Source organism: Rhodococcus sp. NPDC080181 (genome assembly GCF_040702225.1).
Lineage (GTDB): Bacteria > Actinomycetota > Actinomycetes > Mycobacteriales > Mycobacteriaceae > Rhodococcoides > Rhodococcoides fascians.
The window spans coordinates 1-96,142 of sequence record NZ_JBFBKN010000018.1 but is presented as its reverse complement, the minus strand read 5'-3'; the positions used below and the strand labels follow the sequence as shown (position 1 = coordinate 96,142).

Here is a 96,142-nt window from a genome sequence, read left to right as displayed (position 1 = left end):
CTCAACGCGTTCGCGATCACCTTCGAAGGACGCATCACCCCGAACGGAAACTAACCGACGCCAAGGTCGGATCCACCGTTAATCTGACACTCCCCGTTCGGTCGATGGTGGTGGGGCGGCTTGTGAAAAAGTGAAATATCCGACGCTAAGGGTTTGCGGGGCGTCGTAGTGGCCTGTATTTGCCGGGTTTGATGTGGTTGGCGCGTGGCCAGGTGTAGTCGCCTGTGAGGTTGATGTGTTCCCAGCCCAGGGGTGAGAGGAACCGTAGGAGGTCCGGGTCGATGTCAGCGCCGTCGCTGGTCAGGGTGGTGATGGTGCGGTCCAGATAGACGGTGTTCCAGAGAATGATGGCGGCGGTGAGAAGGTTCAGGCCGCTGGCGCGGTAGCGCTGTTGTTCGAAGGAGCGGTCGCGGATTTCGCCGAGTCGGTTAAAGAAGACGGCCCGGGCGAGGGTGTTCCGGGCTTCGCCCTTGTTCAGGCCGGCGGTGACTTTGCGGCGGAGGCCAGGGTCTTGGAGCCAGTCCAGGAGGAAGAGGGTTCGTTCCATTCTGCCCAGTTCGCGTAGCGCGAGGGCGAGTCCGTTTTGGCGGGGGTAGGCGCCGAGTTTGCGCATCATCAGGGACGCGGTCACGGTGCCGGTTTTGATGGATGTGGCGAGGCGTAGGATCTCGTCCCAGTGCTGGGCGATCGTTTTGGTGTTGATGGTGCCGCCGATCAGCGGTGCTAAGGCCGGAAGTCCTGGATCGTTGGTGGGTGTGTAGAGGCGGGTGTCACCGATGTTGCGGATACGTGGTGCGAACCGGTAACCGAGCAGGTGCATGAGGGCGAAGAGATGGTCGGTGAATCCGGCTGTATCGGTGTAGTGTTCCTCGATCTGAAGTTCGGACTCGTGATACAGGAGCCCGTCCAGGACGTAGGTCGCGTCGCGGTGACCGACGTTGACGAGTTTGGTGTGGAAGGGCGAGTACTGATCCGAGACGTGCGTGTAGATGAGCCGGCCCGGTTCGGCACCGTACTTCGGGTTCACGTGTCCGGTGGACTCGGCCTTGCTGCCGGCACGGAAGCGTTGGCCGTCAGAAGACGAGGTGGTGCCGTCGCCCCACTGTGCGGCGAAGGGGTGACCGTGCTGCGTGTTCACCAGTTCCGCCAGCGCGGCGCTGTAGGTTTCGTCCCGTACGTAGGAGGCCTGGTGGCGGTCCAGCTGGGCGTAGGTGACGCCGGTGCAGGACTCGGCCATTTTCGTCAGGCCCAGGTTGATCCCGTCGGCCAGGATCGCGGTGAGCAGCAGCTGCCTGTCCTTGGAAGGCTGGCCGGATTTGAGGCTTGTGAAATGCCGGGTGAATCCGGTCCAGCTATCCACTTCCATCAGTAGGTCGGTGATCCGGATCCGCGGGAACATGGCGCTTGCCTGGTCGATCAGCGGCTGCGCGTGTTTTGGGACAATCGTTTCCAGCGGGGTGATTTTCACACCTTTCTCGGTGACCTGCACCCCGGAAAGTTCATCGCGGGACGCCAGCTGGTTGACTTCCTTCAGCCGCTTCTGAAGGAGGGCAAGCTTGGCCTCGAGGTACTGAGCGCTTCCGTCGGTCGTGATCAGAGGCAGCCTCCCGGAGTTCTTCATGCCGGCGTAGTCAGCCCCGGCAAGAAGGTAGTCATCGAAGTCGCGGAACTGACGCGATCCGGTGACCCACATATCTCCGGAACGCAGGGCATTCTTCAGTTCCGCGAGAGCGCAGAACTCGTAGAATCCCCGGTCCAGGCCGTTGTCCGTGAAGACCAGCGGCTCCCACCGGGGCCGGATAAACGAGGTGGGTGCGTCGTCCGGGACTTTCCTGGCACCGGTGGCGTTCAGGGTGCGGATGACGTTGATCGCGGCCAGCAGGTCCTGTGCCGCCGGTGCGGCGTGAAGGTCAAGAACGCCAAGGAACGACGGCGTGTAGCGGCGCAGCGTGGTGAAATGGGCGCTGACGAGTGCGAGGTGATCTTCGAGGCCTGGTCTGCTCATTTCCTTGGCCTGGGCGATGCTTTCGGCCAAGGATTCCCAGCCGATGGCTGTTTCGATCGCGGCGAAGGGATCTTCACCGTTTTCCTTCGCCGCGAAGAGGGCATCACCGAGCCTCGAGTGAAGGCGCATCATGGCCGCGACGGTGGAACGGGACGCCAGGGTGTCCTGGTTTTGCTTGTTCTGCGCTTTCCGGATGAGGCGTCCGATGATCCGGTCGTGCAGATCGATGATTTCGTCGGTGACCGTTGCCTTGCTTTCCACGGCCATGGCAAAGAGAGTCGCGTATCGACGCGAGGGTTCAAACTTGGACAGATCGGCCGCGGTCATGGAAGCGCCCTCACGGGCAAGCTTCAGCAGCCTGTTCCGGTGAACCAGCCGGCCCGCTGTCCAGGGAAGATCAAGGGCACGCCAGGTAGTCAGCCGGTCGATGTGTTCACGCATCGCCCGTGCGTTGGGGCGCAGCGGTGCTTGCCGCAGCCAGCCGATTTCGGTCATTGAACTATCGGGGCGACGGAGCAACAACCCATCCAGGCGTTTCCGGTGCTCGAGCGAGAGGTGGGCGCATAGCGTGGCGTGAATGTTCCGGTTCGCCCGGGTCAGGGCCTGTGCGCAGGCTCTTTCAATGATCCTGACCCCGGGAATAGCGATCTTCTTCGCCTGCAGGAAGTCCTTCGCGCTTTCGACCAGGAGCAAGCCTTTGTCCGTTTGCGCAGCCACGTCGCGCACATGCTCCACGAGCTGACGGAAGTCTGCAATTCCGAACGCTGACATGCCCAGATACGCGCGAATCTCCCTTCCGTGCTCCTGCCGCGTTTCCTCACGTGCTCCATACTCGTCCCACGCCTCGGATGAAACGGCCAGACGGGATGCCAGCCAGGAAACGACTTCAAGGGGCACTTGGGTGTCTTCGGCCAGCGCCATCCCGGGGTGACGCAGCAGGCACAGTTGGACGGCGAAGCCCAGCCTGTTCGCGTCTCCACGACGCTGGCGGATCAACGACATATCCGCCTCACTGAGCGTGTAGTGGACTGCAATGTCCTCTGCTCGAGTGGGTATTGCCAGGATCTGGCTACGCTCGGCAGCCGTGAGCAAAGAGCGCAGAGCCACTTCAGAAGTCCTTATCTGCTATGCCTCGGTGCCCCACGGATATGCTGCCGTTCTGCTGTGACATGCGATGCCCATCGTTCATGGTTTCGCGAGGTGACGGTAGATGGTGGGCCGGGTGACGCCGAATTCCTGGGCGATGTGTTCAACCGTGTGGACCCGCTTCCCGTCGGGGCCCTTTTCTTCGTACATTTCGCGGGCAAGCTTGACCTGGCGGGGGCCTAGTTTTGGTTTCTGCCCGCCGGTCCGTCCCCGGGCACGGGCGGCGGCGAGCCCGTCGCGGGTTCGTTCGGACATCAGGGCGTGTTCGAACTCGGCGATCGAGCCGAGCATCTGGAAAAACATCCGCCCCATGGCTGTGGACGTGTCGATGCCCTGATCCAGGACAACGAGGTCAACACCGCGTTCCTGCAGCGTCTTGGATAAGTCGATGAGGTTTTCCAACGATCGCCCGAGCCTGTCGAGTTTAGTGACGACAAGCTGATCGCCGGGCCGGTTGGCCGAGAGCAGCGCTTTGTCGAGTTCGGGCCTGCGGGCCAGTTTCCCTGATGCTGTGTCGAGGAAAATCTGCTCGCAACCGGCAACGGTCAGGGCATCGTGCTGGGCCTCGGGGCGTTGATCGCGGGTGGAGACACGTCCGTATCCGATTCGCATCATCAAAACGTAGCATTAACCCTGGTTGGCGTTACATAGGCTCGTACACGCGAAGCATTACAAAATCCGGCCCGTGATTCCGCGCCTTTCTGAACACGCTTCAGAGTGTCTTGCGAACGATCGTTCGTAAGACAACCGTTTGAGATCCCTTCCGGGCCCCAGGGAGTGACCGTTAACCGAGAACGGCGGTTAATCGCAGCTTCGCTTGGCGGTTCCGAGCCCTTGGCTGTGACTGCTTGCCTTGTTTGGCCGTTATCGGCAGATCGAAATGGCGGTTTGTGGGTTGGGTTCAGGAACGCTCTGGTGGCTCTGGGTGTTTACGGGGCGTAGCGGCCCGTTCCGGGCCGGGCCGCTTCGAATTGGGTGCCGGTGATTCGGGCGGGCTATGCAGTTCGTTTTTGCCGGGTTTCGCCGCGGCCGGGGAGCAGCATACGCAGGCCGTTGAGGATGATCAGCGCGGCGCTGCCTTCATTCAGCAGCAGTCCCGTGGTGAGGGTCATCCAGCCGGCGAGGGCCGCGATGATCAGAATGGCCACGACGGCCAGGCTGAGCGCGATGTTGATCTTGATGTTGTTCCGGGCCCGTCGGGAGAGGCGGATGGCTGCGGGGAGCCGGTCCAGTTCGTCGGTCATGAGTGCGACGTCAGCGGTTTCGAGTGCGACGTCGGTTCCGGCGGCGCCCATGGCGATGGCCAGGTCCGCGTTGGCCAGTGCGGGGGCGTCGTTGACTCCGTCGCCGACCATGGCGATAACCCCGTACCGTTCGCGCAATTCACGTACGGCGGCTGATTTGTCCTCGGGCAGCAGTTCGGCGCGGTAGTCGTCCAGACCCAGGGCATGGGCGGTGGTTTTAGCGACGGTGGCGTTGTCTCCGGTGAGCATCAGCACCCGTTCGATGCCTAGTTCGCGCAGTTCGGCGATAGTGCTGTGGGCGTCGGGGCGCAACTGGTCCGCGACCGCCAGAACGGCCAGTGGCCGGGTGTCCTCGCGCAGTACGACGGCGGTGCAGCCGTTTGCCTCGGCTCCGGCCACGGCCGCTCCGACTTGCGGGTCGGTGCGGTCCGCGTCCGAGGGCCGGCCGATGTGCAGGGCTCGGCCGTCGACGACGGCCTCCATGCCGGCCCCGGGGAGGGCGCGGGCGTCCCTGGCGGTGGGGATGTCGAGGCCCCGGTCCCTGGCCCCGGCGGTGATGGCGGCGGCGATGGGGTGTTCGCTGCCGGCCTCGACGGCGGCGGCCAGTGCGAGGGCTTCCTGTTCGGTGGTGCCGCCGAACGCGGTGACCTGGGCCAGGGCAGGCCGGCCGCGGGTGAGTGTGCCGGTCTTGTCGAAGGCGACGGCCTTGATGTCGGCCAGGCGTTCGAGGTAGATGCCGCCCTTGATCAGGATGCCGTCCCGTGCTCCGCGGGCGATGGCGGTGACGACGCTGACCGGCACGGAGATGACCAGCGCGCAGGAGCAGGAGACAACAAGGATTACAAGGGCTCGATAGATGGCCTCACGCCATTCGAAGCCGAACAACGGCAGGACCAGGGCCACCAGGACCGAAAGGGCGAACATGGCGGGGGTGTAGACGGCGCTGAACCGGTCGGCGAAGCGCTCGGCGCGGCTGCGGTTAGCCTGGGCCTCCTCTACCTGTTCGATCACCCGGGCGAGGACGGTGTCGTAGTGCTCCTTGGTCACCTGGACGCGCAGCACGCCGTTGCCGTTCAGGCTTCCGCCGAAGACCTCGGTCCCGGCGGCAGCCTCCACCGGCACGGATTCGCCGGTGACCGGGCTGGCATCGACCCACGAAGCACCCTCGGTGACGGTGCCGTCGGTGGGCAGACGCCCACCGGGGCGGACGAGGACGACATCACCGGGGTGCAGCGCCTCCACGGCCACGGTTTCGGTGAAGCCCCCGGCTGTGAGCCGGTTCGCGTTCGGGGGTGCCAGCTCCATCAGCGCGCTGATGGAGCCGCGTGCCTTGTCGGTGGCGTAGGCTTCCATGGCCTCGCCCAGGCTAAAGATGACCACGAGTATCGCGGCTTCTTCGATCACCCCCAGCGCGATCGCACCGATGGCGGCCATGATCAGCAGCACGGTGATGGTCAGCCGCCTGTTGCGCACGGCGCGGATGGCGCCGCGCAGCGGGTAGGCGCCGCCGATGACGATCGAGGCCCAGAATAAGGTCAGGGCCACCGGCTCGGAGTGGATGGTCCACTCCACGGCCAGCCCCGCGGCCAGCAGCACCGCGGCTACCGCCAGGGCCACCATCTCGCTGCCCTGCCACCACCGGCGCCGGGACTGCGCCGCCGACTGCGCGGTGAGCTGCGTTGAGGTGCCAACTCCGGCATTCATCCGGTGATCTCTTCTCTCTGTGAAACGTGAGGACATGACTCGTGAGGGTCAGCCCTCACCAGGTGATCAGGCGCGGACGGGGCGTGCCGGGCCGGCCGGCGCCAGGGACAGGCCGGCCTTCTGTGCCGCTTCAACGATGGCGCTGTCGGCCACGGTGCCGTCGTGCGTGACCAGCACGACGCCGGAGGCCAGGGCGTCGACCTTCTGCACGCCGGGCAGGGCCTCGACGGGGGCAAGGTCTCCGGAGCAGCTTACGCATCCGCCCCCGAGCGCGCGGTACTTGGAACGGACCAGCTGGATGGGTGTGCCCACGGGTGTCTCCTTCACAACGTGCAGGACTTCGACAGACTTCGAAGTCCGGCTTCCACGATACTCACACTTCGATAGTTGTCAAACTATCGAAGTGTGCCAGAATGGAGGCATGTCGATCCCATCCTTGGCCCCGCCTGCGCCAAGTGCGCTGGGTTACTGTACGCCGTTGTCCGGTGAGCCAATCACGGCGGCCCAGGCCGAGGCCGTCTCCCGGATGCTCAAGGCCCTGGCGGATCCGGTCCGGCTGCGGCTGATGTCCATGGTGCTCTCGCACGAGGGCGGCGAGGCATGCGCAATATGTGACCTGACCGAGGGCTTCGACCTGGCAGTTTCGACACTCAGCCACCACCTGAAAATCCTGCACGACGCCGGGCTCGTTGACCGTGACAAGCGAGGGGTGTGGGTCTACTACAAGGCCCGCCCCGAGGCCATGGATGCTCTGCGCACCCTCTTCGGTTCCGACCTTTCCACGCCGCCGGCAGAAGCTGGTTGAGCACGCAACCGCGCGGCACCGGGTATGGGCTTGCGATGCGCGAATCAGCTCAGAAGAAAGCCGTTTGCCGCATGCTCCTAAAACGATCCTTAGCGCTACTTTTCCGCGGAATGGTCCTCGACCCCCGCCTCGCACGCACCGCCTGAGCAGCCTCCTACATCCGGTTGAGGATGGTCCTGCGGGACTGGGCGATCGGCCATAAAGAGCCGCAGCCATCGTTCTCTGGAGCGCCGTCTACCTCGACCGCACGGTCGCCACCCTGACCAGCGACGGCGGTGACATCGACCCGGACGTCCTGCGGTTCCTCTCACCGCTGGGATGGGAACACATCAACCTCACCGGCGACTACACCTGGCCGCGCGCCAACCAGATCAAACCCGGCAAATACAGGCCACTACGACGCCCGGCAAAACCTTAGCGTCGGATATTTCACTTTTTCACAAGCCACCCCGTGGTCATCGGTCTCCCAGATCCGGCACGAGTCGGACTCGATCGACAGGATGCCGGTCACGCGTGCGCTCAGCGCTCACCACAGCTGAGATCACGATTGATCCGTCTCGCTGGGGTTGAAATGCCGGTAGCTCTGCTTGGTCACGCACTTCACCACTGCGTTCATGAAGCTCGCCGGGTCCGGGACCTGCACAGACCACCTCTCACCGGTGCGCGTGTTCCACAGCACCCCCGAATCGATGTCGATACCGGCATACCGGGCCATGGCCACGTACAGAGCGGTTTGCAGAAACATGTCGTGGTCGAGGGCGCTGGTGAACTTCAGTTCGAAGATCTGCCGGTGATGAATAGCATCGGCGATTCCCGAGAACGTGATCGGACTCCTGTTCGTGCTGCCTGCTCGGGCGGTGCCGGCCAGACTCAAGCCAACCTGGACCTGGCAGTTACGAGGAAGTTGCTGACTCAGGCGCTGAACGAGCGCGGTTGCCACCTCCGCGGAGATCGTCGCGCTCACCTGGTTGTGATAGCGCATCTGCTGCGTCTCGATCGCCGCCAGGACCAAGGAGTCCTTCCAGGGCTCCCCCTTGATCTCGGTCACCAGGCTCGCGGCCAAACGTGAAGTCTGCAGCATCATCACCGCTTGCGCGGTCGCGTCATGGTGATCGAAGAACAGGGCCTCCTGGTATGCGCCGACCGCAGGCGAGAGGTCGATCAGCCCGTCTGCGCGATCGATCACGATCTCGTTCTCTGTACCGTCATCGAGACGTTCGCGTTTGATCAGTTGCATTGCAGCGGCGATGTTCTCGGCGTATTTGAACCCAAATGCCGATGCAGCCGCGAAAGGTCTGGTGTACTGCGGGCGCGTTGCGCTCGGAAGCGCGGTGAACCGGCGAATCGGGAGCTGTCCGATCATCGGTTCCGCGCCGGGGTCGGTCGGTAGCGGGTTCTTACGCATCGCGCCGCTACGCACGAAGACCACGTCGGACTTGCCCCGGCTCGCCGCGACGAGGAAGACGTTGCGCAGTACCTCGTAGTCGGTGTTCGGAAACTTGCACCGCATGTTCCAGTTGTCGAGGCTGTAGTCGAAGATCACGCACACCGGCCGCTCCATGCCCTTGGAGGCGTCGAACGTGGTGAAGACGGCAACTCCGTCTTGCGGCCGGATCGTGGAGTCACCGTCGCGAATCGATGCGAAGACCGTCGACTTGTTGTACCGCTCCGGAGCAAGCTTTTCCGCTTCGTTGAGTGCGTGCACCATCGCCCCCGTCCGCTTACCGAGGCACAACAGATTCCCGGGTTCCGTGGCGGCGATGAGCTCGATTGCGTCCGCATGGTCGAGCACACGTACCCGCTGGTTGTCGTTGACGCCCACGATGGGCTTGTTCCATGCCGTACCCAGCAGAGAGCCCATCATCGGGCCCATTCTGAAACTCTGCGTGAAGGGAAGCATGGTGGGATCGACACAGAACTCGCGTGCGAATGCTTGAACGTCGAGTGTGGTGTCGCTGCGCACTTTCTGCGACAGATCACCGACCAGCACGACCTGCATGCCAGAATTGGTGCTCTTGATGTTGCGCAACAGGTCCGCATATTCGGTGTTGATGTCCTGGTACTCGTCGACGACGAGGAGGTCGTACTGCTCGAACTCCGTTCGGATGTCTGCGAAGTGGTCGTTGAAGGCCTGCACCGACTCTCCTACCCCGCAGTTCACACCCAGCCGCAGCAGATGTGGGTAGACGACTCCGTGGTAGTTCTGCACCCGCGCGCCGCCGACTCGATCCTGGGCGTCCGCCTTGAGTAGGCGACTGTAGGTCAGGTAGAGGATCCTCTTGCTCGGGCTCAGCCGCGCACACAGTTGTTGAATCGTGCTGGTCTTGCCCGAGCCGATGCTGGCGTCGACGATGACGTCGTTGCCGGCCACGACGGCGTCGATCACGGCTTGTTGCTCGTTGCTGAGCGTGAGGTGTGGGGTTGTCGGCGCGGGCGCGACCGGGGGCCTCGGGACGTCGACGTCCAGCGCGGTCCCCGTCATCACTTCTGCTCCTGCTGCCATCGGACTTTCCCTCTCACGGATGCGTCGCGGATCGACGTAGCCGACACTGTCGGCCTGAATTCTTTTACCTTGCAGCGGTGTTGGTTTCGACCGTTGATGTCGCTATGTCGGATACCGCCGGTGTTGCTGCGGCTGTTCTGACTCCGACCGGCACGCGAGGTAGTCGCCACCGTGCCGGCTCCAGACTCGATCACGACTGCCGTCCGGCCGCTCCGGCCTGACCTGCGTGCGGTCAACCGTTGTTACCGCCTGCGCGCAGGGGTGTACTTCTGGTTGGGATCGTCGAGCTCACCCATGAGGTAGGCCGTGGTGGTGTCGAGAACGGCCGCCAAAACCGCCACATCGTCGACGTCGACACGACGCTGCCGGGTCTCGATTTCTGCAATCGCCTGTCGGCCCATCCGACGCCCCGCCTCAGTGACGATCAGAGCTAGGTCGGTCTGTGTTATGCCCAGGTCGGCGCGTCGACTCACCAGCCTGTCGGCCACGATGTGGCCGACAGCTCCAATGACGATCGCGTGCTTACCCATGCGGATGATCCTACATTGGGCCTCGGATGGTTCCGGAGCCATTACTGTCGATGACATCGTTTGTCCTATCGGCCTTTTCGTCAACGGCGACTTACTTGATCGGTTCGATCCTGTCCTTACCGGGGCTCTGGTAGACCGAGCGCAGGACCTCCAGCCCGTCCGGACCATTGAGCAGCTCGCAGCGTCTGAACATCAGAGATGAGTTCTCTCGTTCTGCGCGCAGTACTCGATGCGCGGCCTTGAGCTCCTTCATGCTCGTGGCTCGGACCAGCAGGTACTGGTGCAGTGAACTGAACTGCCCACCCACATCGTTGACAAGCACGTCGAGCTTCTCCTGCTCGAGCGCGAGCAACTCCGGATCCCGGTGCCGCAGTTCTCGATTCTGATGCTCGATGGCTGCGATCTGCTGGAAGACCCGCTGGGACTCCTTCGTCGTCATGTAGCACCACGACGGCCCGCTATCGATCTTCTGGTGGAAGTTGTCCACCCTGCGGATGATCGCGTTTCTGTCTCCCTCGAACAGCAGTGCCGAGGCGCTGCCCACGATCGAGTACAGCTGCGCCACATCGCCATTGACGTACCGAATGATCCCGCTTGCCTCGACGTCCTTGATGCCCACGATGGACAGGAAACCGTACGGCTTCGAGTTGGTGCGGGTCATAACCTTGCGTTTTCGCGTCGGTATGTACTCCAGTAGCGCTGGCAGTTGCATGAACTTCATGTCGCCGGTCTTCGTCTGCTTACCCAGCACCGCGGCGGTCACGGTCATCCAGATCACCAGGAACACAAGCACTATCCACGGCGCGGCGGACAACGGGCTCTGAAGCACGACCCACGCCGTGACGAACACGAACAGTACCCAGTACAAGATGATTTTGATCGAGAGCGGTTTGCTCTTGAGCTGGAAGGCCTGAAGCGTGATCTTGTGATCGAGTCGACTTCGATCAATGCTGACCGGAATCTTGTACGAACTCTTTGCCAATTCCCCGCTCCTTTCTCGTCGCTGCGCTCGACCGAGATGGCCGTGGCAACACTAGTTTCCGAAATCCGGTTTGAATCCCACGAACGGCACGACCCTGCCGTCTCCTGCCTCGAACGTCTGGGGCTGGAGTCGACCGACGGCCTCGTACTCGTTACCTGCCCTCGATGTTGCTGTGAACCCAACGAATTCGTCGGCCAGCAGCGCCCTTACCTCGCCCTCGCTGAAGGTGTGGGTGCCGAAAGAGCGCCTGAATTTCACCTTCGTTCCGGTGCGAGCCCACACACCTTCGGCATGAGTGGCGCTGTTGGCCTCCTTGGTGAAGCCCACGTATGGGATCGGTCCCCGATCGGGATCGTCGTCGGGTTCGAACATCTTGCCTTCGAGATGTCCGACCACGCTCTCGCTGCTCCCATCGTTGCGCGTCAGCACGAAAGAGACACTCTTGCCGGCGCACAGGGCAGTCACCTCGTCGTCGGTGAATCGGTGGCCGGCCCATGTCCGGTTGAACCTCGTCGCGGTCCCGTACTCGGTGCAGTAGTGCAGATCATCGGGTAGATCGACGAATTCGCGCTCGGTGAGCGTGCTCGATTCGGTCATGGCAACCGGGGTCCCTCTCTCTTTGCGTGTCGGATGATCCGACAGTCTGACACCATTGAACCACGAATACAGCCACCGGACCAGGAGTGGTCCGGTGGCTGTCCTCCTACTTGCGAACGGCGCGTTTCTTGTTGCCGGGCGGTGTCTTTCGATCCTCGAACTTCAACTGGAACCCGAACGTCTTACTGCCCTGATAGGTCCCTGCGGCCAGCGCACCTTTGGCTCGATACGTCTTGCCTGTCTTGCTCTTGGCATCGAATTCGATGGTCTCCCCTGCCAGTAACTTCGCGAGCTCCTGTTCGGTGAAGTCCTTACCCGGCCAATGTTCGTTGGCACCCCACCCCCGGCCCTTGAACGAAACCGGCTTCCCCTTCCACACTCCGCTGACCAGATCGGTTCGGGGAACACGCTCCTCGAACTGCGGCTTGAAGCTCACGTACGGATACTGTTTGCCGTTCTTCTCCATCACGCCCGATTCGAGCTTTCCCTTGCAGTCGAACTGTTTTCCCGCTGCACTGGTGGCAACGATCTCGATGACCTCACCGGCGAGCAGTTTCGCTACCTCGGCCTCGGTGAATCGATGGCCACCGAACACGCGCTTCGCGCGTGTCACCACTGTTCCGGCATGGCTGAATTGCAGTGCCGCAGGCAGGTCGAAGGTTTCCACCGGCTCGCGGGTGACCCCGGCGTTGCCCATCCGCTCCTTCAGCTCGCGGGGCAGCCTGCCGGCGTTGGCCTTCATCTTCTCGAGGTCGTGGCGAACCAGATCTGCCACCAAAGACAGATAGTCGGGAGCCGCGCCGGTCCCCGCCTCGATCTGAGCCATCTGCTCGAACACCTGCTCTGTGATCGTCAGATCTCCGATGTGCGTGCCGGGCAGGATCCGGTGGTTAAGCTCGCCGATCACACTCAGGGTGATCTTGCCCCGCTTTTCGACCATCAGGGCCTTGCCGTTGCGATTGTTCGTCACCTCGGCATAGGTGCTCGTCCTGGTGGCACCGGTACCCACGCTCCGCTTCTCCAGCTGTTTCATCAGCCACCCCATCGTCGGATGCGGCGGCCGTGCGGGGAAGCCTTCGTGAACGAACGGGTTCGCGACAGTACCCAGCGCTGTCGCATCCGCGGGCTGCTCGTCTCGCTCGCCGCCGTCCTCTTCCTCGACGACAAACACGCCTTTCCATCCGAGCACTGCCGGCACGTTCAGCGAACCGACGAAGCTCGGGTACTTCTCGACATGACCACGATGTTGGTCGTACTCGTAGTCGGGAGCCAGCATCGTCAGATAGTTCTTTGCCAGGAGTTCGTAAATTTCCCTACCGAGCTCACCGTAGGTCTTCTCCACTGCATCGAGACTCGCCGGCACCGTGGGCCCCGGGCGGTTGGCACCGTGGGCACCGCCGGACTTGATGTGGCTCTTACGCGGACCGCGGTGACTGAGAGCCGCCGGATCTACGCCGACCACCCTTGCGATCTTGTCGACCAGTGGAAGCAGCTCGTTGAACTGCTCGATCGAGATGAATTTGTCCTCGGTGCGCGGGTAGGAGACAACCTGTGCCTCGTACATCTTCTGATACGTGTCCAGTACGCTCTTCGCCCCGAAACTCTTCTTGGACAACAGAGATGACAGTCCGGCGAGGTCCATCAGTTTCGGCGGCCCGGTCTTCTTTCGGGTCGTCTCGTCGTGGACCACCGCTGACGACTGCAAGCCGCCGGGCACATCGTCCTTCTTCTCGAATCGATCTACCTCTGGGTCGGAATACGTCACGCCGTTTTCGTCTCGAAAGCGGTTCTCGTAGAACGCTTTCTTGACGTATCCGTTGTGCGCATCGAGACCGTCACCCACGATCACGACCATCGCAGACTTGAGCCGCCCATTGCGCAGTACGGTGCTCGCGCCCGCAGTTTTGGTCGCGAGCCTGGTGAACTGCATCGAGAGCATGTCCCACTTCGACCTGAAGTCGGCCTTGCGGTAGTCGCCCTCCGCCTGGATCGCGGTGACCGCTCGACGTGCCCTGAAGGCCTTCTGCAGCGACGCCGGCGTCTCGTCGAGGAACTCCATCCGCTCGAGCTTCTTGTTCTCCAGGCCCAGGTATTCCACGATCTCCCAGCCCAGGAGTGAGCCTTCACCGGTCGGGTCGAGATCGGCTGCGTTGCAGACCGTCTCGCAGCCTGAAAGCACCTTGTTGAGGTCCTGCAGCAAGCTTTTCGCATCGGAATCGGTGACCAACTTGCCGCTGGTCAGTTTGCGTCGGACCTCGCGCTCCCATCGGAAGTCGCTGGCATTCCATGGCAGATGTTCGAGATCCCAGCTCCGATACTTCTCGGCGAGGGACGACGGCACCATCGCTGACGGATCTTTCAGTTCGAGCAGGTGACCGCGAGCATTGACGATGACGTACTCCGTCCCGTCGAACGTGCCGCTCATCCCACCCAGCGCTGCCGCGAAATTGCGTGCCGCCGAGGGCTTCTCAGTCAGAATTCCAACTTTTCCCATGCTATCCGCCCTTTTTCAAGTCATTTGATCCGCCACTTGCGGAACCTGCGGCAGCGCAGACGATGCCGGTCGATCCGAGCCCTGCCACCACTGCACCCGTCGCAGGCGACCCATCGGCGTCGAGCGATATGCCAGCGCACATCCAGCGCTGTTCGGCGAGGACCGTCATCCCCATCACCAGCGCAATGAGTGCCGCGTTCATCCACATGTACGGATTCAAGAGATATTCAGGCCGTCCTGCGACACGAGCGAGGATCCCGCAGGCAATCAGAACTGCAAAGATCTCCCGAGCCATCCGGCGCGGCAACAGCGCCAAGGATCGTCGAAGCCGCGGCGAGCGCAGCGACGACGGGGATACCCATATCGAGACGAGACAGAGGGCAACAGCGACGACGGCAATCAACCACGTCAGCGCGAGCGCGAATCCGGCAGCCACGCTGCTGGAGCCGACCTCTTCCGCTGCCCTCAGTACGGAATCGAAAGCGTCGAACACGGCCAGCATCGTGGGCCGCAAGGTGTCTGCGGCGGCAATATCAGCGCGTACCGAATTGAAATCGACCCACCGAGAGAGACCGAGCAGCAACGTCAGCCCCGCGACACGGATAGCAAAAAAGCATGTGGGTCGCAGGTACGGCCGAAGTTCACGGGCGAACCTTGCTGCTGGCCGCGTGTTTGCAGTGTCAGGTAACAGGTCTCCGGGACTCATCTGAACAGCTCCAATCGAATAGGTAGCGACACTGTGCCCCTGAAGTTGCAAGCGTCGTCGACATGAATTAAGTACGGCGTCGGGTCTGGGAGCCCATCGATTCCTGGCGCGACCTCGGTCTGGGCGAAAACCATTGCGTCGTTGGGAACGCCCCTGAGGCGCTCGACCGCTCGGTCACGAACAACCGCGCACGCGGCGTCCTCGCAGTAGTCGCACGCCAAATAGTCCAACCCGACCAGGGTCCATAGGCCGGGTCCGTACACAGCAATCAGATAGCGGTCAGGGGTCCCCTCGACCGGGTACAGGACCGTCGGGGAAACAAAGCTGTACAGCGTGGACAATCCTCCCCCGCATCGATCACTGCCAGGTAGGACGACATAGTCGCTTGTTACGAGGTGATCGATGCGATGAAGAACCGAATTGGGAATTGAGATGCTGACCATGGCAGTCGCCCCTACCTCGAAGACTTAGGAACGTAGGTCTGCAGCAAATGGTGGGTGTGGCCCGCCGGTGCCTCCTCAGTATGACCCACGACTTTTTTCATAGTATCTACTCCAACTTGCATATGGGTCCGTTTGTGCAGGTGGGACGGCATGAGGGGCAATGCTGCCTTATTCTCGGATTAAAAACCAGCATAACAGCAGAGCCCATGGATCTGCCGCTTCAGAGGCGAGCATCCACGTGCCGGAGCCATCGTGAGGCAAGGGAGATCGAGATTGCGCTGTCTCCGTGGTCCGTGCCGCCGCGGAATCACAACCGTTTCGGGCCGGCCGCTCGCGTATTGGGAGAGCAAGGCTCAGGACGAGCGCGGTGTCGATTCGAACAGCGCGGCCAAAAGGGCCTCAGCAGAAGCAGTCCGCGAGACGCTCTTGACGGCGGCACTCGCGGTGACGTGATGGTCAACGAAGGTTGCCGCTGTGACGAACTGACGAGCGTGGGAGGGGCCGTCGGCAGTGGTGTCGTAAATAGGTGCTGGCACACCAGTGTTCGCGGCGAACGACATCAGCCATGCCACTGGGTTGCCGGACGCTCGCGCTCGTCTGGATTCGCTCATGGCGGCGACGGCGTCAGCGACCCGGGCGGCGTCGCCCTCATCTACGTGAGGGGGGTGCGCAGGAGTGAGCGGCGTGCCGGTCGACGCGACGGCGCTCTCTACGGGTACCGCATGCGACCAGGTCGGCGCATCGTCAGGGCCGTCGATGCCGTCCAGGTACGCCTCGAGCGCGGACCACAGCGCGTCCTGCCTGGCGCGTTTTTTCGTTGCTGCCAGGGTCCAGGCACCTGAGGTACCTGCGATCCGACCGCGAGCCGCGAACTCGGGAGCGTGCGCGGGTCCGGACTGATCGTCCTCGAGCTCGACTGCGACTCCGTCCGGGACGGACTGATTCCATCCGGAAGTGACGCTCGGTGACCAGTGCGGGTGTGTCTTCGCAACGATCCGTACGACGTCGGCGGCCACGGGGCGCCACTCGGTGTGATCCGCGGACAACAGCGCGACGACATCGACGATGTTCAGCCGCTCGGTCTTCGCCCGAGCGGTGACCTCCTCAGCGAGAGTGTCCTGGGGCGGCCGAGTGCACACAACCGCAAGCACCTTGGTAAACGCAGCGGGGTCGAGAGCTGCGAGGTCACCGGTAGCGTCCGACTCGATGCCCGCGCGAGCGACTGCCTTGTGGTGAGCGGCGGTATTTTCCCGCCGCTGGCGTGCGCGACGATCGAGGTCGTCTCCGATGAGCGTGAGCTGCTCCGAGGTGTAGGGAGGTTTGTCGCGATCGAGATATGCGAACACCGCCCTCTGGGTGATCAGATCTGCGAGTCGACGCAGCGGCGAGGTGGCGTGCGTGTAGCAGGCGAGTCGCAACCCGTGATGGGCTGCCACAACTCCTTCGTAGCGAGCAGGTAGCGCCGTGGCCGACAATCGTTCGCGCAGCTGCGCGGACAATCCCGGATCGCCGGCTGCGGCCATGAACTCGCGAACTACGGCGGATGCGCTGTCTTCGACAGGGTTTCGTCGGTGGGTGCGGAACAGGATCTGCACGCCCCGTCCGGCAGCCCAATACGCGATGGCCCGGTTCGCTGCAATCATGAACTCCTGGACGATCAGATACCCGACGGTGCGCTCTGCGGCCGCCACTGCCACGGGAGCACCCTCCTCGCTTGTGGCCCAGCCCCGACTCAAGTCGTAGATCGCGAGCGCTCCAGCGTCACGTCTGGCGGCAAGCATGGCGTGCGCCGCATCCTGTACCGCGATCACTGTGGAGTGCAGCGGATGCCGAGGGGCGTCGAGGGCGGCCTTCACCGACTCGTGGTCGATGGCCACGCAACGACCTGCCGGCACGGACGCTCGGGCTATGTCGACTTCTCGCCATGTCCCATCCGCTCCGCACACGGCGTTGACACACATGGTGGTGCGGTTCTCGTCGCCGGTGAGTGTCGCCGCGGCCTCCGCTGTCGGCCCAAGCATCGGGATCGTACGAGTTCTCAGGTAGCGCGTTTCGCCGCGCAAGAAGGCCTGTTCGTCCGCGCGAGAACCCATTCGTACGACATCGGCTACCGCTGCGATGTGTACCTCGATGGCCCAACCGCCACCGGGGAGCGCGACCGCAGTGACAGCGTCGTCGCGATCGCGTGATCCTGCGCCGTCGATCATCAGCAGCGGAGCTACATCAGCGGACACGGATGCCGATGCCCGGCGGGCGGGGTCCGACCCGACGGCCGGGCTGTGCGGGGTCACATCGACCTGGGCGTGCCGAGCGATGGTGCCATGCTGTCGACCGGTCATCGGCGAGACCCGTTCCTCACATCCGAGCAATCGGCCCGGGGAACCCCTTGCAGTCTGCGATGTCCACCCCACGAACCACCGCGGCGAGATGCGGTGACTCACGCAACTCCAGGGCCACCAGTTTGGTGTCCAGCGAGAACGATTCGATTTGCGAGCTGAGCCGACCGGCGACCCACATCGCTATGTTCTCGGCGCTCGGTCGAATCTGCCACTGCAGCAACGGCAGCATCGGTCCACATACCCCGGCAGGCCATTGGATCGTTCGGCCCAGTGCTTCGGTGTCGTCGTCTTCGGGCCACCACAGCATGCGATGCCCCAGCGCCTGTGCGATTTGTCTGAGCAGGTTCTCGAGGGTTTCGGGACTGCACGTTCCCTCGTCGCCCTGCGCTGAAATCGGAGTGTTGATCACAGCTGTGATCGTGAAGTCATACACCTGCGGATGCCGACGTACGCATCCACCGCGGAACTGCATTGCGGCGCTGATCGTGCGTGTCCTGGGCCCCCACTGGACGATTCCGCTCGCGGCGACACCATCTGTTTCTCTGAATGCTTCCACGCCGGTCACACAACTCACTCTAGACGGCTCATGCCTCGCGGGTCCCAGCCGACGACTGAGCCTCATCGATCACTGCCGGACAGCGCCATCTTCGCTGCAATCTCCGTCGCGACCTGCCGGCTCGGTCGCCTGGCACATGCGGCAGCGAAGCCGCCACCGAATCGTCCGAGACCCACGTTCACGACCGTCAACCACCACCTCCTCCCTCTCGAAAGGAAACCACCGTGACGATCCAGAATCAGGAAAGCGGGATTCCGCAGAAGCCCGAACAGGAGTCACCCCAGTCGAATTCGGCCGCCCTCGACCGCAGCGTCTCCGAACTCACCGAACAGAGTCCGATGTGCCGGGAGATCAACCGCGGGCAGATGGTCGCGTTCATCAACGCCGACTTGATCAATCGGTGCAACCTCGACGTCCGGACCTCGATCGTGTTGTACGACGCGGACCGAGATTTCCGTTACGCCGTTGCCGACATGCCGGACGAGACAGTGATGGCCGCCCTTCATGAGCGCGCCGGGATCGCCTACTGGTCGAAGGGTGTCTGATTGCGGTCCTGACCGGACTCGTCGTTCGGCACGAGCTTCATCGCCGACACGATCACCAGCACCACTGCCGCACCGATGCCCGCAACGGGTATCGAAACCATCAGTCCTACAAGGCTTTCGCCTGTGATTGCCACCATCGAGATCGCCCCGGAAACCACCGCGGCAACTGTGCCCGCCACCAGTGGCCGGCGATCCTTGTGATCGTCGGCCACTCCTTTTTGCTGCACGTCCTCTTGGTCTTGCGTGGAGGCCTCGGACCATCCCTCTGCGAAGGCCTCGGAGGTAGCGACCAGACCCAACGCCGCGCCGATACCTACCCACAGGACCAACCCCACCACAACCAACATCTCACTCACTGCCCTTCCGATGCCAGTGGACCCCAGAACGCAAGAAAGCCCCCCGGTCTCCCGGGGGGCTTCTCTCAGGTACGAATACCTGCGGTTGTAAAGACGAGGCTACCAGCTACCCTGGATTCCTCGCAACTCCGCATGGCTCAAACGTTTTCGAGGGCGACGCCAGCATCAGCGCTCTTGAGAGCGACGCCGGGCACGCGGCCGGGAAGCGGCTCGCCCGTTTCAGCGCTGACGCCATAGAGGTTCTCGAACAAGGTGGGTGCGACCCATGCCTGTGCTTCCATCGCCATCTGCGCGTGAGTCTCCGCTTCCGCTGCCACCTCGGGGTCGGAATGCTTGCGCCGCGGCCCGACGATGTCGATGTGCATGCTCAACATCGCGAAAGTCCCCTGTTGAACGCCCGCGATGGCCGCGCCGTAGTTCGTGAGTGTCTCGGTCGCGCTCTCGGATAGGTCACGGCGGGCCTCGATCTCCCCGTCGATCTTCTCCTCGAGAGACCCGAGCTTCTTCAGGATGTCCGCCAGCAACTGCTTGACGTCGAGCCTCGTCGTTTCATCGGAACCCATGTGCCACTCCTCGTGTCTTCCCCGGAACGCGCGCCCGGAACGTATAGGTCAGACAGTATGTCGAAAAAACTCGACGAATAACAGTCTGGCCCGGTAAATAATTCTCTGATTTGCGACTATACACACTGGACCTGGGGATACGCCATGCGTCGAGGCTCCAACAATATAGTTCGAGTAGTTTTGAAAGTATTACAACTCGGCCGGGTGGCCAGGCCGGTTCGGACCAGGACGGCCCTTGGCGTCAGTGCGGCGCGTCAACTCTCGTCGCGCCTGACCTGTAATCGTGTCGAGCAGGCCGAGTGCCTTCGGATCCGCAACGTCGACCTCCGTCTCGGGCCTGTCGGTACCGGGTCGGACCACTCGCAGACGTTCGGCCAGTGAGAAATTCGCGATCAAGTTGGTGAGGAACCCCTGCTTCTCGATCTGGACCGCTTTGGCGTGTGTGGCTCTGCCTGTGGCCTCCACTCTGTCGAGCTGGTCCCCGAGCAGTGCCAGGCGCGCATCGATGCTCGCCGTTCGGGCGAGATCCCCAGTGTCACCGAGTAGTTCGACCAGTAGTTCGCCTTCTTCGTTGAGGCGAATGCCTGTTACACCTGCTGCCCGTACGACCATTGCCAGAGCTGCAGTGACCACAGCGGTGCGAGAGACCGTACCCAATTCCGTTCCGACGCCGGAGGGCTCGATGCCGGCGGCCCGCATCGAGACGCTGGCTCGCTCACGCAGCAACTCCAGTAGGGCTTCGTCGACTCTGTCGACCTTCTTCACCGACCCCGCCATTGCGGTCAAGGCCTGCGCCCGCGGTGCGCTGACGCCGATGCAGGCTCCCGCTTCCGGCCCGACCGCAAGAACCTTCGGACTGAGGGACACTTTCCGGCCCGTGAACTTGCTGACCAGCAGACCGGGCTTTGACCCCGAGAGCCGCTCCTGGCTCCGCTTGCTCAGCTCCGTCGCCAGCGCGCCGGCATGGTCACCGTCTGGACTGGTGTCCGCATCGGCAGCGCTGGTGTCGATCGCCCTTATCTGGTCGCGCAACGCGTGGAGCTCGTCGATTCCCATCAGATAGGTATCGATCGCCTTCTCGAGCTGGTCGGGATCGACGTCCTTGACCAGTTTCATCAAACGCGGTCCCCGAGAGGCGGAGACCGACTGCCACACCCGACCGTTCTCGGGTGCGCTCCACCCGCTGAAACCGGTGTCGAACAGGATGCGCTCGGCCTTGACGAACTGATCCCACAATTTCCCGGCGCGATCGAGCAGCAGCTGACGATCAGCGGGAGTCTGAGCTTGATGCATTTTCTGTCGTCTCTCTACTCACCGAAAGCCTGTTGCGTTGAGTGCTCATCCTCGCCGTTGGCGAGCCGCTGCAAGGCCTCGCGCATGACACTGCTGCTCTCGTCCGGGGTGTCGACCGACCCGTCCGCTGCGAGCACGTCATCGGGTAGTTCCGGAGCAACCTCCATCGGCAGCGCGGTGTGCGCGTCGTCCACTGGCTCGTCGGCGTCGGCGTCGGCGTTCTCGTGTGCGTCTGCGGAGCTGTGCGGCTCGTCGGCGTCGGCCGGGCGCAGATCGTCCGAACCTTTGATCAACTGCCGTCCCGCGCCGCCCTCGGAATCGTCTTCGTCTGTACGACGCAGCGATTCGATTTCGGCTGCCGCAAGTTCGAGTCGCCCCTCGAGCATCGCCACCTGAGCAGCGAGGGTTTCGTTGACGGCCGCTGCTTCCTGTGTCGCAACATCGGCTCGGGCACGCTCTGTCTCGAGGTCTCGCTGAAGGGCGAGGATGCAACCCTCCTGCGCGTTGAGGCTGTCGAGCGCCAGTCGTTGTGAGCGTGAGGCTGCGGCCGCCGCTTGTTGACGATGCAGCAGCTCAGCCTCGTCGAGAAAGATCTCGACTTCCAGCGGGTTGAGCGATCGATACGCCTCCTGCGCGGCCGCCAACCGATGGTTCGCGGTCGCCACCGTCGAACGCTCCTGGCTCGAGACCTGCTCGACCGGAGGCGGGGTCGACTGATCGGGTACCTCGACGTCGATCGCTGACGTTGCGGACGGCTCAGCCGCGGTGACCATCGCCTCAGCCTCGGTGTCCTCGTCATCGGGTGTCGCGACTGCCATCTCGTCGACGCCGTCCGGCACGCTTGCTGGGGGTGAGGCCAGCCCCAGCAAGCGATCGAGGCCGGCGGTGTGTCCGGTGTCGACCATTTTCTTGCCGGCTGCGACCAGTGAGGACACAGGTCGTTCGCTCCATCGCTGGTTGAACGACTCCATCTCTTCGGCCATCTTCTCGCTGAGTCGGCTGATGCCAACCCGTGGTCCTGGCTCGGCGAGTAGTCCGCGCACTTGCTCGTACGCGCTGCCTGCATGCTCGGTGTCGGCTCCGTCCTGCTCCGCTCGCGATCCTCCTGCCCCAGGAATGGACTCCCAGCTCACCAGCGGGTCGGCGGTAGCATCGTTCTGGCTTTCGCTGGCGCTCATTTCCGCACCCCATCCAATTCGCCGTCCTCCTCGTCGGTGGCATCAGTGAGGATGCTGTCGCCGCGAGCGAGCTCGATCAACGTCGAGAACGTCGTCCTCACCATCGAGCTCATGGCATCGAGTTGTGTCTCCATGGACTTCACGGCATCGGCCATCTGGTTGATACGGCCGGTCAAGATGTTGTCAGCATCGATCTCGACGCCCGATCGGCGAGCAATCTCGTTTTCCACCGCCGCGCTCACGAAGTCATTGAAATTCGGCGTCGTTCCGGCCGCTTCGGCCTCTCGACTCGCCCAGAACTTCGCACGTTCGTAGGTCTGGAGATTCATCCTGATCGTAGGGCGAGCGACGGACACCTTCTCTTTGCCTTCGGTTGCCACCTGAGATCGCTCCACCTTCTCGTATATGTCGGCGTAGTTTTCCTACGACGCGCTATGACGTCTTACGGTACAGCACTTCACCTGCGAATAGTCGCTTGCTGGGGTCGGTCGACAATAACTTCTGGACTTCTCATTCAGGTGCGCCGGCCTCGGCTGGGTGCGCACGGCATCGTCTTCCAGTCGACCCTGGCCATCCGGCGGAGCCGGTGGCGGATGCGCCCTCGACACAGCATCGAGAGAGGACAACCATGACCGACATGAAGGACGCCATCAGTTCCTGGACGGAGCGTCAGATCGCAGCCGGAACGCTGAGTCCCGGAGCACGGGGAATGACCCCCGAGGACGCGGCAGATCAGCACAACGGCGCGCACGCGCTCGAACCCGGCGACCCCGACTATCTCGTCGCGCCGACCGCCGGCTGAACGAAGTTCAGCAGACCTGCCTGCTCGCTCATTTCACCGCGAAGAACAGAACCCCGCGTCGGCATCCGATGCGGGGTTCTGTTTCCAGCCGGGTCCTATCGGCTGCTTTCGAGCTCTCCTACATAGAGTTCGAGCGAATCCGGAACTACGAAGTAGACCTTGCTGCGGCTCTCATTCGGTTGCACTGCCCCGAGCACCATTGCTGTTGTCGCGCCGGTCCTCTCGTCACTGGCCAGTGTGGACGACGGAAGCCGGTCGGGATTCGATACCGACATGTTCCCGTCTTCTTCCCGCGACGAAGTGGTCGACTCACTGCCGTAGTCCACGGAGCCGGTTGCTTTGGAAACGACGACCGGCTCGGTGCCCGAGATGTCCAGTGTCAGGTTGTAGGGCGTGCCGCAGTTGGCTCCGACGGGCTTGTCGTACATGGTCTCGCACGACCAGAACATCCGAAGCGACCCTTTGTCGTCGACGAGAAGTGTGACTGCCGGGTTTCGAGGGAAGCTCGAATCGGTGTCCGCATACTTCGCGATCTTGGGCATGCTCTGCTCGACAGGGCCGTAGCCGATCGACTCGACGTCTGCCCGAAGGTCGATGCTGCCGGTGATCGTGATCCGTTGAGGCGGGGCGACAGGCTCCTGTGTCGCCTTGTCGTACCAACCGGACCGGGTGAATGCTGCGTTACTCAGGACGGGCGCGAACCTCGGCGTCTCCGTATTGGAGCTGATGCTGGTTTCGGCCCCGTCCGAGGCCCCGTTCGGACTCTCGTCTCCACCGCCGCTGAGCGACACCACCAGGATGACCACGACGATCACTGCGACGACCGCCGCCGCCCCGCCGAGAATCACGGACCGAGGCACGCTGGGCCGAGGGTTGTACGGCGGCTCAGGCGAGGGCAGGCCAGGGCGTGCGCCCGGCTGATCGGGTCCGTTCGGCGTCGTCATCAGTTCGTCTTTCCGTATATCCCCCGCCGCAACATGAGCGCTCGGAAGTGTTGGCCACTGCAGGTGGTGTGTCTGCTCATGTCCTATATGCGGAGTTTCTTTCTCTAGTTTCAAGCTGACTATCTCACACCAATAACGAATTCATACAGTCTGTCCTGGCCCTGGATCGTCACCCAACCTCGGGCACCATCATTTTTGTCGAGTGTCAGGCTCGTGATTTGCGCGTCGTCGGCAACACCCTCGCCCTGAAGGTGAAACCCGGCCACTGCGACACCTGTTCCGGTGTCGATCGCCACCGCGTCGAGCCGATCCGGCCCGGCAGCCGTTGCCTCACCGACCAACCCACCACTGCTGTGTGTTCCCTCGGGGTGCCACTCGACCGTCTTCTTCGCAAGGTCGACGCCGCTGTCGAACCACGAGTCGGCGAGCTGACGGTCGATGACCGCCAACACCGAAGCACCGCGCCCGGGCCGCAGTCCCTCCGTCACACCTGCACTGCGCAGGTCCTCGACCTGCGTGCTGTCCAGGCAGGCCATGTCGGCGAGTCCCCCGACGAGGAGTTCCTGCGCGGGAGCCAGTCTTGGCGGTGCCGCTGGCCCCTTCTGATCTGTGATGGATTGTTGATCCTCACGGAGGCCGAGCTGCGGCCCTGTCTGCATGAGTACTCGCGAGGGTCGCCCGTCCCCAGGACCGGCTGGTGAAGCGATGCGACGCTCCAGCGTGTTCGACCCGTCTGCGGTCAATGTGCCGGCGGCCTCGTCACCGATGCCGGGGAACCAGCACGCTCCCGTGACAGGTGTGATCGGCGATCCGGGTTTGTCGGTGGCGATCCCGAAGAAGTTCCCCGGTTCGTCTGGTGACAACCCCAGGTCTCTCAGAACGCCGTAGCGAGTGCCCGCACTGATGACCGTGTGTCCGTCCGGCCCTACCGCAACGGCCCACCCTCTGGCGATCTGAATCATCGCCGCCTGAGCTGCTGCGTAATCGGTACCGAAGGCGATCGGGTGAAGCGAGGTCGCCGGATCGACAGAGGTGCTCACTTCCGTGTCGATCGACAACAATGCCCCCGCTGCGCCATTCGGAACGTCGGGTGCCGCGATCGCCACTAGCTTCCCGTCGGCCAGCGTATCCATGCCTCGGATCCTGCTCGCGTTCCTCATTGGCCACGACGTGGTCACCGTCATTTCCACGATCCTGGGCGCGCCCGCGGGTTGCTCGGCGCTCGCCGACGAATAGTCGATACCGCTGGTAGTCACAAGCGAGCATCCCGACGACGCAAGCATCGCGGTACAGACCATCGCGGCCGCCGCGATCGTGCGTGTCGATTTAGTCACCGAGAAACTCCAGTCTGCATTCGTTGCGCTTCGATCGCGGTCATCAACACTGGTCAGAGCTAGTGCGGATCGGTGATGGCGCGTAGTGTCCTTGCCGAAAGAGTATCAGTCAGAGTTTCTCGGTGTGGAAAGTGAGCAGTTCGCAAAAATCCAGCAGCGAAGCCGCTGGCGAGAAAAATGCGATAGCACCGATGCACTTCGAGAGAAAGTGCACGGACAATCACGAGCTACAAACCGCGACAGGCAGAGCCTTCGCCGGAGAAACCGTGAGCCCCCACTGACACACCAGTCGCAGGGGTCGACCATCCGAATCGAACCAGGGCCAACCTGGACATACCTCAGGAGAAAATCATGACGCAGATCAACGCCAACAACTTCGCCAAGGTCACCGGCCGACTGACTCGCGATCCCGCGTTCTTCGACAACCAGGACGGCTCGAAGACGGTCAAGATCACGCTCGCGTACTCCGAGGAGTTCGTGCGCAACGGCCAGACCGAAGCCAAGCCGCGCTACGTCGACCTGACCGGTTTCATCCCCGAGGGCAAGGGCGAGGGCGTCTACAGCTACGTCACTCGAGGATCCAAGGTGGGCATCTTCTACGAGCCCTACACACAGTCCTTCACCCGTGGTGGCAAGCCCGTGTACGAGGCGACCAACGAGATCAAGAACGTGGTGCTCGAGGAGAGCAAGTCCGAGACCGCAGCGCGGCGCAAGCGCAACGCCGAGACCGAGGGTGGCACCGATGCTGCCGCGGCAGCAGCCGGTCCCGTCGAGCAGGCCTCCGCTGAGAACGCCGACGGGCCCTTCGCCTGACAACGATCTCGATACCCAGAGCCGGACACCCTGAACGGGTGTCCGGCTCTGAGATTTCATCGTGGAGTACGCAAGTGGCCGCCCTGTGCGGGGGGCTCAGGGCGGCCACTTTCGAGGGCTTGCGCCACTCGACCGACTTCCCCCGGGGGGACGGGTGAGCCGGTCTGTTCGCCATCATAATCGACGCCCCTGACACGCAAGCGCGGCAAACCAGACCATTCGAGAAGAAAGCGGAAATTCCCTGGTGATAAATCCGACCACATTGACACTGATGCTTGCACTCGTCGTGGTGGGTGTCCTCGGTGGCTGGCTTCTCCTCGGCCTGCTGCTACGCAACCGGCGAGACAGTACCGTGGAAACCCTTGTGCTCGAACATGATCGGAAGTACGAGCCCGGCGTCGCCGAGCATCTGTTGCTCGAAGAAATTCGACGGTTGAGGGCCGCGACCCGTGAACGCCAGATTCTGGTCGGTTGCTGCGCGGTACTCATTCTGCTCACGGTAATCGTCGGCTACACCGTCATTGATCTCACCATTGAGCTGGGCGGACTCTGATACTTACCGCCTGGAAGACGGTCGACTCAGCCGATTGTTGCCCGGCTCGTCTCATCTCTGGTGAGACGAGCCGGGCGTTTCTGTTCCGACAGAACGAGATCAGTTCACCGTCGGCGACGCAGCGGCAGAGCCGCTGACAGGACGCACAGGAGCACGAAGCAACGCACGTGCCAGGACCCGTCCCTGACGAAAGTGAGCCCGCCCATGTCCGACTATCGGATCTACTCGATTCCCCCGGAACATGCCGGTCGGCGGCGTGTACTGACCTCGGGATGCAGACACGCCACCAGCGATACCCAAGTGGCCGCCGGCGCACAGGCTCTGATCGCCGCTCGGACTCTGATCAACGCTGACACCGTCTCCGACCCCCAGCCGCTACTGCTCGATCACGGCGGAGCCGGTGGAGCCGACACCGCCGTGTGGAAGGCAGCGGGTGATGCCTCACCGGGGTGGGAAACGGTCTCTCACCCCGCCCAGTGGGATGCCCACGTCTTCACCATGCCGGACTTCGCTGACCGTGATCCGGAGCAGAGCGTCAGCCTGTGCCCACCTCGACACGTCGGCACCGACCGCTGCGCGATGGCCGGACACCGCCGCAACGCGGCAATGATCGCGCTCGAACCAAAACTGTTGTTGGCGATGCCGACCGCGTCCAGGAGCCAAGCCGCACAGCTCGGCCGGTCGAAAGGTACCTGGGGCTGCGTCGATTCGGCAGTTCGTGCTGGGATTCCCACGCTCATCGTGTGGAGCCCGGACGGCGGCCAGAGAACACCGTTCCGGTTGTTCTGGTCCGACGACACAACAGCGCGAATGGTCACCACCCACTGGTCGTGGCGATTCATTCACGCCCGCGAGAGCGCCGGTTCGACAGCCACCTCTCGACTGGCCGCCCACTCGATCAGCCTCGCCGACGCTGCCGTCGAAGTCCCGTTCTGACCTTCTTCGCCCCCTCGCACGAACCCAGCCCGCTCTCGATGCGCTCAGGGCCTGGCTTCGCATGCGCACACCCCCTCTTGAGTTCCGAAAGGCCCGCCATGACCAGCACACGCGTCCACCGCCCCACTTTCGCCGACAAGCTGCGAGATGACGAGTGCTCACTCGGCGATCTCGTCGTCGACCTCGGCCTCGGCCACCTCGACCCACCCGACGCTCTCGAATGCCCGTCCCGTCGATGGGCTTGGTTCGCAAACATGCTCGACCATCCCCATTGGGGAATCGCCACCGAAGTGCCCGCACTTGCGGCTCTCTGCGACGAAGCGGCTCGCCTCTGCCGGCAGACAGCCACCGCTCGCAATACGGACACGCTTGCGCAACAGTGGCGTTCGCTCGCGTGTTCCGTAGCAATCGCGCACCGCTTTCAACGGAATCTCAGCGAGACCGAAACGCTGACGCTGATGTCCGATCTTGCCGTCGATGGTGCCGATCACTGCGCCGGTAAGGAAATGTCGGGCTTCGAGGCGCTGCTCGGGTGCATCGCTACCCTGAGAGCGATTCACGGCCTCGATGCTCGACAAATCTTGATTCGATCAACCGAATGGGAACCGACCGTGCACTCGGACCAGGTCGACACCGCAACCGGCTGACCGCTCCTACTCTGCATGACACCGCAACCGGCTGACCGCTCCTACTCTGCATGACACCGCTGCGCACAGAAAGGTCTTCCTAGTGCCCATCAACTTGCCGCGCGCTTCGCTCACGGTGACGAATCGACCCATCGAGTTCCTGTCGTACTATCTCGATCACTTGGACACGAACCCTCCCTATCAGCGCGGTACGGTCTGGGGCCTGGAACGCAAACGCGCACTGTGGTTTTCGCTCCTGTCGGGGATCCCGATTCCTGCACTGGTCGTCAACGACCGGCTTTCCGCGGAGTTCTCGGACACAGGAGAAGAGTCCTGTGCGTGGTTCGCGATCGTCGATGGCAAGCAGCGCATCAGCGCAATCACGGGTTTTCTTCTCGGGGGGTTCTCACTCGACGGAGCATGGTTCACCCATGCCGATTCGGGCCGTCCGATGGAAGGATGGGTCTTCCACTCCGACCTGGACCTTGCGACGCAGCGCCGCCTCAAACACCTCACCATCGGGGTCTGCGAGGGTCGCATGGCTTCGATGGACGCCGAGCGGGAACTGTTCGAGCTCGTGAACTTCGGCGGCCTCGCTCAGGGGGATGTCGATCCGGACCTCATCATCGACGACACATCAACCACGACAGACGAAAGGGATTCATGAAGATATACACCGACGGCTGGGTTCAGTTGCACGACCACGAGGCAGCCGACATCGACAGATTTTGGCTGGACGGCTTCCCTGTCGCAGTCACTCCCGAGGAGGCGTCCAGCAGAGGACGGGGTCCCGACAAACGGATCAGTCCGATCTACGACTACGACGACGGCGGCATCGGAAAAGTGCAGTGGGTCAACGCCACACACGACCGCGCGGCTTATCTCAAGGCCGACGGTAGTTGGAAAACGGGCGGGAGATTTCATCTGTGGATCTCGGCCGGTGCCGGGACGCTCCCGTACGAACTGCCGATGAGCAGCACGGTTCGTGTCGACGCCGGCGATCCCTCAGCTTGGCAAGACCGCAAGAACGAGGCCATCGCTGCGGCGGAACTCGCGCTCGGCCTGCGTCCGCTGATCGAGTAGCCGTGGCACCGGTGATCGTGTGGCAGTTCCTCGACCCGAGTGTGAGCAATCCCGGCAGCGACTTGGTGGGTCGAGATGGCGCGCCCGAACGGCTTGAGGGTCAGCCACCACCTCGATCCAAGCCAAACGCGTGATCAGCGTTCTCCTCCAAGATGTTCGGAGCGTTCACGGGGCATTCCTGGTCATGGACGGAACCGATCAGGGAGCAGCGCGCTCATTCGGGCGTGCTGTGTCGGTGTAAGTGAGCTGGGCCTGAGGTTTGCAACCCAGGCTCCGATCTTGATTCTTCGCCCAGTCTCGGGCTCATCGACCGTGGCGGAGGGCAGGATGTGGGGGATCCGGGTCAGCGAGATGTAGCGCTCGACGAGATCGATCTTTCGATCGACCGATAGTGCTGAATTGCGGCCGGCGGCTTTGTCCCACGACCATCCGGCAAGTAGTGGGTCGTCATCGAAGAGTGCAATGATTCGCTTCGGTACCCGCCCTGCGGATTTCGCGCGCCGCAGGGCCTCGACCCGCGCTCCCAGTGGGTATTCGCTGGAGGTGTTGGAGTCGCGGACGGTCAGCCCGACGCGGGGATTGACGGTCTTTCCGTGGAGTGCTTGCTGACGTAGGAGATGGTGGACACGCAGCCATCCGCTGGTGGTCCTTCGGACAATTTCCAGGACGAATCCATCGCCTATATTGATCGGGAGCTCAAGGGCGTCGAACCGGACTCTGTTGTCCGGGCCTGGAGGCGGGGCATCGCCGTCCATCGCGCGACGGTGCTCGACCAACGAGGTGTAGATCATTTCGTCTTCTTCTGCGAGAACCGTCAGTACTTGCCACGCAGTGAGATAGCGGGTCCGAGCGACTCGCTCCTCGGTGGTCGTGTTGGTGTTCATGTCCTTCCGATGCAGCACCGGCAGAATGATCAGTGCATTGTTGTGGTGCCCCTCCGGATGGGGCCGGAGCACTCGCCCGACTATCTGAACGATGTCGGGTGCACTCGACCGCGGCGCGGCGAACATCACGGCGTCGAGCGCGGGGACATCGATTCCTTCCGCGAGCAGTCGGCAATTGGACACGACGACAAGCTCATCCGAGCGATGAGCCAACGCAGAGAGCGCCGCCGAGATATGGCGGGGATCGCTACCGCCATCGACGTGGAAAACACGCACACGCTTTCCTGCCTCACGCGCCAGCGCACGAAACTGGCTGGCCCACGCGCGTGAGACGTCGATCCTGTTGTGGAACACCATCACCGACCGCAGAGTTGGCATCGACTCCGCGGCACGCAACAGAGCCAGCTGCGCGGCAGCGGCGGCGGGATCGAGCTGAGGGTTATCGATTGCTTGCGTCTCGAGGACCTCGAAGGCTGCGGCTTCCTCCACACCAATGGTGGCGATGCGGTAGTCCGAGAGCAGGCGTTCGGAGATGGCGCTGCGCAGACTGATCGGCGCGATGATCGGACCGTACTCGGCCACCGAGGTCATCGAGTTGATCTCGGTTGGACCTAATTCCTCTGGGTCATCGAGACCCAACTCCACTTCGCGGACCGTGGCGGTGGCGAAGAGCCGCCGGTGCGCAGGAATCATCGTGTTGTCGAGCGGGATACTCCATGCTTTATCGGCTCTCCCTGCGGTGCGGTGGGCTTCATCGCAGATCAGCAGGTCCCACACGATCGCCGATGCCACTGTCGCGGCGGCGACCGCCATCGAAGATGCATAGGTCGCGACGACAAGAGTGTCCGTAGAGCCAGCGAGGAGTGCAGTGAGTTCGGCGGGGTCGGTGGTGCCGTGTACGTCGAGTGCGGCGACAGCGGTCCTCGGATCGAGGTCCGGCTCTTCTGTCGGCCCTTCCGCTGCGCCGATTTCGTCTGTCGTTGCACGGTTGGCGCTACAGACTGCGATCAACGTCGATCCAGGCGACGCCGACCGAAGAACGTTCATGGTCTGTACGAGCAGACGGACTGTCGGTACGAACACCACTGTCCGGGCAGGTCGCGTCGACTGCATTTCGAGGAGCGCGTGCATCACAACCGTCTTGCCTGTCCCGCAGGGCATTACAAGTGTTGCACGGGTCGACCCCGCGTCCCACGTCTGACCGATCTGTTCGATGGCCAGGCTCTGGTGGGGGCGAAGTCGATAGCCGATCGCGGCGGTCTGCATAGCAGTAGACCGTAGCCGACAATCAAATCCGGAATATCTTTGTCGTATGCGATATCTAGTGTTCTAGATATGAACCTTCTGACCGACCCGTGGATCGATGTGTTCACTGTCGACGGCCCAGCAACAGTGAGTGTGGCCGACGCCGTCCGTGACCGCGGGGATATCCTCGATGTCACCTCCGGTGATGCCCTCGAGGACGCTGCGATCCTACGCATGCTTCTGGCCATCGACCTGGTCAGCGATGGCGACCCTGCTCGCTGGCTGAACGGCACGGCACGGCGATGGGAACTCTTCGGCAGTTCCGATCCGTTCTGGCAGAATTCACAGCTGCGAGAACATCTCTCGGAGCGTTCAGTCTCTCCCATTGTGACGTTGCCCTACCGATTTGCGGGCAACGGATCCACTCTTCTCGATCACCACCACAACGAGAGCGGCACGCGTCTCACACCGGCCGCAGCTGCCCGAGCACTGCTGATGCGGCAGCAATTCTCAGTCGGGGGCATCCAGCCCTTTCCGGAGTCGGTCTTCGGGGTCAAGTCGGCAAAGTCGGCAATTGCATCACCGCGCCCATTCGCCTGGGTCGACGCTGGAAACCTCGCCGACACCCTGGTCGCCAACCGTCGCCCCGGTCCTGCTGGAACGTTCCATCACAGTTGGCCAGGAGGTCGCCCTGCAGACACACCTCCCTCAGGCGGTCAAGCGGACGGACTCACGTGGCAGAGCAGATCCATACTGCTTGTACCGGATTCGGACGGCTATGTCGGTGGAGTCTCGATCACCGAAGGACTGCGCTACGGCGAGAGCACCGACCCACACCTGGTGCCCCACACAACTTTCACCAAAAAGAAGCCAGCCGATCCCTACACGGCATGGGATGTACACCTGAGCCGCCCCCCGTGGCGACAACTCCTCACCGCCTACGCATCCGCTGATGCGCCCGGCGTCTTCGCGGCCGAACTCCCCTCGAACGGACGAATCAGATTGGCAGGATTGGCGGCTTACCAATCGCGCATCGACGGACCGGTCACCGGAACGTTGCCGGTACCACTCATCAGCCGGGCCTGCGCGGCCGAACTCGACGCTGCTATCACCGAAACCCGCAAGCGCCTGATCGGACGCATCATTTCCGCCGGACGCATCCTGGCCCCATCATCGGGGCCTACCTCGACCAACGCATGGTGGAAGCGGTCGATGCCGACCACGACCCGCCTCAACACTGATTTCGAGCCCATCGTCCGAGCCGCATTGACCGCCCAGACCACCATCGCCGACGCGATCGCACACATGCGGGCCTGCGCCGACACCTCCATCACCGACTTCGCATCCACCATCGTTGCCGCATCACCCACCGCTGCAGCAGCAGCGATGACCCCGACAACTTCGATCGCCGACGGAGACACAAGCCAATGACCGAGCCTGAGCCCACCGCTCCGACAGCCACTGACCGCTACATCCGTACCCTGGCCGCCGCTGCGCACGCACATGACCCCGCGCTCAGACGGCTCAGCAAATGGCAGCCAGAAGGCATCGTCGACCCCGTCGTCATCGGGCTCACTGCCGAGGCGAACGACGAGCAATGGATTTCCTGGGCACTGACGGGAAAACTCTTCGCCCGATGGCACTTCGGGCGAGCCTCCGTCCGCTACGGAACCGAGGGTGCAGGGCTCGGGCATGCACTGCGAACAATCGGCTCCCCCGGGGCTCGTGGCCCCCGCAACCCGGCAGCACTCAGACTCCTCACCCGACTGACCACAGTCGACAGCGACCCCGCGCTCTCCTTCACCGTCGACGCGATCGGTGCAGCATTACGTTCCTCCGACTACCCCCCGCGCTGGTCCAGCGTCGCCGACGAAATCCACGCATGGCGAAACCCACAGACACGCAACATAACCCGCGTCCTCTGGGCCCGGCAATTCCATACCTATCAACCCGCACCCACCTCCGCATCCTGACAAACGACTCGTCAAAGGACACCACCATGCCCGACACCACGCTTGCCCCCTTCCTCGCTCTCCATATCCTGCATGCCGTACCAGCATCACTACTGAACCGCGACGACGCTGGAGCCATCAAGAAGATCACCGTCGACGGCGTAACCCGCGTCCGCGTGTCGAGCCAATCGTGGAAGCGCGCCATCCGCACCGGCGTCCGCACCGCAGCCATCGAGGGCGGAGCATTCGGCCTACGCACCACCCGTTTCCCTCAGCTCACAGCAGATGTTCTTGCTACCCACCACGGCATCGACCCCCACCGCGCGTCCGCGGTATCAGCAGCACTATTCACTCGACTCGGGCTCAAAGCCAACGAGAAGACAGGCAACACCGCCGCTGCAGTGTTCGCGTCCGAGCACCTTCCCTCACGCGTCGCCGCTGTCCTCGCAGAGCACGACGGTTCCATCGTCTACGCCGCCGATACCGGGACCACGAAGAAGAAGTCCGACGCGGCCCTGAGCATCCCCGACGAAGTGATGGCGGCCGCCCACGCAGCACTCGACGTCGACGCGACCATCGACCTAGCTCTGTTCGGTCGCATGCTCGCGGAAATCCCTGGACGCAACATCGACGGCGCAGTCTCGGTCGCACACGCATTCTCCGTCGATCCGATGGCGCTCGAAGCAGACTTCTTCACTGCCGTCGATGACGCCGCCAGAGATGACGAAGCGGTATCGATGATGCTCGATACCGCAGATCTGGCCGCACCGACCCTCTACCGATACATCGAGCTCGATCGACGACAGCTCCGCACCAACCTGGCGACTGCCTCCACCGACCCCACAGTGATAGAGCGCCTCGCCCTCGCAGCAGAAGCCGCACTCATCGAATGGTCCGTCCGATCCCTACCGACCGGAAAGAAGCGGTCCTCCGCGGCCCATACCCTGCCCATCGTCGTCCTCGCGGACACCGGCACCGCCGTCTATTCACTCGCCGACGCATTCTCCCCCGCCATCCGCGGAACCCGGGTCACCATCGACGCCGCCACACGGCTGTTGCGCCACAGCGCCACAATGCGACCGTACACAGGCGGATCGACCGCAGTACTGGCGATCAACCCCACCGTCGCCGACGAACTCGACCTCGATGGGCTTGAAATCGCAAGCAGCCTCGACGATCTCATCGCAACGGTCCGCAGATGACCACCGCCACCGTCACCTTCCGACTTACCGGCCCCCAGCAAGCGTGGTCGACGCGCGAGAGAAGCTCAACTCGGCCGACACAGGACCATCCCACCAAATCCGGCGTCATCGGATTGATCGCGAACGCCCTCGGCCGCGATCGCACCGATGACATAAACGACCTGCGAGCCTTGAGACTGGGTGTGCGGGCCGACCGAGCCGGCCGAATCGAATCAGACTTCCACACATCCGGATCAGGATCGTTCCCACTGCTCCCCTCAGAAGTCCTCTCCGATCCGGCTTTGGCACGCACGGCGTCGAAAGGAGCGCCCCTCGAGCGGACCTACAGTGCACCGAAAAACATCGACCGCGACAGCAAAGGCTCCCTCGTGGCGAAACGGACCTCGGCGATCCTGACAACCGACGAATACCTCTGCGACGCAGACTTCACCATTGCGTTGTCCGGACCCCGCGAACTCGTGGACCGGATCGCCAGAGCCCTCACAGATCCCGCACGCAGCCTGCACCTTGGCCGCAGGGCATATCCCCTGTCGGCTCCCCCCGACCCCACCGTTCACTCCGTCGACGACCCCACCGCCGCACTCGATCTCATCCCCCCACGCCATTCACAGGCCCAGCGCCTTCTCTGGACCGAAGAGCACCCCACCCGCAGACCCCACCCCGACACAGAGATTGTGATCGATCAACCCACCCGTTTCGACAACCGCCACAACGCCGGACGCCTCGAGAAACGCCACATCTCACTACCCTCCAGCGCGGCCCCAGCGAACAGCATCATCGACTTCTTCGCACCCGAGGAGCACCCATGACCACCGATATCGAGACTGTCGTACTGCACACCAGCTACCTGACACTCGACGCACGCCACCCTGAGGTCAGGCGCACCCTCGTCGATGCCCACAACATGCACAGACTCGTCATGTCCGGCTGGCGCGACCAAATTCTGCCGACCGATACCGAACCACGTCGCACCCTCGGCATCCTCTACACGCTCTCGCTAGAGACCCACAATCGTGTCCGCCTCGTCGTGCAAGCAAAGACACCGCCAGACTGGCACTTCGATGCCGGTGTACTTCACACCAGCATCGACCAACGCCGCCGAAATCCACCGCTGGCGGGGACTGTCGCATTTCAGCTCACTGCCGCCCCGACCAAATCGGTTCCCTCCGCCCCACGCACCGACACCGCGCCCCGCGCACGGGGCAAGAAGATCCCCCTCCCCAGTGCAGAACGCGATGCCTGGGGACGAAAGATGCTGGCGGCCGGCGGACTCGACGTCGAAAGCCTCACCGTCCACGCGGGACCGCGACTCGACAGCGCCATCAAATCCTTACCCCGAGCCCACAGGGCAACACCGAAGGCCGTGTTCGCACACACCACCGTTGTGTACACAGGTACAGCGCACATCATGGACGCAGAAGCCCACATCGCTGCGCTCACCCACGGCGTGGGAACCGCGAAGGCCTACGGGTGCGGACTCTTGCTCACCAGATCGGTATGACACGGCATTCGGGTACCGAACGAACCGCGAACCCATCTCCTGCAACTCGCCTGGTCAGAAAGTGTCCCCCCCCGCACACGCGGGGATCAACCCGCTCGCAGCCCAGGTGAGCGCTTTGTTGACGTGTCCGCCCCGCACACGCGGGGATCGACCGGGAATACCAGTCTTCTCGGCGAAATCCCGCGCGTCCGCCCCGCACACGCGGGGATCAACCCTGGCGTCGACGAGTACCGCCGGTGGCACAGCCGTCCGCCCCGCACGCGCGGGGATCAACCTCCGAGCAGTGCGGCCAACGCGTCTACCTCTGAGTCCGCCCCGCACACGCGGGGATCAGCCGATGATGTGGGTGAACGGGCTCATCGGCCTGCCGTCCGCCCCGCACACGCGGGGATCAACCCGCGTCCTTGACGGTGAGCGCGTCGCCTTTGTGGTCCGCCCCGCACACGCGGGGATCAGCCCTGGCTGGTGGACAACGGTTTTGCCGACGCACCGTCCGCCCCGCACACGCGGGGATCAGCCCAGTGCAATGTTTGCTATCGACCCCGACAAGATGACCGCCCCGCACATGCGGGGACTATCGGACGGGATTGAACTCTGTTCGATCCGCCCCTGCAAATGTGGCGACAGAATCCAGTGCTCTCCGCTTGGCGATGTCGAGTCCCGGCCGCAGCCGGCTCCAGCCAGCTGGGGGGCAGAACTTCTTTTGTCGATACGAGCGGCTCGGCTCTCGCCGTTCCGGGAACCGGGCACATCAGCGGCACAGCCGCTGCCAGGAACGCTTACGGCAGTACCAGCACGACCTCCCCTGACCGGCAGCTGCCCTCTCCTTTCACGCCGGCTGACCCTTCGCCTACGAACAGGTCCCTCATGACACACAACTCACGTACAACCGCGCCTTCTCTACGCCGCGACCTTGTCGCTATCAACCTCGCCTTGATCGTCGCGGCTCTCGTCTTCGGCGTCGGCCACATACCTGGCGTGGTGAACTCAGCGACCCTGATCGCGGTCGGATCGAGCCTGTGGGCTGCATTCAAACTGGTCTCCGTCGTCCGCCGGCTACTGAACCCCATTGCAACCCCGGCCGAGACGGAACCGATCAGCATCGTCCGCACGTCCACGCCGCACAGGATTCCAGCAATCCGGTTGGTCGCTGACGTATCTCGTCACGCCAGCTAGATTCGACACCTCGAGCTTTCGATAGGACACACCATGAAACCAGCTGCCTTCACATCGGACGACCATTACGGCATCGAAGCCCGAGCACGGGTGCTCGACATCCTCGCCGAGCTCAACACTGCGTGGCATTCCTTCGACACATTCGAGGTCGCGCGAACGTACAACCGGAAGGACTATCGAAACGCCACGACGTTCATAGACCCCAACGCGGCAGGCTACGGCGACATGAAGACGCGGATCACCGTCGTCCTGGAGATCGACGAGAGCGAGAACCCGGCACTGTCGACCCTGGTCGAGGAGCTGACCGAAGCGCAACTCGCAGAAGCACGGGTGGCGGCTCTGAAGGAACTGGAGGCGTCCCAGGCGGCTGCGGCCGCGGCACAAGTCCGACTCGACCAGCTCGATGGTGCGCAGTGTCGACCGACTCCGAGCCCGTAGCTGCGTGCGACCACGAACCTGAGTAGTACAGCAAGGGCCCTGTCGGGCACGAGCTTTGCTCGCAACACGCGGATGGGCGCACAGCGCCCACCGGAAAAGCAGTGAGTGGAATGGTCAGCGTGAAACAAGCAGTCACGCAAACCAATTCCGCCACCAAGAACCGGACGGCCTGAGCGCCGTCATGCGAAGAGGGTGCGTTCAGGCACCGCGTGCAAGCGCGACCTGACACGCGCCCTCCTACTCCGCAGCGCACCCTCCCTCGCTACCGGGGGTGCGCTGCGGAAGAACTTCACCCCGGACCTCGTCGATCCGGAATCGGGACCGCAACGCGTGCTACACCGCGTTGCGGTCCCTCCTTTTTTCTCGCGAGCGGCCCTGATGGCGTCTTGATCAGTCGAGCAGTACGGGCAGCGAAGCAGCCCTGCGGCGATAGATATGACCCGAACACACCCTCGATTCGGCTCGCACCTCGTCGTCGAGCGGTTTGGGACCGCCGCGCCACAACACCACCCAGGAGCTCATCGATGATCGGCACACGCGCCCAACCGCGCCGAAAGCACACCACGCGCGGCGTGACGCTCACCATGACGGACGCGTTCAGCGGAGCCGGAGGCAGCTCGGAAGGGATGACCCAAGCCGGATTCCACGTGGCCGCGGCCGCCAACCATTCTCCTGTCGCCATTGCCACACATCAGAGGAATCACCCTGACACAGAACATATCCTGGCGAACCTCTCGGAAGTGGACTGGCGGACATTCCCGTCCACCAACGTTCTCTGGGCGTCACCGTCGTGTGTCTGGCACGCCCGCTCGGGTGGCCGCACACAGCCTCCCGTCCTTGAGGAGATGCGCCGAGCCGACGCCGGATCCGTCGATCGAGCAACAGCCTTCGCGGTCATCGCCGCGACGGAGGTGCACCGCTACGACGCGGTCATTGTGGAGAACGTGGTCGAGTTCCAGGCCTGGTCGCTGTACTCATGGTGGCTCGACGGAATGCAAGCTCTGGGCTACCGCCATCAGGTCGCGACATTAGATGCCGCCGACGTCGGAGCGGCCCAGCGCCGAGTCCGGTACTTCGCCATCTTCACACGTGACGGGAACGTCGACCTCACTCTCAGGGAGCCGAAACGGACCACCGCACTGAGCATTCTGGATCCCGACCCGGGCAAGCTCGTGACACGGAAGCTGTACGTCTCGGACCAGATCGATCAGATAACCGAGTTCGACACCCCACACCTGGTGACTTACCGCCGAAATGCGAAGGCTCGCCGCGCAGACGCGCACCCGCTGGCCACCATCACCGCTGGCGGCAACCATCACGGCGTCGCCACATTGACCGATGAAGGGCCCCGATTCCGGATGCTGAGCAACCGTGAATGTGCCCGCGGACAGGGGTTCTCGGATACCTACGAGTTCACCGGGAAGGTCGACGAAGTGAAGAAGCAGATCGGTAACGCAGTGTCCGTCGATGCCGCGCGCTGGATCGGTGGTCGAGTCAAAGCGGCACTGATGTAGGACATCACGTCCTACCGAGTCCTGTGGGGTGTTCCCCTACCGCGACACACCCGACGGATCGCTACTGCTTCGAAACCCCCCATCGAGAGAGAGGCCAATCATGAAGACCTACAACATCACCCACGTTCAAACCACCACCACAACAACCCTCATCAACGCCCGATCGGCCGCAGAAGCCGAGGCCTATATCTCTTACCTCACGCAGGACGGGGATGATCTGACCGGCGGCGTCCGCAACTGCGAGGACGACGTCACCGCTGCACCATATTTCGAGGTCGTGGGCTGGCCGAGGAAGGCGCACGCTGACGAGGATTTTCTTCGGAGCGACTTCTTCGACGACGAGGTGCGCCAGGCCAACCGCTCCGGGATCGACGATCAACGCCACCCCGTGGCCGCTGCCGAGCGGATGGTCGAACTGATTGCCGATCACGGCTATCACGGCGACGTGGCCGACTTCCCACGCATCGACTGGGTCTCCGAGGTCAAGAACGGCGACACCGATCTCGGCTACTGGATGTGGGCAACCGGACAGATCGTCGCGCGAGAAGACGACACCGATCAGGCCGATACAGACGCCTCGACATCGCTCACCGACTGAAGGGATCGATCACGTATGTCCACCCTGTTCATGAGTCATGGGCTCCGACCCTTCCCCGGTCTGATCACCAGGGATGGTCTACCCGCCCAAGGCTCTCGCCTCGAACTGATGAACGCGATCCTCGCCGACGTCCAGGCCGCCGGCATCGACATCGGGCCCGTCGACGAGCAGGGTGACGTCGAAGACTTCTGGGAAGACGCCATACGAATCGCAACCACTCGCCGCGCCGCTTTAGCCGCCGGTCTGAAGACCGAACGCCGATCCGGCACGTCGGACTGGTCACGGGCAGATCTCGCACACCGGACCGGCCCGCTCACGCGACAAGAGCAAGGCGGATCGCACACCGTCGATGACTTCGAACGGGTGCTCGCGGCACTGCCTCACAGCATGACCGGCCGCTCTTTCGCCTCGTGCATGCACGACAGCGAAATCGCCGATCCGCCCGCGAGCCACCTGATCCCGCATCTCCTTGCCTTGCACGCCGCCGGTCACGTCGCAGCAGTGGTCAAGATCGCCGGCCACAAACTGGGTATTGCTCGCATCGAACTCGACGCTGATCCCCGCACCGTCGAAGACCGTCTCCACGAGGCATTCGACTGGTCGATGGTCCGGCTCGACGGCCTGGCCGACGCATTCCTTGTCAGCCCGTGGATCGACATGACCTGCGAGTACAGGATCTTCGTCGTGGACGGCCGGCCCATCACCGGCGCCGCGTGTATCGAGGAGTACACACCGCTCGATCACAGCGGCCCGACTCCATTCGACACCGCAATGCGGGTCCGGCGAGGCAACCACATCGCGGCCGCGGCCGACAGTCCCGTGACCGACGATCCGGCCACCGTCGCGGCTCATCTCGTCGCAGCTGGGCCCGTTATCGAGCACCTCGCGTCCATCGGACTGCGAACGTACGTCGTGGACCTGGCTCACGTGCCAGACCAGGGGCGCTCGGTCGTGATCGAATTCAACACTCTTCCCAACTCCGGCCTCTATGCCTGCGACGCACAGAGATTGGCCGATGCGCTCATCCGGAGCGATGACAAGGGCTACTACGACTACGCATCGCCGGCCTGACCGCACCTCGACGCAGATGTCCCGAAGCCTGTTGCACAGGAGGCCGTTTCGCTCGAAACGCCCTGATTCCATTCCAGTTCCATACAGAAAGACGAATCATGTCGAAAAACGCTATCGCCAACGAAGGAAAGGGTTTGATCCTCTCCGTGTATCGGGATGCGCAGCTGGCCACCGACTTCACACTCGGAGGGCTCACCGGCCGCCACGAGCGGGTCACTCTCGTCGGGATCGAGACCGACGCCGACGAAGACGACAACATGCTGTTCTACCCACTCGTCGGAATGCGCGTCACCGCACTACCCGAACAGGCCCGAGTATTCGCACCCACCTCTACCGCCCCGGCCGTCGTTCTGCGCTACAGCGCGTCCCTGGATTCCCGCAGACCACGGAAGATGCACCTTGCTCCCGTCGAAGCGGGCATACGTCGAGGGATGGCCAGCGGCAACTACGCGGGAACCACCGACAGCCGACTGCCCGAACTGCTCGAACATCTCACGGGCTACCCACAGAACATCATTTCGGTACACGACCGATTCGAGTAACCGAGGGCTCTCTCCTCACACCGCTACCCGCACGCCCGCCGACACAACGGAGCACATCCATGACCGCCAGCGCTCTCACGCCGCTCGAAAGCAACGCTCTCAACTGGGTTCTGTTGTGCGAGAGCCTTCGGCTCGATCCGGTCGCCACCTCAGCTCTCGACGTCATCCATGCCGTCAGCAATGCCCAACAGAACGTGGCACCGTCGTCGACGGCTTCACCAACAACGCGGCTGTCCGGTGGATTCCATTACGGACAGAACGAGCAACTACGGGGCAGCAGAGCAGCCCTGCGGAGAAATGCCTGAACAGGATCGGCGACCACACCCGGTCGAACCACCGTCCTCCAGACTTTCACGACAGGGGTACATCATGACCACACTCACCGCCACCGCACCGGAACAGCTCACTCTGGCCCTGGGCCTGAACCTCAACGCCTGGGTCGCCGAGCAGCGCACCATCGTCACCGAATGGAACGCTCGCGGTGACCGCTACAACGCGTTCGTGGCCGCCAATGACTCCGCCACCGTCACCGCCTTCGGTGCCTACGTCGAGGATCTCGCTGTACACCTAGACGCACTGGAGAATCCGGCCGTCACCGGACTCCCGAGCTACACGGCCCGTGATCTCCTCGCTGAGCTGCGCAACCTGCGCAACCTGAACGAGAACGTGGTCCGCGCCGGCGGCGAGGGCATCGTCCGTCGGGCTGCCGGCTCCGCACGGACCAAGATCCGCTGGGGAATCACCGGCGGCGAAGGATCCGCGCGTGTGTACTCGGGAGTGACCGACCGCACGGCGAAGTCTCTCGCCATCGCGCTCAAGAGCTGACCTCTCATCAAGAAGGCCGCGACATCCCGACTTGGGTTGTTGCGGCCTTTTCTTTCGATCCGAACCCGATTGTCCATACCGAAGGAGACCCGTAATGCCCATACGTACAACGCGATCCGAGGTCGTCTCGGAAACCGAGGCACTGCTGACCGACCACCACCACGGTGACGAAGATGTCGACACGATTGCAACGATCATCGACAATCTCTCCGCTCTCGCAGGCCTGAGCTACCGCGTGAGCGATGCCGGCGTTGCCTCTCTGTCCCCAACTGACACTGCTCAGGTCCGCCTTTCGACGACCGAAGGTGATCGGTAATGGGGTTCTTCAGTGAGGACTGTGTCGACTGCGGGCACCCGTTGCTGTCCTTGGCCGCAACATCACCGGTCAATCGATGGATGAACAACGGTGTTGCGATCGGACCCCAGGGAAGCATCCACGCCGGCTCGTACGACGGCTACGGCGCGCTCGACGGCGCGGACGCAGTCGGACTCGATGCCACCGTCTGGCATTACGCGTGCTGGACGGTGGCCGGCCGGCCGTTGGATTATCGGGGTTCATCGGCGTCCTCTGCTGATCAAGGTTGGTTCTTCGGCGATACCGAACATGCCCTACCCGAGCCCGGGTCCCCACGGTGTGAACCTCGAATCGACGATCGGTGACCCCCTCACTCAACTACTGATTCGGCGGCGTAGCCGCTGACAGAAGACCCCTCGACACGACGAGCAATCACTCACACCCGACATCGGAGTAATCATGACCTTCAAAGGTATTCAGTTCTTCGAGACCGACGACGAGGAATCCGGCCGGCTCGCGCAGGCTCCCGTCGGCTCCACAAGCCACAGCTTGTCGCTGCTGCCGGTCACCAACTCCCATCCCAATGAGCATCAACTGATCGAACTGCCCTGGAGGGAGATTCATCCTTGCTCGGGTACGACCGGCGGCCTCGGTCACGAGTGCGACGGTGGTCACCGTCTGGTGGTGATTCCGCTCAAACGCAGTAGAAGCACCACCGACGAGAGCTTGCCCCGCCGTTACGACGACTACTGGGGTTGCCGCGTCATGGCCAGCGATCATCCCAGTTACTCGGTCGGTGGTCATGACCTTTCCATCTCGGAGTCCGAGCTGCGTCGCGGTCGGGTTCTGGAGGTGTGACGCAGCACTGTTCGTCGATCGGTCGTTTCGACGAACAGTGCTGCCGGACACAACATCTGCAGCGCCGATGACAACAGTGACATCGCCGCGCAGAGACCGGCCCGATCACAATCGAGAACCCCACCGAGCGGAGCACACCATGATCTTCCAAGGCATCCAATTATTCGAATCCGATGCCGAAGAGGCATCGAGGCTCGCTCATGCACCGGTCGGTTCCATCGATCACGGTCTTTCGCTGCTGCCTGTCACCCTTCCGTACCCGGCGCGACACCACCTCATCGAGCTACCCGCGCGCAAAGTCGACAAAGCTCCTGGTCGGAACGGTGGAGGGCATCCCGACTGCGCAGCCGACTACCGCATCGTGGTCTTGCCAGTGACGCGGCACCCCGGACCTACCGACTCCTGCGTGCCCAGCTGCCACGACAGCAGCTGGGATTGCCGCATCGTGGCCAGTGATCACCCCAGCTACCCCGTTGGTGGCCAGGACATCTGTTGCTCTGAGTCCGAACTGCGGCGCGGGCGCATCATCGAAATTGCTCGTGCCCTCGATCCCACCATTTCGTGGTCGCCGAGCTGTCAGCAACCCCTGGAGCGCGACGTTGCTTCCGGAATCGAAGCCGGATAGCCCCCGTTGCACGGCTGCACCACACACATCCGCAGCATCGCAAAGCCACACTCCTAGAAAGGAATCAGCCCATGACTGGTCAACAGTCCACCGTCGATGTCGTCCCCCACGACAGTCGCAAACTGCAGCACCGCGCGTTCACCACCTCCACCGCAGACGGCGACCCCCTGGCGACCGTCGAGGTGTGGGTCGATCGTCAGACCGGCCGACTCGTGATCGAGGTAGATGGCCACCACCGGGACGGCGTCGTGATCGACGTCGACTACAACGGCGAAACCGCAGCGGTGCTCGAGAACGGCGTCAACACATGGTGACCGCGCCGAACGTCTTGAATTTCAGCCCTTACGACGATGACCAGCTCACCGGGCTCGAACGCGACTCGCAGGGTCGCGTCCAGCTGGCGGTGTCGTTCGACGATGTCGCTCGGTACGACACGATCGAACGGAAGAGTGCCGAAAGCGCGGTGATGACCGATGTCAACACGGGACGCACCTGGCGCATCCGCAGGGCGTCGTGCGGACTCAGGTGTTACTGCAGTGCCGCAATCGTCGGGGAGGTCGATCACCCCGGGGCTGTAAACCGTGACGGAAAGCGTCGACTGCAGAACTGACTCTGGTCGACTCGTGGTGATCGATCGACCTGCGGCAGGGGTGTTTTCGGGACAAGAGACATCAGCGGAGCTGCTGTCGGAAGCCACATCGAAGAAATCAGATCACTCCGAACGAAGGAAACATCATGCCTATCTGCCCCAACGGTTGTGTCGACGGCTCCGACGTTTCCTTCGAGCTGGAAACCGGTTTCGACCAGAACCACAAGCCTGCCTGCATCTGCCCCGCATGCGGATACCGCGACCTGCTGGTCGATCTCTGCGCTGCGTGAGTCTCCCTGCTCGCCGCCCACACCCCGAAACCTCCCCGCGAGGTTCGGGGTGTCGCTTTCTCGAACCTGATCCGACCCGCCGGCCGAGCTCCCGGAAGGCGGCAGCAGAGCTGCCATCGAGAACGCCCACGAGCAACACCGATCACTGCGATAGCAAAGGTGGACATTATGGCCAAGCGAAAGACAGTCGGCGGAAGCGAGTTTGACGCATTTGCGGGCAATCGTCGCGCACACAACTGGCGCGCCGGCGAACTCAAGAACCTGAAGACCGGTGCCAACCGGCGTGATCGACGACGAGCACGCCAGGAGATTCGTCTCGAACAGGCGGCGTGAGCGCATAGACAATCCCGGCTCCCAATCGGAAGGCACCATGAACATCTACAAACACAAGTTGACCGACACCGAGATAGCGTGCGGCGTCACCCTCGAGCAGGTCGCTCGGGAATTGCCCCGAGTACTGCTGCGCGACGATCGCGTGCACGTCGACGGGACCGTGCCACCTGCTCTGGGTAGTTCAGTTGCCCGAGCGGCGTTCGGATCCGAGGAGTTCAGGTTCGTTGGGCTCGGCGCGCAGACAGGCTTTCTGATCTACGAACGCAAGTAGAGCTCACCGCTGGCCCCGATTCCTCCCGCAGGGAGTCGGGGCCTTCTAATTTCGCAACAACTCGTTTCTGCAGCGGGGCCTCTTTCCTGCTGTGGCTGGTCGGCGGGATGGTCACTTCGACCGACCAGCATCGATACTGCTGACCTCGTAGGCTCGCAGTCACCGATCTCTCCCCGATCCCGGGGACCCCCCACGTCCACAACCTTCGAAGGACACCTCTGATGGCTCAGCCCAAATTCAACGTCGAAGTCGCCTTCATCAACGAGCACGGCGACCCCGGTCTAGTCCTTTTCCGCGGCGCGTTCTACACCTCTCGCTCCGCCGGGCAGTTCGCACTCACGCAAGCGGCTGCATTGTCGGATACACGCGAAGTCGACACCGTCTCCGTCGTCATCGACGCCGTGTCCGAAGGCAGCTCACACCGTGATGTCGACTTCATCGGCACTTCTGGCGAACTCGCGGCCGCGCTGACGGCGCTACCTGCATACAAGAACGGTGTGCTGGGCACCGTCATCTCCGCACCCCAAGACGTCACCGCCGCAGTAGCCGCCATCGTCGAAGCGTCACCGCCGCTACCCGATTCGGCGATCGACGGTCCTACCGCTGTCGAGGTTCTCGATGTAGAGGTGTACTCCACCCGGCCCGGCCCGATCCCCAACTCGCACACCGAGGTCGGCGCATACGCCCCCGAGGATGCACACCGCATTGCCGAGCAGCTCGCGGCCGATCTCCGCGGAACGATCGAGCCGATGCGGAACGCAACGGTGCTGCGTGTGACCCATGCAGCGGACATCTCCGACACCGACCGCATGGCCGCCGAGCGGTCCGTTCAGGTGCGAAACCTGCGTGCGAACATCTCGGTCCTCGACCCGGTCGCGGACGCCGAACACATCACTGCGCTCGCCGCCGACCTGGAGGAGCTACAGGCGCGTATGGCGGACTCAGTACGGAGCAGCTGAAGCCATCTGACCGACCGCTGCCGAAACCAGTTCGGCAACATGTCTCGACCCTTGACGGGCGGAGACATGTTGCCGGTTGTGCACGATCTGTGCGATGCGCCCGCCGAACCGGCGGGCGCATCGCATTTCAAATGTCAGCCCAGGAGGCTGAGCCAGAACCACAGCTGCGTGAAGATCCAGGGCATGGGTGAATTCCTCTCTATCAGTTCAACTTTGAGTGAATGGTTAATGTCCCGGCGGGATCGCGCAGTTCGGCACATGATGAGTGAAGCGTCACTGTGCGATCCTCGCGCCGGTCCATCGTCGAGTTGCAGGAAGTAGGGGGTCCTGCAACTCACGACCGGGGTCACTGGGTGACACCAGTCGAGATTGGGGAATCAGGCCACATCACCGATCTCATGCATCGGTGTGTCGCTGAACTCGATATGGCGCTGAATTTCGTTGGTGGATTCGCGGAACGTCGTGTCCGCGTCGGTCCATTCACCGAGGAGCTCGCCGGTCGCCTCGCACCGAAGCTGGTGCACATCGTGCGTGCCCTCACGCAACGAACAGACAGCAAAACCAGGGACCGAAATGTTCACCGCCTGGCACAACAGGGGTTTACGGTCAGAATCGCGATGTAACACTGTGCCTGGATAAGAAGATGTCATGGTCGTCCTCCGAACCGAGTGCAGTTCGTCTTGCGGCATGAGCGGGTTGCAGCCCGTCTTCGCCTAGATCGGTAATTGGTCGTTGGATCGCGAAAGAGCGACCTCAGTGCCGTCGAAGACCTCAAATCGAACGGTGGCACTGAGGGTGTGCTTGCACTTGACATTGCACATGGCGTTCCTGGACGACTGTGTCCGGTGAAACCGCTCACCATCAGAATAGACATAGAGTTGCCATAGTTTCAACCGGCCGGACCTGCGCTTGGGCAGCATTCTTAGTGGCATATCACATAGAAAGATGCAGAAATCATCAACGAACACGACCGGATTGTCGGACTTGTAGGTCCGGTCGACTCTCTTTCCTACGGTCACAACTAAGGTGACCTGCGTGACTAGACCGGATATGGCCCGCTTCGGGGCCATCGTCAACAAGCGACGGCGCGAACTGGGCCTCTCGCTCGATGACGTAGCAGCACGTGGTGGCCCGAGCCAGGTGACGGTCAGCAACATCGAGCAGGGGACGACGAACCGACCCCACTTCGCGACGTTCACGAAGCTCGACGAAGTTCTCAAATGGAAGTCGGGGTCCGCCGCGCGCGCCTTCGACGGCCAAGAGCCTGAGCCTGTCGATCAGATCCGCAACAACCATCGTCGGCCTCAGTCGCGCGGGCCGAACCCTGACTCTGTCACTGTGTCGATGCGTACCGTTGGCGATCTGCTGACTGCAGCGCAGAGGATCGAAAGAATTGCGAGCTCGGAGGCCGCCTCGCCTGAGCTCAAAGAGGCCTCGGCCGAGCTGGATCTGCATGTGGACCGGGTCATGCGAGCGTGGATCATCGTTCAGGTCGAAACTCGGCTGTGCGGCGGTGACGACCTGCATAACGATTTGATGATCGATATGTTCTTGAAGGATTACTTGAGTCGCGCGTCGGCACCGACTACCGCCGAGGACGAGACCGAACTAGGTTACCTGCAATGGCTGCTAGGCAAGGCCGATGATTTGTCGCCGGACCGAGAGCACACCTACGAAGAGCGCTGGAACGCGACGAAAGCGGAGTACTGATGGACTACCTCAAGATCAGTTTGGCCCACAAGGTGAACCGACTCTTCGATTTCTACCATCGCAGAGGCGAGCCTCAGGTCGGTGTGCAGTCGGTGGCAGTGGTCCTCGGACAAAAGCTCGACCGACAGGTCGACCCTGACTACCTCACGGCGTTGCGTGAGGGCTCGATCGCGCAAAGCGAGGCGGACCAACAGATTCTGGATGCCTTGTGCGAGTTCTTCGGTGTGGACAAGAAGTACCTGACCGAGATCGCTGGTCGTGACATCGACATCGACCAGCGGCTGCGGCTGTGGATCATCGTGCGCGATAAGGGCCTCGACTACTTCGCTGCTCGTGCAAACGGACTCACGAGAGCCGAGTTCGAGGCCCTTATCGCCGAACTTCAGGCGCTGCCGGCCGCGTAAGCGTGCTCGTGACGCTTGAACCGCATCCGTAGTCCGCGAGGACGCAGAGTCAGATTCTCCTCGACGTCGAGCGAGCTGGAATCGCTCTCGAAGTCGAGCGCCTGCACGAGTGTGGCTGTCACGAGGACTGCCTCGTGCAGGGCGAACGCACGACCGATGCAGGCCCGCGGCCCCGTTCCGAATGGCTTGTACTGGTTGGCGTCGGGTGCCCGACCCATGAAGCGTTCGGGATCGAATTCATTTGCAGTCTCTCCCCACACGGTCGGATCGCGGTGCACGCCCAGCAGCAATGTGAACACCCACTCCCCCTTCTTGATCGCGTAACCGCCCAGAGTCGTGTCGGCTCGGGCTGCTCGGAAGAATCCTGGCGCGGTCGGCCACAGCCTCAGGGCTTCGGAGACCACGGCGCGCGTGTATCGCAGCTTGCTCACGTCGCCGTAGGCGATCGGACGGCCCTCCGAGACTGCAGAGACTTCTTCGCGTATCCGTCGAGAGATCTCCGGATCCTGAGCGATGTAATGCGCCGCGAACGCGAGAACATTTCCGGTTGTCTCGTGACCGGCGACCAGAAATGTGATGACTTGATCAGCAATGAGCGTGCTGTCCATCGGTGCCCCGTCGCTGTGCAACATGAGGTCGAGAAGATCGGGCTTCCTCTCGCCGGACCGTTGCCGGTCCTCGACCACCTCACGAACGGTTGCGCGCAGGAACTCCCGGTCGGCCGCCGCTTGCTTCGCGCGGGCCCGGCCGGTCAAGGCTCCGATCACTGGAATTGCCGACTGCTGGGTATAGGCCAGGGTTCGGGTGAGTGCTTCGGCGAATGGATGGCGATCGGTCCGGGTGAACGGCTCGAAGGAGTACCCGAACCCGCACTGTCCGATGACCTCGAGCGCAACGTTCCCCATGAAAGCAGCAACGTCGTCAATCTCCGACCTCTCGGCCAACGTCGACGAAGCCTCGTCGGCCACGGACTGCATAGCCGCGTGATACCGAACCATTGCCTCTTTGGTGAAACCAGGCATGAGGGTTTCGTGCCCAACTGCCCACTCCGGCGAATCGTTGGCCGTTGTGAACAACCCTTCCCCGCCCAGGACCTTCAATCGCTGGATTGGGCGACCCGCGAACCGCTCCCATCGGGTTTCGTCGGCGACCTCGCGCATCAACCCAGCCGAGCCGACAAACGTCAGCTTGGCCCCACCGATGAAACTACGGCGGTACAGCGGCCCGAGCCGACCCATCTGCTCCAGAGTCCGCTGATTAGGTCGCTCGGAGTCCATTCCGAGGATGTCTCCCAAGATGGGTACCCGGCGCGGCGGGTGCGGCATCTTCTTCGACGGACGAGCAGTGACGGCAGTGCTGCTTTCGGTCATGGTCTTATCCCAATCTGGTTGTTCGTTTTGTTCGTTCCATGCCGCGGCGACGGCGAGCAATCTCGGTCTTTCGTTCAGCCAGGACGGCGCGGACGGCCTGGCGTGAAGAGGGCGCTGGTTGGTCTGGTACCGCTGAACCGCAATACGGATGTCGCGAGCGTGTTCCTGCGGTGAGTCGCCCTGTTCACGAGGAAAGTGCGGCAAGAGAGCATGGACGGCGTCCTCGATGTCGATGAGCATGCGGTATTCGGTGAACGAGGAATCAACCGGAATGTCGTGTGAGGCCGGCACGCCGACCTCGGTGACCGCCTCACTGAGGTTTGTCCACATCGGTTCCAGGATTCGAGCGTGGCAGGCCGCGGAGTCACGGCCCAGACGTACGCGAATCGATGAGACGATCGACGGGATCCCCACGCAGGCCAGTACCGCTACGACGGGAAGAAAGAACAGGTCGTTCGAGTGCGTGCGGGCTTCGGTGAACGCGTTCTGTACACCTTCTGCCAGCATCAGGCCGGACACCATCCGTGTGCTGTGGTCGAGGAAACTACCGACGATGCACAACAGCACCACGAGGCCGAACATCGTCCTGTTCCAGGACACATGCTGTCGTACATGAGCCCACGCCGTCTGTCCGGCGGCAAGCGCCGCCAGAGGCGTGGGGAGGCTATAGATGACCATGTAGGTTCCGGTCCGCCAGGAAAGCAACTCTTCGACAGCCAGACCGCTCGAGGTTGCCGGCCAGGCAACGATGTAGAGCGCGGTTCCGCAGGCCAAGACGCCAGCGGACAGCAACGGAACTACTTTGCGCCAGTTCATGGTCTGACCCTGCTTCCACAGAATGCCGACCACCAGTGCGCATGCTGCGGAGCCGATGGCAGAGGTGTGCGTCAACACCCTGATCGTTCCGAGCGAGAGCCCCAGCTCTCCAAGAGCGGTCTGTACGGATGCCTGACGTAGCAGGGCGCAGATCAGCAACAGCCCGACCAAGGCGTGGGCGGCTGTGTCGACCGGGCGTTTGTCTACCAGAACGAATTGCCGAATCAGTACGACAGCCGCAATCCAGATGATCAGCGCCCAGCTCAACACCACCGGGAGGCTGGTGGTCGCCTCCCGGCTCAGAAGTTCACTCGGCGTCATCTATGCGGGAACTCGATCAGTGACGCGCTTCTGTGCAAGCGGCCGTCCATGTCGTCGGTGATACCGCCGCGGCTCAAGACTGCGAGATGGGTACCCACGAGCTCGGCCTCCGCTTCGGTAGCAGTTCCGAAGGTTCCACGGTGGAGGATTTCGCGCACCTTCGCCGGGTCGATCCCATCGGTGAGTGCAGACGCGGGGACGTCATAGACGTCGCTCCCGCGGTGGTCGCAGAGAATGTGTGCGATCTCGTGGAAAATCTGCTGACGTTGATGCCGCTGGGAGTGCTCCGGGCTGTACATGATGGTCAGACGATCGTCCATCACGTACAGGGTTCCGCACTTGAGGATCTGCGACGCTGCCGACGTACGTTGGCTGAGGGCGACTTCTTTGCCCTTGAAGTCGGACAGCCACAGGATGAACTCGTCGACCGTCCAGGGTGGAGTCAACGGTATCGAATCCATGATGGTTGCCAACGATGTTCGCTTCGCTACCCGACGTCGCAGATGCATGACACCTTCCCGGTTACCCGTCAGTAAGACCCCCGCGTCTAGTGACCTCGACAACCTACCGGTGAATCGCCGCGCTGACGAGGAGCCGCATCACATTGCAGAGTCAGCTTCGAATGATTTGATACGTTTCTTCGTGTTAACTGTGCTTATTCTATGCCGCACAGCGTGTCGCGCACTGTTCGGGGTGATTCTGAGTCACCATGAGCACCGACCGCATGCACTGCGGTTGACAGTTGAGCTCGCCAGGAAAGGAATCGTGATGGCTCCACAAAGCAAGGGTTCACGTCGAGCACCCACCATCCGGTTGCCCGAGGAGGTCATTGAGAAGCTGCAGCAAGGCCGCATGGAAGCCGGCACCTCGTCTTTCAGCCAGTACGTCTCCGACGTCCTGGCTATTCATGTCGGTCGGCCTGACCTCGCGCGCGAGCTCAACAATCCACAGGAGGTCTTGCCTCTGACTGCATAGGCGTGAACGCCTGGTCGTGACGGAACCCGACCACGGTTGTAACTCACGCAGGGTCTACCCCAGCCATCGAAAAACCCCCGCTCTTGTAGCGAAGAACGAGGGCTTTCGAGGTTGGTGAGAAACGAGGTACCAACTCGATTCTCGATTCTGCGGTTTCCCAATGAAAGGGACTGTCGTGCCAGACAGGTCTCAGGGTACATCCTGCCCTGATGAAGGTTCAAGATTTGATGCTCGTGTCGCGTCGTCGATGTCGACACCCGACCTCGTATGGAGACGTCTGTCACCATTCGTGCGGGCGCGCCGCTCCATGCGGCTGTGGAATCCCGACACCGGGCTGTTCAACGACGAAGCGCAGAACTGGACGAAGCGTCTGCCGCGCGTGCCGGCTGCAGTGCCGATATACGCGCGCGGCCGTACGACCCTGCTAGCGCTCGATTTCGACGCCAAGCACCACACGCCCGAGCAAGTCGACGCTGACGTCGAGCGCGCACTCGAGTGGCTTCACGAGTGCGGCGCACGCACCGTGACCGATCGTTCGACAAGCGGCGGCCGCCACGTCCTGGTTCCCTTGGCGACCGACAGTCCTATGCGCGTCGACGACGTCAGAGTTCTGATGAAGCTCCTCGCTGCACGCCTGATCACCCTCGACTGCGACCCCATGCTCAATGCAGCTCAGGGCTGCATCACTCCCCCTGGCTCACCAACCCGAGAAGGCGGCTACCGCCGTCTCGATGGCGCTCTGGACGTCGCGATCGACACGTTCGTTACTCGATCCGACCGTGGTGCTGCTGCACGCCTGATGGCGCTGCTCGGCGGCATGTCTCCGACTCGGCACCGCACACCGGTGGCCGCGGTGGCCGCGTCTCTCACACAGGACGAGCGCCTTGTCGGCGTCGGTCGGCATCGACGCTTGGATCCTCGTTTTCACCGCAGCTCACCCGTCCCCGAGGCCGTCGTGACGTACGCGGCTACCGGGAAATTGACCAAACCCCTCAAAGCTCTGTGGGAATCGCCCTCGGAAGCACGTCAGTCCGTTATCAGCCATGCAGTCCTACGGGGTTGCAGCGTCGCTGACATCGAGACGGCCATTGCCACCAAAGAGTGGGTAGGGATTCGCCACTCGTACCTCAACAAGTACGGCAGGCATGCCACGACGGCCTTGCAACGTGATGTCGCCAACGCCCTGACGTGGGCAGCTGGGATTGCCCACCAATTCCGCGAACCACGGCACAAGAACAAGCACACAGGGGGCAATAACTCCTACCTGAAAGACCGTGTTCGTCGCGACTGGCTGGCACACGCTCAGCTGTGGATCGATCGAGAATTCGTTGGTACCCGACATCGCCCTGTCCTACTCGCCGTAGTCCAGGCCCTGGCCTACAGCTCGGCCTTGGCGGGAGAACTCGTCGAGGGTGTGCCCGTGGTGGCCGTCGGAGGACGCAGTTTGTCCCACGCTGCAGGCCTGATGTCAGAAGACTCCGTGTGGACTGCTCTGCGCGTTCTCAGGGACACTCCCGGATCCCCAGTGTTGCTCGTGGCCCGCGGGGCCGGGCGCGACGCCGACCGGTACGCCTTGACCACTCCCGCGATCGACAAACCGAACAGAGTGCGCATCGAGCGAGCCCGCGTCGAACCTGTGCATCCAGCGTGGAGTGTTCTCGGACTGCGCGGCCGCACCGCTTACGAACTTGTCTCCGCCGGGCATGCCACGAACATCGAGGACGTTCTCGCAGGTGCGCGGCTGCGACCCTCCAACGGATACGACATCATCGCCGACCTGACGATCGCTGGACTGATCGAGCGACACGGATCGACCTTGCGGGTAGGAACCCGCTCTCTCGACGACGTAGCGGCCTCACACGGGCTCGAAATCGTGGCTGCCGACCGTATCGTGCGACATCGTGCAGAACGGTTGCTGTGGCAACTCTGGCTCGACAACAGGTTTGCAACGCCGGCAGCTCCCGACATGGACGCCCCCGAGTACCCGACCCTGGTGCCCTCCGGGCCGGGTGAGCGAGATTCCGAACAACTGTGGGCTGCTCTGATGGCGACAGGCCCACCGCCTACGGATCCGATGCTGGACGCCCTCGACCTACTCGCGCATGAGTTGGGCGCTGTGATCGTCCGAGAACCACAGCGATAGGGGTGGGCGCTGGCGATCATTCATGGTGGCGCGAGATCGATCTCGGCCGTCATGGTCGACCCGAGGTGCACGTCAGGCCCGGAGCTCGCATTGAGGTCCGGGCCTGACGTCGAGATCGGGTTACTTTGCGGCTGCTGCTTTGCGTGAGGTCTTCGTGACGGACGGCGGCGTGGTTGCCTCCGCAAGCGAGGCCGCGCGGTTGCGTGCCGCGATGATGAGGCCTTCACGGTTGAGGCCTCGCGAATATGTCGAATCGAGGTAGAGCACCGGCGCGGCGTCTTCACCGTTCATCTCGACCACTTTCTCGAGCAGTGCCTTGTGCAGGAATTCGCGCAGTGGACCTGATCCCCCGCCGTAGACGTAGATCGCCTGCGTTGCTGCACCGACCAGATCGAGGACTCGCGAGAGCTCCATGGCCACTTCGCGGACGAAGAACTCCGAGGCCACCTCGGTCTCTTCCACGACACGGCCGTGGAACTTGGCTTTGAGTGGGTTGACGTCGAGCTGGAGGAAGTCCGCCAACTGCTTGCGGCCGGCGAAACCGTGCGCATCGCCCTTCTCCGTCATCGACTCGATGGCATTTTCGAGCACCGTTCCGTAACCCGAGGTGAGAGTGCGCGATGCGTCTGCATTGAAGCGGCCGCCGGTGAATACAGGGAAGTTCACGGTCCCCTCCCCCACATCGACTCCAATGGTGTCCGTCGCGGCCAGCAGGTGCTTCGCCTCCACACCCTCGAGCACTACGCCATGGCTGCGCACGTCGGAGAGCAGTCGTTCCATCAGTGGCTCACCGAAGAAGTTGATCGCGTACTGCGCACTCGCCCCCTCCGGTACAACCAGCACGTTGTCGAAGACGATGCTGACGGTGATCGGCGTGACGAAGTTGTTGATTCGAACCTGGTGTACGAGGGGTTCGGCGGCGGTGCCGACGAAGCCTGCGGAGTAGCTACCGCGATGCGACTCGTACTCGCTGATGGGTAGCGCGAGAGCAAGTACTGCGCGAACAGTGAGTGAGGTGACTGAGCTGTCGGCGTTGTTGGGGCTCGGAAGCATGCCGGAGACGGCGACGTAGTCACGAAGCGCCTTCGCAGCGAGAATGCCCAAAACCAGTACCTTCGACAGTGGCTGTTCGGCCTTGGACTTGTGACCGACCAGGTCGAACGCGTCCACGCTCGATGCCTTGGTCGCGAGGGCGCGACGGCCGATGACGCGCCGATAAGTGTCCGGCACCAGATTGGAGCTGAACACCATGTCAGCGTTGTCGAACCACTCCTGGCCGCCAGCCAACACCTGCGGAGCGTCGGCGTCCGGGGTCTGGAGGAGGTTCGGGCGGATCAGAGTCGCCGCGACGCTGGGCATGTCGATGATGTCGACCGCCACGTCCGACTCTTTCGCGGCGGTGTCGCTGCCGCGATCTTCGATGACGCCCTTGACGTATCCGTTGCCGATGTCGAGACCTGCGGTGTACTCGAAGAGTCCGGCCTGAGGGTCACTGCTCATGATGTAATCCCGTTTCTTGTGTCAGTCGTAAGTGGTCTTGGTGCGAAACCCGTTGCGGCGGTGTTCATCTAGCTGTTCCTCTTGCGAAACAAGTCTTCGAAATCGTCGCTCGGTGACGCGGATGTCGGAGGGGTGGGCGGAGACGAGGCTGGGCGAGTCGGTGGCGGTGTCGGTTTCGCCGGGACACGGGGCTCGGGTACCTCGGGCTGCTTCGGCGCGGTCACAAGCTGCGCGGCGGTCGCCTGGGTCGCCGAAACGCGCTCCTTGAGTGAGCTGGTAGTCAGAGCACCCATGGTCTGTTCCATGACATTGGTCGCACCGAACTCGTTGACCCACATTCGGATCAACATGACGATCGCCTGTGACTGAAAACGCGCTCCCTGTGCGGCCATGAAGGCGTCGACGATCGCATCGTCGGCAGGTAACTGCAGACGCAATGGATGCTTCTTGGGCGACAACGACTCGTTGTCACTGGTTTTCGAACTCATCTCGATTTCGGCCTCTCCGTGCCCCGTCACGCCATACGAACTTCAGTGTGAGGACACCCGACTGGCGAACCGCCACAGCCAGTCCGTCCTGTGTCCGCTGTATATCCGTTCTATGTCAGAACTATGGCAACTATATATGCCAGGAGGTGAAATGTCTCTCTTGGCGGCAATGCGCGGACCCTGTGCGGATATATAGCGGATGTGGCGCGGCGTCTTTGCGGCGGGAGTGCGGCGGGAGTGCGGCGGGAGTGCGGCGGGAGTGCGGCGCGTCGGCCGAAGCGATGGAGTGACCGAGGCGTTCCTATATCGGAGAGGCCCCGGGCCTCACTCCCGCCGCGACCGAGATGTCAGTTGGAGCTGGACTCGAGGAACCGTTCCAGCGCCACCCTGCACAGCTGTGATCGGGACTCGGCTTCGACCTTCTCTGCAAGCTGATCGATCACCTCGAGGTTGTCCCGCCGCATCCGAAAGGACCTCGTCGACCTCGGACCGGCGGCACTGCGGTGCGTGCGCACGAACAGCCCATCGGATTCGGCCTTGTTGTTGGCCTGAGCAATGAGCGCAGGCAGCTCATCGTGCGACGCCACGATCGCGTCCATAACGAGATCGGGGTACGAGACCGAGTTCTTCTTCGCGAAGGTCGTCGTCGCCTCTGCCAGTGCGGTTGGCAGGGACAAGGTCACAGGTGCGGTTTCGGCGCGCTCTGTCGTGTCAGCCGGGGCCACCGTTCGGACTTTCTTCGTCGCGGCGGGTGCTGTGCGTACCCGCTGCGCAGTGGGGGCCTCTGCTGCAGGTGAAGGCACAGCTCGCGCCGGCCGCGGTGGAGGTGGGGGGATCGAGACCGTGCGCTTCGCGAGACCGTCGACCGGAGGGAAACCTGGACGTTCACTCATGCCAGCACCTCAGCAGCTTGCTCGGCGGTCTGAATTCGCTCCAGAACCTCCTGGCAGAGCATGAGGTAGTCCTCGGCCAGCGCCGAGGCGCTACCCGGTATCCGGTCGGGCTTACGGCCCTCTCGCAGCGCCTTCCAGAACGGCTCTGCGGACTCGGCCTTTTCCGCAAGCTCGTGCACCAGCACTCCCCTTTCGCGTGCGTTGACGGCCGAACTCTCTCCGTGTCTGATGATCGACTCCAAGAGGGGGGCCGCACCGTTGAGCGCCGACTCGATGTCGGCAGATGCGTTGCGTCGAACAACTTTTGCTGAGGTCGAGACATCGAACAACACGGCACCGAGTAGTTCCACTGCTGGATTGACATCACGTGCGGTCTCGATCTGATGAGCGAGTACGCGCAGGCCTTCGATGCTTGCGCGGTCTGCGCGGGTGGGCACCACGATCCATCGTGTTGCGCACAAGGCGAGCTGCAGCAGATTCGGCCTAGTAGGTGGAGTGTCCAGCACTATCAGGTCGTAATCGGGGGCTATGGGTGCCAACGCCTCGGCAAGCATGGATCGAAACGGCCGCGATCGTTGCGCGCGGCCAGTGATGATGGACTCGAGATCGTCCAACGCGTCGCCGCCGCTGATGACGTCGAGGCCGGGGCGAATGTCGGCTACGACAGGTGTGAGCGCGGAGCCGGTACCCAGCGCGTTGCATAGAAGTTGACCGGAGTCGCCTCGTCCGTCCCAGTAGTAGCCGAGATCGTGCCCTGCGTTGCCCTGTGGGTCGAGGTCGATCAGCAGGGTTCGCCAGCCGCCCGCCGCTGCGAGGCCCGCGACGTTGACTGCCGTGGAGGTCTTGCCTGCACCCCCCTTGCCGTTGGCGAACGTGACTACCCGGGTCAATGCGTCTGCTACTGCTTCACTCACTACAGGGTCTCCTCTCGTCATTACTTGGTCGCGCACTGCATGCAGTACGAGCAGGCGCACTGTGTTCCTCAGTGCATGCGTTGATTGGCGGCGTGCGTTGTGTGTTAGTGAATGTTACGACGCCAACTGTAGTGCGTGCCGCATTGCAGTTGCTACGGCGCGTATTGGTGGTCGTCGTGCCGCATCTCGTACGTGGTGCAGTGCTATATGCGGCAATGGCACTGGCACAACAAATAGCAGTGTATGACGTGACGTCAACCGTAACGGAACGGGCAATGTTGGCACTACGTGTTGTACTACATCACACGGTGATCTTACTTCTACTGTATGCACTACTGCATGCATTACTCGATGCACTACAGGCGGTGTTACAGCAGACCACACGCACAAAATTAACTGTTGCGCTAGTGCACACACTGCATGATGCGGCACACCATGCCGTACTGCACGCCGTACCTGCCGTTTGACTTTCGGCGTCACTACCAAATCTAAAGTATGTAGTGACGTTTTTAGCAATGTTACCGCAGGTCAGAGCTTTGCGACACACAAACGGGTTACCAACGATTCTGCTCGCCACCCACAATCGAGGCAACCTCGCACCGCTCGACATAGTGAGATTCGCTGGCGTAGCCACCGCCGGACTGCGGTTGAAGCATCCATCCCACAGACCGGAGACAGCCCCGTGACGACCTCGAAATTCATGAATCTGAACGCTGCCGAACCTACTCCGAAGGTCGTCATGAGCTTCGGACTTGGCACCGATAGCACCGCCGTTCTTCTGCGCTGGCTCGAAGATCCATCCTCTCGGGACTTCGATCTGTCGGATCTCGCCGTCATCACGGCGATGACCGGCAACGAGTGGGAGAGCACTCGAACCGCAGTCGAGACCTTGATTCTGCCGCGAATGGCAACCGCTGGCGTCCGCTTCATCCAGGCCGCGCGCTCGCGTCGGCACGTCACCAAGGCCGGTGCCGGCGTCGTCATCCTCGACGACTCCCGCGCTCCAACCACGCTGCATCTCGACGGCTCGTACACACTCTGGGACGAGATGACCGAAGCGGGCACGATTCCGCAAAGCGGCGGCGCACGAATGTGCTCCGTACACGCGAAGGGAGACGTTCTGGATCCGGTGATCGCTGCGATCACCCGCGGACAGCTATACCGGCACGTCATTGGCTTCGAGGCCGGCGAGGCACGACGCGCACTCAAGGACCAGAACTACAACACAGCGCTGCGAACGGGGGAGTACCCACTGATCGAGTGGGGCTGGTTCCGCAACGACGCCATCGAGTACACAACTTCCGTCATCGGGACGAGCGTTGGAAAGTCCGCATGCACGTTCTGTCCCTTCAGTTTTGGCAGCAAAGCGGGCCGCGCGCACATGTTGGAGCGGTACTCCACCGAACCGGTGACGGCCGCCCACGCCTTGCTCATGGAGCACCTCGCCCTCACACTCAACCCCAAGCAGGGCCTGATCGGCGGTAAGCGGCTGATCGACCTCGTCCGGAGCGAGAACACGGTTCATGTCCTGGAGGCGTTCGACGAGCTCCTGAGGGAGCAGACGCACGCCATCTACGACGTACGCCGCATCATCTCGGCACGGAAGGGCGACAGCTTGGTCTCCGGCAATGTCGAGCGTTCGCTTCGAGTTCGCAGCAGGGGAACCCGCGACGTGCTCCAAGCGCATCTCGATCATCTCGCAGCGGACGGTGCTGCGAAGGGGCTCACCACAACCGTCGTCGGTGAGGACGGAATCATGCGTCTCTACCAACGCCAACGCGGCTCCGTGTTCCCCACACTCGAGCGGTTTTTCGTTGTCGCACCAGCGTTGGCTCCCAACAAAGAAAGAGCACGTTTCGACGAACGCTGGGCCGAACTCGGCACGGCGGCAACAGTACTGAAGCGCAACACATCGAGAGGACTGCATCTCAATGACCATCAACAGAGACATGCCAGCTGAACTGGTCGAGCTTATGACGGCCGCTCTGGCTGGTGGAAACATCGACGACGTCAGCCTCGTATTCGAGGGTATGGGCTACGACTTCTATGCCCCGATCGGCTGGTTTCTGTACATGACCAAGGTCGCACCGGAACTGAAGTTCGCCACCACACCGCCGAATGCGATCGACGACGACCCTTCGATCCTTCTCGTCTGCGCCCAGGTGAACAGTCCTGAACCGACCGCCTATCTCGGGACCGATCCGCTCGGCGGTGAACCGCGGTACTGGAACGCCGAAGAGATCGCAGCCTGGATCGAAGCACCACGCGACGTTCAATCCGCCGGTTCTCAAATCGCCATCCCGAGCGACCACGTCGAGATGGCGATCGCAGCAGCGAAGCTCGGGTGGAGCGTGACGCAACAGATCAACAGGTACGGCTTCCATAGTGCTTCAGGACAGGCGCTTCCAGACATCCCTGCAGCGGTCAGCTACCGATTCACCGCCCACAACTACGCATACGCCGACATGGCCGAGAAACGTCACTGTGACACCAGTGATGACCTGTCGTTGAGCTTCGCACTGGGGACCAGCGATCGGGGCTCGCCTTGGAACTACGGTCTGCGGGGTGCTGAGAAAACTGACCCCATGCACATCGTTGCCGCGGTAGGGCAGACGCCTCCGTGGCATGCCCCGGTCGCCTACTTCGACAACGCCGCCGGGGAGTGGGTGCTGTGACGTGGTGAGTGCACGACAGTGATCCGAGAGCGGAGCTCCGGCGGCCGAAGCAACAGACACGCCCCACCCAACATCTCCCATGAACGGAGCCTCCGATGTCGACTACTCCAAGCTCGACCAAGTACCTCACCCGAAAGATCTCGACCTACGTCGACGACAGAGCCTCGATCGAAGTGAGACTGATCTGTGTTGTCGGCCGGCCGATCATTGCGCTCGATCTGGCCGCAGATCAGGAATTGCTCGCGTCCTACACTCTGGACACTTCCGACGAAAACGCAGTCGGCGGTTCGGAGTACCGCGGCCAGAGCATGGTTCTGGACGAGCATCGCTTGACCGATCTGAAGCGGGACGCGTTCCTTGCGTTGTTCGACGAACTCTTGGTTCTCCATCAAATCCATCCGAGCATGGAGGACTTCACAGTCGCCGCCGCGAGAAAGCTGCTCGTCGTCGCCAGAGCCGAGCTGGTGAAGGCGCGGTGACCAACACCGAGTACGGCATCCACGAGGGCGACAACCTGGTGTCGGATGCCTACGGATCCCGGTTCGCCGCCGAGTACGAACTTGATCACCGGACTGCGCCCGGCGGCGTCTGGCACGATCGCAGTCGGTCGTCGTTTACCGTTCGAGCGATCAAGGTTGCACCTGCACTGCGTGGAACGCAGCCCTACACAACTCCCCAGAAAGGCGACACATCATGACCGAATCAGGCGGAGACGGAAGCCTGGGGACCGGCCTCGGCGCAACCCACAACCTCGACCAGGTGACCGAGGCCGGACACAGTCACCACATCCACCACCACGATGACTCCGACGTTACGGATCACCTGACCGTGGACCTGAACACTGGTACGGCAACGTTCTCGGGGATCCGCCGCACTGACGACGTGGTGAACTCCTCGCAGGATCACGACGCACCTAACGGTCGTTGAGCGAGCCAGCCCTGCGATCGACGGAGCCGACTGCGGCAGAGACAGGACAATGACCGGCCTTTCTTGAGGAGACACACCATGCAGAACTCTCGACTCACCACCGGGACCACATCGTCGCCGGCAGCTCCCGAGGTTCTGCGGCGTCGACTCGAACTTCGGCAGTCCAATGCGGCTCGGCCGCACCGCAATCGGCATCGTGACGCTCGCAAGGGTGTGGGGAAGGGTGGCCGATCCGGCGGCCGCCGTGCATCGATCGACCGAGGCTAGGCGCATGACAACGCGTCAGCCACCACCGATTCCCGACCACTCTTGTTTGCGACCTCCTCAAATTAACACTGCTCGTACTGCACACTGTGATGTATGTCGTAATGCACGCAGTAATGCGCCAGAACCCGCACTCGGCCTCGATAGGGCAGGGTCCGGGTTCTTCTTTTAGGCATGGCTCCCGCCGACTGCGGTGAGCATGCAGCGATTGGCGGAGCCAACGGCGGAGCGGCGTCGACTCGACCCGACACCCATCGATGGAGAAGACCGTGAAGATCACCGTGCAACCGACTCTGCCCGGCCGCCGCCGCAACAGCCCCCGCCCGGACACACTCTGTTCTGACCTGGCAAACCTCACCAGTTTGCCCACGGCGTTGTTCGTCGCCGACGAAGCGGCCATCGCCGTCGATGTCGAGGGCGAGAGGCGCGCCCACGTGCGTGCACTGATCGGGGTGGGCCGGGACGACGAGTTCGCCGGAGCAATCCACCTGATCGCGACCGTGCCCGGTATCGGCATGATCGAGCAGTCCCATTTTGTGAAAGTGCTCGGTACGGTCGAGGAGGCCGCAGTGGCATGTGCGATCGCGTTCGCTGTCGGTCTCAGTGAAGCTTTGATCGAAACGGCGATCGCCGCAGAACTGTTGGTTCTCGACCACCGTGGCGAGGTTCTGATCGCCACCAACTGCTGAGACCGCCGATCAAGACCGCACCCTGCCTTCATCGGCGGGGTGCGGTCTTTCCATCTTCAGCGCAATACTGGTCGGAACATCGCGAGAGAGCATCGAGTCCGCAAGCAGCGGACCGCTTGCACCACGAAGGGGCACTGTTATGGCACGTGTGGCGAACACCAGCCAGATCACCAGCGGGCAAGGTGGGGGAGATACGACCGTGTTGAGAGCCGTGCCCGGTGACGATCAAACGCCGTACGGCGTCGACTTGGTGCCCGATCCAGTCGGCGACGATCCCGTCGCCGATGTCATCAGTTTGCATCCGCGAACAGATCCCGAGTCTCTGACACTCTGCGCACTCATGTGGAGCACCGATCCCGCCGCCGATGCGCGCGTCACCGAGGCGCTGGTGCCTGGAGACTTCACGGAACCGGCCTACGCCGAACTGTTCACCCTCATCGCCGCGCTGGTCATAAATGGTCAACCGCACGACCCGGCTTCGGTCGCAGCTGTGATGCACCGATCCGGCGGAGGTGGGCAGAAGGACGCTCCACTGCGCCGCGCGCTTGCGAACGTAGTCACCGCCGACGCACCAGCCGTGTCCGCAGTGCACTACGCAGACATCGTCCTGTCCCAGGCCTACCGCCGGAGTTTCCACGTCGCTGGGCAGCGACTCATGCAGGCAGCCGAGCAAGGGCCCGAGGACGAATTGTTTGACTACATGGTTCAGCTCGGTACTGCTCAGCGTGCAGCGTGGAAGCGACTCAACACCTTTCGAGCAGGAGGGTCTCAGGTGTGAGCGTCGTCGAACGGGTCCGCCGCAACTCTCTGTCGGTAGGTCGGTGCACGATGCGTGATATGCGAATACGCACAGTCGACGGCCCACCGCTCCCGCACGAGATCGCGCGCGACACGGTGCGTGCGATCCTGCTCGCGCACATGACGTGTACCGGCGCCGCGGAGGCGGAGCAACGCGAACACTCCACCTTCGATCCTGCAGCGGATGACGGTCTGCTGCCATGACCGGCCACACCACCCGCGACCTCGCAGCGACCGGTGAAGAAGCCGCGATCGCACAGGCTGCGGAGTTGGTGCGCGAAAAACTCGATCTGCTCCTCGATCGCGTCACCGACACTGTGCTGGGGATACCTGCCCCAGGCACACCCCAGTGGCGCAGTCGCTTTCACAATCCGGACGAGCTCACCCGCGTTCTCCGCAGCGCTCGCCGCGCCGAACTTCGGGCGCTCATCGCCGAGCGTGCCGGCGTGACAGATCCTGCTGCAGTTCCGCACCAGCGACGGGCACACAGCCCTCAGAAACGACGTGCTCGTTCCGATCCAGCTCAACTGTCCATTTTCTGACGCTAGAACGCATGTTCGATTGTTGGTACTATCGACACCGATGGCCGGATCGGCTCCGGCCCGAGAACTTCTCGGCCCCGCAACAGAATCGCATCAGATCAGGGGAGGGCCCGATGGCTGGTATCGACTGGGCTGCCTGCGCCCGAAGCCTGCGTGAGCACGCCGCGGCCGACGCCGCCGCACGCACTGCACACACCGGCCGACCCCACCGGCAAGACCAGAGCGTGCTCAGCGTCGCCAGCTCGTGCGACACAGCAGCGTACAGCCCGGGCCGCCCGAATCCGCGCCTGGAAAAGCTCGTCGCAGACGCTCTCGCTTCTAGGCCAGCTCCGCGCCCGCAGACCGGCAACTTCGACCTGAGTAGCAGCTCAGGGCACCAGCCCAGCTCACCTCGACACTGAGCACCTCCGCTCCCACGATTCCTGGCGTTACGATCATCGACTGTGCAGCCAGGTGACAACGGGGGAGAGATCGTGACGGCAGACTCGGCAGACGGACAGACCTCGTTCGACGAGTGGATGCCCGAGGCGTTCACCGTTCCAATAACCACCAGCTACGCCGGCGTCGACGCCGGCCTCGGTTACCGTGCCCCGGCGGTGCAGCAGGCAGCCGGTGTGACCTACCGCCAGCTCGACTATTGGGCGCGAACGGGACTGATAGAGCCGTCCATCCGCAGCGCAGCCGGTAGCGGATCTCAGCGCCTGTACTCGTTCACCGACGTCGTGACGGTTCGAGTGATCAAACGGCTACTCGACACCGGGGTGAGCCTGCAGAACGTCCGGATCGCGGTCGACCACTTACGCGCTCGCGGTCAGGACGACCTCGCGACACTCACGCTGGTCTGCGACGGAGTGTCCGTCTACGAATGCACGACCGATGAAGAGATCGTCGACCTGTTGCGTGGGGGACAGGGCGTGTTCGGGATCGCTATCGGGCACACCGCGACCGATGTGGCGGCCGTCGTTCGCCACCTCCCCTCCGTAAAGGCCGCTGACACCGTCGCTGACGACGTAACCCGCCGTCACAGCAACGATGCCGCCGAGGACTTCCTTGATGATCTGAGCGTGCGCCGTGCGCGTCGCAGCGCATGATCGCATTCGGCTCCACTGATCACGGCTTTTAGTCCACGGTCTGAGCTCGGCCGGATCATGTAGGCCCCAATGATCCTGAACGTCCCAGAGTCTCTGACTCAGGACCTTCGACGGCATGACCGAATGGGGCGGCTCGACAGCAGCCTTGATCGCGAACAGCTCGTCCAGATCGCTCTCGATCCGATCGAGCTCACTGCGGGACGGCGGAGTCTCCTGCGCGGAACCTGGACCGCCGGCCATGGCCATACCCTCGTCCGGCTGGTCGCGACTGTGCTCGAGGAACTCTATTGCTCTGATGATCTTGTCCATGAATTGCATCACTCATCGTAAGCCGTGATCGGCGACGTCACTGCTGATCACGTGGCTAGTTTCGGTCCGGCTGCTTCTCGTCAGGGATCAGGTCGCAATCCGGGATCCAGTGAACAAGGCTTCGAAGTATTCCTTGTCGACACTGTCTCTGAGCAGCTTGGCTGCTGGCTCTATGACCGTTTCCTCGACGGTGTCGACGTGTTCGACCAGCCAGCCGCTGATGCCGTCAGGCCCGTCGGAGACGGGCCCGAACAGAGTCGTGAGCGCCTCGGGCCTGAACCCCTGAGCGACCAGTTGCTCGGCGGTGACCCAGTCGTCCGCAGGCTCGCCGACCCACACTTGGTGGTTGTATCTCAGATCCGCCTCGGTTGTTCTGCGGAAGCGCTCATCGATGGGGAGATCGATGGCGTCCTCTGGAGTCTTCAGGCTCCAGTGCGTCGCTTCTCCGCGTTCGATCTCGTCTGCAGTGGCATCTCTGAAATAGCCCATATCCCGGGATCGTATTCCTCGCTCTCTCGGCCCGCCCATTGCCATCGAGAGTCGACCCCCTCACATTCCGAATCTCCCTGATACAGAAAGGCAGTCATGCCAGAGCGCACGTTCACCTCGGAAACCTTCTTCGCAGGCCTCTCTCTCTGGGTGGCGCTGTTCGTCTTGTTCGCGATCCCCAGCCTTCTGACCTCCACTGTGGCGAACGGCAAGTCGGCCATCATCCAGGTAACGACAGTCTGCGGCCTGTCGGTAGTGGCCCTGTTCGCAGCCGCGTATGCCGCATTTCTGATGTGGTTCAGTCATTCTGGCCCCGATCGTCCCCGGCCACACTTATCGATGCTCCGAGAACCACTTGCTCTTATCGGGGTCCGATGGTGCGCCGGCACTTCCCGTCGCCGCTGGTGGTGCCTGGCGGCCGCGATCGTCGTTGTTCTCGTCTACACCTTCGTCCGCGCAAGCGGCCCCGTCCTCCGCATGCTGGTGGAGTACTTCCCGACCTCCGAAGCCGGTGCGCAGCAACAAGCCTGGGATGCCCGCGAAGCAATGCACGATCTGCCCTTCCCCGGGCACATCACCGGAGTGACGATGACAGCCAACGTCATCGTCGAAGAGTTGATCTTCAGAACGCCGGTCATCGTGGCGTCGACCATCGCGCTGCGACGACTACGTCGGCCGGGAGTCGTGGTCCCTCGATGGGAGCAAGTGCTTCTCATCACGGCTGTCATCTTCGTATGGGCCGGAATTTCCGTGTACGGCTTCGCATCCGGTCACGAACAGTTCTCGGCACTCAACTTCGCCACGACATTCCTCGACGGGATCGTGTGGGGTGCGCTCGCCATCCGGACCAGATCCTTGCTACCTGGCGTCGTCGGGCACAGCGTCAACAACGTCCTCGCAGGCGGCTGGTGAAGCGTCGAAAACGAAGGGATCGAGACAAATGCGGTTCAAGTTGTTCACCCGGCGGTCGCGGATCGTCGAATGTGGCTGGCGCGGCGAATGTCACGGCCCAGTCACCGTCGGCGTAACCACTGCATGGCCCTGCGGCCACTCAGCGCATCCGACCGCGACACCAACCTGCCCAGCTCACCTACAAGACCTGCTGGGGGACGGCGGGACAGCACCGAACCCCGTTCCCTGTCCAAGATGCAACGTCGTTGGTGCAGCCAAGATCGTGGCGACCGAGGACCTGTGACCGCACCGAATAATTGGCCGATCGGACACGGGAATAGATCGAGGTAGTCCAGTGTCCACCCGAAACAGACCCCTCGTCGATTGACACAGTTGACGCTATGAACCATAATTCGGTTGACTTGGTTGACCGTGAAAGGAGTTCTCATGAGCACACTCGCCGAACAGGAACGCAAGCTGCTCGACCTGCTCACCAGCTCGGTCCACCGGACATTTGCCGACGCCCGCGCAGCCGGTGTCCCCGCCGACGTATTCGCCGATGTCGAATCGATTGCCCGTTCCATGACCTCGGCTTTGCCGACCAGCCACATCTACGACCAGCTCGTCGGTCCGTTCTACGACACCTCGGGCCTGACTCAGTGGTGGGGTGTAAGCCGGCAGGCAGTCGCGAAAGCAGCGTCTACCGGTGCCGTGATCGCCTGCCAGCTCGACGGTGGCGGATGGGTCTATCCCACCTGGCAGTTCAGCGACTCGGGGGCGGCGTATCCAGATGTGCTCACCCTGTGGTCGACGCTGCGTGCTGCGGCAGACGCCTGGACCTGCGCAACCTGGTTGCGCAGTCCTCTTGCAGATCTCGATGACCGCAGCGCAGCACAGTGGGTTGCCGAGGGCCGCCCCGTCGAGCCCGTCCTCGAACTCGCGCGTGCCGACGCTCGTCGGTGGGCGGCGTGAGCGGCCGCGACCACGTCGCACTCGGTCCGCCATCGAGGCCACTGGACGGATTCCCTGCCTGTGAGCTCACCGCGGCGCAGTCACTGCATCGCGGACACAGCATCGGGAACGGGCCGTGGTGGTTCGCGTCCTCAGGCGGCGGGCGCTTCGACCTCACCCCGCCGCGGGGCACCTGCTACCTCGGCTACGACGAGCTCACCGCGATCCGAGAGACCGTCGGCGCTCCACTGGCCGCGACCGGAGTGATCAGCGCGGCCTTCGCCTCGAAACGGCAGCTCTCCGTACTGGCCGTACCGCACGATCACCACCTGGCCGACACCTCCTCAGAAGATGCCGCGAATTACGGCCTGACCAGGGAACTGGTGTCCATGACCCCGTACGCAGTTCCGCACGAATGGGCCTCGACCTTCGATGCCACTTTCGATGGAATCCAGTACCAGACACGGTTCACCACCGGGCCGAACCCGAACGCCGTAGCCCTGTTCGCCGACGCAGGGGAGCAGCCCTGGCCGGTCGACCCGGATCCGGAGCCGCTCACCACAGCGGCCCGCCGCCACGGATTCACCGTGGCGAGCCCACCGCGATCAGTTCGCATCGTGCCAACCCCCGGTGGTGCCACGAAGCCGTCGTGACATCGTGATCCCCGACCTGATCGCCCTCGATCCCCGCCAGCTCTGCTGGCGGGGATCTTTTCGTTGGCGAAGCCAACGTCGAAGGTTCGAGGATCGGCAACCTCGCACGCCGGCCGTGAGGACCTACACAACAAGGAGTACCCGTGAGCTCACAACCCGAGGGCGAAGGCCTGATCCAGGCCACCTTTCGCCTGGCCATGCACAGCAAATCATGCCCCGATCTCAAGCGAGCCGAAGCTCAGGCTCGGTTGAGACTGGCGAGCGCGATCATCGCTCTCGACGACGCACACCTGTCCGACGAACGGCACACGTTCATGGAACAGGCCGCTGTCGAGAACGCTCTCGGTGAGTACGGAAACGCCCTTGCGTCGCTTCTCCGCAAAGAGCACTCCGAGCGCGAGACCGATGACTACCGAGAGGTCCGGCAATCGTGAACTCGTCGAACTCCCTTCCATCGGCGACTCGAGGAGAGGGATCCGTGTCCGACACGCCGGCCCTGATCGCCACCGTACGAACCAACGCCGAACTTGCCGGCAGCGCAACAGACATCAACGACTACGGGATCTACGCCAGCCGCGCGCTCGATGCTGCCGAGAAGCTGGCTCGACACGTCGAAACGCTCCCGCTCGAAGCTTTGCAGGATGGTGACCACGCCGGCGACATCTGGGTCTTGGTTGTCGACGACCGAACCTCCCTCACCACATCCAGTCTCCATACGAGCGAGCAATCGGCCATCGACTGCCTGCTCTTGAACTTCGACCCCGTCGATCGGGACGATCCCGTCCAATCACTTCGGAATGACGGTTACACGGTCCATCTGGACTCCCACCCGGTTCCGCATTCTGCGGCGTTGACCGAGCAGAACGCGAATGTCTGAGCGGGCACGAATCGAATCGGTCGTAGTCCAAGCGCTGCGCGACACGTCGGCGGTTCGGAACTACGACGTCGTAGCAAATATCGTTGTGGGCCGATTGGTGCATCTCGGCTACCGCATCGTCGAACTGCCAACACCGGCCGAACCCGGCGTGTGGCCCGCGCCGCCTGGTTTCCGTAACCCGGTCGAGCTGACCGACATGGAGCGTTACCCGATCCGGCACAGCGGCGAGGTCGTCACGAACGCCGAAGGGGCACGCTCTCTCGCGGCCCGTCTCCTCGCCGCCATAGCGGCCACCGAGGGAAGGTCATTGTGACCGACACGGCGAAGTGAGCCCGTCCCAAGGGCAATAAAAGATGTACCAGCACAACAACGTTCGGCTGTGCAATGCTTGCCTCGCTCAATCGTCAAGGCCACCCGATCGGGTGGCCACATCGCAGGGGGAAACCATGAAGAACAGAACTATCAAGCGAACCATCGCGTCGGTGCTGACCGCGGGGGCGATCATCAGCGGGATTTCGCTGGCATCGGCGACAACTGCTTCCGCCGACACGAGGTACGTCTTCTCGTCGCAGTCGTCGTGCAACTCCAATCGCGACGCTGCGGTAAGACGCGCCGCTGCTACGGCCAAGCCGCGTGGTCAGTTCCAGGGAAGCGGCATGTACGTCAGCCCGTGCAAGTTCCAGTACGGAAAGTGGACCTTCAGCACCATTTGGGTGAGCTGACGCTGTACGAGCAGCGGACACGGACCCGCTGAGCTTTCGATCTCGGCGCAACAGAGTCCCACCCCAGAACCCGCACCTGCCGCTCCGGCAGGTGCGGGTTTTTCGTTGCCGGTCCCACGACGGCGAAACATGTTCTTAGACCGACCCTTTCCGATGTATCAGGTGCTGAACAACGTCCCCACTACGATGTCGACCGACTCGTTTGTCAACAATTTGGAGAACCACCGTGTCTTTTTCCGGCTACTCGCCGCCCACATCGAAGAGTCGTCACCGATGGCCATGTATCACCGGGATGGCCCTGTCCGGTCTGCTCATCGTCGGTTGCGCAGACCCCACAACGGCCAGCGACGCCGCGTCGGGCGCCGAGAGTGCTTCCTCCGCAACCGACACAGCGATCAGCGCCTCACCTCCTGCGGCCAGTACCGATGCTGTATCTGTGGCCCCCGCGCCCACCCCCGCATCGGCAGCCGAAAGCTCGCCCGATGCTCAAGCCGCTCTCGGCATGCTTGCGACCCTGCCGATCAAGGGGCGCGCGCCGAAAACCGGATACGACCGTGACCTGTTCGGCCAAGCTTGGACCGACGACGTCGACGTCGAATTCGGCCACAACGGTTGCGACACCAGAAACGACATACTGCGGCGAGATCTCACCGCCATCACCCTCAAATCGGGATCGAACGGATGCGTCGTGCAGACCGGCACCCTTGCCGACACTTACACCGGCACCACCATCAACTTCGTACGAGGTGCCGACACCTCTAACGCCGTCCAAATCGAGCACATAGTGGCTCTCAGCAACGCGTTCCAGACAGGTGCACAGCAGCTCGACCTTGCCGCGAGGGCGAACTTTGCCAACGATCCGCGCAACCTGCAGGCCGTCGACGGCCCGGCCAACCAACAGAAGGGCGACGGCGACGCCGCAACATGGCTCCCCAGTAACAAGTCGTACCGATGCACCTACGTGTCGCGGCAGGTCGAGGTCAAAGCCGCCTACGGGCTGTGGGTCACACCGCCCGAACACGAGGCCATCGTTCGGGTTCTCGGTGACTGCGGCGGCAGTGCCCCGGTCGCCGAGCAAAACGCAACTGCACCGATGCCGGCTGAGGTCCCAGCAGCACCAGTGCCCTCGAACGTGACCTACAGGAACTGCGCTGCAGTCCGCGCAGCCGGAGCCGCCCCCATCCGGGCCGGAGAACCCGGATTCAGCACCATGTTCGACGGCGATGGTGACGGTGTCGGCTGCGAATAACGCCATAGATGTGCGCCGACCACACGACCGCTGGCCAATTCGACCGTAGACAAGGAAGTAGTAACGATGAGCCAAGGCAGTAAAAGAGTGGTCGACGCGGTGGTCACCGCGGCGAAGATGCTTGCTGACGCGTTCCGAAGTGAACGCACTCAGAGACCAGCCATAACCGACGCCGCACAGGCCGCCAGGTCGCAGCGCGAAGCCTCGGCCCGCCAGCATCAACGCGACATCGCCGAACTGGAGCGTCAGCGTCATGAGGACAGTGAGCGCGAGATTGAAAAAGCCTCCCAGCTCTCGGTCCATGAGCAGTTGTTCGCCATAAAGCAGAGACAGGAACGGGAACGAGACGACGACCGTGCTCGCGAAGCCGCGGATAGTGCCCGTACTGAGGCTGCCGGTTCCGAACAGCTCTCCCGGACCCCGCTCCGCGATCAGGCCGTCGCGCGCCAGCGCAAGATTGACCGTGGCCGCGAGTCTGGCTCACGCGGTCGCTGATCGCGACGGGCCCACCACAGAACCCGCACCTGCAGGATGGCAGGTGCGGGTTCTTGGTTTTCGGAACCTATCTCGCTGCGGCTGCACCTGATCTACAAACGTCGGCGGAGCCGACCTCGAAGCGACATCGACGCGATCAGGCACCCCCGCCGTCGTGACAGAGCCGTCCGAGCAGGAGAAACGCCATGACTGTCACCCTCACCACGATCGACCGTGCAGCACTGACCTTGCTGGTCCTGCCCGCCCGAACACTTCCGGCCGACAATCTGTGGCAGGCCTACCCCATCGATCTCGGAGAATCCGCTGCCGCGATCGGCGACGCACTCCATGCCGTGGCCTGGCTCAACGACATCACGCGAGACGAGCTCGCCATCGTGGGAGTCGAATTCGCGGATCCGGAGCAGCACAACACCACCGTCACGTTGAGCGGCACCGACCTGGACGCCATGTCCTGGGTGCTCGGCGACGGCGGCATGGCGCTGGAAAGTACAGCCGGCGTGCTCGCACAGCTCGAGCGCCTCGGCTCGGTCGCCGTACCCGTGTACGCCTGAATGGGCGTGAACGAACTCGACCAGATCGCACACTCACGTTCACGGAGCACAACGAACCCGATCGAAGGCCCACGTCCACCGCACGAACCCGCACTCTGCCCCCGGCAGAGTGCGGGTTCTGTTTTTCGCACACAGTCCGGATATCCGCCGAACCCAGTAGCCGCACTGGTGACAGCCGACCAGCACCGCCGTGTCGGTGGCAAACTCGATCGCGCCGCTGTCTTTCCGTGCAACAGCCGGTGGTACGGATATACAGCGGATACCCAGCGGCTCACACCGTTGTGCGGCGTCGCAACGGACGCTCAGTGGACGTAGAGCGGATTCATTACGGATATACACCGGCTACAGCACGGGCACTCCGACTCGTGGCTGCCCACCGAAGCAAGTCGTGGGCGATTTCCATGCCGTAAGCCGCTGACCTGGCCGTTCTTCACGTCCGGAATCTCCACCAACGCCTCGCAGCATGCACAAAAATACTGTCCCAAGATAGTCGAGACCAACTTTTCAGCGGATAGAAGCGCTCGATTCTGGACAATTACCGAATACCGAAAAGCGGTACATGTTCTCGCCCTCAATGTGATTGTTCGGACTCCAATAAAAGCAGCTCAATTTGCCGATTATGACCCATAAAGGTGTTTCGCTGACGCCTCTGAGACACGCGAGATAAACCGAGTCGAAGCGCACAGAAGAGATACTCCGCGACACCGATGGAACAGACTTCTCCGGCGCACGTGGGCACCAGACATTCGATGCGATACCGGTGATCTGGCCGGCGGCCCGGGGGCCGCCGTCGTCCGCAGAAAAGCGCTGCGGCCGCCACCCACGTGCGCCGAAGAAGCCCGCCTGTGACCGTTCCGTCCGCGGCCTGTGGCCGCAGCCGACCCCCGCAGCCCGATGGCTGCGACAGCCCCGAGAAGCGAGACCGACCCAACCTTGCTGCCGTGCGGCCGGCCGGTGAAGCTGGCGGGCCGCACGGGGTCTCGACGAGTCTGTGGAGCGGCCCTGCCGGGCCGTCAGATCCCACTCGCAGCGACCGTCAGCAGCCCTGATCGCGCCACCCGCTGCGGCGGGATACCGAACCGTGGACGGCCGCCGACGCTGTGACGTCACCGGGCGGCCGGATCACCCCTCGAAGCCGCCTGCGGCGAGGCTTCGGAGCCCGTCGAGCGGGGCTGTGACACGACCGGGAGATGCGTGCGGCCGGGCGGCTGCGCGCCCGTGACGGTCTGCCGCGAAGAGCTGCGGCAGGCCTGTGCAAGAGGCGGTTGCCGAGGGCGGCACCGCCGGCGCTCACGCGCGGTGAAGACTCTCCGCCGCACCGGGGGAACGACAGGGACTTCACCGACCCGGCGAGGGTCGAAGTGGCCTTCGGCCACCGAGGCCTGTTCGTGCCGGGACCGCTCCGGTTCCGTGTTCTCGTGGGGCCCTCACCGATGCCATCTACTCTCTCGGGCGCGCTGACGCGCGGGCATCGGACCCACGAGAACACTGCACCTGCGCGGACGGTGGGGACGGCGGCCGAGGCCGCCTGCTGCTCTGAGACAGAGACCCACCGGGGGACCGCGGCTGACGCCGCGGGCACGGTGTCACCGTGCTGAGACGGACCGCTGGGGCGGCCCGTGTGACCCTGACGCCACCATGGGTGCAGCCCGCCAGTCGCTGCGCTCCCAGCGGCTCTGAGACCGCCACAAACCCAAAAACGGGGTTTGCGCCGTCTGCGTCAGGCTCCTGGCTCACAGGGCGCAAGGCGTCACCGCTCCTTGCTGGGGAAACACGACATCGATACCGTCCTTGCGACCACCCGTTCCGGGCGGCTGTCGCCGGTCTGCGACCGGTCGCAAGGACGGAGATTCTGCTATGTTTCCCCAGATCGCCACGGCCGCAACCTCCCGCCGCTAACGCTCTGGGTCGGTTGCTGTGGCTCCAAACTAAAAGGGCATAAGGAGTCGTGACGCACGGCGGGTTCCGTTCGCTTCGCTCACTACACCCTTGTTTGCCCGGCAGAGCCGGGACGACCTCCTCGGCTGGCGCCTCGTCGCCACTCGCTGCGCTCGGGTCCTCATCGCCTTCGGCTCTCTCCTCCGGCCGCTGGCGCGCCCTCCCTCGTTCACCTACGTCGACCCCTGCGGGGTGCCCTGGGGACGCTGCTGCTTCCCGTGGCCGGCGGTGCTCGGCGCTGGCGCGCCTGCGGCCCGTTCCGGGGACGGTCACTCGCTCGCTCGTGTCCTGTGGCTGCTGCTGCGTCCTGCCGGCCCGTATCGCGCCCCTGGCGCGCGTTGCTGTGACGGGTGGGGCCGGAAATCGAGACCGCTGCTGCCGCCCGCGGCACCCGCGGAGTGACCAGTTCGTGTCGGCCGGACCGTCCTGGGCGTCGGATGTTCCGACACCTCGCACACCGTGATTGCGGAATCCGAGATTGCAAAAATGCCGCCGCCGAGGGGCATCGTGTCCGATTCGGCTCGCGGCCCACACCGGACTCGGAGCCGTCCTGCACCACCTCTTGCTCCCGCGCGGCTGGGGACAGCTCGAATCGGAGAATGAGGTCTGTCTGTGACCTGTAGATGTGACGTCACGGGGTCCGCTCGCGCTTCATTGGGTAGCAGTCAGAGAGTGGGATTTCCACCTCCGTGTGTCAGGTCGCAAGCAACCTCGCTGGGGTGGGAAGCGCACGACCGGGGCGCCCGGTGGCCGGCACCCGAAGGGTGCTGCGGGAAGCCCGCCGACACCACGTATCCCTCCCGTTGCATGGCCCGGCCGTGGCCGAAATCCGAGCGAGCGTGTCGACCTTCCGCTTCATGGCATTGAGTCGGCCAGCCGCATCTGGCGGTCCCGGACCCCGGCCGTGGCCGGTGCCCGAGACCCGAGTCGAGACGGGCGCGGGATGGTCGCTCACGCCCGGCACGGGGGACCCGTGGGTACCCGGTCGCCGGACGACGAGGTACCGACTTCGGACGGAGGCACATCGGGCCCCGAAGTTACTCCCGAACATTTATAGCGGGCTCCATATGTGGGTTTGTCGATTAATAGTGGCGTCGTTGAGCGAGCCGTTGCCGGAGGGGCGATGGTTTGGTCACCGATATGACGCAAACCTCGTGTTCAACGACATGAGAACGGCGAACTAGGCCCTGAAAAAGGCGTCGTAGAAGTCCACTAAGAGATAGCCGTTGCGACTATCGGGTTTTTATTCTCCACAAACTGACATCACCTAATCGGCCGCTAGTACGCGGCCCGGATGGAGTGCTGCTCTCGCGCTCGCTCGCTGGACCCCCACTCACCGAAAGGAACGTTCACGTGACTTCACTGACCATCACCCACACCCATGCCGAAGGCACCCTCATCGAGGGCACAGTTCGAGGCGACGGCTCTTCGGACATCTTGAAAGCGCAGCGCTGGCGCTGGTCCAGGAATCTCGGCTCCTGGTACATCCCGCATTCGCGAGACCGCCTGGCCAAACTTCCTCAGATCAACGCGACGGCTTCGGCGCTGCGCAGCGCCGAGTTCGAGGTAGAGATCACGATCGACGACACGTACCGGCCAACGGCCGAGGTCGAGTCGGACAAGATCACCCGCCAGGAAGGTCGTGTCGAGGCGCTCGGTGCGAAGGCTGAGCGCAAGGCAGGCGTAGCCGAGGCTGCTTGGGATGCCGAGCGGGCTGCGTATGCCGCACTGCCGGAGGGTGGCGAACCGATCAAAATCGGCCACCACAGCGAGAGTCGGCACCGCAACGCTGTCGACAAGGCCTGGAACAAGCTCGGCAAGGCTGTGCTCTCCGAGCGTGAGGCCGCCCGGGCGCGTGGCCGAGCCGACGCCGCGGCCGGGACCACGGATTCCCGCTACGCCCCGGTGTCGGTAGCTCGCCGAATCGCGAAGCTCGCCGCTGAACTTCGCGGTCACGAGCGTGCCCGCGACGGCCACACCCGCACCTTGTTCACCAACAGTCAAACCGGAGAGAAGTACCTCGAGTCTCACGCTCCGGCAGAGGGCGCCCACCGCGATCGCGTTCTTGCAGAAATCGAGCGCACCACCGACGACCTCGCCTACTGGGAGGGTGTCCGAGCTCAGCACATCGCAGACGGCAAGGTCACCGCCTTCAATCCAGACGTCGTGACCAAGGGTGACCACGTCTACTACATCGGCAAGTGGAACGAGGTCGTACGCGTCAACGCGAAGACCGTCGCCATCCGCTCCATCGTCGGCGGCAGCTGGACCGACCGGATCCCGTACACGGAAATTCGGGCTCTGCGGACCGCTGAGGCCGTCCCCGTCCGCGTCGTCGACGGGGCACGCGTCATCGGTGACGAAGCCGCCGACGAGCCCGCTGTGACGCCCTGACCGACTGCGACCTTCCCCGACCGCACCCGAACTGAAAGAGCCCACCCATGCAGATCACCATCACAATCGAGGACACCTACGCCAACGGCGATGAGTTCGCGCCCCGTACTGAGACCGTCACCGTCAACCCGCCGCCTCCTGGTACCGGCGACCTCGAGGACTGGGCAGCTGATGAGCTGTCCCCGTTCACCGGTCAAGGCGACGCCATCTACGCCAACATCGACGGCATTCACGAGGTCACAGTCGTCGACTGCGCCGACCACGCTCATCTCGTCGGTGAGATCTTCTCCTTCGGCTGAGCTCGCCTCCGATTCATGCCACCCACAGCCTTTAACCCCCGCTCAAAGCCCTCGAACATCCTGAAATATGAATTGAGACTCCGATGACAGACTTGCTCATCATCGACAACGGCACGCGTATCGCGTTCCGTAGCCGACTGGACCACGAGTCCAGTTATGGCACTGTCGCCCGATTCGCTGGGTACAGCAACGGCGTGCGCAAGTACGTCGTCGAATGGGATCAACCCGCCAGCTCAGCCGTACGCACCTCTGTGCTCGCCGAGAACGAATTCGACATCGTTCCCGTCACACCGCCCTCGTTGCACCACATCGCCGGACTCAGCAACGCCGACTTCGAGCAGCACATGCGGGACGGACTGTTATGAGCACCACAATTCACATCACCGAAGCCCAGTACATCGACCCGCGAGCGGGCAACGACAAGTTCTACCGGACGTACGTCCTGGGATCGACCTGGGTGACGCAGTACGGACGCAACGGCACCATCGGTACGTTCACCAAGCTGATCGAAGTCGCATCCGAGGACGCTGCCGCGAAAGCTGCTGCCGCCAAGTTCACCTCGAAGGTCAAGAAGGGCTACGTCCCCTACAAGGCCGGTTCGCTGACGCTTGATCGACCTGTGGGTCCAGATGATCTCGGGGTTCTCGACGAGCTGGCGCAGCAGCTACCCGTTTCGAAGGACAAGGCTGCGGCCGGCGTGTCCCAAGAACCCGCCGCGACCGTCGATCTGGGCCCCGAAACGCTGCCAGATCTGACTGTTGCCGTGGATTCCGCTCTCGCCGCCGTCTTCACTGGGTCGGCCGCCGACCCAGTAGCTGGAGTGGGCTTACCTCTGCGGCCCATGCTGGCCGCGACGTTGTCTCCCGATCATCTCGACGAGGTGATGGACTCCGATACCTGGGTCACTCAGTTCAAGTACGACGGAGACCGTGTCCTCATCGAGGTCACCGATGGCCGGATCAAGGTGCTAAATCGGCAGGGCGAAAACAAGATTCGTAACGTAGGTCGTGCTCAGCTGTTGCCGTTCACGGCGCTACGTCGGGGTCGGTGGGTGTTCGACGGAGAAGTCGTAGGCCGCACTCTCGTACTGTTCGACCTCGCATTCGCATCCGGGTTGCGGACCTGGGTCACCGAGAGTGACCCCTTCATCGCTCGTTATCAGGCGCTGCAGGTCATCGCCGACCTTCTCGTGATCCCGGTGCCGGACCGAATCGCAGGCTCGCCCGTGGTGCTGGCACCGGTCGCCTCAAGTCCCGAGGCGAAGACTCTGATGCTCGCCGACGCGGTACTGCAGCAGCGAGAAGGTCTCATCGCACGTCGAGGGGCCGGAACTTACGAGCAGGGACGTCGTTCGACGGGCTTACTCAAGCACAAGCTGGTCAAGGACGCCGACGTCGTCATCTCCGGCCTTCATGCCACCAAGGAGTCCGCCACCCTCTCGGTTCACGACGACCACGGAACTCTTGTCGAGGTCGGTTCCGCGTCGACGATCGGTAAAGGGAGTCTGTCCCTTGGCGAGGTGTGGGTGGTGACATTCCTGTACGTCACCGACCCCAGCCATCCCCGCCTGGTGCAACCGCGGCTCGTTCGTCAGCGCATGGACAAACCCGCTGCCCAGTGTCAACTCGACCAATTCGTTGCAGCCGGCACCAGTCGGATCGTCTGACCCATCGCTCATGCGACGAGGCCCCGGAACGCATGATCGCGTCCCGGGGCCTCGTCTCCTGAGAAAAATATGTCGACTATTTTTTCCGCCAATATATCAGCAGGTCAAATGGTAATTACAATAACTTTCGGACAATGCTAAACTCGTGTCACGACCATCAAATCTCTTCCGTGCGTGACGTGTACCGCCGGATCGAACGAACGGATCATCTGCCATGACCACTCCGGCCGAACACGTGCTCGACAGCGTCATCTCCGTGGCGCGCAACTTCTCCAAGCGCCGCCCCTTCGACATCATTCGTGAGCGCCGGGGCTGGGACACTGCCGCGATCGAGCAGATCGAACTCGGCACCGACGAGCCTCTGCCCGACCTGGAACGCAGCGTGGCACTCATTCATGCCGCTATCACCCAAGGTCGGACCATCACTGTGCTCACCGACTACGACATGGACGGGGTTGCTGCCGGCATCCTTACCTACGCTGGCCTGGCCGAGCTCGGAGCGCAGGTCGAGCTCGTCGTCCCGCACTACGAGGGCCCGCGCGAGATAACCGCGGAGAAGGTCGACCAGGCGGTCGCCCAGTACCCCACCACCTCGCTGATCATCACCTGCGACGTCGGCATCAACTCCAACGACGGGATCGACCGGGCCCACCAGCGCGGGATCGAGGTCATCGTGACCGACCACCACATCCAGACCGTTGATGCGTGCCGGGCCGACGCTGTGGTCGACCCGAACCGGACAGGATGCACATATCCCGAGCCGGACATCTGCGGCTCGCAGGTCGCGCTCCATATTCTCGACGCTTACGCCCGCGCCCACTATCCGACGAAGTCACCAGCGATCGCGATGCTCTCGGTATTCGGCGGCATCGGAGGTCTCGCCGATGTGATGCCGTTGCGCGGACAGACCCGTGCGCTGGTGCGCCGGGCGCTCGGCCTGTTGGTACTGGCCCTGCCCGAGGTGCCGATCTACACCAAGCAGGATTCTCTTCGTGAGGACAATCCGATCAAGCGCTACAAGATCGGCGAGTGGAACCTCGAAGAGCCGGATCGCATCGATCCCGACACCTCCACTCTCATGCGGATCGTCAACGGTCAGGATCACGACCGGCGATACAGCCAGGCTCTACGAGGTCTTTCGCTGCTACTGGCTCGACTGATTGCTGCCGGCAAGGTCAGCTCTGTCGACAGTCTCGACGTCTCGTTCCTCGGCTTCACACTGACACCGATGTTCAACGCCACCCGCCGCGTCGACGCTGACATGGCCGACTCGTTCATGGTGTTCGTCCCGGAGGCTGTCCGAGCCTCCCGGCCCGACTACATGCCCCATGTATTTGCCTCAGACTCCGAGATCGAGAAGGCCCGCCGCATCGCGGCAGACACGTTGCTCCTCAACAACGAGAACCGCAAGGAATTGACCAAGGCCGCTATGGAGGACATTCACCTCGCCGAGCAGCCCTACGCGCCCTACCTGTGGTTCTCCGAGGCGAAGCCTGGTGTGCTCGGACTGCTCGCATCCAACCTGCTCACAGAGACGGGGATGCCGACGATGGTCGTCAACCCGCACACGCTCTCCGGATCCGCGCGGGCTCCAGAATGGTTCGACGTGCTCGGATTCGTCGCCGACATGAACGACTCTCGCCTCCATGCTCTCGGACACCATCAAGCGTGTGGTGTCGGAGCGACCGAGCTCGAGGCGTTCGAAGGTCTGATCTCGACTATCGACGGCTATGTTCGTTCACTCCCCGAGCCGGACCCGGCCGATCTTCGGGCAGACCTGCACATGATGGACATCGAGTCCCTCGCCCGGCTCGATGTGGCGTCAGCCGACACTCTCCTACGGCTGCAGCCCGACATCCCGGTACCGATGGCCACCGAGCTCGTCGATCTGGCGAAGTGCCTGAGCGAACTCGCGCCCTTCGGCCAGGGCTTTCCCGCTGCAGACATTCGGGTCACGTTTCAGCCGGTCAACGCGGCCGTGAAGCTGATGAGCCGGAAAGAAGAGGCCGGCGAACTGGAAAAGGGTGTCGAGCCTGACCCAGCGGACTACAAGCACGTGAAGATCACGACCGGGCACGGCCTCGACCTGCTGTGGTGGAACAAGGCTGACCAGTACCAAACGCTCATGGACGCTGCGCTGGTGACTGCGACAATCACCCTGTCAACGAATCAATTCATGGGAAATATTCGACCTCAGGCGATCGTCTCGTCCCTGGAGATTCACTCCGGACAGTCTCTGCAGAACAGCTAGTGAACATTCACCGCGGCAGCAACCTTCGACGGACTTCGGTTCGCCGGGGGTTGTCTGCGTGGAGCCTGGTGGTTGTCGCCGTCGTCGGCGTCGGCGTGTCCTTGACGATTCCCCAGCTGCTGCTACGCGGCATCGGTGTGAGTCCGGTGGTCGCTACCTCTGTCTGCATGATCGCTCTCGCTCTCGCCATCGGGCACTACGCGCCTGCACTCCGGATTTATCCGGCCCAACACTCCGGCTCTGCGCAGAGACCTTCGGCAGTCCTCGTGGCCGCCGCAGTACTCGGCGGCTTCTGCCTCTGGTCGACGGGTGCCATCATTGCCCGACTCCTCATCACCGATGAAGAGAACTCCGCCCAACGGCTCGGAGTCGAGCCGTACCTGCTCACACTGCTGTTCGTGCTCGCCATAGCCCCGGTCACCGAGGAGATCCTCTACCGCGGCCTTCTCCAGGGTGCGCTGAACCGTGTCTCCCCCGTTGCTCTCTCAGTAGCTCTGACGACGGCGGTCTTCGCTCTCGTCCACCCGCGGCCTCGGGACATGATCATGGCCGGCGCCGTCGGCCTGCTGGCCGGCGTGACACGTGAAGTGTTCGGCACGATGACAGCACCGATCATGGCGCACATCGCCATGAATACTGCCTCGGTGCTCGTCCCGGCGGCCGCTGTGTCCCGTCTGGCCCACGGTCCTGCCGCTGTTCCTGTTCTGGCCCTGCTTGCGGTCTCTATTCTGCTCATCGGCATCATCGCTCGATCAGCAGGACTGCACCAACATTTGAACCTCGAAAGCCCAATGACCCCAAGTGGAAAGAAACGCCATGATCCGTAATGAAACTCGTGCTCAAATCCCCAACCCAACCCCCGAAGCGCCTCCTGGAGTCAAGGAACTCGTCGGCAACCTCGACCCCGTGTGGTGGTTTCTCCTGATCGGCGCCATAGTCGCCGCCGCTCTCGGTGCTGCAGCGAAGTCACAGGACCTCAGCATTGGCCAGACCCGACTCTCGCCTGCCGTACTCGGCACGGTCGCAGTACTGATGGGCGGGCTGTCGGTCCTTCTCCTGATCTGGGGTGTCTGAACTCGGTCTCGGATTCGATTCGCCCACCTACGCATGCGGTACGCTTTCCATAGAGCCGTATCGCATGGCTGACCCCGAGTTGTATCAGGTGCCCGCATCACCGCACAGACACAACGCCGGAGGGCAAGGTCCTCGGAAGTTCGGATCTGCGAAGCAGGAAATGTTCGTGCACTGAGTCCGTGTGCGATGGATGCGGGACGTCGCCACCACCAGTGGATGGATCCTGTAATGACACGAAACAGCAACCGTAAGAAGCCTGCTCGCGCGTACAAAAGTGCGAACCCCGGTATCACCTATCCGGCAGCTCTGCGACGCACCGCCACCCCGAGCACGGGCAGTACGGTCACCGGCCCGTCGGCGGGAACCGGTAGCCCGTATCCCCTCCCCCTCACTGTGTACGAAGTGCTGAAGGCCGCTGTCGAGGGTGACAAACAGTTGCTCAATCACGAGCTCGAGATCAGTCTCGACACCGGCCCCAGCGATTTCTATGTCAACCTCGGGCCTGAAATCGAGGAAGGGCCCATTGTCGTCGATGATGTCGACATCGACGCATCCACAATGGATTACGACGAAGCCGAAGAGTTCGAAGACGGCACGTCCATCGGTGAAGTGCGTGTGTCAGCTGTCGTCCAATGGAGTGGGCCAGTGTACAAACCGACCTATTACGGCGCGCCTGACGACGTTCACTGGACCGTGACCGATCCGGACTTGAACGAGCACTACGTGGAGGTAGCCGGCGAGTTCGAAACCGAATTGGTCTTCGGCTACACCGTGATCCCCGGCGAAGACTCGCCAGACACCTTCACATTGACCCGGATCAACGACAGGACCTGATCGTCACAACGCGTCGGACGAGTCACCGATGCCGAGCATGGATTCGGCATCGGTGCTTTGAAACAATCCACGAACAGTCAGTCGACCACTACCGGTGTGGCGTCACCGGTCACGGTCTTGCTCCGGATACGTCGCGCCGTGCAGCGACGAGCGACCGACGTGCTTCCGGCGACCACGGACGTGGAGCATTAAGTTGGGCCGGTCGCAATCAGCTCCCCTCAGTGCGCAGTTCAGAAGTCGTTCTGGCTCTTGCAACTCGAGCAAGTGACGTACGCATTCGCGTTATCGCCGTCCTCCCAGGCTGCAGTGAACTCGGTTCCGCCCGTCATCGGGGTGTCGCACCACGTGCAGCGCCGCTCCGCTCGCTGTGAGGGGCCACGTTCGACAAGCCTCGAGTCCTCAAGGACGAATTCGACATCACAGGACACGCACCCCATGCCCTGCAACCCCTGGTGGCAGTACGGGCAATTGTTGATCGTGGAGTAATCAAAGTCATCGACGACGTCGCTACTGCCCGGCTCATCACTGCCCGAGCCACCCGATTTGCCCCTGATACCCAGAAGCTTGTTCACAAAAGACATGGACGCGATGTTACGCGGGAACTCATTGCCGATCAGGGAATGAGTTCTTGTCCGTCAGCCAACTACTCCAAGTCAGCGAACCCGACGACTTCACCTTGAGGCGTAGTTGCAGATCATTTAGTCCTCCTCGAATCCGGACTGCTCGAATTTGAGCGTGCGTGCGTTTTCGGAAACTGTCCGGATCCTTGCTTCGTCGAAGCCTTGTTCGTTGCTCGCCTCGATCTCAATCGAGACGGTCAAGGTGACGTCGGGGTCCGCGCGTAGATGCGTCAGGACCTCGTCCGCAATGTTCTTGAAGTCGAGGGCGATTCTGTCCGCATTGAGGGTCTTCGTGCCGTAGAAACGCGTCTTGATCTTGACCGCAGGAACATCAGGACTCGGCCCGGGAGGGTTGGGTGGTGACGGTGGGAGCGTTCCACGACCCCCACCGTCCCCCCCTTCGCCGTCGTCGTCAACGTCAACAACGGTCTCTTCAGCTCGTTGTCGTGTGGCGACAGCCGGTTGCACCAGCAACAGCGAATCGGTTGCAACAGGTGCGGTGGTTCCGTCGTCCTGTGTCCACAAGCCGACGTACCGACCGGCGCTAGCGTCGTAGCCTGTTGCAAGGGCGAAAGCGTCCGTGTGCCAGATCAGGGGCAGATCGAGTATGCCCTCGTCCAGTACGAGCCGATCCTTCAACCGCGGCATGTACGGGTAATCGCTGTAGAGGCCCCACAACGTACCGAGTGCGACGTGTCCGTCCTTCCAAATCTGGGGAACTTTGTTGATCGCCAGTCGAATAGTCGAGGCCGCTTGACGCGTGGATAGGTCTCCGTCGTTTCCGAGCCGGCGGGAGGCCCTTTCTGCCAAGGACGTCGATTGCCCTTCGACTTTTATCTCTCTGATCGAGAACCTGGCGCCAGGATTAGGCTGGATCGGCACCAGCGCCCAGATGAACGTTTGCAGTAGCCGCGATGCAACTGTTTGATCGGCCTGAGACTTCTTCTGCGCGGCCTGGTTTTTTTGGTTCTGGGTGAGGTCGAGGTCGGCCTCGTTGCCCAAGACGTGGCTCCAACCAAGGTAGTCGCGTGTGGCGTTGTCCAGTTCGTCGAGCCGAGCTTCGTCAGCAGCGAGGAACACGAGCATGTTGCGGTGTGTTCTGTTCGCAGTTCCACGTTGCTCGGTTGCCTTGTCGGCGAACTCTTTTGCGGCCGAGTCGGTTCCCCGTTTGTGTGACACCTTCGGATGCAGGATCACCAGTCGCGCTTCATCGATGTCGGGTATGTCTGCATTGGACTCTGGGTTGACATGCACGCCGGCGAAGTCAGCCCTGGTCTTACTTTGGCCCTGCAGCCTCAGGGCTATCTCGGCCCACACTTCTTCCTTGTGTAGTCGTTCGGCCTGGTCCTTTGCTGTTCTGCTGATATTCGCTTGCAGGTCGTACCAGTATTTCCCGGAACCCGAGTAGAAGTACGTGGCTCGATCGGCGAGTTGGGTGAGTGAGGCGTGAAAGTTACCCGGTATGTCCCCTGGAACTGCAGTCCCGAGAAAGACTCTCTGCGTGCCGATCCCCTTGCTTTCTGCACCCGGAGCCACTGTGGGCGCGGCACCGAAAAACACTGTTCGCGCCAGTCGCTTGGTCAGCGAACGCTGTGCGAACAGTGGGCGATCCTTGTCGATTCGCGCGGGTTCTGAATTCGGCCCGTCGACATCAGCGTCGATAATCGCTTTCCACGAATCCTGCAGATATTGCGTCAGCTCTGAGTTGACGTTCGAGGTCGCAAGAGGGATCGATCCCGGCATGATGAGTGGCGAAGCATCTTCACCGGTCCACAGTGCATGGATGACTGTCGACATCAAGCGAAGCACGCCGCGAGTGCGTTGAAACCGTTCCAGTGACGACCATTCCTCGTACAAGGTGTCGAACAGCTCAGGGTGAATCGGATAGGTCTGTTTGATGCGATTCTCGTACGCCGGATCGCGGGCTTCGCGAGGAAAATCGTCGCTGTACTTGCGGTACATCTCGACATAGGCGCGAGCTGTGGCCCCGATTGCGGCCAGTGCCGCGGCGTCCGGCTGGGTGAAGAGCCGTTGTTTGACAATGTGGTACGCCTCGTCGGATGACGCCGGCCTCCATTGATCAGCTACACGGCGCACGACGTTCTGCAGACGTTTGAGGGCCTCCAGCCCGTGTGTTCCGCCGACTTCTTCTGCGTTTCCGATCGGTGCGTCGTCATCGTTGCCGGCCTCTGATGCGGGAATCGATATTGCGAGGAGGACACCAGGTGTTCCCTTGACGGCTTCGGTCAACGACTGTGCAAACGTGAACTGATCGTCGAACGTGCCTCCTGCGAGGTCGTCGCGACCCACGAGCGAACGAGCGTAGGAGACCCATTCGTCGATCAAGATCACCGCCGGTGAGTACGTCGCCAGGAGGTTGTGGAGTGCTTCACCGGGCGGCGTGCGGTCCGAGTCCGATTGCTCGACGAGGTTGTAGGCCTCGCGGCCGCCCAACTGCCAGGCCAGTTCTCCCCAGATGGTGTTCACGTGGGTGCCGTCGGCCTTGGGAACTCCCGACGGACTCAGATGGTTACCCACGATGGCTACTCGATTGACGGTCGCCCCGGCGTAGCCGCTGCTGTTGAGCAGTTCTTGCGTGTCTTGCGGAAACTGGCTGACTGGCAGCCCGGCCGCGACATGCCACAACGACAGCATCGAGTGGGTCTTGCCGCCACCGAAATTCGTCTGCAAGTTGATCACTGGCGAGGCATTGCTGTCACCTGCCAGCCTGCGCACCGCCCGTCCGATCAGATCGCGTAAACCCTCTGTGAGGAACGTCCGTTTGAAAAACTCGACAGGGTCCGCGTAGTCAGCGTCGACTTCACCCCCGTTCGCGACCTTGTACAGATCGGCTGCGAACTCGGACGCGTGAAAATTGCCTGTCGCAACGTCGTGGTGGGGCGGTAGGACCTCGCGCCACGGCTTCAATCCGGTTGCCTCCGGATTGTCGACCGCCGTTTTCAAGACCTTCTTGTCGGCCTTGTCAGCCGTAACGCGTCTGAGGTTGAGGCGGATACCCGTCACACGCTCGGACTCCGGAAGCGCACCTATGAGCTTGAGAAGTCTCTCCCCGGTATCTAGGGCGCGGTATGCGTCGTCGTCGCTGAAAGTTCCGTTATGCGCCCAGTTGTTGCGCACTTCGCGGAGTTCATTGGCGAACGTCTCCCCCGAGCGTCCGATCGATTGCTTGAACGGATACCAACGCGGCTGATGTGAGGACGTGATGTTCGTTTCGGTGAGAATGCGGAACTGCACCTGAGGATCGAGCGGATCGTATGTCCGCCCTGCTGGCGCGCCGTTTCGCGCGTCTTTGTCCTTGACCAGCTTGACCCAGTCGGCACCCAGAGCGGGGTCCGCTTGTCCGATCACCAGCGAGATGAAGTCGTCCAAGGCCGGCGCCATTACTTGAAACATCTGGTCGATTCGGTCACGATTGCTAGATGCCATGTGGTGTCAGCCTTCCTCGTCCATGGATTTCACTCGTGTCAACCGGCGACGCCTCAAGCCCCAAACCGGCCTGACTCGTTGGTGTCCGCGCGCACTTTCCTGCGTTTTCGCACAGTGTCATTCGTCTACCGCAAAGTCGAAGCTTTCTTGCTGGATGGCTTCGTCGACCGCCGAACGCGAGACGTCGTAAATTTCCGGCCAACTGGTGACGACTGCGTTGAAATTAAGAGCGTCCTTAGTCCATCCGTTGGCCTCAGCGATGCGAAAAAGTAGATGACCCAACTCTTTGACAAGGTCGGCGTCGACGGCACCATCCGGGCGGCTGAGGGCCGATCGTAGAAAGTGCCCCGCTGGTTCGATGCCTTTACTGTCAAGCACCTTGATCAAGTGGTGGAGGGCTTCCCAGTTACTGATGTGGGTGTCGGCGAGGACGTCGTACCCGTCTGGAAGCGAACTGGGGTTAAGAAGTTGAACATTTCCGGCTCGACTGGTCAGTATCTGATTCCTGTCCATGATCTCGACGCTCGTGTTTCGGGCTCGTGCCAGACTGTCCGCGTTACCAAATTTCCCAACGCCGTAGCCGTACTGGCGGTACCACGCAATCGCAAAGCGGCTGGTGGTATCAAAGTCGCCTTCCTGCTCGTTCAACACCTGATCAAGGATTTCGTTGATGCGGGCGAGTGCCGACCGAACAGTCATCTTCAGGCCGTCAGGTTCAAGTACGGCACCGTATCGGCTGAAGACGGCCATGCCAGGACCGATCGCAGCCTGCGGTAGATCGACGGGGGCGATCTGACCCTGCTGTAGCTTTCTCAGCGCGTCCGGCAGTTCAGCCTCAAGGGCCGCGATGAACCCCCGACGATCGGTAGATGGCGCATCGTCCTCGCGTGGACGTAGCGACAGCACGATTGACGACGCCAACGCGTTGGTATTTCGGGCCAGTAGGCGGCCGGAGCCCTCTGTTCGCAGCGGCCAGGTGGCCGTTATCTTCCAGCCAGATCGAAGCATGCCTTCAAGCAGAGTCTCCCATCCCTTGGAAGCGTCGCCTTCTTCATCCGTGTCACTTTGGCGAAACGCGTAATAGACGGTGATAGGAAAATCAGGAGAGGCAGTCTTCCGTGCTGTCTCAAAGATCGAACGGAAACCATCCTCGAAGAATTGTTTCGCACCGTTCTTGCCGTCGTGTCTGTAAGGATTCGCTACCAACTCCTCCGCTTTCGGTACGAGAACGGTGGCGAGCAGATCCGGATAAATCGATCGTAGTGACCGTCTCAACCACACATAGAAGTAGTCGGACAAGTCTGAGTATCCGATGTTGTCGTAGTACGGCGGATCTGTACTTATGAGGAGTCGTGAGAAGTCGCGACTCGCTGCATCTGCTTGATTTACCTTGCCGGTTCCAACTGGCAATACATCGATGACCTTTGCCTCTTTGTCGAGGAACGTATCCCACCCACCACCCGATGCTGATAGAACGTTTGCCTCGGCGTAGTCCCAGGCCATCGGAAGCGCTTGCCGCGCAAAGGTTTCGCGGAACGCCCCGCGGTCGCTCATCCAAGTGGTGATCATCGACGACAGGTTCGTCATCTTGCTTTGAACGAGTGCTAGATAGGTGGCAACTGCGTCGGCTGAGGTTCCCCGCGGATAGTGGACACCGAGATAGCAGGGCCACAGGTTCCGCTGGAAGGATGTCCTCATGTCCCGCAAACGCAGGTCGTTCACGACCGAGTACAAGGTCGAGGCCGCACGCCGGGTGATCGATTCCGGCCGCACCATCGCCGAGGTCGCCCGTGAACTGGCCATCAACGAAGGACTGCTCGGACGCTGGGTCGCCGACGAACGCCGCCGCATCGAAGCCGCCACCGCATCCGGTGATCAGCCGCTGACCGCCGCGGAGCGCACCGAGCTCTCTCGGCTTCGCAAGCAGGTTTCCGAGCAGGAGAAAGACATCGCGTTCTTGAAAAAAGCGTCCGCGTACTTCGCAGCAAATCAACAAAAGTAGAGCTCTACGCGTTGATGGCTGCGGAGTGCGCGAACTCCGCAATTCACCGGATGGCACGACTACTCGAAGTGTCGACCTCAGGTTTCTACAAACACCAGGAACGAAGTATGACAACCAGATTGGGAGAACGGCAGCAGCGACGTGTAGATCTGGAGGTGAAGATCATCGACATACACCGTGAGTCGAAAGGGGTGTACGGGTCGCCTCGAATCACCGCTGAACTCCACGATCGCGGCGAGGTGATCGATGACAAAACAGTCGCGAAAATCATGCGCTCACTCGGCATCGTCGGGATCAGCCCGCGCACCTTCAAGGTCCGCACCACCGTGGTCGATCCCTTCGCCTCGTTCCCCGATGATCTAGTTCGACGCCAGTTCGACCAGGGCCGCCTCGATGCGGTGTGGACATCTGATATCACCTATCTGAGCTGCGGCGACGGTGATATGTACCTGTGTGCGATCAAGGACGAACACTCGAAGAAGGTCCTGGGCTGGTCGATGGCGGACCACATGCGCACCGAGCTGGTTCTCGAAGCATTGGACATGGCCGTCGCCGAACGCGGTGGCGATGTCGCCGGCACAATCATGCACTCGGACAGGGGAAGTCAGTACACGGCGGAGATCACCAAGCAGGCCTGCGAACGCTACGGGCTGCGGCGCTCGATGGGAGAAACCGGCATATGCTGGGACAACGCCGGTGCGGAGAGCTTGTGGTCGACGTTCAAGCATGAGTACTACTATCGCCACACGTTCGTGCATCGAGCCGAATTGGTTGCTGCAGTTGACAACTGGATGAATTTCTACAACACTCGCCGGAGGCACTCCACAATCGGGATGCTCAGCCCCGCCAACTACGAACAGTCACTGATCGCGCCTGTCATGGCCGCGTAACCACTGTCCACTTTCCGGGGGGAACCTCAGGCATACTCGGAAGTGCCACCGTCGGCCAAGACTTGTTCGCGTGCTTCACCGATGAGATCGCTGAAGCACGTCAAAGCTGCTAGTTGTCGGTTCGTAAACAGGTCTGACCAGTTTGTCATTCCATAGGCCTGAACCCTGAAGCTGGGCGCTTTCGGCGGGATTTCTGCAGCGGGTATGTCGGTGGGGCGATCGAGGTCGGCTGCGTCTACTTGCGCCTTCGTTGCCGGAAGGTAGGTTCGTTGGCGGTCGCCGTCCGCTACGACTGCCATCAATTGTTGCCCTATAAGGCCGCTCTTGCCCTGAGCCCGAATGTATTTCAAATCCACAGCCGTCTCGCAGGCAATGCAACGCGCTCCAGTGCGACCCACTGTGCCATCATTTGCCGTTGTGGGCACTCGATCTGGATCGTGCTCGACTAAGTACTCGACTCTGTGCCCCGACGAATGGCTCTGATCACTGACTGGTTTGGGAACGATGTAGGACTCTTTCCCCTTCTTCTTGCTCAACCACCAAGACCTGGCCAGCGGCATTTCGATGCGGCATGCGGGGTTAGGACACGTCACTGTTCGTGCCCAAATCCATGCGATGACGGTAGCTTCTTCTCCTCCAGGGACTGCAACTTTTGGATACAGGTGCCCGATACGTATGTCGGCTTCAGCTCGAACCCATTGTCCGTAGGCGCGAACGTCCGCAGCGAGACCCTGTGCACGCTTCCACGAACGAATTTCAGAATCAGCGAGTCCTGGATAAACCGGCGGCTGATCCCGAAATTTGGGTGGGATCTCGATGAGGGCCTTGTTGATCAGCACCGCGACCGGGTTCAAATCCGATGCATGCGCTTCAAGTCCGAGGCGAAGGGCCTCTAGCGGAATCGTGCCGCCCCCGGCGAACGGATCGACTATTGAAGGCGGTGCACCATTCGTAGACTTGTTGATTTCTGCGTGTGCCTGAGCCAGTAGTGCTTCATCGCCAGCGTTCTCCCAGACCACAAGCTTCTCGATAAGACGGTGCAGGCGCTCGCGTTCAGTCCTCTGTAGTTGCTCGGTAGGGAATTCGTCGGGTCTTGCAGAAGGATCGTCCACCAACTGGGCAAACAGGACCGCCCGAGCGGCGGCCAGCGGGCGGCGCGCCCACCAGAGATGGAGCGTCGAGGGATGACCGTGACGGATCGACTTCTCTCTGGATGACTCTCTGTTGATCGTCTCAAGAGGTAGGGCAACCTCGATTAACTTGCGGTTGGTCACTCTTCTGCATTCCCTTCGAGAGCCCGACTTGAGCTGTGCCTAGTTGCGCGTGCTACCGATCTACAAACCCTAACCGCAGCGATGTGGGCGGCACCTGTCACATCGGCAGAACTGCGTGTCGCCGGTAGCCGCGGCAGCACTAAAAGGGCTCTTTGCCTTTTCCCCACATCTTGTCCCAGTTACCTCGGATCCCCGTCGCATCGAAATCACCTAGATCTGTGGTTGCGAAGGGGTTGTCCAGATAACGGACCTCGTCGAATTGAGCACCGCGCGTGTCGACACGTACAAGTGCCAACCGGTAACGAGGGGCGGAGTTCTTGCCCATGATGACCTCGTTGTGGGTCACGAAGAAATCCTCAGAACCTTCGATGCGCGCCTTGACCTCGATGCGGTACGTGTCACCGTTTGGTGAGGTCGAGAGAATATCGAACCCCTTGTTGTTGAAGGCCTGCTCAACAGGTATACGGCCGACGTCGCGCTCGCGGGCCAAGACCAGATCCACGCCGCGGCGTTCGACCTCTTTGGTCTCCTTCGCGTGCATCGGAGCACTCGATGGGAGTTCACCCTCCAACACGTTGATCGGCAGTACCAGTGCCGCGGTCAGAATTCGTGGAGGCTTGGTGGACATCAACGCTTGCTGGTCCAATAGTTCCAGGCGCTGCCGCAGCCGGTAGTCGAGCTCCACTGCCTTCCTGTTGAGGCTCTCAGACGACTCTTTCGCCTTGTCACCAGCTTGTTCCTTCTCGGCAGCAACGGCTGCGTCGAGGAGAAGTCGCTCCGACTCCCCTTGTAGGCGATTGGTGACGAGATCACGCGTCTTCTGGAGCTCCGCCGCTCTACGCGGTTGGACCTCCGCAAGATATTCAGGGAGTTGGTGCGAAATGATCCAGCTCGCAGCCTTGTCCTCGGCTTCCGAAAGCCAATGCATCGATTTAGCAGCGGCGACCGAAGCTACCTCTGGTGCCGCGACGCAGTCGAGGTAGGGAGCTGGGCCCGCCGGGGTGACCGAACCAAACTGATCGACGTACGCGTAGCCGAATCGTCGAGCCACGGATGAGCCGGTTGCGTCTGCGACTTCTTCCGACACACCCACGAGTAGATGCGGGGCGTCCAGGGTGGAGGAAACCAGCACTGTGCCCGAGGTGAGTGCCACTCCGAACTTACGTAGGGCTTCCTCCATCACTGCGTCGTGAAGAGGATGGCCAGGAGCCAGAAGGTCGGCACGGGTGAGGTCGTCGGGCTGGACGTGAGGTAGATCGAAGGTCACCCGGTCGTAGCGACTCGCGATGGGGCCCTGCTTACTCGAGCGAAGTGACGCCGGGACGTTGGCGATCTCGTACCGCCCTTTTTCCCGTCGAGCGATACGGCCTCCGAGCCGTGTGAAGGCCGCTTTGAACGCCAGTTCGATGTAGTGCGGTTGGAGACGGCGAGCGCGTGCTTCGTCCATCGCTGCCCGAAGTGCAGCGAGGTCGGAGTCCGCGAGGTGCTCGGAGGCCAGTGCTCGTTCGTCCAGGAGCTCTTTGAGTCCGTCTCCGACGGTCTGGTCTATTACTTCGTGCATCTTGGCTCTGACGTCCGGTTGTTCGCCGTATTGGATAGCGTCCATCAACAGGTTGCGCAGCGGGGTGTCGGAGAACGCTTCGCCGAGAACGTCGAATACTTTGCCGCCATATGCTTTTCGTTGTTCTTCGATCTTGTCGAGGAGCCGAGTGAACACCTCGCCTTCACGGGTGTTGGCTGCGACGACGTTCCACAGTCGACACACTTCCTCTTGGCCGATGCGGTGAATGCGGCCGAAGCGTTGTTCGATGCGGTTGGGGTTCCAGGGCAAGTCGTAGTTGACCATGAGGTGGGCGGCCTGCAGGTTCAGGCCTTCGCCGGCGGCGTCGGTGGCGAGCAGTATCTGGCAGGAGTGGTTCTTGGTGAACTCTTCGGTGATCTGGCGCCGTTCGCCTCGGCGTACACCGCCGTGGATGGCTTTGACCGTGTCGGGGCGTCCGAGGAGAGAACTGATGCGTGCGCGCAGGTATTCGAGTGTGTCGCGATGTTCGGTGAAGATGATGAACTTACGTGGCCGGCCGTTGCGATCGGTGGTGAGCGCGTGATCCTGCAAGATGGTCGACAGCTCGGTCCATTTTCGATCGGTTCCGGCGTCGCGTACCTGTTTGGCTATCCGTGTGAGGTCGGCGAGCTCGAGCAACTCGGCATCGAGTTCTTCGACGGTCTGTGCCGCAGTGGCCGCGTCGAGCAGTTCCTCTTCCAGTTCTTCGATCTCTTCGGCGTTGTAGTCGTCGGAGTCGAGGTCTTCGAGGTCGAGTCCCGGTGCTGGTTCGGTGTAGGTGCCGTTGATGATGTCCTGCTTTTTGCGTTCGAGACGTTCGGTTCGCCGAACCAGGCTTTTGTAGATGGCCTCGGGACTTGATGCCAATCGGCGTTGTAGAACGGTGAGTGCGAAACCGACTGTGTTCTTGCGTTTGCCGCCGACACGTTCTGCGCGGTTCATGCCTTCGCGGACGTAGCTGGTCACACGCTCGTAGAGATCGTATTCACCGGCCGTCAGCTCGTACGGGACGGTTTCGGCGATGCGCTCGGGAAAGAGTTTTTTGCCCTCGAAGGTGAGCAGGTCTTCTTTGACCATGCGCCGCATCACACCGCTGGTGTCGGCGGTGACTTTGTTCTTGCCCTCGAACCGATCCTTGTCGAGCAGCGTCAAGAAGAGCTGGAAATCTTCTTCTTTGCCGGAGTGGGGGGTAGCAGTCATGAGCAGTAGGTGCCGAGTGATTTCTCCCAGTGCCTCGCCCAGAAGAAACCGCTTGGTCTTCTGCAATTTTCCACCGAAGTAGTGAGCCCCCATGCGATGGGCTTCGTCGACGATGATGAGATCCCACTGGGTTTCCGCGAGCTGTTCCTGAAGTTGCTCGTTACGAGCGAGTTGGTCCATCCTGGCAATCAGCAGCGGATTGGAGTCGAACACGTTGAGGTTGACGTTCGCGTCGATCAGTTGGTTCGTCAGCAGGTCGAATCGCAACCCGAACTTGAAGAAGAGTTCGTCCTGCCATTGTTCGACGAGACCGCCGGGCGCGACGATCAGGCACTTCCGCACGTCGTCGCGCAGGATCAGTTCCTTGATGTAGAGGCCGGCCATGATCGTCTTGCCGGCCCCAGGGTCGTCTGCAAGTAGAAATCGGAGCGGGGTGCGGGGAAGCAGTTCACCGTAAACTGCTCTAATTTGGTGGGGAAGTGGTTGAACGTCGCTGGTGGCGACGGCAAGCATGGGGTCGAACAGTCCTGCGAGACCGATGCGCTGCGCTTCGGCGGCCAGCTTGAAGTCCGATGCAGGGGCGTCGAACGGGCGACTGCCGCTCTGCGCGACGTCGAGCTGATCCTGGTCTTTCCGAAACACGACCTGCTGACCGAGTGCTCCGGCCGTGGTTTTGTACGTCAATTCGAGTGCATCCGCACCGTGCCACTGGACTGCAATGACGGTGACCACGTCGGCCGGGATGACTCCGGCCAGACGGAGCCCGGTTTTCAGATTCTCGAGTTGCACGTAAAGGACCTCCAGTTCGATAGTCGGCCCACGCTAGTGGACAAGTCTGACAGTGCTGTCGATTCCACTCGGTTCGTGAAGAGGTCGACGCCCACCTCCATGGCGCTCAGTAGTCGGCGATGTCAGCACCTGTCACCTTTCCATCGAGACCATGCCAGGTTGTGGGGTACCACAAACTGGTGATTAGTTCGTGCCGAATGCTCTGCGCTTCGGCGCCTCCGAACTGGGCTTTCGGCGCGATTTTCAAGCCCGTCTTCTTCTCAATGTCGTCGACGACGACCAGGTTCGAGAAATACACAGCAGTCTCGTGATCGACCCACAGTTTGCCGTTCGGTGTCGCGTCACGTGTTGCTTGCTCCCAACACAAGAACACGCGGGGGCGAGTACCGAGATAGTGAGAATCCAGTCCCCCTTCTTGTAACTTCGGCCGACGTTCCACAGAAACGTCGAATCCGCACGTCCGGTGCGCACGTCTTGTAGAGCCTGGTCCCACGGGTCGCCCAGGCAGACGAACAGTCGTTGTCCGTCGTCGAGCGCCGGCAGGGTCAGCTCCGGTTCGATGAGCACGACATTCCTCCTGAGGCTGTCAGTGGCCGCACACGAGCATTCATTCGGGGCTGCTCGGGGACGGCCATTCGTGTCCGCAATGTCCACAGTGGTACTGCGGAGCCAAGTTGTCATCGGTGACGCGTTCGGCGGCGTGGATGGATCCAGGGGGCGGGGATTGTGCTGGCATGCCGTGCAGCAGCCGTAGAGCGTGGTGTCTCTGGCAGCTCGGGCATGGTGGTCTCCATCCGAACAGCAGGTCCATAACCGATGGCCCGAACGGGTTGTGCAACATCGCATGGCAGCCCCCGCATACGGTGACGGCCGCCGCGGGTCTGGTGGGGACTACGAACAGGCCCATTTCGGCGATGTCTTCATATGAGCACCGATGGAGCTGCAAGGCGTCGCGGCCAGCCCAGAACGGTTGCAGTGAATAGTCTGTGCAGCAGCAGAAGCACTTCCACGGATCGATCAGTCCGTCAGGACGTGTCCAACCGGTCTCGATCGGGGTGGATCCGTCTGCGCACCCAGTGGTATCTGTCAGGTACCACGGCGTAGGGTCCTGAGCTTCCACGGCGATGGCAGCGATTAGCTGCTGCGCGAACGCAGCGTCGAGAGTCGCAGGCGCGTCGGGTACAGGCATCCCCAGACGGGTTTCGATGGCGGCGATCGATAGTCCGCGAGTGTAGGGATCGGCGCTATCTTGTGATTCGAAGGTGCCCTCCTCAGAGTTGCTGGAGAAGACTTCGACGTTGAGGATGGCGCGTTGTCTGCCTGGGACGACGATAATCATGACGTCACCGATGTCCCAGGTGTCAGGAGACTCCCAGACCAGATCATTGTTGGCCTCTTCAGCTGCTTCGTCGTCCGCGACGTAGACCCGGAGGGCGTTGCGCCACGGCGACAGCGACACCAGGTGGGTTCGGTGGCCGCCAGGATGCCTCATTACTCGAGCATGCCATCGGATAGCGGTTCGACGCAGGGACTGAGCTGTCCGCTGCAGCGTCCGCGGTGAGTAGGTCTGTTCGGGGCTGTCGAGATAGCAGAGTGTTCGAGAGGATGTGCTGCGTCGTGCAGCGGTCACTGTGATCAGACCGCACAAGATACGAATTCGATATCCAATCGGGTTGTAGCGTGCAGCTATGGGTGTGCCGTCCGAACTCTTCTCCTCCAGTGAAGCCCCAGGGCGAGATTGGGTGCTGTCGCAGACGATTCGGTTCGATCCAGTAGATATTCGTGCGAAGCTGCCCGACCCACGGATGTGGCCAGACGAGCTCGATGACCTCCCCGACGGTGGGAGCAAGTACTGTCAATGGCCATGTCGATGTCCCCGCTGGTGGCCAGGTAAAAGTCCCCACCCCGTGTTGATGTTTCCGGTTGTTCAGGGGCGGTCCTTTCGATG

At 62.3% G+C, this 96,142-nt stretch carries 100 protein-coding genes, 4 pseudogenes and 1 CRISPR repeat array; of the genes and pseudogenes, 69 read left to right on the top strand and 35 right to left on the bottom strand.

Features of this window, described 5'->3' with window-relative positions; genetic code table 11:
- Positions 1 to 145 precede the first annotated feature (145 nt).
- The 4 genes from AB0O58_RS19940 to AB0O58_RS19925 form a co-directional block, all read right to left on the bottom strand.
- Positions 146 to 3,112 carry a Tn3 family transposase gene (locus AB0O58_RS19940; protein ID WP_234552653.1) on the bottom strand — a complete coding sequence of 989 codons (2,967 nt, stop codon included), beginning with the start codon at positions 3,110 to 3,112 and terminating at the stop codon, positions 146 to 148.
- Positions 3,113 to 3,190: 78 nt separating this feature from the next.
- A complete protein-coding gene (locus tag AB0O58_RS19935) occupies positions 3,191 to 3,766 on the bottom strand; it encodes a recombinase family protein (RefSeq protein WP_366238669.1) in 576 nt (191 codons plus the stop codon).
- A gap of 380 nt (positions 3,767 to 4,146) precedes the next feature.
- Complete coding sequence (locus AB0O58_RS19930) at positions 4,147 to 6,099, bottom strand: cation-translocating P-type ATPase (protein ID WP_366238668.1); 1,953 nt, start codon at positions 6,097 to 6,099, stop codon at positions 4,147 to 4,149.
- A 66-nt stretch (positions 6,100 to 6,165) separates the two neighbouring features.
- A complete protein-coding gene (locus AB0O58_RS19925; protein WP_234552650.1) occupies positions 6,166 to 6,411 on the bottom strand; it encodes a hypothetical protein in 246 nt (81 codons plus the stop codon).
- Between the two features lie 166 nt (positions 6,412 to 6,577).
- Here AB0O58_RS19925 and AB0O58_RS19920 point away from each other — a divergent pair, with 166 nt between their 5' ends.
- Both AB0O58_RS19920 and AB0O58_RS19915 read left to right on the top strand, forming a co-directional pair.
- Positions 6,578 to 6,904 carry a metalloregulator ArsR/SmtB family transcription factor gene (locus AB0O58_RS19920; RefSeq protein WP_366238667.1) on the top strand — a complete coding sequence of 109 codons (327 nt, stop codon included), beginning with the start codon at positions 6,578 to 6,580 and terminating at the stop codon, positions 6,902 to 6,904.
- A gap of 208 nt (positions 6,905 to 7,112) precedes the next feature.
- Positions 7,113 to 7,322 (top strand): annotated as a pseudogene (locus tag AB0O58_RS19915) (Tn3 family transposase); the annotation flags it as partial.
- Between the two features lie 123 nt (positions 7,323 to 7,445).
- Here the strand turns inward: AB0O58_RS19915 and AB0O58_RS19910 are convergent.
- The 8 genes from AB0O58_RS19910 to AB0O58_RS19875 all read right to left on the bottom strand — a co-directional run bounded on the left by AB0O58_RS19910 (position 7,446) and on the right by AB0O58_RS19875 (position 17,970).
- A complete protein-coding gene (locus AB0O58_RS19910; RefSeq protein WP_366238666.1) occupies positions 7,446 to 9,407 on the bottom strand; it encodes an AAA family ATPase in 1,962 nt (653 codons plus the stop codon).
- Positions 9,408 to 9,649: 242 nt separating this feature from the next.
- Complete coding sequence (locus AB0O58_RS19905; RefSeq protein ID WP_057473009.1) at positions 9,650 to 9,937, bottom strand: helix-turn-helix domain-containing protein; 288 nt, start codon at positions 9,935 to 9,937, stop codon at positions 9,650 to 9,652.
- Positions 9,938 to 10,028: 91 nt separating this feature from the next.
- On the bottom strand, positions 10,029 to 10,919 hold the full coding sequence (locus AB0O58_RS19900; protein WP_032373211.1) for a hypothetical protein: 891 nt from the start codon (positions 10,917 to 10,919) through the stop codon (positions 10,029 to 10,031).
- 51 nt (positions 10,920 to 10,970) lie between these two features.
- Complete coding sequence (locus AB0O58_RS19895; protein ID WP_366238665.1) at positions 10,971 to 11,516, bottom strand: hypothetical protein; 546 nt, start codon at positions 11,514 to 11,516, stop codon at positions 10,971 to 10,973.
- A 106-nt stretch (positions 11,517 to 11,622) separates the two neighbouring features.
- Positions 11,623 to 14,010: a DNA topoisomerase gene (locus AB0O58_RS19890; protein WP_366238664.1), complete on the bottom strand. Its 2,388-nt coding sequence runs from the start codon at positions 14,008 to 14,010 to the stop codon at positions 11,623 to 11,625.
- A gap of 1 nt (position 14,011) precedes the next feature.
- Positions 14,012 to 14,593, bottom strand: coding sequence for a hypothetical protein (locus AB0O58_RS19885; protein ID WP_366238663.1), 582 nt, complete (start codon positions 14,591 to 14,593; stop codon positions 14,012 to 14,014).
- Between the two features lie 919 nt (positions 14,594 to 15,512).
- Positions 15,513 to 17,498 carry an RNB domain-containing ribonuclease gene (locus AB0O58_RS19880; RefSeq protein WP_366238662.1) on the bottom strand — a complete coding sequence of 662 codons (1,986 nt, stop codon included), beginning with the start codon at positions 17,496 to 17,498 and terminating at the stop codon, positions 15,513 to 15,515.
- A gap of 16 nt (positions 17,499 to 17,514) precedes the next feature.
- Complete coding sequence (locus tag AB0O58_RS19875) at positions 17,515 to 17,970, bottom strand: 6-carboxytetrahydropterin synthase (protein ID WP_366238670.1); 456 nt, start codon at positions 17,968 to 17,970, stop codon at positions 17,515 to 17,517.
- 308 nt (positions 17,971 to 18,278) lie between these two features.
- Here AB0O58_RS19875 and AB0O58_RS19870 point away from each other — a divergent pair, with 308 nt between their 5' ends.
- Entirely contained in the window at positions 18,279 to 18,599 is a 321-nt protein-coding gene (locus tag AB0O58_RS19870) for a hypothetical protein (protein WP_366238661.1), read from the top strand.
- Here the strand turns inward: AB0O58_RS19870 and AB0O58_RS19865 are convergent.
- The 5 genes from AB0O58_RS19865 to AB0O58_RS19845 form a co-directional block, all read right to left on the bottom strand.
- On the bottom strand, positions 18,578 to 18,955 hold the full coding sequence (locus AB0O58_RS19865; RefSeq protein WP_366238660.1) for a hypothetical protein: 378 nt from the start codon (positions 18,953 to 18,955) through the stop codon (positions 18,578 to 18,580). The genes AB0O58_RS19870 and AB0O58_RS19865 overlap by 22 nt on opposite strands.
- A 137-nt stretch (positions 18,956 to 19,092) precedes the next feature.
- The gene (locus AB0O58_RS19860) at positions 19,093 to 19,518 is read right to left on the bottom strand and encodes a hypothetical protein (RefSeq protein WP_366238659.1); all 426 of its coding nucleotides are present in this window, start codon (positions 19,516 to 19,518) and stop codon (positions 19,093 to 19,095) included.
- Positions 19,519 to 19,707: 189 nt separating this feature from the next.
- Positions 19,708 to 20,811, bottom strand: coding sequence for a hypothetical protein (locus AB0O58_RS19855; protein WP_366238658.1), 1,104 nt, complete (start codon positions 20,809 to 20,811; stop codon positions 19,708 to 19,710).
- A gap of 14 nt (positions 20,812 to 20,825) precedes the next feature.
- A complete protein-coding gene (locus tag AB0O58_RS19850) occupies positions 20,826 to 21,989 on the bottom strand; it encodes a hypothetical protein (RefSeq protein WP_366238657.1) in 1,164 nt (387 codons plus the stop codon).
- Positions 21,986 to 22,369 carry a hypothetical protein gene (locus tag AB0O58_RS19845; RefSeq protein WP_032373219.1) on the bottom strand — a complete coding sequence of 128 codons (384 nt, stop codon included), beginning with the start codon at positions 22,367 to 22,369 and terminating at the stop codon, positions 21,986 to 21,988. Before AB0O58_RS19845 ends, AB0O58_RS19850 begins: the two co-directional genes overlap by 4 nt.
- Positions 22,370 to 22,617: 248 nt before the next feature.
- Here AB0O58_RS19845 and AB0O58_RS19840 point away from each other — a divergent pair, with 248 nt between their 5' ends.
- On the top strand, positions 22,618 to 22,791 hold the full coding sequence (locus AB0O58_RS19840; protein ID WP_155288619.1) for a hypothetical protein: 174 nt from the start codon (positions 22,618 to 22,620) through the stop codon (positions 22,789 to 22,791).
- 95 nt (positions 22,792 to 22,886) lie between these two features.
- On the opposite strand, the gene AB0O58_RS19835 is transcribed toward AB0O58_RS19840, so the two are convergent.
- Complete coding sequence (locus tag AB0O58_RS19835; RefSeq protein ID WP_366238656.1) at positions 22,887 to 23,735, bottom strand: hypothetical protein; 849 nt, start codon at positions 23,733 to 23,735, stop codon at positions 22,887 to 22,889.
- A gap of 119 nt (positions 23,736 to 23,854) precedes the next feature.
- Positions 23,855 to 24,775: a hypothetical protein gene (locus AB0O58_RS19830; protein WP_366238655.1), complete on the bottom strand. Its 921-nt coding sequence runs from the start codon at positions 24,773 to 24,775 to the stop codon at positions 23,855 to 23,857.
- 4 nt (positions 24,776 to 24,779) lie between these two features.
- Here AB0O58_RS19830 and AB0O58_RS19825 point away from each other — a divergent pair, with 4 nt between their 5' ends.
- The 4 genes from AB0O58_RS19825 (at position 24,780) to AB0O58_RS19810 (ending at position 27,371) form a co-directional block, all read left to right on the top strand.
- Entirely contained in the window at positions 24,780 to 24,971 is a 192-nt protein-coding gene (locus tag AB0O58_RS19825) for a hypothetical protein (RefSeq protein WP_155288622.1), read from the top strand.
- 449 nt (positions 24,972 to 25,420) lie between these two features.
- Entirely contained in the window at positions 25,421 to 25,882 is a 462-nt protein-coding gene (locus AB0O58_RS19820) for a single-stranded DNA-binding protein (protein WP_032399757.1), read from the top strand.
- 271 nt (positions 25,883 to 26,153) lie between these two features.
- Positions 26,154 to 26,435 (top strand): hypothetical protein, encoded by a 282-nt coding sequence (locus AB0O58_RS19815; RefSeq protein WP_366238654.1) that lies wholly within the window; start codon positions 26,154 to 26,156, stop codon positions 26,433 to 26,435.
- Positions 26,436 to 26,639: 204 nt separating this feature from the next.
- Complete coding sequence (locus tag AB0O58_RS19810) at positions 26,640 to 27,371, top strand: hypothetical protein (RefSeq protein WP_366238653.1); 732 nt, start codon at positions 26,640 to 26,642, stop codon at positions 27,369 to 27,371.
- A 158-nt stretch (positions 27,372 to 27,529) separates the two neighbouring features.
- Here the strand turns inward: AB0O58_RS19810 and AB0O58_RS19805 are convergent, their stop codons facing one another.
- Positions 27,530 to 27,931 (bottom strand): hypothetical protein, encoded by a 402-nt coding sequence (locus tag AB0O58_RS19805; RefSeq protein ID WP_366238652.1) that lies wholly within the window; start codon positions 27,929 to 27,931, stop codon positions 27,530 to 27,532.
- Positions 27,932 to 28,100: 169 nt separating this feature from the next.
- Between AB0O58_RS19805 and AB0O58_RS19800 the strand changes: the two genes are divergently transcribed.
- Together AB0O58_RS19800 and AB0O58_RS19795 are read left to right on the top strand one after the other, a co-directional pair.
- Positions 28,101 to 28,664 (top strand): DUF262 domain-containing protein, encoded by a 564-nt coding sequence (locus AB0O58_RS19800; RefSeq protein WP_366238651.1) that lies wholly within the window; start codon positions 28,101 to 28,103, stop codon positions 28,662 to 28,664.
- Positions 28,661 to 29,080, top strand: a complete 420-nt coding sequence (locus AB0O58_RS19795; RefSeq protein ID WP_032399762.1) for a hypothetical protein — start codon at positions 28,661 to 28,663, stop codon at positions 29,078 to 29,080. The genes AB0O58_RS19800 and AB0O58_RS19795 overlap by 4 nt, the downstream gene beginning before the upstream one ends.
- Positions 29,081 to 29,262: 182 nt before the next feature.
- Here the strand turns inward: AB0O58_RS19795 and AB0O58_RS19790 are convergent, their stop codons facing one another.
- Entirely contained in the window at positions 29,263 to 31,230 is a 1,968-nt protein-coding gene (locus AB0O58_RS19790; protein ID WP_366238650.1) for a DEAD/DEAH box helicase family protein, read from the bottom strand.
- Between the two features lie 69 nt (positions 31,231 to 31,299).
- On the opposite strand from AB0O58_RS19790, the gene AB0O58_RS19785 reads away from it, so the two are divergent.
- From AB0O58_RS19785 to AB0O58_RS19675, 23 genes are all read left to right on the top strand, one after another.
- Complete coding sequence (locus AB0O58_RS19785) at positions 31,300 to 32,640, top strand: type I-E CRISPR-associated protein Cse1/CasA (RefSeq protein ID WP_366238649.1); 1,341 nt, start codon at positions 31,300 to 31,302, stop codon at positions 32,638 to 32,640.
- Positions 32,637 to 33,182, top strand: coding sequence for a type I-E CRISPR-associated protein Cse2/CasB (locus tag AB0O58_RS19780; RefSeq protein WP_052061390.1), 546 nt, complete (start codon positions 32,637 to 32,639; stop codon positions 33,180 to 33,182). The genes AB0O58_RS19785 and AB0O58_RS19780 overlap by 4 nt, the downstream gene beginning before the upstream one ends.
- Positions 33,183 to 33,208: 26 nt before the next feature.
- Positions 33,209 to 34,363: a type I-E CRISPR-associated protein Cas7/Cse4/CasC gene (gene cas7e, locus AB0O58_RS19775; RefSeq protein WP_366238648.1), complete on the top strand. Its 1,155-nt coding sequence runs from the start codon at positions 33,209 to 33,211 to the stop codon at positions 34,361 to 34,363.
- The gene (gene cas5e, locus AB0O58_RS19770; RefSeq protein WP_366238647.1) at positions 34,360 to 35,172 is read left to right on the top strand and encodes a type I-E CRISPR-associated protein Cas5/CasD; all 813 of its coding nucleotides are present in this window, start codon (positions 34,360 to 34,362) and stop codon (positions 35,170 to 35,172) included. The genes cas7e and cas5e overlap by 4 nt, the downstream gene beginning before the upstream one ends.
- Positions 35,169 to 35,864 carry a type I-E CRISPR-associated protein Cas6/Cse3/CasE gene (locus AB0O58_RS19765; protein WP_366238646.1) on the top strand — a complete coding sequence of 232 codons (696 nt, stop codon included), beginning with the start codon at positions 35,169 to 35,171 and terminating at the stop codon, positions 35,862 to 35,864. Before cas5e ends, AB0O58_RS19765 begins: the two co-directional genes overlap by 4 nt.
- 64 nt (positions 35,865 to 35,928) lie before the next feature.
- Positions 35,929 to 36,441: direct repeats of the CRISPR family, unit length 20 nt; unit sequence CCCCGCACACGCGGGGATCA.
- Between the two features lie 290 nt (positions 36,442 to 36,731).
- A complete protein-coding gene (locus AB0O58_RS19760) occupies positions 36,732 to 37,040 on the top strand; it encodes a hypothetical protein (RefSeq protein ID WP_366238645.1) in 309 nt (102 codons plus the stop codon).
- A 33-nt stretch (positions 37,041 to 37,073) separates the two neighbouring features.
- Positions 37,074 to 37,478 carry a hypothetical protein gene (locus tag AB0O58_RS19755; RefSeq protein WP_366238644.1) on the top strand — a complete coding sequence of 135 codons (405 nt, stop codon included), beginning with the start codon at positions 37,074 to 37,076 and terminating at the stop codon, positions 37,476 to 37,478.
- A gap of 524 nt (positions 37,479 to 38,002) precedes the next feature.
- Entirely contained in the window at positions 38,003 to 38,992 is a 990-nt protein-coding gene (locus AB0O58_RS19750) for a DNA cytosine methyltransferase (protein WP_366238643.1), read from the top strand.
- Between the two features lie 100 nt (positions 38,993 to 39,092).
- Positions 39,093 to 39,590 (top strand): hypothetical protein, encoded by a 498-nt coding sequence (locus tag AB0O58_RS19745; protein ID WP_366238642.1) that lies wholly within the window; start codon positions 39,093 to 39,095, stop codon positions 39,588 to 39,590.
- A 15-nt stretch (positions 39,591 to 39,605) separates the two neighbouring features.
- On the top strand, positions 39,606 to 40,661 hold the full coding sequence (locus AB0O58_RS19740) for an ATP-grasp domain-containing protein (RefSeq protein ID WP_366238641.1): 1,056 nt from the start codon (positions 39,606 to 39,608) through the stop codon (positions 40,659 to 40,661).
- 98 nt (positions 40,662 to 40,759) lie between these two features.
- Positions 40,760 to 41,203, top strand: coding sequence for a hypothetical protein (locus AB0O58_RS19735; protein ID WP_366238640.1), 444 nt, complete (start codon positions 40,760 to 40,762; stop codon positions 41,201 to 41,203).
- Positions 41,204 to 41,262: 59 nt separating this feature from the next.
- The gene (locus AB0O58_RS19730; RefSeq protein WP_366238639.1) at positions 41,263 to 41,508 is read left to right on the top strand and encodes a hypothetical protein; all 246 of its coding nucleotides are present in this window, start codon (positions 41,263 to 41,265) and stop codon (positions 41,506 to 41,508) included.
- 64 nt (positions 41,509 to 41,572) lie between these two features.
- A complete protein-coding gene (locus AB0O58_RS19725; protein ID WP_032399774.1) occupies positions 41,573 to 42,028 on the top strand; it encodes a hypothetical protein in 456 nt (151 codons plus the stop codon).
- Between the two features lie 94 nt (positions 42,029 to 42,122).
- The gene (locus AB0O58_RS19720) at positions 42,123 to 42,344 is read left to right on the top strand and encodes a hypothetical protein (RefSeq protein ID WP_366238638.1); all 222 of its coding nucleotides are present in this window, start codon (positions 42,123 to 42,125) and stop codon (positions 42,342 to 42,344) included.
- Entirely contained in the window at positions 42,344 to 42,688 is a 345-nt protein-coding gene (locus AB0O58_RS19715) for a hypothetical protein (protein ID WP_052061393.1), read from the top strand. Before AB0O58_RS19720 ends, AB0O58_RS19715 begins: the two co-directional genes overlap by 1 nt.
- Before the next feature lie 94 nt (positions 42,689 to 42,782).
- A complete protein-coding gene (locus AB0O58_RS19710) occupies positions 42,783 to 43,181 on the top strand; it encodes a hypothetical protein (protein WP_366238637.1) in 399 nt (132 codons plus the stop codon).
- 139 nt (positions 43,182 to 43,320) lie between these two features.
- Positions 43,321 to 43,806, top strand: coding sequence for a hypothetical protein (locus AB0O58_RS19705; protein ID WP_366238636.1), 486 nt, complete (start codon positions 43,321 to 43,323; stop codon positions 43,804 to 43,806).
- 71 nt (positions 43,807 to 43,877) lie between these two features.
- The gene (locus AB0O58_RS19700) at positions 43,878 to 44,120 is read left to right on the top strand and encodes a hypothetical protein (RefSeq protein WP_366238635.1); all 243 of its coding nucleotides are present in this window, start codon (positions 43,878 to 43,880) and stop codon (positions 44,118 to 44,120) included.
- The gene (locus tag AB0O58_RS19695) at positions 44,114 to 44,416 is read left to right on the top strand and encodes a hypothetical protein (protein ID WP_366238634.1); all 303 of its coding nucleotides are present in this window, start codon (positions 44,114 to 44,116) and stop codon (positions 44,414 to 44,416) included. Before AB0O58_RS19700 ends, AB0O58_RS19695 begins: the two co-directional genes overlap by 7 nt.
- A 125-nt stretch (positions 44,417 to 44,541) precedes the next feature.
- On the top strand, positions 44,542 to 44,685 hold the full coding sequence (locus tag AB0O58_RS19690) for a hypothetical protein (RefSeq protein WP_209912224.1): 144 nt from the start codon (positions 44,542 to 44,544) through the stop codon (positions 44,683 to 44,685).
- A gap of 168 nt (positions 44,686 to 44,853) precedes the next feature.
- Complete coding sequence (locus AB0O58_RS19685; RefSeq protein WP_155289490.1) at positions 44,854 to 45,018, top strand: hypothetical protein; 165 nt, start codon at positions 44,854 to 44,856, stop codon at positions 45,016 to 45,018.
- 37 nt (positions 45,019 to 45,055) lie between these two features.
- Positions 45,056 to 45,289 carry a hypothetical protein gene (locus AB0O58_RS19680; protein WP_366238633.1) on the top strand — a complete coding sequence of 78 codons (234 nt, stop codon included), beginning with the start codon at positions 45,056 to 45,058 and terminating at the stop codon, positions 45,287 to 45,289.
- A 221-nt stretch (positions 45,290 to 45,510) separates the two neighbouring features.
- Positions 45,511 to 46,248, top strand: coding sequence for a hypothetical protein (locus tag AB0O58_RS19675; RefSeq protein ID WP_366238632.1), 738 nt, complete (start codon positions 45,511 to 45,513; stop codon positions 46,246 to 46,248).
- A 377-nt stretch (positions 46,249 to 46,625) separates the two neighbouring features.
- Here AB0O58_RS19675 and AB0O58_RS19670 read toward each other — a convergent pair whose 3' ends face one another.
- Positions 46,626 to 46,898 (bottom strand): hypothetical protein, encoded by a 273-nt coding sequence (locus AB0O58_RS19670; RefSeq protein ID WP_366238631.1) that lies wholly within the window; start codon positions 46,896 to 46,898, stop codon positions 46,626 to 46,628.
- A gap of 400 nt (positions 46,899 to 47,298) precedes the next feature.
- On the opposite strand from AB0O58_RS19670, the gene AB0O58_RS19665 reads away from it, so the two are divergent.
- Both AB0O58_RS19665 and AB0O58_RS19660 read left to right on the top strand, forming a co-directional pair.
- On the top strand, positions 47,299 to 47,958 hold the full coding sequence (locus tag AB0O58_RS19665) for a helix-turn-helix domain-containing protein (protein WP_366238630.1): 660 nt from the start codon (positions 47,299 to 47,301) through the stop codon (positions 47,956 to 47,958).
- Positions 47,958 to 48,362, top strand: coding sequence for a hypothetical protein (locus tag AB0O58_RS19660; protein WP_366238629.1), 405 nt, complete (start codon positions 47,958 to 47,960; stop codon positions 48,360 to 48,362). Before AB0O58_RS19665 ends, AB0O58_RS19660 begins: the two co-directional genes overlap by 1 nt.
- Here the strand turns inward: AB0O58_RS19660 and AB0O58_RS19655 are convergent.
- On the bottom strand, positions 48,341 to 50,869 hold the full coding sequence (locus tag AB0O58_RS19655; protein ID WP_366238628.1) for a cytochrome P450: 2,529 nt from the start codon (positions 50,867 to 50,869) through the stop codon (positions 48,341 to 48,343). The genes AB0O58_RS19660 and AB0O58_RS19655 overlap by 22 nt on opposite strands.
- Entirely contained in the window at positions 50,866 to 51,378 is a 513-nt protein-coding gene (locus AB0O58_RS19650; RefSeq protein WP_366238627.1) for an ImmA/IrrE family metallo-endopeptidase, read from the bottom strand. The genes AB0O58_RS19655 and AB0O58_RS19650 overlap by 4 nt, the downstream gene beginning before the upstream one ends.
- Positions 51,379 to 51,637: 259 nt before the next feature.
- On the opposite strand from AB0O58_RS19650, the gene AB0O58_RS19645 reads away from it, so the two are divergent.
- Positions 51,638 to 51,844: a toxin-antitoxin system gene (locus tag AB0O58_RS19645; protein WP_366238626.1), complete on the top strand. Its 207-nt coding sequence runs from the start codon at positions 51,638 to 51,640 to the stop codon at positions 51,842 to 51,844.
- 307 nt (positions 51,845 to 52,151) lie between these two features.
- The gene (locus AB0O58_RS19640) at positions 52,152 to 53,987 is read left to right on the top strand and encodes a hypothetical protein (RefSeq protein ID WP_366238625.1); all 1,836 of its coding nucleotides are present in this window, start codon (positions 52,152 to 52,154) and stop codon (positions 53,985 to 53,987) included.
- 120 nt (positions 53,988 to 54,107) lie between these two features.
- Here AB0O58_RS19640 and AB0O58_RS19635 read toward each other — a convergent pair whose 3' ends face one another.
- The 4 genes from AB0O58_RS19635 to AB0O58_RS19620 all read right to left on the bottom strand — a co-directional run bounded on the left by AB0O58_RS19635 (position 54,108) and on the right by AB0O58_RS19620 (position 57,782).
- Positions 54,108 to 55,487, bottom strand: coding sequence for a hypothetical protein (locus AB0O58_RS19635; RefSeq protein WP_057472977.1), 1,380 nt, complete (start codon positions 55,485 to 55,487; stop codon positions 54,108 to 54,110).
- Between the two features lie 68 nt (positions 55,488 to 55,555).
- On the bottom strand, positions 55,556 to 55,975 hold the full coding sequence (locus AB0O58_RS19630; protein ID WP_155289494.1) for a hypothetical protein: 420 nt from the start codon (positions 55,973 to 55,975) through the stop codon (positions 55,556 to 55,558).
- Positions 55,976 to 56,322: 347 nt separating this feature from the next.
- Positions 56,323 to 56,868 (bottom strand): hypothetical protein, encoded by a 546-nt coding sequence (locus AB0O58_RS19625; protein WP_366238624.1) that lies wholly within the window; start codon positions 56,866 to 56,868, stop codon positions 56,323 to 56,325.
- Complete coding sequence (locus tag AB0O58_RS19620) at positions 56,865 to 57,782, bottom strand: ParA family protein (protein ID WP_307848892.1); 918 nt, start codon at positions 57,780 to 57,782, stop codon at positions 56,865 to 56,867. The genes AB0O58_RS19625 and AB0O58_RS19620 overlap by 4 nt, the downstream gene beginning before the upstream one ends.
- 71 nt (positions 57,783 to 57,853) lie before the next feature.
- On the opposite strand from AB0O58_RS19620, the gene AB0O58_RS19615 reads away from it, so the two are divergent.
- The 12 genes from AB0O58_RS19615 (at position 57,854) to AB0O58_RS19560 (ending at position 64,768) form a co-directional block, all read left to right on the top strand.
- Positions 57,854 to 58,249 carry a hypothetical protein gene (locus AB0O58_RS19615; protein WP_366238623.1) on the top strand — a complete coding sequence of 132 codons (396 nt, stop codon included), beginning with the start codon at positions 57,854 to 57,856 and terminating at the stop codon, positions 58,247 to 58,249.
- A 215-nt stretch (positions 58,250 to 58,464) separates the two neighbouring features.
- The gene (locus AB0O58_RS19610; protein ID WP_366238622.1) at positions 58,465 to 59,742 is read left to right on the top strand and encodes a hypothetical protein; all 1,278 of its coding nucleotides are present in this window, start codon (positions 58,465 to 58,467) and stop codon (positions 59,740 to 59,742) included.
- Positions 59,714 to 60,457 (top strand): hypothetical protein, encoded by a 744-nt coding sequence (locus AB0O58_RS19605; protein ID WP_155288632.1) that lies wholly within the window; start codon positions 59,714 to 59,716, stop codon positions 60,455 to 60,457. Before AB0O58_RS19610 ends, AB0O58_RS19605 begins: the two co-directional genes overlap by 29 nt.
- Before the next feature lie 95 nt (positions 60,458 to 60,552).
- Positions 60,553 to 60,936: a hypothetical protein gene (locus tag AB0O58_RS19600; RefSeq protein WP_032373251.1), complete on the top strand. Its 384-nt coding sequence runs from the start codon at positions 60,553 to 60,555 to the stop codon at positions 60,934 to 60,936.
- Positions 60,933 to 61,154, top strand: a complete 222-nt coding sequence (locus tag AB0O58_RS19595; RefSeq protein ID WP_057472972.1) for a hypothetical protein — start codon at positions 60,933 to 60,935, stop codon at positions 61,152 to 61,154. Before AB0O58_RS19600 ends, AB0O58_RS19595 begins: the two co-directional genes overlap by 4 nt.
- Positions 61,151 to 61,384, top strand: a complete 234-nt coding sequence (locus AB0O58_RS19590; RefSeq protein WP_155288633.1) for a hypothetical protein — start codon at positions 61,151 to 61,153, stop codon at positions 61,382 to 61,384. Before AB0O58_RS19595 ends, AB0O58_RS19590 begins: the two co-directional genes overlap by 4 nt.
- Positions 61,385 to 61,462: 78 nt before the next feature.
- Positions 61,463 to 61,651: a hypothetical protein gene (locus tag AB0O58_RS19585; RefSeq protein WP_057472971.1), complete on the top strand. Its 189-nt coding sequence runs from the start codon at positions 61,463 to 61,465 to the stop codon at positions 61,649 to 61,651.
- A gap of 266 nt (positions 61,652 to 61,917) precedes the next feature.
- Positions 61,918 to 62,337, top strand: coding sequence for a hypothetical protein (locus tag AB0O58_RS19580; protein WP_366238621.1), 420 nt, complete (start codon positions 61,918 to 61,920; stop codon positions 62,335 to 62,337).
- 139 nt (positions 62,338 to 62,476) lie between these two features.
- The gene (locus AB0O58_RS19575) at positions 62,477 to 63,115 is read left to right on the top strand and encodes a DnaB-like helicase N-terminal domain-containing protein (RefSeq protein WP_080733215.1); all 639 of its coding nucleotides are present in this window, start codon (positions 62,477 to 62,479) and stop codon (positions 63,113 to 63,115) included.
- Between the two features lie 59 nt (positions 63,116 to 63,174).
- On the top strand, positions 63,175 to 63,339 hold the full coding sequence (locus AB0O58_RS19570; protein WP_155288635.1) for a hypothetical protein: 165 nt from the start codon (positions 63,175 to 63,177) through the stop codon (positions 63,337 to 63,339).
- Positions 63,336 to 63,677 (top strand): hypothetical protein, encoded by a 342-nt coding sequence (locus AB0O58_RS19565; RefSeq protein ID WP_366238620.1) that lies wholly within the window; start codon positions 63,336 to 63,338, stop codon positions 63,675 to 63,677. Before AB0O58_RS19570 ends, AB0O58_RS19565 begins: the two co-directional genes overlap by 4 nt.
- Positions 63,678 to 64,195: 518 nt before the next feature.
- The gene (locus AB0O58_RS19560) at positions 64,196 to 64,768 is read left to right on the top strand and encodes a MerR family transcriptional regulator (RefSeq protein WP_057473067.1); all 573 of its coding nucleotides are present in this window, start codon (positions 64,196 to 64,198) and stop codon (positions 64,766 to 64,768) included.
- A gap of 396 nt (positions 64,769 to 65,164) precedes the next feature.
- Here the strand turns inward: AB0O58_RS19560 and AB0O58_RS19555 are convergent, their stop codons facing one another.
- On the bottom strand, positions 65,165 to 65,605 hold the full coding sequence (locus tag AB0O58_RS19555) for a hypothetical protein (protein WP_366238619.1): 441 nt from the start codon (positions 65,603 to 65,605) through the stop codon (positions 65,165 to 65,167).
- 57 nt (positions 65,606 to 65,662) lie between these two features.
- On the opposite strand from AB0O58_RS19555, the gene AB0O58_RS19550 reads away from it, so the two are divergent.
- The 18 genes from AB0O58_RS19550 (at position 65,663) to AB0O58_RS19465 (ending at position 82,411) form a co-directional block, all read left to right on the top strand.
- Positions 65,663 to 66,478 (top strand): CPBP family intramembrane glutamic endopeptidase, encoded by an 816-nt coding sequence (locus AB0O58_RS19550; RefSeq protein WP_032373259.1) that lies wholly within the window; start codon positions 65,663 to 65,665, stop codon positions 66,476 to 66,478.
- A 426-nt stretch (positions 66,479 to 66,904) separates the two neighbouring features.
- Complete coding sequence (locus tag AB0O58_RS19545; protein ID WP_032373260.1) at positions 66,905 to 67,429, top strand: hypothetical protein; 525 nt, start codon at positions 66,905 to 66,907, stop codon at positions 67,427 to 67,429.
- On the top strand, positions 67,426 to 68,061 hold the full coding sequence (locus tag AB0O58_RS19540) for an RES family NAD+ phosphorylase (RefSeq protein WP_366238618.1): 636 nt from the start codon (positions 67,426 to 67,428) through the stop codon (positions 68,059 to 68,061). The genes AB0O58_RS19545 and AB0O58_RS19540 overlap by 4 nt, the downstream gene beginning before the upstream one ends.
- 143 nt (positions 68,062 to 68,204) lie before the next feature.
- Entirely contained in the window at positions 68,205 to 68,495 is a 291-nt protein-coding gene (locus AB0O58_RS19535) for a hypothetical protein (protein WP_032373141.1), read from the top strand.
- A gap of 44 nt (positions 68,496 to 68,539) precedes the next feature.
- Positions 68,540 to 68,938, top strand: a complete 399-nt coding sequence (locus AB0O58_RS19530; protein WP_155288637.1) for a hypothetical protein — start codon at positions 68,540 to 68,542, stop codon at positions 68,936 to 68,938.
- Entirely contained in the window at positions 68,931 to 69,251 is a 321-nt protein-coding gene (locus AB0O58_RS19525) for a hypothetical protein (protein WP_366238617.1), read from the top strand. The genes AB0O58_RS19530 and AB0O58_RS19525 overlap by 8 nt, the downstream gene beginning before the upstream one ends.
- Positions 69,252 to 69,384: 133 nt before the next feature.
- Positions 69,385 to 69,660: a hypothetical protein gene (locus tag AB0O58_RS19520; RefSeq protein WP_366238616.1), complete on the top strand. Its 276-nt coding sequence runs from the start codon at positions 69,385 to 69,387 to the stop codon at positions 69,658 to 69,660.
- A gap of 292 nt (positions 69,661 to 69,952) precedes the next feature.
- Positions 69,953 to 70,909 (top strand): DUF1524 domain-containing protein, encoded by a 957-nt coding sequence (locus AB0O58_RS19515; RefSeq protein WP_366238615.1) that lies wholly within the window; start codon positions 69,953 to 69,955, stop codon positions 70,907 to 70,909.
- Between the two features lie 66 nt (positions 70,910 to 70,975).
- Positions 70,976 to 71,404, top strand: coding sequence for a hypothetical protein (locus AB0O58_RS19510; RefSeq protein ID WP_366238614.1), 429 nt, complete (start codon positions 70,976 to 70,978; stop codon positions 71,402 to 71,404).
- 185 nt (positions 71,405 to 71,589) lie between these two features.
- Positions 71,590 to 71,955, top strand: a complete 366-nt coding sequence (locus tag AB0O58_RS19505) for a hypothetical protein (protein ID WP_366238613.1) — start codon at positions 71,590 to 71,592, stop codon at positions 71,953 to 71,955.
- A gap of 3,291 nt (positions 71,956 to 75,246) precedes the next feature.
- Positions 75,247 to 76,287, top strand: coding sequence for a DUF3560 domain-containing protein (locus AB0O58_RS19500; protein ID WP_032399828.1), 1,041 nt, complete (start codon positions 75,247 to 75,249; stop codon positions 76,285 to 76,287).
- Positions 76,288 to 76,334: 47 nt separating this feature from the next.
- Complete coding sequence (locus AB0O58_RS19495) at positions 76,335 to 76,586, top strand: hypothetical protein (protein WP_032399786.1); 252 nt, start codon at positions 76,335 to 76,337, stop codon at positions 76,584 to 76,586.
- 83 nt (positions 76,587 to 76,669) lie between these two features.
- Positions 76,670 to 76,951, top strand: a complete 282-nt coding sequence (locus tag AB0O58_RS19490; protein WP_032399787.1) for a hypothetical protein — start codon at positions 76,670 to 76,672, stop codon at positions 76,949 to 76,951.
- Complete coding sequence (locus tag AB0O58_RS19485) at positions 76,948 to 78,252, top strand: WGR domain-containing protein (RefSeq protein WP_366238612.1); 1,305 nt, start codon at positions 76,948 to 76,950, stop codon at positions 78,250 to 78,252. Before AB0O58_RS19490 ends, AB0O58_RS19485 begins: the two co-directional genes overlap by 4 nt.
- 214 nt (positions 78,253 to 78,466) lie before the next feature.
- On the top strand, positions 78,467 to 80,503 hold the full coding sequence (locus tag AB0O58_RS19480; protein ID WP_366238611.1) for a DHH family phosphoesterase: 2,037 nt from the start codon (positions 78,467 to 78,469) through the stop codon (positions 80,501 to 80,503).
- Positions 80,504 to 80,571: 68 nt separating this feature from the next.
- Positions 80,572 to 81,330, top strand: coding sequence for a CPBP family intramembrane glutamic endopeptidase (locus AB0O58_RS19475; RefSeq protein WP_032399789.1), 759 nt, complete (start codon positions 80,572 to 80,574; stop codon positions 81,328 to 81,330).
- Entirely contained in the window at positions 81,320 to 81,577 is a 258-nt protein-coding gene (locus AB0O58_RS19470; RefSeq protein ID WP_032399790.1) for a hypothetical protein, read from the top strand. Before AB0O58_RS19475 ends, AB0O58_RS19470 begins: the two co-directional genes overlap by 11 nt.
- A gap of 402 nt (positions 81,578 to 81,979) precedes the next feature.
- A complete protein-coding gene (locus tag AB0O58_RS19465) occupies positions 81,980 to 82,411 on the top strand; it encodes a hypothetical protein (RefSeq protein ID WP_366238610.1) in 432 nt (143 codons plus the stop codon).
- A 698-nt stretch (positions 82,412 to 83,109) separates the two neighbouring features.
- Here AB0O58_RS19465 and AB0O58_RS19460 read toward each other — a convergent pair.
- Positions 83,110 to 86,478, bottom strand: coding sequence for a Swt1 family HEPN domain-containing protein (locus AB0O58_RS19460; protein ID WP_366238609.1), 3,369 nt, complete (start codon positions 86,476 to 86,478; stop codon positions 83,110 to 83,112).
- A 117-nt stretch (positions 86,479 to 86,595) separates the two neighbouring features.
- Positions 86,596 to 88,107: pseudogene (locus AB0O58_RS19455) on the bottom strand (hypothetical protein); the annotation flags it as partial.
- Positions 88,108 to 88,174: 67 nt separating this feature from the next.
- On the opposite strand from AB0O58_RS19455, the gene AB0O58_RS19450 reads away from it, so the two are divergent.
- Together AB0O58_RS19450 and AB0O58_RS19445 are read left to right on the top strand one after the other, a co-directional pair.
- On the top strand, positions 88,175 to 88,480 hold the full coding sequence (locus AB0O58_RS19450) for a transposase (protein WP_032389890.1): 306 nt from the start codon (positions 88,175 to 88,177) through the stop codon (positions 88,478 to 88,480).
- A gap of 2 nt (positions 88,481 to 88,482) precedes the next feature.
- Positions 88,483 to 89,370 (top strand): annotated as a pseudogene (locus AB0O58_RS19445) (IS3 family transposase); the annotation flags it as partial.
- A 53-nt stretch (positions 89,371 to 89,423) separates the two neighbouring features.
- On the opposite strand, the pseudogene AB0O58_RS19440 reads toward AB0O58_RS19445, so the two are convergent.
- From AB0O58_RS19440 to AB0O58_RS19425, 4 genes and pseudogenes are all read right to left on the bottom strand, one after another.
- Positions 89,424 to 90,644, bottom strand: a pseudogene (locus tag AB0O58_RS19440) (DUF1156 domain-containing protein); the annotation flags it as partial.
- Between the two features lie 139 nt (positions 90,645 to 90,783).
- Positions 90,784 to 94,194, bottom strand: coding sequence for a helicase-related protein (locus AB0O58_RS19435; protein WP_366238608.1), 3,411 nt, complete (start codon positions 94,192 to 94,194; stop codon positions 90,784 to 90,786).
- A 106-nt stretch (positions 94,195 to 94,300) separates the two neighbouring features.
- On the bottom strand, positions 94,301 to 94,633 hold the full coding sequence (locus tag AB0O58_RS19430; RefSeq protein ID WP_366238607.1) for a hypothetical protein: 333 nt from the start codon (positions 94,631 to 94,633) through the stop codon (positions 94,301 to 94,303).
- Between the two features lie 168 nt (positions 94,634 to 94,801).
- A complete protein-coding gene (locus AB0O58_RS19425; RefSeq protein ID WP_366238606.1) occupies positions 94,802 to 95,686 on the bottom strand; it encodes a hypothetical protein in 885 nt (294 codons plus the stop codon).
- Between the last annotated feature and the right edge of the window lie 456 nt (positions 95,687 to 96,142).

Coding starts and splice junctions, on each gene's coding strand:
- AB0O58_RS19670 (WP_366238631.1), bottom strand. CDS start 46,898: ATGACATCTTCTTATCCAGGCACAGTGTTACATCGCGATTCTGACCGT.
- AB0O58_RS19810 (WP_366238653.1), top strand. CDS start 26,640: ATGTCCGACTATCGGATCTACTCGATTCCCCCGGAACATGCCGGTCGG.
- AB0O58_RS19480 (WP_366238611.1), top strand. CDS start 78,467: ATGACCACTCCGGCCGAACACGTGCTCGACAGCGTCATCTCCGTGGCG.
- AB0O58_RS19590 (WP_155288633.1), top strand. CDS start 61,151: ATGACCGAATCAGGCGGAGACGGAAGCCTGGGGACCGGCCTCGGCGCA.
- AB0O58_RS19560 (WP_057473067.1), top strand. CDS start 64,196: ATGCCCGAGGCGTTCACCGTTCCAATAACCACCAGCTACGCCGGCGTC.
- AB0O58_RS19585 (WP_057472971.1), top strand. CDS start 61,463: ATGCAGAACTCTCGACTCACCACCGGGACCACATCGTCGCCGGCAGCT.
- cas7e (WP_366238648.1), top strand. CDS start 33,209: ATGCCCGACACCACGCTTGCCCCCTTCCTCGCTCTCCATATCCTGCAT.
- AB0O58_RS19840 (WP_155288619.1), top strand. CDS start 22,618: ATGACCGACATGAAGGACGCCATCAGTTCCTGGACGGAGCGTCAGATC.
- AB0O58_RS19705 (WP_366238636.1), top strand. CDS start 43,321: ATGATCTTCCAAGGCATCCAATTATTCGAATCCGATGCCGAAGAGGCA.
- AB0O58_RS19690 (WP_209912224.1), top strand. CDS start 44,542: ATGCCTATCTGCCCCAACGGTTGTGTCGACGGCTCCGACGTTTCCTTC.
- AB0O58_RS19720 (WP_366238638.1), top strand. CDS start 42,123: ATGCCCATACGTACAACGCGATCCGAGGTCGTCTCGGAAACCGAGGCA.
- AB0O58_RS19905 (WP_057473009.1), bottom strand. CDS start 9,937: ATGGGTAAGCACGCGATCGTCATTGGAGCTGTCGGCCACATCGTGGCC.
- AB0O58_RS19425 (WP_366238606.1), bottom strand. CDS start 95,686: ATGAGGCATCCTGGCGGCCACCGAACCCACCTGGTGTCGCTGTCGCCG.
- AB0O58_RS19565 (WP_366238620.1), top strand. CDS start 63,336: ATGACCGGCCACACCACCCGCGACCTCGCAGCGACCGGTGAAGAAGCC.
- AB0O58_RS19710 (WP_366238637.1), top strand. CDS start 42,783: ATGACCTTCAAAGGTATTCAGTTCTTCGAGACCGACGACGAGGAATCC.
- AB0O58_RS19675 (WP_366238632.1), top strand. CDS start 45,511: ATGGCTCAGCCCAAATTCAACGTCGAAGTCGCCTTCATCAACGAGCAC.
- AB0O58_RS19505 (WP_366238613.1), top strand. CDS start 71,590: ATGACTGTCACCCTCACCACGATCGACCGTGCAGCACTGACCTTGCTG.
- AB0O58_RS19835 (WP_366238656.1), bottom strand. CDS start 23,735: ATGACGACGCCGAACGGACCCGATCAGCCGGGCGCACGCCCTGGCCTG.
- AB0O58_RS19910 (WP_366238666.1), bottom strand. CDS start 9,407: ATGGCAGCAGGAGCAGAAGTGATGACGGGGACCGCGCTGGACGTCGAC.
- AB0O58_RS19750 (WP_366238643.1), top strand. CDS start 38,003: ATGATCGGCACACGCGCCCAACCGCGCCGAAAGCACACCACGCGCGGC.
- AB0O58_RS19645 (WP_366238626.1), top strand. CDS start 51,638: ATGGCTCCACAAAGCAAGGGTTCACGTCGAGCACCCACCATCCGGTTG.
- AB0O58_RS19725 (WP_032399774.1), top strand. CDS start 41,573: ATGACCACACTCACCGCCACCGCACCGGAACAGCTCACTCTGGCCCTG.
- AB0O58_RS19785 (WP_366238649.1), top strand. CDS start 31,300: ATGAACCTTCTGACCGACCCGTGGATCGATGTGTTCACTGTCGACGGC.
- AB0O58_RS19930 (WP_366238668.1), bottom strand. CDS start 6,099: ATGAATGCCGGAGTTGGCACCTCAACGCAGCTCACCGCGCAGTCGGCG.
- AB0O58_RS19520 (WP_366238616.1), top strand. CDS start 69,385: ATGAAGAACAGAACTATCAAGCGAACCATCGCGTCGGTGCTGACCGCG.
- AB0O58_RS19755 (WP_366238644.1), top strand. CDS start 37,074: ATGAAACCAGCTGCCTTCACATCGGACGACCATTACGGCATCGAAGCC.
- AB0O58_RS19630 (WP_155289494.1), bottom strand. CDS start 55,975: ATGAGTTCGAAAACCAGTGACAACGAGTCGTTGTCGCCCAAGAAGCAT.
- AB0O58_RS19640 (WP_366238625.1), top strand. CDS start 52,152: ATGCGGCTGTGGAATCCCGACACCGGGCTGTTCAACGACGAAGCGCAG.
- AB0O58_RS19860 (WP_366238659.1), bottom strand. CDS start 19,518: ATGGGTTCCGATGAAACGACGAGGCTCGACGTCAAGCAGTTGCTGGCG.
- AB0O58_RS19545 (WP_032373260.1), top strand. CDS start 66,905: ATGAGCACACTCGCCGAACAGGAACGCAAGCTGCTCGACCTGCTCACC.
- AB0O58_RS19880 (WP_366238662.1), bottom strand. CDS start 17,498: ATGACCGGTCGACAGCATGGCACCATCGCTCGGCACGCCCAGGTCGAT.
- AB0O58_RS19625 (WP_366238624.1), bottom strand. CDS start 56,868: ATGAGTGAACGTCCAGGTTTCCCTCCGGTCGACGGTCTCGCGAAGCGC.
- AB0O58_RS19510 (WP_366238614.1), top strand. CDS start 70,976: ATGAGCCAAGGCAGTAAAAGAGTGGTCGACGCGGTGGTCACCGCGGCG.
- AB0O58_RS19555 (WP_366238619.1), bottom strand. CDS start 65,605: ATGGGCGGGCCGAGAGAGCGAGGAATACGATCCCGGGATATGGGCTAT.
- AB0O58_RS19495 (WP_032399786.1), top strand. CDS start 76,335: ATGCAGATCACCATCACAATCGAGGACACCTACGCCAACGGCGATGAG.
- AB0O58_RS19700 (WP_366238635.1), top strand. CDS start 43,878: ATGACTGGTCAACAGTCCACCGTCGATGTCGTCCCCCACGACAGTCGC.
- AB0O58_RS19525 (WP_366238617.1), top strand. CDS start 68,931: ATGTCTGAGCGGGCACGAATCGAATCGGTCGTAGTCCAAGCGCTGCGC.
- AB0O58_RS19715 (WP_052061393.1), top strand. CDS start 42,344: ATGGGGTTCTTCAGTGAGGACTGTGTCGACTGCGGGCACCCGTTGCTG.
- AB0O58_RS19685 (WP_155289490.1), top strand. CDS start 44,854: ATGGCCAAGCGAAAGACAGTCGGCGGAAGCGAGTTTGACGCATTTGCG.
- AB0O58_RS19890 (WP_366238664.1), bottom strand. CDS start 14,010: ATGGGAAAAGTTGGAATTCTGACTGAGAAGCCCTCGGCGGCACGCAAT.
- cas5e (WP_366238647.1), top strand. CDS start 34,360: ATGACCACCGCCACCGTCACCTTCCGACTTACCGGCCCCCAGCAAGCG.
- AB0O58_RS19490 (WP_032399787.1), top strand. CDS start 76,670: ATGACAGACTTGCTCATCATCGACAACGGCACGCGTATCGCGTTCCGT.
- AB0O58_RS19735 (WP_366238640.1), top strand. CDS start 40,760: ATGTCGAAAAACGCTATCGCCAACGAAGGAAAGGGTTTGATCCTCTCC.
- AB0O58_RS19650 (WP_366238627.1), bottom strand. CDS start 51,378: ATGCATCTGCGACGTCGGGTAGCGAAGCGAACATCGTTGGCAACCATC.
- AB0O58_RS19575 (WP_080733215.1), top strand. CDS start 62,477: ATGGCACGTGTGGCGAACACCAGCCAGATCACCAGCGGGCAAGGTGGG.
- AB0O58_RS19450 (WP_032389890.1), top strand. CDS start 88,175: ATGTCCCGCAAACGCAGGTCGTTCACGACCGAGTACAAGGTCGAGGCC.
- AB0O58_RS19875 (WP_366238670.1), bottom strand. CDS start 17,970: ATGCAGTTCCGCGGTGGATGCGTACGTCGGCATCCGCAGGTGTATGAC.
- AB0O58_RS19515 (WP_366238615.1), top strand. CDS start 69,953: ATGGCCCTGTCCGGTCTGCTCATCGTCGGTTGCGCAGACCCCACAACG.
- AB0O58_RS19605 (WP_155288632.1), top strand. CDS start 59,714: ATGACCATCAACAGAGACATGCCAGCTGAACTGGTCGAGCTTATGACG.
- AB0O58_RS19765 (WP_366238646.1), top strand. CDS start 35,169: ATGACCACCGATATCGAGACTGTCGTACTGCACACCAGCTACCTGACA.
- AB0O58_RS19550 (WP_032373259.1), top strand. CDS start 65,663: ATGCCAGAGCGCACGTTCACCTCGGAAACCTTCTTCGCAGGCCTCTCT.
- AB0O58_RS19820 (WP_032399757.1), top strand. CDS start 25,421: ATGACGCAGATCAACGCCAACAACTTCGCCAAGGTCACCGGCCGACTG.
- AB0O58_RS19895 (WP_366238665.1), bottom strand. CDS start 11,516: ATGACCGAATCGAGCACGCTCACCGAGCGCGAATTCGTCGATCTACCC.
- AB0O58_RS19740 (WP_366238641.1), top strand. CDS start 39,606: ATGTCCACCCTGTTCATGAGTCATGGGCTCCGACCCTTCCCCGGTCTG.
- AB0O58_RS19600 (WP_032373251.1), top strand. CDS start 60,553: ATGTCGACTACTCCAAGCTCGACCAAGTACCTCACCCGAAAGATCTCG.
- AB0O58_RS19790 (WP_366238650.1), bottom strand. CDS start 31,230: ATGCAGACCGCCGCGATCGGCTATCGACTTCGCCCCCACCAGAGCCTG.
- AB0O58_RS19745 (WP_366238642.1), top strand. CDS start 39,093: ATGAAGACCTACAACATCACCCACGTTCAAACCACCACCACAACAACC.
- AB0O58_RS19485 (WP_366238612.1), top strand. CDS start 76,948: ATGAGCACCACAATTCACATCACCGAAGCCCAGTACATCGACCCGCGA.
- AB0O58_RS19935 (WP_366238669.1), bottom strand. CDS start 3,766: ATGATGCGAATCGGATACGGACGTGTCTCCACCCGCGATCAACGCCCC.
- AB0O58_RS19695 (WP_366238634.1), top strand. CDS start 44,114: ATGGTGACCGCGCCGAACGTCTTGAATTTCAGCCCTTACGACGATGAC.
- AB0O58_RS19855 (WP_366238658.1), bottom strand. CDS start 20,811: ATGCATCAAGCTCAGACTCCCGCTGATCGTCAGCTGCTGCTCGATCGC.
- AB0O58_RS19780 (WP_052061390.1), top strand. CDS start 32,637: ATGACCGAGCCTGAGCCCACCGCTCCGACAGCCACTGACCGCTACATC.
- AB0O58_RS19760 (WP_366238645.1), top strand. CDS start 36,732: ATGACACACAACTCACGTACAACCGCGCCTTCTCTACGCCGCGACCTT.
- AB0O58_RS19730 (WP_366238639.1), top strand. CDS start 41,263: ATGACCGCCAGCGCTCTCACGCCGCTCGAAAGCAACGCTCTCAACTGG.
- AB0O58_RS19570 (WP_155288635.1), top strand. CDS start 63,175: ATGCGAATACGCACAGTCGACGGCCCACCGCTCCCGCACGAGATCGCG.
- AB0O58_RS19850 (WP_366238657.1), bottom strand. CDS start 21,989: ATGAGCGCCAGCGAAAGCCAGAACGATGCTACCGCCGACCCGCTGGTG.
- AB0O58_RS19815 (WP_366238654.1), top strand. CDS start 26,154: ATGCTTGCACTCGTCGTGGTGGGTGTCCTCGGTGGCTGGCTTCTCCTC.
- AB0O58_RS19665 (WP_366238630.1), top strand. CDS start 47,299: ATGGCCCGCTTCGGGGCCATCGTCAACAAGCGACGGCGCGAACTGGGC.
- AB0O58_RS19680 (WP_366238633.1), top strand. CDS start 45,056: ATGAACATCTACAAACACAAGTTGACCGACACCGAGATAGCGTGCGGC.
- AB0O58_RS19470 (WP_032399790.1), top strand. CDS start 81,320: ATGATCCGTAATGAAACTCGTGCTCAAATCCCCAACCCAACCCCCGAA.
- AB0O58_RS19795 (WP_032399762.1), top strand. CDS start 28,661: ATGAAGATATACACCGACGGCTGGGTTCAGTTGCACGACCACGAGGCA.
- AB0O58_RS19460 (WP_366238609.1), bottom strand. CDS start 86,478: ATGGCATCTAGCAATCGTGACCGAATCGACCAGATGTTTCAAGTAATG.
- AB0O58_RS19655 (WP_366238628.1), bottom strand. CDS start 50,869: ATGACGCCGAGTGAACTTCTGAGCCGGGAGGCGACCACCAGCCTCCCG.
- AB0O58_RS19660 (WP_366238629.1), top strand. CDS start 47,958: ATGGACTACCTCAAGATCAGTTTGGCCCACAAGGTGAACCGACTCTTC.
- AB0O58_RS19635 (WP_057472977.1), bottom strand. CDS start 55,487: ATGAGCAGTGACCCTCAGGCCGGACTCTTCGAGTACACCGCAGGTCTC.